Source organism: Bdellovibrionales bacterium, assembly GCA_018266295.1.
In the GTDB taxonomy this organism is placed as follows: domain Bacteria; phylum Bdellovibrionota; class Bdellovibrionia; order Bdellovibrionales; family Bdellovibrionaceae; genus JACMRP01.
The window spans coordinates 1-112,956 of the sequence record JAFEAQ010000014.1 but is presented as its reverse complement, the minus strand read 5'-3'; the positions used below and the strand labels follow the sequence as shown (position 1 = coordinate 112,956).

Annotated in this window: 112 protein-coding genes and 1 tRNA gene; 57 read left to right on the top strand and 56 right to left on the bottom strand. The window is 48.4% G+C overall.

Annotated features, from left to right (window positions below; translation table 11 throughout):
• Nucleotides 1–32: 32 nt before the first annotated feature.
• Nucleotides 33–356, bottom strand: a complete 324-nt coding sequence (locus tag JSU04_15605) for a hypothetical protein (protein ID MBS1971737.1) — start codon at nt 354–356, stop codon at nt 33–35.
• Nucleotides 357–520: 164 nt separating this feature from the next.
• Here JSU04_15605 and JSU04_15600 point away from each other — a divergent pair, with 164 nt between their 5' ends.
• The gene (locus JSU04_15600) at nt 521–2,119 is read left to right on the top strand and encodes an ATP-binding cassette domain-containing protein (GenBank protein MBS1971736.1); all 1,599 of its coding nucleotides are present in this window, start codon (nt 521–523) and stop codon (nt 2,117–2,119) included.
• Here the strand turns inward: JSU04_15600 and JSU04_15595 are convergent, their stop codons facing one another.
• Nucleotides 2,120–2,524, bottom strand: a complete 405-nt coding sequence (locus tag JSU04_15595; GenBank protein ID MBS1971735.1) for a hypothetical protein — start codon at nt 2,522–2,524, stop codon at nt 2,120–2,122.
• A gap of 194 nt (nt 2,525–2,718) precedes the next feature.
• On the bottom strand, nt 2,719–3,309 hold the full coding sequence (locus JSU04_15590) for a transposase (protein MBS1971734.1): 591 nt from the start codon (nt 3,307–3,309) through the stop codon (nt 2,719–2,721).
• A gap of 770 nt (nt 3,310–4,079) precedes the next feature.
• Between JSU04_15590 and JSU04_15585 the strand changes: the two genes are divergently transcribed.
• Complete coding sequence (locus JSU04_15585; protein ID MBS1971733.1) at nt 4,080–4,778, top strand: hypothetical protein; 699 nt, start codon at nt 4,080–4,082, stop codon at nt 4,776–4,778.
• Nucleotides 4,779–4,873: 95 nt separating this feature from the next.
• Here JSU04_15585 and JSU04_15580 read toward each other — a convergent pair whose 3' ends face one another.
• Nucleotides 4,874–5,392 (bottom strand): GNAT family N-acetyltransferase, encoded by a 519-nt coding sequence (locus tag JSU04_15580; GenBank protein ID MBS1971732.1) that lies wholly within the window; start codon nt 5,390–5,392, stop codon nt 4,874–4,876.
• Between the two features lie 45 nt (nt 5,393–5,437).
• Here JSU04_15580 and JSU04_15575 point away from each other — a divergent pair, with 45 nt between their 5' ends.
• Both JSU04_15575 and JSU04_15570 read left to right on the top strand, forming a co-directional pair.
• On the top strand, nt 5,438–5,791 hold the full coding sequence (locus JSU04_15575; protein MBS1971731.1) for a helix-turn-helix transcriptional regulator: 354 nt from the start codon (nt 5,438–5,440) through the stop codon (nt 5,789–5,791).
• Nucleotides 5,788–6,402, top strand: coding sequence for a DTW domain-containing protein (locus tag JSU04_15570; protein MBS1971730.1), 615 nt, complete (start codon nt 5,788–5,790; stop codon nt 6,400–6,402). The genes JSU04_15575 and JSU04_15570 overlap by 4 nt, the downstream gene beginning before the upstream one ends.
• A 209-nt stretch (nt 6,403–6,611) precedes the next feature.
• Here the strand turns inward: JSU04_15570 and JSU04_15565 are convergent, their stop codons facing one another.
• Nucleotides 6,612–7,073, bottom strand: a complete 462-nt coding sequence (locus JSU04_15565) for a hypothetical protein (protein MBS1971729.1) — start codon at nt 7,071–7,073, stop codon at nt 6,612–6,614.
• 135 nt (nt 7,074–7,208) lie between these two features.
• Here JSU04_15565 and JSU04_15560 point away from each other — a divergent pair, with 135 nt between their 5' ends.
• Together JSU04_15560 and JSU04_15555 are read left to right on the top strand one after the other, a co-directional pair.
• On the top strand, nt 7,209–7,547 hold the full coding sequence (locus JSU04_15560; GenBank protein MBS1971728.1) for an FKBP-type peptidyl-prolyl cis-trans isomerase: 339 nt from the start codon (nt 7,209–7,211) through the stop codon (nt 7,545–7,547).
• A 145-nt stretch (nt 7,548–7,692) separates the two neighbouring features.
• Nucleotides 7,693–8,415, top strand: coding sequence for a hypothetical protein (locus tag JSU04_15555; GenBank protein ID MBS1971727.1), 723 nt, complete (start codon nt 7,693–7,695; stop codon nt 8,413–8,415).
• Between the two features lie 20 nt (nt 8,416–8,435).
• Here JSU04_15555 and JSU04_15550 read toward each other — a convergent pair whose 3' ends face one another.
• Both JSU04_15550 and JSU04_15545 read right to left on the bottom strand, forming a co-directional pair.
• The gene (locus JSU04_15550; protein ID MBS1971726.1) at nt 8,436–9,506 is read right to left on the bottom strand and encodes a hypothetical protein; all 1,071 of its coding nucleotides are present in this window, start codon (nt 9,504–9,506) and stop codon (nt 8,436–8,438) included.
• A gap of 232 nt (nt 9,507–9,738) precedes the next feature.
• Complete coding sequence (locus JSU04_15545; protein ID MBS1971725.1) at nt 9,739–10,128, bottom strand: hypothetical protein; 390 nt, start codon at nt 10,126–10,128, stop codon at nt 9,739–9,741.
• 284 nt (nt 10,129–10,412) lie between these two features.
• Here JSU04_15545 and JSU04_15540 point away from each other — a divergent pair, with 284 nt between their 5' ends.
• Nucleotides 10,413–11,690: a hypothetical protein gene (locus JSU04_15540; protein MBS1971724.1), complete on the top strand. Its 1,278-nt coding sequence runs from the start codon at nt 10,413–10,415 to the stop codon at nt 11,688–11,690.
• 131 nt (nt 11,691–11,821) lie between these two features.
• On the opposite strand, the gene gstA is transcribed toward JSU04_15540, so the two are convergent.
• Nucleotides 11,822–12,430: a glutathione transferase GstA gene (gene gstA / locus JSU04_15535; protein ID MBS1971723.1), complete on the bottom strand. Its 609-nt coding sequence runs from the start codon at nt 12,428–12,430 to the stop codon at nt 11,822–11,824.
• A 207-nt stretch (nt 12,431–12,637) separates the two neighbouring features.
• Here gstA and JSU04_15530 point away from each other — a divergent pair, with 207 nt between their 5' ends.
• A complete protein-coding gene (locus JSU04_15530; GenBank protein MBS1971722.1) occupies nt 12,638–13,252 on the top strand; it encodes a hypothetical protein in 615 nt (204 codons plus the stop codon).
• Between the two features lie 73 nt (nt 13,253–13,325).
• Here the strand turns inward: JSU04_15530 and JSU04_15525 are convergent, their stop codons facing one another.
• The 3 genes from JSU04_15525 to JSU04_15515 all read right to left on the bottom strand — a co-directional run bounded on the left by JSU04_15525 (nt 13,326) and on the right by JSU04_15515 (nt 16,366).
• Complete coding sequence (locus JSU04_15525; protein ID MBS1971721.1) at nt 13,326–15,221, bottom strand: hypothetical protein; 1,896 nt, start codon at nt 15,219–15,221, stop codon at nt 13,326–13,328.
• 149 nt (nt 15,222–15,370) lie between these two features.
• Nucleotides 15,371–15,453: transfer RNA gene (locus tag JSU04_15520), tRNA-Leu, on the bottom strand.
• A gap of 541 nt (nt 15,454–15,994) precedes the next feature.
• A complete protein-coding gene (locus JSU04_15515) occupies nt 15,995–16,366 on the bottom strand; it encodes a hypothetical protein (protein ID MBS1971720.1) in 372 nt (123 codons plus the stop codon).
• Nucleotides 16,367–16,626: 260 nt separating this feature from the next.
• Here JSU04_15515 and queA point away from each other — a divergent pair, with 260 nt between their 5' ends.
• The 8 genes from queA (at nt 16,627) to JSU04_15475 (ending at nt 24,992) form a co-directional block, all read left to right on the top strand.
• Nucleotides 16,627–17,646: a tRNA preQ1(34) S-adenosylmethionine ribosyltransferase-isomerase QueA gene (gene queA, locus JSU04_15510; protein ID MBS1971719.1), complete on the top strand. Its 1,020-nt coding sequence runs from the start codon at nt 16,627–16,629 to the stop codon at nt 17,644–17,646.
• On the top strand, nt 17,634–18,758 hold the full coding sequence (tgt, locus tag JSU04_15505) for a tRNA guanosine(34) transglycosylase Tgt (GenBank protein MBS1971718.1): 1,125 nt from the start codon (nt 17,634–17,636) through the stop codon (nt 18,756–18,758). The genes queA and tgt overlap by 13 nt, the downstream gene beginning before the upstream one ends.
• 162 nt (nt 18,759–18,920) lie before the next feature.
• Nucleotides 18,921–19,187 carry a preprotein translocase subunit YajC gene (gene yajC / locus JSU04_15500; protein ID MBS1971717.1) on the top strand — a complete coding sequence of 89 codons (267 nt, stop codon included), beginning with the start codon at nt 18,921–18,923 and terminating at the stop codon, nt 19,185–19,187.
• Complete coding sequence (gene secD / locus JSU04_15495) at nt 19,187–20,875, top strand: protein translocase subunit SecD (GenBank protein ID MBS1971716.1); 1,689 nt, start codon at nt 19,187–19,189, stop codon at nt 20,873–20,875. Before yajC ends, secD begins: the two co-directional genes overlap by 1 nt.
• 9 nt (nt 20,876–20,884) lie before the next feature.
• A complete protein-coding gene (gene secF, locus JSU04_15490) occupies nt 20,885–21,838 on the top strand; it encodes a protein translocase subunit SecF (GenBank protein MBS1971715.1) in 954 nt (317 codons plus the stop codon).
• Between the two features lie 159 nt (nt 21,839–21,997).
• On the top strand, nt 21,998–23,713 hold the full coding sequence (gene recJ / locus JSU04_15485; protein MBS1971714.1) for a single-stranded-DNA-specific exonuclease RecJ: 1,716 nt from the start codon (nt 21,998–22,000) through the stop codon (nt 23,711–23,713).
• Between the two features lie 14 nt (nt 23,714–23,727).
• Nucleotides 23,728–24,414: a 7-cyano-7-deazaguanine synthase QueC gene (gene queC / locus JSU04_15480; protein MBS1971713.1), complete on the top strand. Its 687-nt coding sequence runs from the start codon at nt 23,728–23,730 to the stop codon at nt 24,412–24,414.
• A gap of 8 nt (nt 24,415–24,422) precedes the next feature.
• A complete protein-coding gene (locus tag JSU04_15475; GenBank protein MBS1971712.1) occupies nt 24,423–24,992 on the top strand; it encodes a DUF366 family protein in 570 nt (189 codons plus the stop codon).
• Here JSU04_15475 and JSU04_15470 read toward each other — a convergent pair.
• The 3 genes from JSU04_15470 to JSU04_15460 are packed head-to-tail and all read right to left on the bottom strand — an operon-like array spanning nt 24,989 to nt 27,710.
• Nucleotides 24,989–25,324, bottom strand: a complete 336-nt coding sequence (locus JSU04_15470) for a DMT family protein (GenBank protein MBS1971711.1) — start codon at nt 25,322–25,324, stop codon at nt 24,989–24,991. The genes JSU04_15475 and JSU04_15470 overlap by 4 nt on opposite strands.
• A gap of 8 nt (nt 25,325–25,332) precedes the next feature.
• A complete protein-coding gene (locus JSU04_15465) occupies nt 25,333–26,937 on the bottom strand; it encodes a Na/Pi cotransporter family protein (GenBank protein MBS1971710.1) in 1,605 nt (534 codons plus the stop codon).
• An 8-nt stretch (nt 26,938–26,945) separates the two neighbouring features.
• The gene (locus tag JSU04_15460; protein MBS1971709.1) at nt 26,946–27,710 is read right to left on the bottom strand and encodes a DUF1275 domain-containing protein; all 765 of its coding nucleotides are present in this window, start codon (nt 27,708–27,710) and stop codon (nt 26,946–26,948) included.
• A 114-nt stretch (nt 27,711–27,824) separates the two neighbouring features.
• Here JSU04_15460 and JSU04_15455 point away from each other — a divergent pair, with 114 nt between their 5' ends.
• A complete protein-coding gene (locus tag JSU04_15455) occupies nt 27,825–28,235 on the top strand; it encodes a (deoxy)nucleoside triphosphate pyrophosphohydrolase (GenBank protein ID MBS1971708.1) in 411 nt (136 codons plus the stop codon).
• On the opposite strand, the gene JSU04_15450 is transcribed toward JSU04_15455, so the two are convergent.
• Nucleotides 28,232–28,630, bottom strand: coding sequence for a DUF393 domain-containing protein (locus JSU04_15450; protein MBS1971707.1), 399 nt, complete (start codon nt 28,628–28,630; stop codon nt 28,232–28,234). The two genes, JSU04_15455 and JSU04_15450, sit on opposite strands and share 4 nt — an antisense overlap.
• A 67-nt stretch (nt 28,631–28,697) precedes the next feature.
• Between JSU04_15450 and JSU04_15445 the strand changes: the two genes are divergently transcribed.
• Nucleotides 28,698–29,315, top strand: a complete 618-nt coding sequence (locus tag JSU04_15445) for an LON peptidase substrate-binding domain-containing protein (GenBank protein ID MBS1971706.1) — start codon at nt 28,698–28,700, stop codon at nt 29,313–29,315.
• On the opposite strand, the gene JSU04_15440 is transcribed toward JSU04_15445, so the two are convergent.
• Nucleotides 29,312–30,238: a COX15/CtaA family protein gene (locus JSU04_15440; GenBank protein MBS1971705.1), complete on the bottom strand. Its 927-nt coding sequence runs from the start codon at nt 30,236–30,238 to the stop codon at nt 29,312–29,314. The genes JSU04_15445 and JSU04_15440 overlap by 4 nt on opposite strands.
• 195 nt (nt 30,239–30,433) lie before the next feature.
• On the opposite strand from JSU04_15440, the gene JSU04_15435 reads away from it, so the two are divergent.
• A complete protein-coding gene (locus JSU04_15435) occupies nt 30,434–33,094 on the top strand; it encodes a response regulator (protein MBS1971704.1) in 2,661 nt (886 codons plus the stop codon).
• Here the strand turns inward: JSU04_15435 and JSU04_15430 are convergent.
• Nucleotides 33,009–34,418: an AarF/ABC1/UbiB kinase family protein gene (locus JSU04_15430; protein ID MBS1971703.1), complete on the bottom strand. Its 1,410-nt coding sequence runs from the start codon at nt 34,416–34,418 to the stop codon at nt 33,009–33,011. The genes JSU04_15435 and JSU04_15430 overlap by 86 nt on opposite strands.
• A 58-nt stretch (nt 34,419–34,476) precedes the next feature.
• Between JSU04_15430 and JSU04_15425 the strand changes: the two genes are divergently transcribed.
• Complete coding sequence (locus JSU04_15425) at nt 34,477–35,784, top strand: deoxyribodipyrimidine photo-lyase (GenBank protein MBS1971702.1); 1,308 nt, start codon at nt 34,477–34,479, stop codon at nt 35,782–35,784.
• 8 nt (nt 35,785–35,792) lie between these two features.
• Nucleotides 35,793–37,202: a TIGR01777 family oxidoreductase gene (locus JSU04_15420; protein ID MBS1971701.1), complete on the top strand. Its 1,410-nt coding sequence runs from the start codon at nt 35,793–35,795 to the stop codon at nt 37,200–37,202.
• Here the strand turns inward: JSU04_15420 and gloB are convergent.
• On the bottom strand, nt 37,199–37,927 hold the full coding sequence (gene gloB / locus JSU04_15415; GenBank protein MBS1971700.1) for a hydroxyacylglutathione hydrolase: 729 nt from the start codon (nt 37,925–37,927) through the stop codon (nt 37,199–37,201). The genes JSU04_15420 and gloB overlap by 4 nt on opposite strands.
• Nucleotides 37,890–38,483, bottom strand: a complete 594-nt coding sequence (locus JSU04_15410; protein ID MBS1971699.1) for a RimK family alpha-L-glutamate ligase — start codon at nt 38,481–38,483, stop codon at nt 37,890–37,892. Before JSU04_15410 ends, gloB begins: the two co-directional genes overlap by 38 nt.
• 254 nt (nt 38,484–38,737) lie before the next feature.
• On the opposite strand from JSU04_15410, the gene JSU04_15405 reads away from it, so the two are divergent.
• Nucleotides 38,738–39,199: a (2Fe-2S)-binding protein gene (locus JSU04_15405; GenBank protein MBS1971698.1), complete on the top strand. Its 462-nt coding sequence runs from the start codon at nt 38,738–38,740 to the stop codon at nt 39,197–39,199.
• Nucleotides 39,200–39,307: 108 nt separating this feature from the next.
• Nucleotides 39,308–39,826: a hypothetical protein gene (locus JSU04_15400; GenBank protein MBS1971697.1), complete on the top strand. Its 519-nt coding sequence runs from the start codon at nt 39,308–39,310 to the stop codon at nt 39,824–39,826.
• Nucleotides 39,827–39,829: 3 nt separating this feature from the next.
• Here JSU04_15400 and JSU04_15395 read toward each other — a convergent pair whose 3' ends face one another.
• From JSU04_15395 to JSU04_15385, 3 genes are read right to left on the bottom strand one after another with little or no spacing between them, the layout of a single operon-like run.
• A complete protein-coding gene (locus JSU04_15395) occupies nt 39,830–40,456 on the bottom strand; it encodes a pyroglutamyl-peptidase I (GenBank protein MBS1971696.1) in 627 nt (208 codons plus the stop codon).
• Nucleotides 40,456–40,743 (bottom strand): (2Fe-2S)-binding protein, encoded by a 288-nt coding sequence (locus tag JSU04_15390; protein MBS1971695.1) that lies wholly within the window; start codon nt 40,741–40,743, stop codon nt 40,456–40,458. The genes JSU04_15395 and JSU04_15390 overlap by 1 nt, the downstream gene beginning before the upstream one ends.
• A gap of 21 nt (nt 40,744–40,764) precedes the next feature.
• The gene (locus tag JSU04_15385) at nt 40,765–41,748 is read right to left on the bottom strand and encodes a bifunctional oligoribonuclease/PAP phosphatase NrnA (protein ID MBS1971694.1); all 984 of its coding nucleotides are present in this window, start codon (nt 41,746–41,748) and stop codon (nt 40,765–40,767) included.
• 182 nt (nt 41,749–41,930) lie between these two features.
• Here JSU04_15385 and greA point away from each other — a divergent pair, with 182 nt between their 5' ends.
• The 3 genes from greA to JSU04_15370 all read left to right on the top strand — a co-directional run bounded on the left by greA (nt 41,931) and on the right by JSU04_15370 (nt 45,178).
• Nucleotides 41,931–42,407, top strand: coding sequence for a transcription elongation factor GreA (gene greA / locus JSU04_15380; protein MBS1971693.1), 477 nt, complete (start codon nt 41,931–41,933; stop codon nt 42,405–42,407).
• Between the two features lie 69 nt (nt 42,408–42,476).
• The gene (locus tag JSU04_15375; protein MBS1971692.1) at nt 42,477–44,471 is read left to right on the top strand and encodes a hypothetical protein; all 1,995 of its coding nucleotides are present in this window, start codon (nt 42,477–42,479) and stop codon (nt 44,469–44,471) included.
• Nucleotides 44,472–44,473: 2 nt separating this feature from the next.
• The gene (locus JSU04_15370) at nt 44,474–45,178 is read left to right on the top strand and encodes a glycerophosphodiester phosphodiesterase (GenBank protein ID MBS1971691.1); all 705 of its coding nucleotides are present in this window, start codon (nt 44,474–44,476) and stop codon (nt 45,176–45,178) included.
• Nucleotides 45,179–45,434: 256 nt separating this feature from the next.
• Here JSU04_15370 and JSU04_15365 read toward each other — a convergent pair whose 3' ends face one another.
• From JSU04_15365 to sohB, 9 genes are all read right to left on the bottom strand, one after another.
• Entirely contained in the window at nt 45,435–45,929 is a 495-nt protein-coding gene (locus JSU04_15365) for a hypothetical protein (protein ID MBS1971690.1), read from the bottom strand.
• A gap of 207 nt (nt 45,930–46,136) precedes the next feature.
• On the bottom strand, nt 46,137–46,394 hold the full coding sequence (locus JSU04_15360; GenBank protein ID MBS1971689.1) for a twin-arginine translocase TatA/TatE family subunit: 258 nt from the start codon (nt 46,392–46,394) through the stop codon (nt 46,137–46,139).
• Between the two features lie 74 nt (nt 46,395–46,468).
• The gene (locus tag JSU04_15355) at nt 46,469–47,047 is read right to left on the bottom strand and encodes a hypothetical protein (protein ID MBS1971688.1); all 579 of its coding nucleotides are present in this window, start codon (nt 47,045–47,047) and stop codon (nt 46,469–46,471) included.
• A 130-nt stretch (nt 47,048–47,177) separates the two neighbouring features.
• Entirely contained in the window at nt 47,178–48,383 is a 1,206-nt protein-coding gene (locus JSU04_15350) for an ABC transporter permease (protein MBS1971687.1), read from the bottom strand.
• A 9-nt stretch (nt 48,384–48,392) separates the two neighbouring features.
• Complete coding sequence (locus JSU04_15345) at nt 48,393–49,364, bottom strand: ABC transporter permease (protein MBS1971686.1); 972 nt, start codon at nt 49,362–49,364, stop codon at nt 48,393–48,395.
• 32 nt (nt 49,365–49,396) lie between these two features.
• Nucleotides 49,397–51,160 (bottom strand): peptide ABC transporter substrate-binding protein, encoded by a 1,764-nt coding sequence (locus tag JSU04_15340; GenBank protein MBS1971685.1) that lies wholly within the window; start codon nt 51,158–51,160, stop codon nt 49,397–49,399.
• The gene (locus JSU04_15335; GenBank protein ID MBS1971684.1) at nt 51,157–52,161 is read right to left on the bottom strand and encodes a dipeptide ABC transporter ATP-binding protein; all 1,005 of its coding nucleotides are present in this window, start codon (nt 52,159–52,161) and stop codon (nt 51,157–51,159) included. Before JSU04_15335 ends, JSU04_15340 begins: the two co-directional genes overlap by 4 nt.
• Before the next feature lie 21 nt (nt 52,162–52,182).
• Nucleotides 52,183–53,094, bottom strand: a complete 912-nt coding sequence (locus JSU04_15330; protein ID MBS1971683.1) for an ABC transporter ATP-binding protein — start codon at nt 53,092–53,094, stop codon at nt 52,183–52,185.
• 245 nt (nt 53,095–53,339) lie between these two features.
• On the bottom strand, nt 53,340–54,350 hold the full coding sequence (gene sohB, locus JSU04_15325; protein MBS1971682.1) for a protease SohB: 1,011 nt from the start codon (nt 54,348–54,350) through the stop codon (nt 53,340–53,342).
• A 113-nt stretch (nt 54,351–54,463) separates the two neighbouring features.
• Between sohB and JSU04_15320 the strand changes: the two genes are divergently transcribed.
• On the top strand, nt 54,464–55,204 hold the full coding sequence (locus JSU04_15320; protein ID MBS1971681.1) for a hypothetical protein: 741 nt from the start codon (nt 54,464–54,466) through the stop codon (nt 55,202–55,204).
• A 3-nt stretch (nt 55,205–55,207) separates the two neighbouring features.
• Here the strand turns inward: JSU04_15320 and JSU04_15315 are convergent, their stop codons facing one another.
• Nucleotides 55,208–55,921 carry a hypothetical protein gene (locus tag JSU04_15315; GenBank protein MBS1971680.1) on the bottom strand — a complete coding sequence of 238 codons (714 nt, stop codon included), beginning with the start codon at nt 55,919–55,921 and terminating at the stop codon, nt 55,208–55,210.
• 93 nt (nt 55,922–56,014) lie between these two features.
• Complete coding sequence (locus JSU04_15310) at nt 56,015–58,297, bottom strand: hypothetical protein (GenBank protein ID MBS1971679.1); 2,283 nt, start codon at nt 58,295–58,297, stop codon at nt 56,015–56,017.
• An 88-nt stretch (nt 58,298–58,385) separates the two neighbouring features.
• Here JSU04_15310 and JSU04_15305 point away from each other — a divergent pair, with 88 nt between their 5' ends.
• Both JSU04_15305 and JSU04_15300 read left to right on the top strand, forming a co-directional pair.
• The gene (locus JSU04_15305) at nt 58,386–58,952 is read left to right on the top strand and encodes a hypothetical protein (GenBank protein ID MBS1971678.1); all 567 of its coding nucleotides are present in this window, start codon (nt 58,386–58,388) and stop codon (nt 58,950–58,952) included.
• 3 nt (nt 58,953–58,955) lie between these two features.
• Nucleotides 58,956–60,089, top strand: a complete 1,134-nt coding sequence (locus JSU04_15300) for a type II secretion system protein (protein ID MBS1971677.1) — start codon at nt 58,956–58,958, stop codon at nt 60,087–60,089.
• Here JSU04_15300 and JSU04_15295 read toward each other — a convergent pair.
• The 3 genes from JSU04_15295 to JSU04_15285 form a co-directional block, all read right to left on the bottom strand.
• Complete coding sequence (locus JSU04_15295; protein ID MBS1971676.1) at nt 60,086–60,742, bottom strand: hypothetical protein; 657 nt, start codon at nt 60,740–60,742, stop codon at nt 60,086–60,088. The genes JSU04_15300 and JSU04_15295 overlap by 4 nt on opposite strands.
• Before the next feature lie 37 nt (nt 60,743–60,779).
• A complete protein-coding gene (locus JSU04_15290; protein ID MBS1971675.1) occupies nt 60,780–61,472 on the bottom strand; it encodes a hypothetical protein in 693 nt (230 codons plus the stop codon).
• An 89-nt stretch (nt 61,473–61,561) separates the two neighbouring features.
• Nucleotides 61,562–61,984, bottom strand: coding sequence for a helix-turn-helix transcriptional regulator (locus JSU04_15285; GenBank protein ID MBS1971674.1), 423 nt, complete (start codon nt 61,982–61,984; stop codon nt 61,562–61,564).
• 94 nt (nt 61,985–62,078) lie between these two features.
• Here JSU04_15285 and JSU04_15280 point away from each other — a divergent pair, with 94 nt between their 5' ends.
• Genes JSU04_15280 through JSU04_15270 form a run of 3 tightly spaced genes read left to right on the top strand, consistent with a single transcriptional unit; the run spans nt 62,079 to nt 64,317 of the window.
• On the top strand, nt 62,079–62,783 hold the full coding sequence (locus JSU04_15280; protein MBS1971673.1) for a hypothetical protein: 705 nt from the start codon (nt 62,079–62,081) through the stop codon (nt 62,781–62,783).
• A 17-nt stretch (nt 62,784–62,800) separates the two neighbouring features.
• The gene (locus JSU04_15275) at nt 62,801–63,643 is read left to right on the top strand and encodes a hypothetical protein (GenBank protein MBS1971672.1); all 843 of its coding nucleotides are present in this window, start codon (nt 62,801–62,803) and stop codon (nt 63,641–63,643) included.
• Nucleotides 63,640–64,317, top strand: a complete 678-nt coding sequence (locus JSU04_15270) for a hypothetical protein (GenBank protein MBS1971671.1) — start codon at nt 63,640–63,642, stop codon at nt 64,315–64,317. Before JSU04_15275 ends, JSU04_15270 begins: the two co-directional genes overlap by 4 nt.
• A gap of 4 nt (nt 64,318–64,321) precedes the next feature.
• On the opposite strand, the gene JSU04_15265 is transcribed toward JSU04_15270, so the two are convergent.
• Nucleotides 64,322–65,158, bottom strand: a complete 837-nt coding sequence (locus tag JSU04_15265; protein MBS1971670.1) for a TIGR02147 family protein — start codon at nt 65,156–65,158, stop codon at nt 64,322–64,324.
• A gap of 149 nt (nt 65,159–65,307) precedes the next feature.
• Here JSU04_15265 and JSU04_15260 point away from each other — a divergent pair, with 149 nt between their 5' ends.
• Nucleotides 65,308–65,820, top strand: a complete 513-nt coding sequence (locus tag JSU04_15260) for a hypothetical protein (GenBank protein MBS1971669.1) — start codon at nt 65,308–65,310, stop codon at nt 65,818–65,820.
• On the opposite strand, the gene JSU04_15255 is transcribed toward JSU04_15260, so the two are convergent.
• On the bottom strand, nt 65,810–66,607 hold the full coding sequence (locus JSU04_15255; GenBank protein ID MBS1971668.1) for a TIGR02147 family protein: 798 nt from the start codon (nt 66,605–66,607) through the stop codon (nt 65,810–65,812). The two genes, JSU04_15260 and JSU04_15255, sit on opposite strands and share 11 nt — an antisense overlap.
• 260 nt (nt 66,608–66,867) lie before the next feature.
• On the opposite strand from JSU04_15255, the gene JSU04_15250 reads away from it, so the two are divergent.
• Nucleotides 66,868–69,240: a hypothetical protein gene (locus JSU04_15250; protein MBS1971667.1), complete on the top strand. Its 2,373-nt coding sequence runs from the start codon at nt 66,868–66,870 to the stop codon at nt 69,238–69,240.
• Between the two features lie 4 nt (nt 69,241–69,244).
• Here JSU04_15250 and JSU04_15245 read toward each other — a convergent pair whose 3' ends face one another.
• On the bottom strand, nt 69,245–70,045 hold the full coding sequence (locus JSU04_15245) for a DUF2799 domain-containing protein (GenBank protein ID MBS1971666.1): 801 nt from the start codon (nt 70,043–70,045) through the stop codon (nt 69,245–69,247).
• A 129-nt stretch (nt 70,046–70,174) separates the two neighbouring features.
• Nucleotides 70,175–70,660, bottom strand: coding sequence for a PaaI family thioesterase (locus JSU04_15240; GenBank protein MBS1971665.1), 486 nt, complete (start codon nt 70,658–70,660; stop codon nt 70,175–70,177).
• Nucleotides 70,661–70,830: 170 nt separating this feature from the next.
• On the opposite strand from JSU04_15240, the gene JSU04_15235 reads away from it, so the two are divergent.
• From JSU04_15235 to JSU04_15220, 4 genes are all read left to right on the top strand, one after another.
• Nucleotides 70,831–71,097: a hypothetical protein gene (locus tag JSU04_15235; GenBank protein ID MBS1971664.1), complete on the top strand. Its 267-nt coding sequence runs from the start codon at nt 70,831–70,833 to the stop codon at nt 71,095–71,097.
• 28 nt (nt 71,098–71,125) lie between these two features.
• Nucleotides 71,126–71,854 (top strand): coenzyme F420-0:L-glutamate ligase, encoded by a 729-nt coding sequence (locus JSU04_15230; GenBank protein ID MBS1971663.1) that lies wholly within the window; start codon nt 71,126–71,128, stop codon nt 71,852–71,854.
• 137 nt (nt 71,855–71,991) lie between these two features.
• Nucleotides 71,992–72,639, top strand: coding sequence for a hypothetical protein (locus tag JSU04_15225; protein ID MBS1971662.1), 648 nt, complete (start codon nt 71,992–71,994; stop codon nt 72,637–72,639).
• 13 nt (nt 72,640–72,652) lie between these two features.
• Complete coding sequence (locus tag JSU04_15220; GenBank protein MBS1971661.1) at nt 72,653–72,835, top strand: hypothetical protein; 183 nt, start codon at nt 72,653–72,655, stop codon at nt 72,833–72,835.
• Here the strand turns inward: JSU04_15220 and JSU04_15215 are convergent.
• On the bottom strand, nt 72,813–73,064 hold the full coding sequence (locus tag JSU04_15215; GenBank protein MBS1971660.1) for a hypothetical protein: 252 nt from the start codon (nt 73,062–73,064) through the stop codon (nt 72,813–72,815). The two genes, JSU04_15220 and JSU04_15215, sit on opposite strands and share 23 nt — an antisense overlap.
• 248 nt (nt 73,065–73,312) lie before the next feature.
• Between JSU04_15215 and JSU04_15210 the strand changes: the two genes are divergently transcribed.
• Nucleotides 73,313–76,027 carry a hypothetical protein gene (locus tag JSU04_15210; protein ID MBS1971659.1) on the top strand — a complete coding sequence of 905 codons (2,715 nt, stop codon included), beginning with the start codon at nt 73,313–73,315 and terminating at the stop codon, nt 76,025–76,027.
• Here the strand turns inward: JSU04_15210 and JSU04_15205 are convergent.
• The 3 genes from JSU04_15205 to JSU04_15195 all read right to left on the bottom strand — a co-directional run bounded on the left by JSU04_15205 (nt 76,024) and on the right by JSU04_15195 (nt 79,163).
• Complete coding sequence (locus tag JSU04_15205) at nt 76,024–76,794, bottom strand: dihydrodipicolinate reductase (GenBank protein ID MBS1971658.1); 771 nt, start codon at nt 76,792–76,794, stop codon at nt 76,024–76,026. The two genes, JSU04_15210 and JSU04_15205, sit on opposite strands and share 4 nt — an antisense overlap.
• A 101-nt stretch (nt 76,795–76,895) precedes the next feature.
• The gene (locus JSU04_15200) at nt 76,896–77,417 is read right to left on the bottom strand and encodes a hypothetical protein (protein ID MBS1971657.1); all 522 of its coding nucleotides are present in this window, start codon (nt 77,415–77,417) and stop codon (nt 76,896–76,898) included.
• 150 nt (nt 77,418–77,567) lie between these two features.
• Entirely contained in the window at nt 77,568–79,163 is a 1,596-nt protein-coding gene (locus tag JSU04_15195; protein MBS1971656.1) for a tryptophan 7-halogenase, read from the bottom strand.
• Nucleotides 79,164–79,328: 165 nt separating this feature from the next.
• On the opposite strand from JSU04_15195, the gene mutM reads away from it, so the two are divergent.
• The 4 genes from mutM to JSU04_15175 all read left to right on the top strand — a co-directional run bounded on the left by mutM (nt 79,329) and on the right by JSU04_15175 (nt 83,658).
• Nucleotides 79,329–80,147 carry a bifunctional DNA-formamidopyrimidine glycosylase/DNA-(apurinic or apyrimidinic site) lyase gene (mutM, locus tag JSU04_15190; GenBank protein ID MBS1971655.1) on the top strand — a complete coding sequence of 273 codons (819 nt, stop codon included), beginning with the start codon at nt 79,329–79,331 and terminating at the stop codon, nt 80,145–80,147.
• 125 nt (nt 80,148–80,272) lie between these two features.
• A complete protein-coding gene (locus JSU04_15185; protein MBS1971654.1) occupies nt 80,273–80,485 on the top strand; it encodes an acylneuraminate cytidylyltransferase in 213 nt (70 codons plus the stop codon).
• Between the two features lie 121 nt (nt 80,486–80,606).
• Nucleotides 80,607–83,042, top strand: coding sequence for an acyl-CoA dehydrogenase (locus JSU04_15180; protein ID MBS1971653.1), 2,436 nt, complete (start codon nt 80,607–80,609; stop codon nt 83,040–83,042).
• Between the two features lie 64 nt (nt 83,043–83,106).
• Nucleotides 83,107–83,658: a tetratricopeptide repeat protein gene (locus tag JSU04_15175; protein ID MBS1971652.1), complete on the top strand. Its 552-nt coding sequence runs from the start codon at nt 83,107–83,109 to the stop codon at nt 83,656–83,658.
• 143 nt (nt 83,659–83,801) lie between these two features.
• On the opposite strand, the gene JSU04_15170 is transcribed toward JSU04_15175, so the two are convergent.
• Nucleotides 83,802–85,382, bottom strand: a complete 1,581-nt coding sequence (locus JSU04_15170; GenBank protein MBS1971651.1) for a DUF3552 domain-containing protein — start codon at nt 85,380–85,382, stop codon at nt 83,802–83,804.
• A 191-nt stretch (nt 85,383–85,573) separates the two neighbouring features.
• On the opposite strand from JSU04_15170, the gene JSU04_15165 reads away from it, so the two are divergent.
• The 4 genes from JSU04_15165 to JSU04_15150 all read left to right on the top strand — a co-directional run bounded on the left by JSU04_15165 (nt 85,574) and on the right by JSU04_15150 (nt 90,184).
• A complete protein-coding gene (locus tag JSU04_15165; protein MBS1971650.1) occupies nt 85,574–87,052 on the top strand; it encodes a class I SAM-dependent methyltransferase in 1,479 nt (492 codons plus the stop codon).
• Nucleotides 87,053–87,125: 73 nt separating this feature from the next.
• Complete coding sequence (locus tag JSU04_15160) at nt 87,126–88,556, top strand: adenylate/guanylate cyclase domain-containing protein (protein ID MBS1971649.1); 1,431 nt, start codon at nt 87,126–87,128, stop codon at nt 88,554–88,556.
• Between the two features lie 42 nt (nt 88,557–88,598).
• A complete protein-coding gene (locus JSU04_15155) occupies nt 88,599–88,985 on the top strand; it encodes a hypothetical protein (protein MBS1971648.1) in 387 nt (128 codons plus the stop codon).
• A gap of 365 nt (nt 88,986–89,350) precedes the next feature.
• On the top strand, nt 89,351–90,184 hold the full coding sequence (locus JSU04_15150) for a flagellin FliC (GenBank protein MBS1971647.1): 834 nt from the start codon (nt 89,351–89,353) through the stop codon (nt 90,182–90,184).
• A gap of 440 nt (nt 90,185–90,624) precedes the next feature.
• On the opposite strand, the gene JSU04_15145 is transcribed toward JSU04_15150, so the two are convergent.
• From JSU04_15145 to JSU04_15130, 4 genes are all read right to left on the bottom strand, one after another.
• Nucleotides 90,625–91,056 (bottom strand): bacterioferritin, encoded by a 432-nt coding sequence (locus JSU04_15145; GenBank protein ID MBS1971646.1) that lies wholly within the window; start codon nt 91,054–91,056, stop codon nt 90,625–90,627.
• Nucleotides 91,057–91,148: 92 nt separating this feature from the next.
• Complete coding sequence (locus JSU04_15140) at nt 91,149–91,664, bottom strand: DUF2796 domain-containing protein (GenBank protein MBS1971645.1); 516 nt, start codon at nt 91,662–91,664, stop codon at nt 91,149–91,151.
• Nucleotides 91,665–91,737: 73 nt separating this feature from the next.
• Complete coding sequence (locus JSU04_15135) at nt 91,738–92,202, bottom strand: transcriptional repressor (protein MBS1971644.1); 465 nt, start codon at nt 92,200–92,202, stop codon at nt 91,738–91,740.
• A 47-nt stretch (nt 92,203–92,249) separates the two neighbouring features.
• Nucleotides 92,250–93,878 carry a hypothetical protein gene (locus JSU04_15130; protein MBS1971643.1) on the bottom strand — a complete coding sequence of 543 codons (1,629 nt, stop codon included), beginning with the start codon at nt 93,876–93,878 and terminating at the stop codon, nt 92,250–92,252.
• A gap of 167 nt (nt 93,879–94,045) precedes the next feature.
• Here JSU04_15130 and JSU04_15125 point away from each other — a divergent pair, with 167 nt between their 5' ends.
• The gene (locus JSU04_15125) at nt 94,046–94,981 is read left to right on the top strand and encodes an NmrA family NAD(P)-binding protein (protein ID MBS1971642.1); all 936 of its coding nucleotides are present in this window, start codon (nt 94,046–94,048) and stop codon (nt 94,979–94,981) included.
• Between the two features lie 117 nt (nt 94,982–95,098).
• A complete protein-coding gene (locus JSU04_15120; protein MBS1971641.1) occupies nt 95,099–95,995 on the top strand; it encodes a chemotaxis protein CheX in 897 nt (298 codons plus the stop codon).
• A gap of 3 nt (nt 95,996–95,998) precedes the next feature.
• On the opposite strand, the gene JSU04_15115 is transcribed toward JSU04_15120, so the two are convergent.
• From JSU04_15115 to JSU04_15100, 4 genes are all read right to left on the bottom strand, one after another.
• Nucleotides 95,999–97,129, bottom strand: coding sequence for a glycosyltransferase family 4 protein (locus JSU04_15115; protein MBS1971640.1), 1,131 nt, complete (start codon nt 97,127–97,129; stop codon nt 95,999–96,001).
• Between the two features lie 128 nt (nt 97,130–97,257).
• Entirely contained in the window at nt 97,258–98,070 is an 813-nt protein-coding gene (gene lgt / locus JSU04_15110; GenBank protein ID MBS1971639.1) for a prolipoprotein diacylglyceryl transferase, read from the bottom strand.
• A gap of 48 nt (nt 98,071–98,118) precedes the next feature.
• Nucleotides 98,119–98,619, bottom strand: a complete 501-nt coding sequence (locus JSU04_15105) for a hypothetical protein (protein ID MBS1971638.1) — start codon at nt 98,617–98,619, stop codon at nt 98,119–98,121.
• Between the two features lie 57 nt (nt 98,620–98,676).
• A complete protein-coding gene (locus JSU04_15100; GenBank protein ID MBS1971637.1) occupies nt 98,677–98,964 on the bottom strand; it encodes a DUF883 family protein in 288 nt (95 codons plus the stop codon).
• 148 nt (nt 98,965–99,112) lie between these two features.
• On the opposite strand from JSU04_15100, the gene JSU04_15095 reads away from it, so the two are divergent.
• Nucleotides 99,113–99,391, top strand: coding sequence for a CsbD family protein (locus JSU04_15095; protein MBS1971636.1), 279 nt, complete (start codon nt 99,113–99,115; stop codon nt 99,389–99,391).
• Nucleotides 99,392–99,466: 75 nt separating this feature from the next.
• Here JSU04_15095 and JSU04_15090 read toward each other — a convergent pair whose 3' ends face one another.
• Nucleotides 99,467–100,918 (bottom strand): hypothetical protein, encoded by a 1,452-nt coding sequence (locus tag JSU04_15090; GenBank protein ID MBS1971635.1) that lies wholly within the window; start codon nt 100,916–100,918, stop codon nt 99,467–99,469.
• A 123-nt stretch (nt 100,919–101,041) separates the two neighbouring features.
• Between JSU04_15090 and JSU04_15085 the strand changes: the two genes are divergently transcribed.
• A complete protein-coding gene (locus JSU04_15085; protein MBS1971634.1) occupies nt 101,042–101,257 on the top strand; it encodes a hypothetical protein in 216 nt (71 codons plus the stop codon).
• Nucleotides 101,229–103,244 carry a hypothetical protein gene (locus JSU04_15080; protein ID MBS1971633.1) on the top strand — a complete coding sequence of 672 codons (2,016 nt, stop codon included), beginning with the start codon at nt 101,229–101,231 and terminating at the stop codon, nt 103,242–103,244. Before JSU04_15085 ends, JSU04_15080 begins: the two co-directional genes overlap by 29 nt.
• 1,282 nt (nt 103,245–104,526) lie before the next feature.
• Here the strand turns inward: JSU04_15080 and JSU04_15075 are convergent.
• Nucleotides 104,527–105,456: an HD domain-containing protein gene (locus JSU04_15075; GenBank protein ID MBS1971632.1), complete on the bottom strand. Its 930-nt coding sequence runs from the start codon at nt 105,454–105,456 to the stop codon at nt 104,527–104,529.
• 35 nt (nt 105,457–105,491) lie between these two features.
• On the opposite strand from JSU04_15075, the gene JSU04_15070 reads away from it, so the two are divergent.
• From JSU04_15070 to JSU04_15050, 5 genes are all read left to right on the top strand, one after another.
• Nucleotides 105,492–106,016 (top strand): hypothetical protein, encoded by a 525-nt coding sequence (locus tag JSU04_15070; GenBank protein MBS1971631.1) that lies wholly within the window; start codon nt 105,492–105,494, stop codon nt 106,014–106,016.
• 298 nt (nt 106,017–106,314) lie between these two features.
• On the top strand, nt 106,315–109,293 hold the full coding sequence (locus JSU04_15065) for a hypothetical protein (protein MBS1971630.1): 2,979 nt from the start codon (nt 106,315–106,317) through the stop codon (nt 109,291–109,293).
• 1 nt (nt 109,294) lies between these two features.
• Nucleotides 109,295–109,753 carry a prepilin-type N-terminal cleavage/methylation domain-containing protein gene (locus JSU04_15060; GenBank protein MBS1971629.1) on the top strand — a complete coding sequence of 153 codons (459 nt, stop codon included), beginning with the start codon at nt 109,295–109,297 and terminating at the stop codon, nt 109,751–109,753.
• Nucleotides 109,750–110,724 carry a prepilin-type N-terminal cleavage/methylation domain-containing protein gene (locus tag JSU04_15055; protein MBS1971628.1) on the top strand — a complete coding sequence of 325 codons (975 nt, stop codon included), beginning with the start codon at nt 109,750–109,752 and terminating at the stop codon, nt 110,722–110,724. Before JSU04_15060 ends, JSU04_15055 begins: the two co-directional genes overlap by 4 nt.
• A gap of 18 nt (nt 110,725–110,742) precedes the next feature.
• On the top strand, nt 110,743–111,966 hold the full coding sequence (locus tag JSU04_15050) for an EF-hand domain-containing protein (protein MBS1971627.1): 1,224 nt from the start codon (nt 110,743–110,745) through the stop codon (nt 111,964–111,966).
• A gap of 68 nt (nt 111,967–112,034) precedes the next feature.
• Here the strand turns inward: JSU04_15050 and JSU04_15045 are convergent, their stop codons facing one another.
• Nucleotides 112,035–112,604 carry a hypothetical protein gene (locus JSU04_15045; GenBank protein MBS1971626.1) on the bottom strand — a complete coding sequence of 190 codons (570 nt, stop codon included), beginning with the start codon at nt 112,602–112,604 and terminating at the stop codon, nt 112,035–112,037.
• Nucleotides 112,605–112,956: the final 352 nt, after the last annotated feature.

Sequence of the window (112,956 nt, the reverse complement as noted above, 5' to 3'; positions counted from 1 at the left end):
GTGACTAAGACGTCGTTTTATCTTCCAGAATGTTAGCGATATGGAGGTCTGAAGTTGTTTTTTCGAGCGGCTTTGATAGCGGCTTCTTTTTGGAATTCAGAGAGAATGCGTTCTTGTCGCTCGTAGAAAGCTTGGCCCGCGAAAAGGAAGATAAAGATCACAGAAGCGATTCCAATAGTCTGCCACGACCACTGCATGAAAGCCACATCGAGAATTTTATTCGGAAGGACTTTGTTGCCGGCGGCTGTCGCGATCGCCATAAACAATACCACTGTGACTGTGTCTACGAAGCGGTGAAAGTTATTAAAGCGCTCGCTCGCCTCTAAGAGACGGCGATATTTCCATGGTACAGGCATAGTTTCTTCCCTTGTTCTAAAAGGTTACCTCACAGGGGCCTTCTTGTTTATAAAATGTAAATGGTTCTCTCATATTGAGACGATCCCAGGACGTTTGAGGGCTTAAACTGTTGAACTTCCGGGTAAAAACGCGTAAAACGGACGCTTCCAAAGGACCCTCTCATATGATCAGTACAAACAATGTCAGTTTACGTTTTGGTGGCAAGAAACTCTTTGAAGATGTGAACGTGAAGTTCACTCCCGGGAACTGTTATGGCTTGATCGGTGCTAATGGTGCCGGCAAATCGACGTTCTTAAAAATCCTTGCAAAAGAGCTTGAGCCCAACACCGGCGAAGTGCATATGCCGGGCGATTTGCGTTTATCAGTCTTGAAGCAGGACCACTACGCCTACGAAGAGTTTGCGGTGCTAAAGACCGTTCTGATGGGCAATGAGCGCCTCTACAAAGTGATGGAAGAAAAAGACGCTATTTATGCCAAGCCCGAGTTTTCTGAAGAAGACGGCATTCGCGCGTCGGAGCTTGAAACAGAGTTCGCAGAGCTGAACGGCTGGGAGGCCGAATCCGAAGCAGCCGTGATGCTGGCGGGCCTCGGTATTGGCGATGATCTTCATACGAAATTGATGAAAGAGCTCAACGGCGGCGAAAAGGTGAAAGTCCTTTTGGCCCAGGCTCTTTTTGGCAAGCCGGATATTTTGTTGCTGGATGAGCCAACGAATCACTTGGATATTTATGCGATCCAGTGGCTTGAACAGTTTTTGATGAATTTTGAAAACACCGTGATTGTGATCTCGCATGACCGTCACTTTTTGAACAAAGTCTGCACGCACATGGCGGATATCGATTTTGGCAAAGTGACAACTTATACGGGGAATTACGATTTCTGGCGCCAGGCGAGCGAGTTGAATCAGCGCTTGTTGGCCGATCAAAACAAGAAGTCCGAAGATAAGGCGGAGGAACTCAAGGCCTTTATCGCGCGCTTTAGTGCGAATGCTTCGAAGTCGTCTCAGGCCTCTTCACGTAAAAAATTATTGGATAAGCTTGTATTCAATGAGTTGCCGGCGTCTTCACGTAAGCAGCCATTTATCGGATTTACTGTGAACCGTGAGCTTGGCAATGACGTTTTGACGGTGGATAAGATCACAAAGACTTGGGAAGGCCAAACGCTTCTAAAGGACATTAGCTTCACTCTAAAAAAGGGTGATAAGGTGGCTTTGATTGGCCGTAATGACTTGGCAAAGACCCTGTTGCTGGAAATCCTTGCGGGTGAGATGGCGGCGGATTCAGGAACCTATACGTGGGGGATTACGACCTCTGTGAGTTATTTCCCGACGGACAACTCTCGCTACTTCAAGGGCGACGAAGAAACTCTGGTGGATTGGCTCCGTCCTTACTCGAAAGAAAAGGATGAGACGTTCTTACGCGGGTTCTTGGGTAAGATGCTCTTTAGCGGAACGGACGCTTTGAAAAAGCCGTCGGTTCTTTCCGGGGGCGAGAAGGTGCGTTGTATGTTTGCGAAGATGATGTTGTCAGGCGCAAATATTTTGATCTTTGACGGTCCGACGTCGCATTTAGATTTGGAGAGCATCACGGCGGTGAACGAAGGTTTGAGCCGTTTTAAGGGAACTGTGATTTTCACTTCTCATGACCACGAACTGATCCAGACCGTGGCCAATCGAATTATCGAGATCGATACCAAGGTGACGTACGACAATCATATTACATATGACGAGTACCTCGCCTCGGTGAAGACCTTGCCTCAGTAATTAGTTTTTAGTGCAAGACATTTCATAGGAAGCAAAAGTGGTGTCGCTTTCTTCCTGTGAAATACGAATTGCCGCCGGGAAGGTTCCGTTAGTTTGCTTGAGATCGGCGCGACGGAAGCTGACTTCAAATACACGTTGTTCTTCGTTTTCATTAGAACGCAAAATCATATAGTCTTTATTGGAAACCTCTGGGTCGACGTTCATCAGCGAGCGCTCGCCAACGCTGGGCATATAATCACCAGTAGGGCCGGTCTTAACGACACGGAGGCTGAACTGATTGGCATTGTAAGGTACAAGCTGAATCGTGAGCTCCGAGAACCCAGCATGGGTGCAAGTGATGGTCGGTGCTGCGGAAGCAAGAGAAGCGGTGAGTGAGAGGGCGGCTGCGAAGAAAAGCTTTTTCATAGAGAGATCCTTTCATGGAAAGTGGCGAGTATATACCGAGAGGGCGGCCTTTCCAAATTTCGGTGGGATCCTACACAATACAACCTGCAAAAGATACCTGCTTGGCAACGAAGTTTTCAGGAACCCCGAGCACGCCAGTACACACCCATCGTTTTAGAACCCCCAAAAACACATCTACGCCGGACCCTCATGGACTACGCAGAGGAAACAGGAAGGGGACCCGCCCGCAGTCTGAAGACCCATTCATTGAATTTCTGGAGATACTCCTCGCGGGCGTTCTGGCCTTTGGTGGCTTGAAGGCGGTTTGCTTTGAAGTAGCCACGGAGCTGGAGTTCTTCGAGTTTCGTCTGAATTACGCGGGTGAAGGCGAGACCTTGCCAGAACTTACCGGCAGCATGTCCACGTCGTGCATTGGTGATTTTTCGTGCGATGAGTGCTGTTACGGATCTTAGGAAGTTTTGAAAGCCTTCGCGGTATTTGAATTTAAGCTTGATGTGAAGGTGATTCCCGACGTTCACAATCTCAGCGATCTGTACGCCCCATTTTTTTGATTTGGATTTGAGGATTTCGCGGATGATTTGTTGATTCTTTGGAGTGAGGAAGCTCCATGGGCCTTTTGCTTTAGAAGATTTTAGTGTGAGGTGAATCCATTTCTTTTCTGAAAGTGGTCGATATTCTTTTCTTCTTCCTTTTGAATCAGCTCCCCCATGAGTGGTTCTTCCGTACTTACGTTTTGTAGCACCAGAGTCATGATAATCAAAAAGTGGAGAAGAAGAGTTTTTCATTCACGGGCAATATAATAATTTGTTGATATAAGGTCAATGGATTTAGTGCTAAGTAAATGATTTATAAGAAGATTTAAGATTTCTACCTCGCTCTATTCTCTCTATTCTTTCTATTTTCTATGTCTTTCTTCTCTCTACGTAATTATTTGAATTCATCAGCTCCTTAAGAGGCATGTTGAGAGTTTCAGTTTTTCCGTGATGTGCGATGAGACTTACGTGTTCGCCCAGTCGCTTACTTCGCGTGGGCCATCCGTCCGTGAGAACGGGGCTGTCCGACCATCGTGGTCGGCCAGGCGAGGTATGTGGGGGCGATTTAGATATTTTGGGAGGGGAGAGAATCAGGTTATTGAAAAGGTACCAGGTCGCTTTTCCGGATCAGATCTTGTTGGTTTGATGTGAGGTTGGTTTTGGATTCATTTCTTGCGCCTGCCTAGGTGTCGTACTTTGTGTTGGCAAATTTGTAGGGGTTCTCGGCGGAGTTGGTATGAAGGGCGGAGGCATGGTTCATTGGGGGGAGAGGTCCTGAATGAGAGCGTGGGGCTTAGGGGAGGGAATGTTTGATAAAATGTTTGCTTCGATGACATGTTGTTAATTCAGTCAGTTGAAAAAAGGCTCTGCGTTTTTCGGGACTTAACTCGGAATTCTCAGGGTGGGACGACAGATTGTTTTAAATTCCCAAATAAACCGCTTTGGAAATGCCTGGAATTTCCGCACCTTAACCATTTTGAGATGGCACGGCCATTGAATACTACATCGGGTGCGAGGTTGTTATGAAATATATTATGTGTGTTCTATTGATCAGTTTGTGGGCGCCGATCAGCATGGCACAAAGCGAATCCGACTTGCAGGTCGATAATGAGTTCGCCGTCGTAGATGTCGACGGAGCTCAGGCCGAAGCGCAAGAGGCTCGTGAGTTTGCACGGCAAGAAAAACAACATAAAGCGGAAATGAAAGCTGATGCCCTCCGCTCTATGAAAGAGGCAAATGCTCTTGAGGCGAAAGCTGCAAAACAAGCGACGAAGCTTCGTCAAGAAGCAGAGCAGGCTCAAGTAGAAGCTAAGAAGTTCAAACGTCAGTTAATGGACGCGACTTTGAAGAAAGCTTATGCTGAAAAGAAAATTGCTGCTAACGAAAAGAAAATCGCGGAAACTAAAAAACGCCGTGAAGATCTTCGTAAGCAAAAAGTAGATGCTGAGAAGAAAGCTCGTGTGCTGGTAGAAAAACAAAAATCCAGTGACAGAGCTCTCAAACAAGCCAATGCGGCAACTCAGGCGGCGGCAACAGAAGCTCGTATCGCGAAAGCGAAATTGAAAACTTCCGAGCGGAACTATGCCCAGGCGCAGAGAATTCATGCTCGTAAGATGAAGATCGCTCGCTTGCAACAAGAGAAATATAAAACAGAAACTAAAAAATCCAAACTTGCTCAGAGAAAGTTGGACCGTGGTATCGCGGCTCTTTCAGAAGAGTAAGACCTCTAGGATAAGCACCAACCAAGACAGGAACCCGAAGGACATAATCCTTCGGGTTTTTTATTAGCGCCCATCAGGATAATCAATTTTCCAGACTATTTCAGTTTCAGAACCATTTCGATATTGCAACGCTCGTAATCGGGGTGAGGGCCAAGATGCACGGTCTCAAACCCGTGCTTATGGTAAAGTGTGATCGCAGGCTCGAGCACCGTATTAGAGAGCAACGTGATGGTCACAGCGCCCTTCGCTTTGGTCCAGCCTATTGCCGCCTGCATGACGATGTCGCCGTAACCTTTGCCGCGCGCGGACGGCGCGACAGCCATCTTTGCAAGCTCGTAGCTATCTTCTCCATGGGGAACCATCGCGCACGTACCGACGACCTCTTCGTTTGCCAAAAGAAAGAAAATCTCGCCGCCCTGGTTGAGGATATTATCAGAGGGGTTTTCCAGCTGAGCAAGATCCATCGGCTCCAGCACAAAATACTTTTGAATCCACTCCCGGTTGAGTTCCACAAAGGCTGGCAGGTATTTCGGGTCGAAAGTCACGATTTTTAGATTTTCCATATTCTTTGTCGTAGCATCTTCCGAGGTTGTCGTGTAGATCCTTGTTTGCATACTAGTATGCTTTTTAGTACTAGTATCGCATCCTCGGGGGCTTTGATGAAAATGAAATACAACTGTCCGGCAGAAATGACGATGACTTTGCTCGGTGGCAAGTGGAAGGTCGTTTTACTTTATAATCTACGCCGTGGCCCAAAACGTTTTGGCGAGCTGAAACGCCTTTCTCCGGGGATTACGCCCAGCACTCTCACTCAGCAGCTCCGCGAAATGGAAGAGATGCAGTTCGTCTCCCGCAGCAATGTCGGTAAAGAAAAGCTCGAGGGTGTTGAGTATGCGCTCACCGAAAAGGGTGAATCGCTCAAGCCGGTTCTAAAAGCGCTCATCCGTTGGGGCCTTGACAACCAAAAAGAATATGCGGCGGGCGAGTTCCGCATGATCGAGGCGCGCCTATGAGTCAAGGTCTCCGTACCGGGCGCAAGACCAAAGAGCCTTGCGCTGTCTGCTTTATGCATCCTGAACGTTGTATTTGTGAATTTATTCCGAAGCTGAATCTCAAGACGCGGCTTTGTCTAGTCGTTCATTACCGCGAGCTTCGCCGCACGACGAACACCGGCAGCCTCGCAGTGAAGGCGCTCATTAACAGTGAAATGCGGGTGCGTGGCGAGGACCGGGCAGGAATGGATCTCAGTGCTGTTTTGAACGACGAATACAGAACAGTGCTATTTTATCCTTCGGAGGATGCCCAGGATTTGACTGCAGAATTTGTGGCCGCGGACCCACGGCCGATTCAGATGATCGTACCAGATGGCAATTGGCGCCAGGCTAGTAAAGTTCACTACCGCCATAAAGAGCTGAAAGATGTACCAAGAGTGATGATTAAGGCCGCAAACACGGCGAAGTACCATTTGCGGGCAGAGCATATGGAGGAGGGCATGGCCACTCTCCAGGCGATTGCACACGCGATGGGAGTCCTCGAAGGGCCTGAGGTGAAAGAGGAGTTACTCAAGCTTTATAACCTGAAGCTTGAAAGGACGCTCTTAGGCCGCGGGATTATCCCCGATTAGATTTTAGTCTTGTTTTTTCTCGGTTTCAGTAAGAACAGCAGAAGAGTCTGTGTTAGTGATCGAAGAGAGAATCAAAGTGACAGTAAAGATAAAGCTTTGCATACTTCCAGCCCCGGTTTGTTTTTTTAAGTGGGACTAGTTATAAATGAAATTAGGGTGATTTCTAGATGTTATTTTTCTAACGGGAAGAAATCACCCCAGCTGTCTAATTACTTAACAACGCATTTCACGTTTACGTTAGTAACACCGTTTGCAAGCGGCAGTGCCAGTTGCAAAGTCTCTAAAGAGAAAACTTGGCCAACCACTGCGTTTGCAGAAGCGAAGTTTGAGTAATCAGCTCGACGCATTTTTTGACCGTTTTGAACGTAGTCTGTGATTTGGCTCGCGTTTGAATTCACTTTCAAAGCACTGCTAGAAAGATCTTTTTCTACAGACACGCGAACTGTCGTGTTTCCAGTTGTCATGTAAACAGTTGAAGCGCAGTTTGCCAAAGAGGGCTCATCCCAATTTTCGTCGGCGAAAGCGTCAGACGCAGTCAAAGTTTGCAAGCTTTGATATTCAGCTCTGAAATCAGCTTCACAGTTCAAAGTCAGTTTTGTGTTACAAGCGTCTTGAGCAAAAGCAATGGAAGCCATTGAAAGCATCAATACAGTCATTACAGAACGGATCATATTTTACCTCGTAGGTCAGGGGTTAGGGGGTGCGCTATTTATAGGCGTTGATCCCGAGATTTACCAGTCAAGTATTGTCAGGATTGTGCCAGGAGGGGGTTGCTCCCTTTTGAAGTCCCGGGTATACCGTGGAGTATGAACGACAATGAGTTAAAAATTACAGACACTGTGGAAGGAGCCGGCAAGGCGGCGGTTAAAGGCGCTCTTTGTATTTGCAACTATGAGGGCTTTTTAGAGGACGGAACCAAGTTCGATTCGTCCTACGATCACGGCAGGCCTTTCCAGTTCGTGATTGGCGCAGGACGAGTTATCAAGGGCTGGGACCAGGGGCTCTTAGGGATGAAAGAGGGCGGGAAGCGCACCCTTTTTGTGCCGTCTCACCTTGGCTATGGCGAACGAGAAAAGGGCAAAATCAAGCCGCATTCGAATCTGATTTTTCATGTTGAGATGATTGAAGTCCGCCCTCGCGAATAAAAGGTGTTCCGTGAGAGGATGTGTCTTTGGCTAAAATGAATTTAAGCAAGAAGACTGCTCCGGATTTCGAGCAAAAAACGGCGCGCTTTCTATAAGGCGAGCCGCCGTTTAGTGGTATCATGAAGCTATGGTGTACGTTGTTCGAATGGCCTTATTTTTTTCCATGGCTTTTCTTTCTCTCGCGGCAGAAGCGCAGCTCCTCCCTTTTGCGTTTTGGAAAACCTCAGGAATCAGTTGTCCCAGCGGCGGTATTGCTTATAGTGGCAATTGCTATTATCTCGGAGCTGCGGGCGATAACTGCTACACCACGTGTGCTTCGCTCGGCGGATGTTTGCAGACGGCGACGAAGGCCGTCGCTAATGTTAAAGCCACTTGTGCTTCGGTGCTGACAAGTTTTGGAAAAAGCCCGAGCGGTTTTGCCGGCGGTACCAATTCTTATGCTTATGCCTGCTCCATTAACGGGACGACTTACACCTATGATACCGGCGCCATCACCTGTGGCGCGACGGGGAGTGGCCAGCAGCGTGTTTGCTCTTGTGGTAGCGGTGGCTCGCTGCAGGCAGGGGTGGCCACTGTTGATGGTTATAACTATCGCCTTGGTGCGGCGGCGGCGAGTTGCGATACGGTTTGTGCGTCTTACGGCGGTTGTGATCTGACGGGAACGACGAATGCGTCCTCTTCAGGAACAAAGTGCGATCAAATTCTGACAGCCCTTGATCAAGGAACCTCGGGTGGAGCAAGTGGAAGCACCGCCGTTGGGTGCGGTTATCAGAGTACTGGAAGTTATCGTTATCTTGGGGCACTCACCACAACCTGTGCGGCGACTCTTGCCGGGACACAGCGTGTTTGCGCCTGTGCAAATCCATAGTCATAGAAGTAAGCATAAAACTATCTTGGATAATATTTAATAACGATAACACCGGCGGCGCCGCTGCCACCGGCTGCATTGACGGTGCCACTGATGCCTGTGCCACCGCCGCCTCCTCCGCCCCCTCCGTAGAGGCCGCCGTTAGAGCCGACTCCGTTGACAGCGCCACCGCCACCTCCGCCGCCGCCACCACCACCGCTGCCGACAGTGGAAGTGATGTCGATACCATTTCCACCGACACCGCCGAGATAGCCGTTCGTTCCCCAGACGGAATAAGCGCCTCCGCCACCGCCGCCATTTGTTCCTGCGCCGCCTGGGCGAGTTGTCGAGTTTCCGGCGGTTCCACCGCCGGTGCCTCCGGCATTGTTGCCACCAACAGCCCCGTTGTCGACGTTGGAGTTGCCGCCGGCGGTGCCGCCGCCATTACCGCCCCCTGCGCCAGAGCCTTCGCCGGTTGGGTTGCCCGTACCGCCGGAGGCGCCATTGCCGAGGGGACCTCCGGCTCCGCCCCCTCCGCTGCCGGCATCGTTGTAAGTACTGCCGCTGTGAAACGCATTCCCGCCAGGGCCCCCGGAAAATTTCGTCGTGCCGACGCTACTTGCAGAGGCGCCACCGGCACCGCCACCCGTAGATCCATCAGCGATCAGTGTTGTACCGGCCGAGCCGCCTTTTGCCATCACTGTGGCGGAAGATGAAAACCAGGTATCGCCGCCGGCCGTGCCGGGGTTCACGGCGACGCTGTAGGTACCAATGCCTCCATTGCCGCCGGTGCCGATCGTGTAAGACACGCTTGCGCCAGGGGTGAGTGTAAGATTTGAGATTTTTGCATAGGCGCCGCCTCCTCCTCCGCCACCACCACCGTAGGCGTTGGAGCCCCCTCCGCCGCCGCCGCCACCGATACACTCGATTGTGTTGTTGGTGCTACGCCAATCGTTCGGCACGGTCCAAGAGGAACCAGACGTCAGAACAACGACTTTGAGTTGTCCTTTCCAGAAACCAATCGGCATTGTTTGCGCATAGATGGGTGAAGAAAAGTTGAGAGTGAGTGCTGCAAAGATGAAAAAATACTGAAGCAGATACTTAGTTGGCATAGATCCCCTCGCAGAAGAAGGCTAACAAGCTCTACGAGAGGTGCGAAGACCTGATCTTGTCCTCTAAAACGAGCACGCGTTTTTTTCGCTCCAGCAAGAACCTTGAAGAGAAGATCGAGCTTATTTTTTTCTTGCGTGAGATGAGACATGCGCCGGAATGATCCGTGGACAGCGGATTGCTCCCAGAAAAATCAATCGGACGCAGGCCTGCCCTCAGTACCAAATGCGGAATCTATTTTGTCTCGCAAGTCAGCTGTGCGGTGTGAATAGAATATTCCCAGCCGGAATCGTTTTCTTCATAGTTCAACGACCCCGCATTGCCGAATAGTTCAAGCTGTGAGTAATACTCTCCACGGCTGCCAGTGCTGTCTTGTAAGGACAGTCCATTGACTTTTGGTGAGCGAGTTGTGAGGTCGCTGCTCCAGGAATTTTTATAGAGAACCTCACCGTCTTGGGATTCTATAATTGAAATCTTGACGGCCCCATCAGGGCGAGTGGTGTGTCTAAAGCTAATATCGGTGCCGTTGTCGCTGAGTCCTCTGCAAGTGATACTTGCTGCGAAGCTTGCAGATACTGAGAGGCTAAGGGCTGCCGTTAAGGCCAGTTTAAGCATTGAATTCATAGGAAACTCCTTTAATATGCAGCCGGAGTTTGCAAGGGCGAGGCCAAGTCCCTCTGCGAGCGTATTGATCATCGCCGCAAATGATGCGTCCATAAAGTGATCATTTTCGGATTTAAAAGGAACTATTTTCTATCTGGAAAAAGCGGGAACATAGAGAGAATTATTCTTCGGCTCTGACCCTTGGGGAGGAGCGTTCAGTCCAGAATATACGTCTCCAACAGTCAAACTCTTTTCCTCACTTCAAAGGTCCGGCAAAATAAAGCTAAGTATTTGAAGTGGGGCTTATGCAAAAAATGGTGGTCGTTTTACTTTCTTTGGTTCCGGCTTTCGCGGCCGCAAGCAATTCATCTTGTGAGAATGCAAAAGAAGATTTGCGAAAGCTCAATATTGAAATTTTCGGTGATAAGACGGAATTAACGGATAAAAGTTCGCAGATCCGAATGGCCCAGGCACTCGTAAGCCGTTGCAAAATCGATCTGCGCTCTCTTGGCATTTCTGATACGATGTATGATCAGGCGCTTGAAAAATCACGCCGCGATGAAATCACCCGCCAAAGATTTATTTTAAATTTGTACTCTCAAAGCGGCAAAGTGGATGCGAGACTTGAAGCTTTTAAAAAGTACATGGCAGAGGGCACGGATCTGACTCCGCAAGAGACTGCAAAATTTATTAAAAAAGTTCAAAAGCAATCGGCTCAGTCCTATGCAGAAGAGTCCAAGACTTGTTTCAATGTGGATCTTCGTGACAAGACCGGACCTATCCATAATCAAGGGCAGGATGGCTGGTGTTACGCTTTCACAGTTGCCAATATGGTTTCAGCCCGGATTGGGACCGAGGTGTCTGCGGCCGGTGTCGCTTTTGCTTATGGTGATAATGAATTTTACGATGTTCTTCGTGCGGTGGGGGTGACTCAGGATTTAATTACGAATATTGGTTTTACAACGCTGGCATTTAAAGCGGCAAAGGCCAAAGGTTTTTGCCTTGAGAAAGATTTGCCGAGTGAAGGCTTTAAAGGAATTACCACGAATGTTCCGCTCGCAGCACTAGATCGTCTTGGCAAAAAGGCGCTTAGGAGCGAAATCTCGCGCGAAGAGTTTATCAAAAAATCCCGCGCACTTTTTCCGAATCTGACAAAAGAGCAATTCATTGAAACTCTCAAAAAAGCCAATCGAGCGACATACTTCAATTCTTTAGTGAATCAAAACTGCGCCAACCGCATCCGGACCGACGAGCTTGAGATGGGTCTCTTTACGAAGTTCGATGCAAAAAAATTCGGTCAGCAAATCGACGGAGAGCTTTCGAAGAAAAATCCAGTCGAGATCGGCTACAATGCTGATTTTTATGTAAACCCCTACAAGGCAACGGGGACTGTGTATCACTCAAGCCTTCTCGTGGGTCGTCGTTTAAACCCAAAATCGGGCCAGTGTGAGTACTTGCTTAAAAACTCCTACGGCAAAGACTGGCGTCCTGAGACTTCGGAATTTGAAGCGGCCGATGGCTATGCTTGGATTCCTAAGTCCCGCATCATCGAAGCCACACGCGATGCAAGCTACATTAAGTAGTGATTCTTAATTCTAGAAACTAGGTCTCAGAATTGAGAAAATGCATCAAAACATTGGGTCTATAAAATCAAAATAAAAAAAGCCCGAGGTTCATCACCCCGGGCTTTTTGCATTTAGAAGTATCTAAAAAACTAAAGCTTAATGCCTTCCGCAGCAACAGCTTCTTTCACCGTCGGACGTTCAGCGATTTTCGTCATAAACTTTTGAATCGCTGTGTGGTTTGCCATATCGACACCCACGATGCCAGTCCAGCGAAGAACGTTGTAAGCATAAGCATCTGCCACAGAGAAGTTTGTGCCGAGGATGAACGCGTTGTTTTGCAGGTGTTGATCTAGCACAGCCAAACGCAATTGCACTTTTGATTTGATTTGGTTCTTAGTGTCTTCGTTCATGACGGCCGCGCCAAATAATGACCCCAAACCTTTATGAATTTCTGTCGCGATGAAATTCAACCACTCCATAGCTTTGTAGCGTTCCATCGTACCAAACTTTGGTAAAAGATTTTTCTCAGGAACTTGGTCTGCGATCCATTGCAAGATCACGGCACCTTCTGTCATCAAGTGACCGTTTGGTAATTGCAGGGCCGGGATGTACCCCTTTGGATTTACCTTTTTGTAGTCGCCGCCAGCATATTCTTTGGCTTTAAGATCAACTTTAACAAGTTCAAAGTTCATACCTGCTTCACGAAGAGCAATTTGCGAAGCCAAAGCACAAGCGCCCGGAGAGTAATAGAGATTCATTCATTTATTCCTTTGTGAGTGTTGAAAGACTCTTAATTTGTATCAATAACTGATACAGACGTAAAGATCTGACGCTCCTGGTTTAAGGGGGTGGGGAGGGGCTTGTTAGGTATTTCAGCAAAAAGAGGTCGAGGTTTGACTTAAATTCTCAGACTTTCGCAGGCTTTGGGATAAAGTCTCTGCATTATTACGGACGGAGAAAAGAATATGAAAAGCCTCGTAGTTTTTTGCACCTTTTTGACTCTGACAAGGGGGGCTTTTGCCGCCGAGACGCCGCTTCAACTGAGCTCAAAAATATCGACAATTCATGGAGTTGTCGAGGGAGGCGCTAAAGTCGATACTCTTGCGTTCTATGTGCCCGCCGGAAAGTTGGACCCGAGCAAGAGTCTTGCAAACTGCACATTTCCTGAAGATAAATACAGCCCCAACGAAGCGGGGAAATTCATGAAGATCACGGTCGCTCAAAGCACAGGTGAGTACAGTATTGCGCTGCCGATGGCGGGGATCCGCGGCAAGTGTGAGTATGTTCTTGATACAGCATATGTGAATTTTGACAACGGCAAGGTCTACGAAAGCCTCTCGATCCTGACAAAAGCAAAAGTAGACCACGATAACAAAGATCTGATCTCTGCGGGCCTAGCGCCCATGGATGTTCCATCGCTGAGCAGTCTGCAAAAGCTTTTCTGCGAATTCAACACGCCTGACTCCGTCGGCCTCTGCCAAACCACCGACGGCTTTTTGCCAGAAATAAACTACGAAATGACTAACGAACCTGCCGGCTATGTTTTGGATGTTGAGCAATTGAAAAGTGAATCTTTCTAAGGATCGCTAGTTCAGCCCTTCACGCCGACAATGAGACTCGCATTGTAACCCGTGGCATAGCGACTTTCTGAGCTTAGTAGATGATAATAATCACACCGTTACCTCCGGTGCCTCCCGCGGCCGGGCTCGAGCTCTGTCCGGCGCCGCCGCCTCCGCCGCCCCCAAAAAGTCCGCCGTTGCCGCCGACGCCGTTGACGGTGGAACCGCTGCTTCCGCCGCCACCACCACCGCCGCCGCTCCCGAAGAGCGCCGTGAGGTCGATGCCGTCACCACCATTGCCACCGCTGTAACCCGTGCCGCCCCAGAGGCCGTAGCCTCCGCCGCCGCCCCCACCATTGGTGCCATTGCCGCCAGTTTTTATGCCGGCGGAAGTTCCGCCAAGGCCGCGGCCTGTGTTGTATTTGTTGTTGCCGCCGTTACCGCCATTGTCCGAAGGAGCATTATTCGCAGTGTAACCACCGCCGCTGCCTCCGCCGCCGCCGCCACCTTGGCTGGTAGCATTGGCATCGCCACCTGGAGCGCCGACGCCGCCAGGGCCACCGGCTCCGCCACCACCACCACCGCCGTCCATCGAGCCGGACGTCGCTGTTCCGCCGGCGCCGCCGGTGTTGGTCAGATTACCGATGTTTCCTGTTGGTGCAGCACCACCGCTGGTGGTCGTGCCTTTCGGTCCACCCTTGGCAAGGAGGGTGGATGTCGAGCTAAACCATGTGTCGCCGCCATTGGTGTTGGCGCCACCGCCGCTGCCAATGCTGTAGTTCACAGTATTGCCAGGAGTGAGTGATAAATTTGTCACATAGGCATAGGCGCCACCTGCGCCGCCGCCACCGCCGCCGCTGGCGTTTCCAGTGGCTCCGCCGCCGCCGCCACCGATCGCGATGATCATGTTGCTGGAGCTGTTCCAACCTGCGGGCACGGTCCACTGAGTTCCTGAAGTGAGGACGACAATTGTTGTAATCGGCGTGTAGGTGATAACGATCACACCGGCTCCGCCAGCGCCCGCAGCTGCAGCGCTACCGCCGTTATAGGCTCCGGCACCTCCGCCGCCTCCGCCGTAAAGGCCGCCATTGCCGCCGCCACCAGCGACATTGCCGGGGCCGAATGAAGCTCCGCCGCCTCCACCACCACCACCGCTTCCGACCGTGGCTGAGAGGTCATTACCAGCACCACCGGCACCACCAGCGAAGGTGGATCCGGAATTGACTCCGTAGCCACCGCCGCCGCCACCACCATTGGTTCCGGGAGAGCCTGCCGCCGTGGTGACACTTCCAGCACCACCGCCAGTGCCTGCGGAGTTGCCACCGCCATTACCACCGTTATTGCTGCCTCCAGTATTACCGGCAGACCCGCCGCCATTGCCTCCGCCGCCTCCGCCGCCATAGCCGCCAAAGGTGAGTCCTGACCCGCCGGCGCCACCGGTACCGTTAGGTCCCGCAGCACCACCACCGCCGGATCCGCCAAAGGCACCGCCGCCAGGAGTAACCCCGGCACCACCCGCGTATTTAATGGTGCCCGTTGAGGCCGCCGTCGTTCCGCCCGCACCACCAGAGTTATTGGCACCTTTCGTGCCGCCTGCAGCGACGCAAGTCGAAGTGTTGAAGGAGGTAGCTCCGCCGTTGGCTCCCGCGGCACCACCGGCACCAATGGCGTAAGAGATGATTGAGGCGCGCGAAAGAGTGACATTGGTAACGGCTGCATAGGCGCCGCCGCCGCCTCCGCCCCCGGCATAAAAGCCACCGGCGCCACCGCCGCCTCCGCCACCAATACATTCGATTTTATTGTTTGAGTTGTTCCAGTCCGCCGGGACAATCCAGCTTGTTCCCGAAGTGAGCACGATGGTCACGGTATTGCCGACCACTTGGTACTTCCAAAAGCCAAAAGGAATCATCTGTGCCTGACTCACGGGAGCCAAGATAAAGGCAAAAAGGGCTAAGGCGCCCATCAATTGACGTACCGACTTGAGACTCATAAATATATTCCAAAGTTTGTTGGGAACATTCTGTTGTTTATATTGTCGGCTTAAAGTTGTGGAAAATAAACCAATTCCCAATCTGATTCAGTGGGTATTCTTCGGAATGTTCTATTTTGAGCTTTTTGAGAGAATGATTTTAATTTGAATGGTGCGCGGGGAGGGACTTGAACCCTCACGCTTGCGCATACGCCCCTCAAACGTACGTGTCTACCAATTCCACCACCCGCGCGCGCACTAAATAAAATCTTTGAGAATCGAGGGACTCTCTTTAAACCATAAACGGCCAGGAGGAGTCAATCGTCAAAACCTGATAAGTTTCAGGACCCTGGTCGGTATTTTGGAAGTTTGGACCAGGCCTTCAAGATTTTTGCTTAAAAAAAGAGCGGATTCATTAACCTAGAAAAGGCGTTTTGCAGTCACAAAGACAGAGGGGCACGGAAGCTCCTCAAGACGGAACAAGGGGGAGCTAGGATGGCAAAAACCCTCACCGTCAACATGGGCCCTGACTCACGGAGGAATCGATGAGTGAAGGACAAATGATCTTATTATTTTGTGTGGTGTACTCAGGGGCCTTGAGCGTCGCAATCTGGGCAAATTTAGTAGCCCGGCAACGGATGCAGGCGCATCTGGTGAGTCCTGAGCAGGAAGCTCCGGGACGACAACGAAGTGCTTAGTCTTTAAATTTTATTTTTACGGCTTTCTCTGGGTTTGGTGGTTCCCCAAAGAAAGTCATGCGGGGCTTATGCCCCGCATTTTTTTTGTTCTGAAAATTATTTTGCTGAAGGTTGTTTTACAAAAAAGCCGCTTTCTGGTTCAGTGGCTCCGGTTGTGAGGTTCACCATCAAAGGCGGAAAAGATAAGATGCCCGCATCTGAGTTGATCTGCGCCAAAGTAGCATTGCAGAGTTGAAGCTTTTGACGAGCATTTGCCACAAAGTCAGCGTCTTGAGTGTTTCCGTCCATTCTAAAAAGCGTGAGCGCATTGCCGAGGTTGTCTTGCATAATGTAGAAAGTAAGCTTTCCTTGATCAACGAAAGTCCTACAAACTAAGTTTTTAGAGGACACTCGAGCCCAAGTACTTGGAGCCTGAGCTTGAGCTTGACCAACCAACGCCGCGATAAGACCAAAAATAAAATATTTCATTGAAGTTCTCCTTGTGATGTCTTTAAGGAGGAGCATGAAACGTACCAATGCCTATTCATGTAAAATCGCGCCTGGGAGAGTTTTTAGGCGGTCGTGCCAAAGTTTGCTAGCGGTGTAAACAAAGCTTATGCGCAGACAGATTGAGAGATGCATTTCCGAACATCTCCGAAATTTCCGGGCGCTCCCATATTAACGCTGCGTAGCTAAAGTGGTTCAATCCAGGGTTTCGTGCTTGGCGTTTCTCTGTTAAAACTCAAACCATGAAAGTCACAGACCTTGATTTTACCTACCCCGAAGAATTGGTGGCAACCGAGCCGCAATACCCCTCGCGGGTGATGAAAGTGGACCTCTCTCGCGGAGGAACTCCCCAAGAAATCAGTCTTCAACAAGTCCTTGAAGATATTCCTGCAGGGGATCTGCTTATCATCAATAACACTAAAGTGCTAAAGCGCCGTGTGTTTGCTGGGGACATCGAAATTCTGTTTCTTTCGCAGAAAACTCCGACCACTTGGGAAGTGCTTTTTCCTTCACGCAAATACAGCATTGGAGAAAAAATCGATCTTCCTGGTGGAGTGACGATGACCCTCACGCAAAAGGGCCGTCCGCAAGTGGTCGAGCTCAGTCAAGCCGTGACCGAGGATTACTTCACTCAACATGGCGAACTGCCACTTCCTCCATATATTCAAAAAGCCCGCAACGAGCGCCACACAATTCAAGACGACGAGTCTTGGTACCAAACCAAGTGGGCGCAGAAACCAGGGAGTTTCGCAGCTCCAACCGCGAGCTTGCATTTTCATGAGCAAGAGATGGTTTTCGTAAAAGGCCGTGGTGTTAAGGTCTTAGAGGTCACTCTGCATGTAGGACTTGGAACTTTTCTGCCGGTGACTGCCGAAGATTTAGACCAGCACGATATGCATGAAGAATACGCTGAAATCCCTAAAGTGGTTTGGGAGTCCATCGTTCGCGCGCGCATGGACGGCCGCAAAGTGTGGGCCCTCGGCACGACTGCAACCCGCGCTTTAGAGTCCGCGGCCGGCGGCCACCTTAAACAAGATGTGCACGGAAACCTCTCGGGGTTTACCAAAATTCTGATTCAGCCGCCGTACCAGTTCAAGGTCGTTGACAGGCTCTTGACCAACTTCCACCAACCGCAATCGACCCTTCTTGCATTAGTTTCAGCCTTCGCGGGTTTGGATACAGTAAAAGCTTGCTATCAGTGGGCGATTGCGAGAAATTTCCGCCTCTTTAGCTACGGGGACCTCAGCGTATGGATCAAATAGGTAAATTCACACTCCACAAAACCGAAGGCAACGCCCGCCGCGGAACTTATACGACTTCACATGGCTCTTTCGAGACGCCGGTGTTCATGGCGGTCGGCACCAAAGCCACGGTGAAAGCGATGACTCCTGAGGAACTCACGGATTGTGGGACTCAAGTTGTTTTGGGGAACACCTATCACTTGCATCTACGTCCTGGCGAAAAGCTCATCAAAAAGATGGGCGGCTTGCATAAATTCATGAACTGGAACGGCCCGATCTTGACAGACTCCGGCGGATTCCAGGTGTTCTCGTTGTCACAGCTTCGTAAAATGAGCGAAGAGGGTGTTGAGTTCCGTTCGCACCTTGATGGCGCTAAGCACTTCATCAGTCCCGAGAAGAGCATGGAGATCCAAATGGATCTCGGTTCTGACATCATCATGGCCTTTGACGAGTGCTTGAAGTACCCGGCAACCGATGACGAAATCAAAAAATCTATGGATCTTACTTACCGCTGGTTGCTTCGCTCCCGCGATGCGATGACTCGTCCGGAAAGTTTGCTCTTTGGAATCGTGCAGGGCGGTTTGAGCCTTGAACATCGTAAGTACTCACTTGAACAAGTCACGAGCGTCGACCTTCCAGGTTACGCTTTGGGCGGCTTCAGTGTGGGCGAGCCGATCCACTTGATGCATGAGTTGATGCCGAATATTGCGCCACTCATGCCGGCCAATAAGCCGCGCTACTTGATGGGCGTGGGCACGCCGACGGATTTGATTCTTTCGATTGATGCCGGCATCGATATGTTTGACTGCGTCATGCCAACCCGGGTGGCCCGCAACGGGACGCTTTACACTTGGCAGGGTAAGGTCAGCATCAAACGCAATGAATACCGTGAAGATCCGGGGCCGCTCGATCCAGAATGTGACTGTTACACGTGCAAGAACTATTCGCGCGCGTACCTTCGTCATATGTTCTTGAGTGGGGAAATCTTAGGCTCGCGCTTGAACTCGATTCATAATTTGCATTTCTATATGAAGTTAATGGAACGAGCTCGTCATGCTATTGAAACAGGCACATGGGCGGCTTTCCGTGACGACTGCCTAACGCGTTTCATTAAAAAGGACGCAAGCCTCTAGCAGAATTCGAGTTTCCAATCATAAACGATTGATTTCGTTAGCAGAACATGGTCAATTTTTTACTTCTATTTTAAGTGGAGGTTGTTCATGTATTGGTTACTCTTTGGTTCAAAAGCATTTGCTCAAGCAGCAGGCGGCGCCGCTCAGCCATCTGGATTAGAAATGTTTTTGCCATTCATTTTTATCTTCGTGATTTTCTATTTCTTGATCATCCGCCCACAGGCCAAAAAACAAAAAGATCACCAGAAGTTCGTGACGGAACTTAAACGTGGTGACGCCGTGATCACGACCAGCGGTATCCTTGGCACTATCGAAGGAATCAACGACACTTTTGTCACTTTGGAAATCGCGGATGGAGTTCGCGTAAAGATCTTGCGTAGCCAGATCTTGTCATCTCAGGCAAAAGCAACAACAGAAGGAAAGAACTAATGGAAAGTTTGCGTTGGAGAAGCGTGCTAGCGGTATTGGGTGTTGCACTCGCGATCGTGTGGGTGACACCGAATGTTGTGAACATGGAAAACAAATGGTGGCCATCGAAAGCCAAATTGAACTTCGGTTTGGATATCCAAGGTGGATTGCACTTGGTGATGGGCGCGGACGTGCAAGGTGTGATCGCTGAATCCACGGGACGTTTGGTGAATAGCCTCAAAGCAGACTTCGCAAAAGAAAGCATCGGCGTGACTGATGTAAAATCTTTGAAAGCGGAAGAAGGCGAAATCACCATCACGGGTGATAAGGCAACTTTGGAGAAAGCTAAAGAGTATTTGAATAAGCACTACGGCACGACTTTGCAAATCATGAGCGAAAATGATGGCGAAATCGTGACTCGTTACTTCGACAGCTACTTGAATGACTACAAGCAAAAGGTCATCCATCAAGCCATCGAAACAATCCGTAACCGTATCGATGAATTCGGTGTGGCGGAACCAAGTATTACTCAACAAGGTGACAACCGTATCTTGGTTCAGTTGCCGGGTATGGCCGATGCTGAACGCGCCAAAGAGTTGATCAATACAACGGCGAAATTGAATTTCATGATCGTTTCTAACGACAAAGGCATTCAAGAGTTGCAAGCGATGATCGCGGACGCTGAAAAAGCGGGTGGTTACTCGATGGCGACGATGAAGTACTCTGAGTACGTCACTCGTTTGAACAACGATTTGAAAGCAAAGTTGCCAGAAAAAACGGTTGTGTACTTCGAAAAATCTGAGAACGCGACCAAAATGGAAATCGGCGCAATCCCTTATTTGTTAAAAACAGATACAGACTTGGACGGTGGCGCTTTGGATGACGCTTTCGTCAGCTACGGCCAGTACGGTGAACCAGAAGTGGCTTTGACTTTCAACAGCCATGGCGCGAAGCAATTCGCGGATTTGACTGGAAGTCACACAGGTCAACGTATGGCGATCGTTTTGGACAGAGTTGTTAAGTCTGCTCCAAACATCAAAGACCGTATCTCGGGTGGCCGCGCGGTCATCACTTTGGGTGGTGGTCGTGATCGTCAAAAGGGTATGGAAGAAGCGAAGATGATTTCAACAGCTTTGCGTGCGGGTGCTTTGCCTGCAACTCTTGAGCAGTTGGAAGAGCGTCGCGTGGGTCCGTCTTTGGGATCTGACTCTATTAATAAAGCTAAAATGGCTTCTTATATCGGCGCGATCTTGATCGTGATCTTCATGGCGGTTTACTACCGTTCTATGGGCATCATTGCGGATATTTGCTTGGCTGTGAATATCGTGTCGGTGTTTGCGCTCCTGACGTCTTTGGGTGCAACTCTGACATTGCCAGGTATTGCCGCAATTGCCTTGACCGTCGGTTTTGCCGTGGATGCGAACGTTTTGATTAACGAACGTATTCGTGAAGAACTCCGTGCGGGTTCTTCTTGGAAACGTGCTTTGCAAGAGGGTTACCACAGAGCCATGTCTGCGATCGTTGATGCGAATATCACGACGGCAGCGACAGCGGTCGTATTGTTGTACTTCGGTACGGGCCCAGTACGTGGTTTTGCGGTGAACTTGTTGATTGGTATCGTGACGACGATGTTTGCAAACGTATTCCTTTCTAAAGTGATCGTGGATACATTGGTGAACAAAATGGGCGTTAAGAAATTGTCTGTATAGGTGATGAACATGGAAAAAAACGTTAATAAAACAAATCCGCAGGACTCCGCTGGCCGTGTCGACTTCGTCGGTAAAGTCGGCCTCTTTGGCGGTATTTCATTGTTGTTGGTGATTGTTTCTTTGATCTACCTTGCAATCCACGGTGTAACTTGGGGGATCGACTTCAAGGGCGGTACTGAGATGCAGGTGAAGTTCGGTAAAGAAACTCATATTGATCAAGTTCGTAAGGCGACTGAAAAATTGAACCTCGGCGAAGTCGGTGTTCAAAGCTTTGGTGACCAGAATGAGTACATTATCCGTTTCCAAGGTGAACACGGTAAAACTGATAAAGAAACGAATGAGCTTTTGAACGCGTCGATTGCGCGTTTGAAAGATGCTATCAGCAAAGACCTCGTTGCCAATGAGCCAGATATCCGCCGTGTTGATACGGTGGGTCCTCAAGTGGGTGCGGAGTTGAAGCGTAATGGGTTCTTGGCGGTATTCTACTGCCTGATCGTGATCCTCGTGTACGTAGGACTTCGTTTCGATTATAAATTCGCTCCGGGTGCAGTTGTGTGCTTGGTGCATGACGTGATCATCACTTTGGCGATCTTCGTTTTGGTGGGTAAAGAAGTGAACGTACCAGTTTTGGCAGCCTTGTTGTCACTGATCGGCTTCTCTTTAAATGACACCATCGTGGTATTTGACCGTATTCGTGAAACCGAAGGTCACTTCCGCGATAAAGGAATTAACTTTATCGTGAATAGAGCGATCAATGATATGTTTGGCCGTACGATCATTACTTCCGGCACGACATTCGTATCTGCCCTTTGCTTGTATTTGTTTGCTGATGGAACTGTTTCAGATATCGCGTTTGCGATCTGTATCGGTATCTTCTTCGGTACATACTCTTCGATTTACGTGGCAGCACCTTTCGTGTTGATCATGGAAAAATTGAAGCTCGCGCGCGCTAAAGCAGCATAATCTGTCCGGTGATCGGCGTAAGCCACTTACCGGTGTGCAGCAAGGTGCGTAAGCTTCGAGAAAGGCGGCTGAAAAGTCGCCTTTTTTGTTTTATAATGTTCTATCTTTCGGGGCATCGCCTGGATGGTGGCGCCCTTTAATTCAATCAAAGGAGCAGGAATGAGTCCTCTTTGGAGATCGCGAGATCAAGAGATTAAACCGGCAGAAGGACCTTTTCCTCCTCTGATCGGCAAGATCCTCGCATCCCGGGGATTTGCCGCTTCTGAGCAAGTCGATAAGCTTTTGTTTCCGAAACTCACGGAATTAAAAGAGCCAATGCTTTTAAACGGCATGGATAAGGCTGTTGAACGTTTAGGCCGAGCGGCGATCAATAAAGAAAAGATCTGCATCTATGCCGATTTTGACTTAGATGGCACCTCAGGATTGGCGCTACTAAAAACCGGCATGCTGGCTTTGGGTTTTACCGACGTTATTCATTATCAGCCAAAGCGTTTGTCGCAAGGTTACGGTTTTCATGCTGATGTGGTCGAAGAACTCCATAAGCAAGGCGTGAGTTTAATTGTCACTGTGGATGTGGGCATAACGGCGAACCCCGCAGTTGAAACCGCGCAAAAGCTCGGTGTGGACGTGATTCTGACGGATCATCATTTGCCGGGACCTGTCTTGCCGCCGGCTTATGTTGTCGTGAACCCTAATCAGGAAGCCGATGTTTCGGGCTTGGGTTATCTCTGCGGCGCAGGTGTCGCGTTCTATTTATTGCGTGCTTTGAAACGTTACTTCGTGGATCATCCGGAGCTTCCGAAAAATAATTTTGATCTTAAAGACGTTCTAGATTTTTTTACGATTGCGACCCTCACGGACATGGTGCCGCTTTTGGACGACAATCGCGTGCTCGTGAAGCACGGACTATTAAAACTGGCTGAAACAAAGCGCTCGGGATTGCGCGCGCTTTTGATTGAGCTTGGTCTTGATAACCGCGCGCTGACGAGCCAGGACGTCGCCATTCGTTTTGCGCCGAAGCTGAATGCGCTTAGCCGCATGGAATCTGGTATTTTACCGATTGATTTGTTTCTCGTTGATGACGACGGTAAAGCCAGTGAAATGGTTCGTCAGGTTTTGAAAAACAACTCCACACGCGTGCAACTGCAGAGTGATGCTGAAGCCGAAGCGATGGAGCTTCTTAAAGACTGGAACCGCGAGAATTTTGTCTTTGTAGCGTCTCGCAATTTTCATCGTGGGGTTGTGGGACTTATTGCTACCAAACTTTCCCAGGTCTTTAATCAGCCGGCCTTCGTCGGCGCTTGGGGTGATGACAACGTGATCGTCGGCAGCGCGCGCTTACCCCAAGGGCAAGAGGCTTGCTTGGTGGAGGCGCTGACCTCAGCGGGCGATTTGCTGAGCCGCTTTGGCGGTCACTCCGCAGCTTCTGGTTTTGAACTGCACGCAGATAAGCTTGAGGGTGTGATGGATCGCCTGGAAAAGCATTTCCACGACCTTCATGAAAAGCCAAAAGCGGTTGAAGTGTTCTACGATGTCGAAGCCAAGCTTGCAGATGTCGGAACGCCATTGATGAAGTGGTATGATTTCGTCGGTCCGTTTGGCACGGGCTTTACAACGCCCCTGATTCATTTTCAGCGAGTGATGGTGCACTCAAAGAAAAGCCTTAAGGGCGGTCACTGGCGTTTGAAATTGCTTGATGGTGACGGAGGACCTTCCAGTCAAGAGGCCTTGTTGTTCTCTCCTTCGCCTCGTCAGCTTCAGGTTCTCGAGAGTGAAGTGGTTTATCTGGATGTTTTAGGTGAACTTCAGTGGAATTACTTTGCCGGCCAAAAGAGTATTCAGATTTTAGTCCGTGATTTGCGTCCGAGTAACTAACAGGGTTTTACATCATGAAAAGAAAAGCTGTCGTCTTATTGTCTTCAGGGCTTGATTCCTCGGTGAATCTTTTTGAGGCCGCTCAAAAAGAAGAAGTCGTTTTAGCGCTGACGTTTGACTATGGCCAAAAGGCAGCCAAGAAAGAGATCGAGCATTCGGCAAAACTTGCGGAGTATCTGAAAATCCCGCACAAGGTTGTGTCTTTGCCATGGTTTAAGGACTTCAATAAGTCTTCGCTATTGGTGGATTCCGAAGCAGTTCCTACAGGGAAAAATGTCGATATTCAAAGCCATGAGCAGTCCCTGCAAACGGCGAAATCTGTTTGGGTGCCAAATCGCAATGGTATTTTTCTCAATATCGGAGCGGCATTTGCCGAAGCCCTTGGCGCGCAGATTGTGATTCCTGGTTTTAATGCTGAAGAAGCCACGACTTTTCCTGATAATTCCGAAGCTTTCATGAAAGAGCTCACCACATCGCTCTCGTATTCGACAGCGAACCACGTGCAAGTCGAGTGCTTCACTGTAAAGTTGCAGAAACCGGATATCGTCAAGAAGGGAATGGCGTTGAATATGCCATGGCATCTTCTCTGGCCGTGCTACTTCTCGAAAGAGAAATGGTGCGGCGAGTGTGAGTCTTGCCTGCGCTCAAAACGCGCGTTTGCAGTTGCTGGTGTGGACGTTAAAAATTTATATCTCGCATAGGAGTTTTCATGCAGAGTCTTTTCATCAAAGAAAAAATCACCTACGACGGCACTCAGCTGAAATCCTTGTTTGCATATCTGACCTATGGGGTCCTTGGAAACTCGATCGTCAGTTGGACGGGGCCTTGTGATATTTCTTTTGAGCACATGGTCGACGGCGAGGATCTGTTGGCGAAGTCTCCGATTGCGGGGGCTGAAATGCTTCACTTTATTGTTGAGGTCTTTGATCGTGATCTATTCTCGGGAGTGGCCCTGCAGAGGCTATTTGCCTCAATCATTCGTGATTATCTGCAAGCTGAAGCTCATGTAGCTCTCGGTAAAGCGCAGCTGGAGCGCGATGGGGATGATATTTTCTGGGGTGAAAAGAAGCTCAATATCAGTATCGCAACGAAATCGCCGGTTTCAACGATGATTCACTTGGCAATTAACTGCACCAACAAGGGCACGCCGGTTGAGACTTGTTCGCTTGAAGATTTAAAATTAAGTCCTGAGAAGGTCGCTCAAGACGTGATGGAAAAATTCCAGCGCGAATTTGAAGCGATTCTCAAGGCGACTCAGAAAGTCCGTCCTGTCAATTAGGCGCCGCGAAACATGAAGTAAACGGCGCCCACCATGCAGAGACTTGCCCAGAGGAAGTCCAATTTAATGGGTTGCTTCATGTACATGACTGTAAAGCCGGCAAAGACGATCATCGTGATGACTTCTTGGATGACCTTTAGTTGAGGAAGCGAGAAGTAATCAGAACCGATACGATTGGCAGGGACCTGTAGGCAGTACTCGAAAAAGGCAATGCCCCAGCTAACCATGATCGCCATCCATAAGGCGCTGGTTTTAAAATTTTTTAAGTGCCCGTACCAAGCAAAAGTCATAAAGACATTTGAAAGAAACAGCAGGCCAATACTACGCAACATAAGAACTCCTATTGTTTCTGCGTCGAATACGCGTGGTTACAGAGCAAGCTTGCGATACGGCGGTACTCGCTCAAAAGATCCAAGTGAATGGAGCTTGTATTGATTGAATCGCGCATTCCGCGATTCAATCGGCCGATATGGTTTTCACGAAGAGAAATCTCGTGCTTCGCCAGCTCACGCTTCAGCTGAATCACTTCAGGGCAGAGCTCGCGAGTTTGGTACGAATTGATCGCCATTTGCGCAACCATCACTACTTGGTTGTGCAGGCTCTTAATCTCAGACATGCCTTCGTCAGAGAATTCCAAGTGAAGAGCATTTTTCTTAATCGCCAAAGCGATAATATTGATGTCAATCGCATCGGCGGCGCGCTCAAGATCGCTGATAAACATGATCATGCTCATGATGTTCTGGTGTACGACCGTCGTGCTCTTGTTAGCATGATCAAGAAGGAACATCTTTGTTTCGCGGTAAAGGAAGTCGACCTTGTTATCACGCTCTTTGATCGATTGAATGAGTGCCGGATCTGCCGTTTCAAACAGACGGATAGAATCTTCGATCATGCTACGAACAATGTCGGCTGTCCGCATGATTTCGCGATTTGCATAAGATACGGCAAGAGCGGAGCTTTGATAGTTGTTCAGATTCACGAACTCCGTACCAAATGCGTCCTCAGGATTTGGCGGGAACATTTTTTCAATAAAACTCGCCGCTTTGTTGATAAATGGAAAGAAGGCAATGGCTGAAATGACGTTAAACGCCAAGTGACCGTTTGCTGTCATACGTGAAGGTGTTGTGTTGAAGGTCTCAAGGAACTCGATAAAGATATTCGTGAATGGATAGAAGAGCACCGCACTTAGAAGTTTGTAGAAGAAGTGGGCCCATGCCACTTGCTTACCGATGTGATTGCTGCCAGCCGCTGCGATCAAGGCGACAGAGGTTGTGCCGATGTTGGCACCGTAAACCCACAACATGGCATCGTAGATAGAAATCACGCCGACACTTGCAAGGCTCATTGCGATACCGATTGTGACCGCGCTGCTTTGTACGAACATACAGAAGGCCATCGAAATCATCAGCGAGTACATGGGGTTGTCACGAAGGGATTTGAATACGTCCTTCATCATCTCCATTTCGGCGAAATGGTGGGCGCTGATACCGATAAATTTCAGACCCAAGAACAGCATGCCAAAACCCATAAATACCATGGCTATATTTTTAAACACCGGTTTTTTTGCGCGGAAGTAAACAGCAAAAGCCACCGCAAAAAGGGGCAAAGCATACTGACCCAAATCCAAAGAGATCAATTGCACGGTGAGTGTGGAGCCAATCGCAGTGCCGATAATAACACCCATCACTTGACGAAGAGTGATTACGCGGGCTGAGCCCAAGCCCACAAGCATAGAGGTCACTGCGCCTGAACTTTGCAAAAGAGTGGTTAAAGAAATACCGACAACGATGGAAAGGAACTTGCTTTCGGACAACTTGTGCATCAGGCCCGTGATTTTATTGGCCATCAGCTTTTCGAGAGAGTGGCTCGCCATGCTCATGCCATACAAGAAAATTGCGATGCCGCTGATCAAAATAATAAAATACGAGTTGCCCAAATCAATCATTACACGTCCTAACTAGCGATCTTATTTTTCAGTGACATCAAGGTTTCTTTTTTGAAGAAGCTAAGGCTAATCATCCACAACAGAGCCGAGATCGCAAATGGAATGACAAACCCCCAGTATTGCACCGAAAGGTAGATAAAAGAAGATAGCGTAGATCCGAAGATAAATGAAGAGATAATCCCGACACGCATCCAAGTAGCGCGGACTTCGTTGTGACGTTGCTCGGGCTTTTGGGAATTCGAGATCAAGCGGACAAGGCCGATGCCAAGATCCGTAGAGATGCCGGTGAGGTGAGTCGTGCGGACGATGGCACCAAAGGCTGTTGTCACCATGGCGTTTTGCAACCCGCTGGTCAGCGCAAGCAGGGCAAGCAAAATATAATCGCGGGTCATAGAGAGCGGCTCACCAAAAACGCCAAATTGGCCGGCAACGCCTGCACTGAGAGTTGTTCCCATGAGGACAGTCATTAGGAATAAAACAGTGGCATACTTCGGAGGCTGATTCTTAATCAAGCGACGGTCGACAAGAAACGCGGAGATCATGGCGCCGCAGATGAAGAAAATCGGCACCGAAAGCATGCCGACGGCCATTTGTGTGTGACCATTTGCGACTTCGATACCGAAGGAAGTGCCGAAACCAGTGGTGTGGGTGACGAAGCGATGGCAGGCTAGAAGTCCGCCGGCGTTGACCACTCCGGCTTGGAAAGCGAGAGCTAACCAGATGAAAGCGTTGCGAACCGAGTAATGAGAGAGATTGTCGGGGCTTGAAAACATGGCTGCTTAAAATATAGCAAAAAAGCCTCCGTTTGTTAATGAACTCTTTGTTTCATGGGACTCTGTGGATATACTTTAGTCTGGCTGCCTCATTGAAGGAGTTTTGCTTTGAGTTTGCATCAACAAGATGGCGTTCACGTCGTGGCTGCTGTTCTCTATCGGGCCGGAGAGGTGCTGATTTTCCGTCGCGGTCCAGGCATGAGTGGTGCCGGCCATTGGGAGTTTCCCGGCGGCAAGGTGGAAGCTGGTGAGGACGCTACTTCCGCTTTGAAGCGGGAGATTCTCGAGGAGATCGGTATTGTCATCGAAGTTGAAAGCTACATCGGCGAGAATATTCACCAGTATCCGAGTAAAAAAATTCGCTTGAGTTTCTTTTGGGCAAAAGTGCCGCCAGAGCCATTTCATCTTGCCGAACACGATGCTTATCGCTGGGTGAAACCAAAAGAACTTGATGTGCAAATACTATCGGAAGCAGATCGTCCGATTGTTGAAGTTTTGAAAAATGATTTTCGTATGAAGGTCTAGGGGAGAAGGCGTTCTTTCTCTTCGGCGGTCGGAAGGCGGCAGACTTCGCGTTGACCAAACCACGCATAACGGTTTTTAGCCACCCACGTATAGAGGGCGTTTCGTAAAAAAGGTGGAAGAAAATATCCCACGGCAAACAAACGATAAACACCGCCGAGCCTAACAAGAATTCTTAATACCGCTTCTGAGCGAGTGATTTTGTGTCCATTTTCGAGAAGAATGACGCTCGTAAGTTCCGAACGCTCTTCAGGGGTGAGTAATTTTACGGCAGTTTCTCCTTGGAGGGGGGCGAACTGGAAGTGACCTTGGACATCCTTTCGGAGAACAGTATCCACAAATCCGTTACACAGATGACAGATGCCGTCAAAAAAGATTATTGGCCTTCCTGCTTGCATTTTTTCACCTAGCTTTTGCCTTCTGACCTTCCTATAATCAATCTTCAATCTGTGGAGCTGAATTGTCATGGAAGTTTTTTTGTTCCCCCTCGTCAATGTCAGTCTTTTTCCGAAGACGACAAAGCCTTTGAACATTTTCGAGCCTCGTTACTTGGAAATGGTCAAAACTGCGGCTGATAAAAAGCTTCCAATCGCTATTGGTTTTATCGAAGACGCCTCTCAGGTCGCACCCGTGAAACCTGGCGAGTCCGTTTCCTATGTACGAGCCGTGGCAGGCTATGGCTATCCACAGATTGTTGAGGAGCGCTTGAATGGAACGTTGCTGGTTTTCCTTCAAGGAGCGGGTAAAGTCAGGCTTGGCCGTGTCGTAGATCGTGGCACACCTTACTTGGTGGTCGAAGCGACAAAAGTCGAAGAAAACACCGAAGTTCTTCCTGAGAACGAAGCCGGTCTTGATCATTTGCTAAAAATTCTGACTCGCTGGATTCACACTCATATTCCGGATGCTCAACAGCAGGAAATCTTTATGCGCAGTCTTTCAGGGCCTGAAGAGATCGTCGGTGCATTTTCATCATATTTGATTCGCGACTACGATTTGCAGCAGATGTCTTTGGAGTTCAACGATATCAACGAAAAGATTCGTTTCCTTCACCGCCTCACAGAATCTAACGAGCTCACCACCTAACGGGTGAGCTTTTTCAAAACATACCAGCGTAAAAGCACGATCCACACCAGGTGGGCGATGAGAAGATGAAGGACCTTCATCCAAATCGGCGCAAGACTAAAGAGCGTGAGATAGCCAAAGACCACCGCCACCGCAAACATCAGTGCTACTTGCAGAGTGCTTTTGCGAAGAACTTCATTGGTTTCGTCCTGTGATTTTAGCCAGAAAAATAGTGCAAGCCCGCCGCCGATCAATGTCGCCAAGATCGGGTGCGAAATACGAATACGCAAAAGATAGTGGGCATCCGGAGCAAAATCTTTTGTGATGCCTTCAAGGACAGACTCTGACGGGAACAGTGTCGAGGATAAAGAAGCAAACGCGCCGGTGATGGCGACCACCACAAAGAACACCAAGAACGCAAGTGCTCCCTTTGGCAAAGGTTTCTTCGCCGCTACTTTGGCAGCCGCCAAAGCTCGTGTCGGCAAATCACTCGAGAAGAGAGCGACCAGCGCCACCATGCCTGAGAGCAATAAAGAATTCACTTGGTGCAGACCCATCGCAAACAGACGGAAGAAAGAGTCATTATTGCCTACAAGCCCAAACAGAACGAGTTTTGCGCCCAAGAGGGCTTCGGTGATCATTAAAACGAGAACTGCAAGAAGCGCTTTACGAAGAGCGGTGCCTTTCGGAGCGATTTTACGCCCCATCCAGTACATGTAAATCACAAGCAAACCAAACAGGCCTGAAGTCATGCGATGGCTAAACTCCACCCAGGTTTTCTTATGTTCGGCTTCGGGAATCACCTGGCCGTTGCACAGAGGCCAGCTCGCGCCGCAGCCGTCACCCGAGTGGGAAATCCGCACCCACGCCCCCCATAAAATCACAAGCAAGGTGTAGAACAAGAGGAACTGAGCGAAGCGGTGCAGTTGAGATTGTGTTTTCATGAAATCTGATTAGCACCCGGGGTTTAGGGGGTCAATGTTTGACCGCACTTAAAAGTCCATTTCGGGAGCTAGATAAAGTTATCCTGTTTTCTTCTTAATCGACACGAAGCGAACGGTCTCTGAGACACTATAGAGAATCCATTTGGAAAGTTTTGTTTATACCCTTATACAGTTAAACCACTGAGGAGCTGAGAGTTGAGCCTACTGCGCTATCCTGAAAATCTGGTCGGAATAAAGGATCGTTTCTTTAACAAGTACCTGTGGGCCTTCTATGTGCTCATGGTACTTCTTGTGGGCTGCCTCTTGGCTTTTTCTATTTTTTCGGCGCGAGCTCAACTAAAAGAATCCGCATTTTCTCAAACCCGTTCTTTGACCTTGGCTTTGGATGAAATCAACCGCCGCCAATTTGATGCGATGGCCGTCCCTCTGGAATACATTTCAACCCGCATCCAAGAACGCGGTGGCTTAGACAATGTCAGCGATGCGGATCTCAATCGTTTCTTTATACGGGCGCAGGGCTTCCTTGCTGAGGGCTTTATCCGTTCAATTTACGCCGTCGATAAAGAAGGCCATGTGCGCTTAACAACATTGGTTCCGTACGGCCAAAAACTGACTGTTTCCTATAAAGACTCTCCGGATTTTAATTACCTCCGTACGCAAAAGAACTACACCGTGTTTTCGTCAGCATCGGCTTCTGAGATCGACAAGCGCAAAGTGATTTCTCTTAATAGAACTCTTCGAGGCGCTGATGGCCGCTTTCAAGGGTTGATCGGAATCACTCGCTCGGTTGAGGACTTTGAGACCTTTTACCAAAATTTGCATCTTCCTCGGGGAGTGAGTTTCACGGTCTTCCGTGATGACGGCAAAGTTATTTACCGCTTTCCTGACCTCAGCGGTGCTGAAGGAAAGAGTTTTGCTTTCTCTCAAAGTATTAATATGGGGGGCGAGGGCGTTATTGAAGGCACGAGCCGTATCGATGGGTTTGAAAAAGTCGGCTACTACAAATTTTCAAAAGCTTATGGCTTAATGACCTACGTTGGCTACAACACCGATGCGATCTTTTCCGGCTGGAGGCTGGTCAGCTTCTCGGTGCTTGCGATTTTCTTGATCTTCATGAGCGCACTGATGTTTTTAACCAATCTCGTACGGAAGCGCCAGGATTCTCTGCGCCAGACCCTGGAAGAGCATGCCGCCAAAGAAGATCTTATTCGCCGTATTCAAGAGAAAACCGAAGTTCTGACCGGCCACGATTTCCTGCGTGAGCTTGGTTTGCAGATTTCAAAGGCCTTCGAAGTTCGGAATGTCGCAATCGGTGTTCTCATGCCGGAGCATTCGAATGCGGTGAAGTTTGTTGTCAACTGGGTTGATGGCACGTTCGGTACGGATTACATCTATGATCTTAAAAACACGCCATTTGATAATTTGAAGCCGGGCGAGTTCTTTGTTTATCCAAAATCGGTCAGCAAAATATTCACTCAAGATCCCATGCTGAGTTATCGCAATGTCGAGTCCTGCATGGGGCTCGTGCTCCAAGACTCTGAACAGCGTGCGATCGGCATCATGATGATATACAGCGATAAAGAAATGGTGGATCTGCCGCTCAAACGCACAGTTCTTTCAGTGTTTGCGGCGCGCGCGGGGGCCGAGCTCGAACGAGTGCACACTGATGAGATTCGTAAAGAAGTGGAACGTCTGCGCAAACAAATCGAGGAACGGTCGTTGCAGTCAGAAAAAATGGAGGCCATCGGAACGCTGGCTGAGGGCATTGCCCATGACTTTAATAACATTCTTGCCATTATTCTTGCGACGACCGAGAAAATGTTGAGTCTTCACAAGGATCCGAAAGACCAACACTACCTCGAGGCGATTAAGCGTGCTGGCCATAGAGCACGTCACTTGGTGGCGCAGATCTTGATTTTCAGCAGAAAAGACGAGTCTTCCGTGCAGCTCATTCAGATTAAGAAAATTTTTTCTGAAGTGATGGATTTCTTGCGAGCGACATTGCCAGCGCAGATCCGTATTACCTTGGATCTGGCAGACTGCGGAGATCTCAATATCAATGCGGATCTGAATCAGATTCAGCAGGCGCTTCTGAACCTGTGTGTTAATGCAGCAAGGGCGATTGGCACAGAAGGCGGAGAAATCCGTATCACACTTCGACAAGCGCAAATCAAAGATCGTCCTTACGTGAAGTGGAGTTTGCATTACAACGGCGAAGAAATGGATCGTGATGAAATTGAAAAGATTTTCGACCCATTTTACGCACAAAATATCGGTATGGTGGTGGTGCAAAGGATCGTCAGCAATCACCAAGGATTTATCGATGTGAAGAGCGCCTCCGGACAAGGAACTGATTTTGAAATCTTCCTTCCGGTGGTTGTAAATACAGAGGCGGTCGAGGAAGCGAAAATGACTCCGTATAATTTCAAGTCGGCGCAAAAAGTAATGATCGTCGACGATGAGCCGGAAATTGGTTCCTTGATCAAGGAGCTTCTGGAGATTGAAGGACTTCAGGTGGATGCATTTGTGGATCCGATCACGGCATTAAAAGCGTTTACCGAGCTGCAAAGCCAGTATTTCATGATTATCTCGGATCTTTCAATGCCGGGCATGTCCGGCGTTGAATTCGCGCGCAAAGTGCGTGAGATGAACAAGAAATTGCCGATGGTTCTGTGGTCCGGCTATCATCAGTTTCTCGATGAGGAATTGCAGGATCTCAACGTGAAAATGCTGAGTAAGCCGGTGGATGTGCAAAAGCTTTTAACTCTGATTAACGCCGAGTTGAGCCAGCTGAGCGCTCCAGATATTTCAAAAGAAGCTCCCGCCCCTGACAGCGAGCCCGTAAGACCGACATAAAAATAAACACTCCGCCGGTCTTGCGATCGAGGAAAATCACTTCCCGCGGTGGCGTTCGCCAGGCGTGCTGCCGGATCACCGTAAAGATTTTCTTTGATAAGCGTTGCGGGAGATCCGTGTTTTTCCAGTCGTAGTTCCCTTTGTCGTCCATCACTTTGGGGGGCAAGCGGGGATCGTCCGGTGTTAAGAACGGTTCCACAAATTCAAAGCAGAATTCTTCAAAGAGCGCTCTCAGTTCGGACTTATCGTTTGGATCCAGGAATTGTAATTCCTCCGCCGCCGCACGAAGCCCGGTGTCGTCCGCTTCAAGAGCCGCCCCTATCATGCGCTGATAAGGAACCATGAACTCAGGTCCATAGGTGCGGGTTGCGCCGAAGTCGTAAAGGACGATATTGTGGGTGCCATCTGTATTTAAACGAATTCCGTAGTTTCCGATATGAGGATCGGTTTGCACCGTATGCCAGAAGAAAAGTTCTTTTAAGTACAAATCCAAAAAATCCAAGGCAATTTCGTTACGGCGTTTGTCAGAGAGCGATTGAACTTCGACGCTGTCAGCGCGGACTGAAGGCTCGTAAGACGTCGCTAGGATCCGACGGTTGGAAAACTGCGGATAGACTTTAGCGACAACGTAGCGGGAATCATCCTGAACGCGCTCATAGAAATCTTGAGTGAGCCGCGCTTCCAGTTCGTAATCCGTTTCTTGAACGAGCATATCATGCACTTCGCGGAAGATGGGCTCGAGATCAAAGTCTTTCGGCACGAGTTTTAATATCCCTAAAAGACTTTTCAAGGCCTTGAGGTCACTGTCGATCGCTTTATCGACATCCGGGTATTGAATTTTCAGTACGATCTCTTCACCGGTGGCTTTGATGCGTGCACGGTGAACTTGGCCCAAGGAGGCGCATGAAAGCGCTTCTTTTTCTATCTCGAGCTGCGAAAGCTGGTCCGGTGAAAGATTTTTGCGAATGACAGGTTCGATGGCGGACCATTTTAAAGCCGGGGAGTCCGACTGAAGACCTTTTAGAAACTGGTTGGCTTCCGGCGGAAGAAAATGTTCACCATACATCGAAAGCATTTGGCCGGCTTTCATGAGGCTGCCTTTGAGTTCGCCGAGTTCGCTGCTGACGGCTTGCGCTTGTGTTTTTACAAAGCTCTTCCAGTTATCGGCTTTGTCCTCTTTTGAGGAAAAGGTGTTCTTCAGGCTATGACCGGCAAGGCTTGCGCCCGCGTTGATGGTCATTTTGGCCATGGACAGACTGCGTGAGAAAACCGAAGACTTGATCTTATTGAGCTCTTTTACAGGTGGTTTTTTGTCTTTAGGCATAGCTTTTGTCCCTGACTTATTTTACGTTAAAGTTTGAAAAACTTTAAACATAAAGACGATGGGTTCCATGAATTTTTTCTGGTTTCGAAGAGATTTGCGCCTGGATGACAATGCGGGGCTTTATCACGCTTTGCGTGAAGGAAAACCTGTTCTTCCGGTCTTTATTTTTGACACTGACATTCTTGAAAAGCTTCAAGATCAAGACGACCGCCGGGTTCAGTTTATTTATGAAACCGTCGAGGAACTGAAGCGTGCGCTCCAGAAAAAAGGCAGTGACCTCTTGGTTCGCCACGGAAAGCCCAAAGAGGTGTGGGCGACGCTTTTAAAGGAGCATAAAGCGTCTGCGATTTTCTTAAACCATGATTATGAACCCTCCGCGAATAAACGCGATTCCGAAATCTCTGAACTTTGCAAGTCGCTGGGGGTGACTTTTTCTTCTTTTAAAGATCAGGTGATTTTTGAAAAAGATGAAATTGTCACGGAGGCCCGTAAGCCTTATACGGTGTATACTCCCTATAAGAAAAAATGGCTCGCGGGCCTTTCTGATTTTTATCTGCAGTCTTATCCGACAACACGCTATCTGCCGAATTTAGCAAAAGTGAAAAAGCCGGAGGCAATGCCGGCCATTACGAGCATTGGTTTTCAAAAGACAGACTTTGAGTTTCCTTCTCTGGAGTTGTCAGTAAAAGTTTTGAAAAACTATGAGAAAGACCGCGACTTCCCTGCGCTTGAAAATGGCACGAGCCATTTAGGGCTGCACTTGCGCTTTGGAACCCTGAGTGTTCGCGAGCTTGCCCGCGAGGGGCGCAAGTTTTCGCAAGTCTGGCTCAGTGAACTTGTGTGGCGTGAGTTTTTTATGCAAATCCTCCATCATTTTCCAATTGTCGAAACGCGGAGCTTTCGTGCGGAGTACGAAAAAGTTGCTTGGCGAAAGAGCAAATCCGACTTCGAACGCTGGTGCGAAGGGACCACGGGGTATCCCTTGGTCGATGCTGGTATGCGAGAACTCAATGCAACCGGGTATATGCACAACCGCGTCCGAATGGTGACAGCAAGTTTTCTGACGAAGCATCTGCTCATTCATTGGTATCAGGGTGAACGCTACTTTGCGCGGCGACTCTTGGATTATGATCTTGCGGCGAATAATGGCAATTGGCAATGGGCAGCGGGAACGGGTTGTGATGCGGCTCCCTACTTCCGGATTTTTAATCCTCAAGCTCAGCTCGAACGATTTGATAAAAATAGTTTGTACGTCCGGAAATGGGTTCCAGAATTTGGTACTTCCCGATATCCTGAGCCTATAGTAGATCATACATTTGCACGACAAAGAGCCTTGGACGCTTTCAAGACTGCTTTGAAGAAGTAGAGGGCGTTATGAAAGTACTCATGACTGGAGCTACAGGGTTGATTGGCAGAGAGCTTGGTAAAGCTCTTGTGAACCGTGGCGATCAAGTCTACGTCGTAACTCGCGACGCAGAGAAGGCGCGCTCGACGCTCCCTTTCCCGTGTGAAATCATCCCTGGCAATCTCACGGAAGCTCCGCTGAAAGAGCATCCGGATCTGCGTTTGATGGACGCTGTGATTAACCTTGCAGGCGAAAATATCGGCGGTGGTCGGTGGAATGAGTCCCGTAAAAGAAAAATCTATGAGTCGCGCATTCTTGGTACTCGGAATCTGATTCAAAGTCTGCCGGTAGCGCCAAAGATTTTTATCAGCGCTTCGGCCGTTGGTTATTATGGCTCCCAAGGCGACACGCTTCTGACTGAAGAGAGCCCCGCGGGAGAAGATTTCTTGTCGCAAGTTTGTCAGGACTGGGAAGAGGAACTTTTGACTTTTTCATACGGCGAGGCTCTGGCGGCGACTCGGGTGGTTTCTATCCGCACCGGAATGGTGCTGTCGTCCCATGGCGGAGCGATGGAGAAGCTTTTGCCACTTTTCCGTCGCGGTCTTGGTGCGGTTCTTGGCGAGGGCAAGCAGTGGATGAGTTGGATTCATGTCGAGGATGAAGTTGGTTTGATTCTGCACGCTCTGGATAAAAACTCACTGCGCGGGCCCATGAATTTGGTTTCACCAAATCCAGTCACAAATGAGGAGTTTTCTAAAACGCTGGCTTCCGTTTTAGAGGTCGGACTCGCACCGCGAGTTCCGGCGATGGTGCTTTGGGCGTCGATGGGCGAGATGTCAGCGCTTGTTTTGGATTCACAGCGGGCAATTCCGCAAGTGGCGACGCAAACAGGATACAAATTTAAATATCCTGATCTAAAAAAAGCTCTGGAAAATGTTTGCAATAAAAATGACGAAGAGATTTTTGTCTCTGAACAGTACTTGCCTTGGAAGCCTGAAGAGATCTTTCCATTTTTTAGCCACGCGGGAAATTTGCAAAGAATTACGCCGCCGACTTTGGATTTTGAAATCGTCTCGAGTTCTTCTGAAAAGATTCAAGCAGGCACTGAGATCGTTTACCGCCTGAAACTTCGTGGTATGCCGATGCGTTGGAAGAGTCGTATTGAAGATTGGAATCCTCCTTTTCATTTTACGGATACGCAGATCGAAGGACCTTATACGCTTTGGCACCATAGCCACGAGTTCCGACCGTTTGCCGGCGGCACTTTGATGATTGATCGTGTTCGCTATGTTTTGCCCATGGGCAGTATTGGCAATTTGCTGGGGGGAACGATTGTACGTAGTGAGATTGAAAAGATCTTTGCTTACCGCCGCGAATATCTGATTAAAAATCTTGAACGGGATCTCGGTTTTAAATCCGAGACCGGTTTGCATCCTTAAGTCTTAAAATTATTTCGCTCTTCGCGGAGTGCGATGAAGTCCGCTTCGTTTTTTGCTTTTAAAAATGGATTGAGCTCTAGTTCTTGATTTAAAGGAAACGGCACGGTCGGTTTACCTTGGCTGCGCAGGGCTTGCACGTGCTGCGCAAAGTTTTTAAGCGCCGGATCTTCTGGAAATTTCTCAAGACAAAATTTTAAGTTCATCTCTGTGTATTCATGAGTGCAGTGAATAATTGTGCTGGGGTCCAATGCTTTGATTTTTCCGAGGCTCTTGTAGTGATCCTCGATGGTCCCATCGAAGATGCGGCCACAGCCAAGGCTAAAGAGCACGTCACCGCTAAAGAGCCATTTTTGTTTTTCCTCGAGGTAGGCAATATGACCCATCGTATGCCCTGGAAGGTCGATAATTCGGAACTGCATGCCGGCTTCAAAAACAAAATCATTTTCTTGCAAGTAGACATCGGCAAAATCAATCAGCTTTTGCTCTTTTAAAGGCGCATAGATTTTAACGTCGAAAGCTTTTTTAAGTTCTTGCGCGCCACCGATATGGTCCCAGTGGTGGTGGGTGAGAAGAATGCCACGAGGACGAAGGTGCTCTTTGAGGATAAAGCTCTTCACTGCATCCGCTTGGCCGGGGTCAATAATGACACATTCTTTTGTTTGCCCGTTGGTCGGAATGAAAACGTAGTTATCTTTGAGAATGGGAACGGCAGAGACTTTCAGCATAGAGAACGATTTCCTTGGCGATATTCTTCTGACTACATTTTTCAATACCTTCGAGCCCAGGGCAAGGATTGACTTCAAGGATAAGACCTCCTCGATGAGACCGGACCAAATCGACACCGGCATAATCTAGGCCCAGTCGATGAACGGCGGCAATACACAAATCCTGTTCCTCCGCAGTGAGGGTCACGGACTTTGCCGTGCCTCCCAATGAAAGGTTGGAACGAAATTCTATCAAGGGGTTTGTCGAAGAACGCTCCATGCTGGCAACCACGTTTTGACCGATCACAAAAGCGCGAATGTCATGGCCTTGGCTTTCGGCAATAAACTCCTGAAAGAGCACTTCGCGGCCTTGTAATTTCATCAGGCAGTCAGAAAGTTCATTGTGATTTTTGCAGAGGAAAACGCCTTCCCCCTGGCTTGAAAGGCAGTCTTTTACGACCACGGGGAAGGTGGTTACTTCGTTGAAAATTTTCGGTTGAGGTAGGGTTCCGAGAATTTCATGGGCGCGTTTTTTGTGGCGTGCCTGATGAAAAAAAGGCATTGCATTCAGAGTCACTTTCGCGCCGGAAGTGTTTTGTAATTTCTCGAGATTGGCGAGGGATTCTTCATAGCGAAAATTTCCGAGGCGGGGAATGAGGATCTCGGCCGTTTCTTCGGGGGACTCTGGGTTGACGATGAGGGGCTCGTGCCCGAGAGAAGTGATCTCCTGGACCAATCTCCGGGTGGAGTAAAGGGTCGAAAGACGACTCAATATAAGAAACTTCATTCCTAGCCTTTCACTTCATATCGATTCGCATAGAATATACCAATATGTCTACGTCAGGTGAAAATAGAAAATTCAGTGTTGGACTTGAAGGCCGTGACCGTATTGAAGTCAATATGGACGGATCAGCTCCGAAAGTTCAATTCCGTGGTTGCACGGAGATGATGAGTCTTATGCAATCGATGCGTAAGAGCTTTGGCGTCGACATTCAACAGTGGCCAGTTCCAAACGGCACGAGTCATTCCGAGATTCTTTTGCGCGAGTTGATCCTGAAGCTTCGCGGTGAGTGGAATTACCCCTATAAGGAAGCAGAAGTCTGCCATTGTCGTGGAGTTTCTTGTCAGACGATCGATCAGGCGATCGTGGCCGGAGCGCACACGACGACCTCGGTGAGCCGCCAAACTAACGCCAGCACGAACTGTGGGACTTGTAGACCCGACGTGCAAAAGATGATTGATTATCGTCTTAACGGCGGCACGATCGCCATTCCCGCTAAGAAAAGCGCCTAACAATTAGACATTTTTGTCGACTTTACAGGGCCTCGCAAGGGCCCTTTTTGCATTTGTAGAGAAGCTCTCGGAAATCGTGTAAATTCGCCTCTTTAAGAGGAGTTCTTTATGCTTTCTACTAAGATGTCATTGGTCACTCTCTGTGCTTTCGGTTTTGCGCTTTCAGCGTGCAACACGAACAAAACGAATCTAACACCCCAGCAGAAAGCCATTCTTCAAGAACAGCAAAAGGCTTTGCCGCAAACTCTGCAGATTAAATCCGGCGCTTACAATGTGACCGTTGAGTGTGCTGACGCTACAAAAACTGAAAAGCTTAAAACTCTTCACTGGGTTGTGAACTTTAAACCCAACGAACAATACTTAGAGAGCCAGCAAAATTTCGATCTAAATTGTGAGGACGCTTGTTCCGCGGTAGAGACCGGCTCGGTTAGAGTCAACGAAGCTCAAGCCGTCTTTACTGTGTCGCAAAGATTGAATGCAAAGAATGAGTATGAGTCCGTGGCAACGCCGACTTCAAAAACTTACTTCGTGATGTCTTATGATCGTATCTTTAGTAAGCTGACATTGATCGACAATTCGGACAAGAATGTCTGCCAAGGTAAGATGATCCTGACTTTGCAACAGTAGCTGTTAGGCTGTTAAAAGATTTAAAAGCTCGCTGACGATCCGCACCTGGGTCGTCAGCTTCATCGAAGGCGAACCTGGATTTTCATCAATCTGCTCAGGTAAAAGCGGCAAGTGAACGAACAAAGGCAGAGTTTTAGAGCCGCGCAACTCATGCGCCATTTTAAAATACAAATTATTACAAACATAAGCTCCGGCAGTCAGAGATACTTCTGCGAGCTTCGTCGGGTATTCAAGTCCTTCGGCTTCGCTGCCAACAGAGGACAGAATTTCTTTCCATGCTGATGGAAAGAAATCGACCAGGTAAGAATCCGGAGCGCCACCGAGAATTCTGCCGCCTGCCGGGCACTCGCCGTCGTTATCGGGATTTTTACTTTCCATCCAATTCAGAGCAACACGTTCGAGCGAAACGAGCGCACGGCCGTTGGCTTGTCCAAGCATAATCACAAAGTCGTAGTGGGGTTGGGCGCTGAGGTGTTTCTTAAGTACGGCGAAAGAATTCTGAAAACTCACAGGTAGGAAAACCGCCTCGATGTCTTGGCGTTCTTTCGTGAGTGCTGTGAGGACGCGTTCAGAAGAATTTATGCTGTGATGAAGAAAGGGCTGAAAGCCCGTGACTAAAATGCGCGCCATTAAGATTCTCCGCCGCTTTCGTTTTTGCTACTACTTGCCGGAGCCGGCGCTTTGCCAGTGGTATCTTCAATGATCTTTTCGGGGAAGGTTCCGGTTTTGAGATAGTGATCAAGCAGGGGGCCGAGTTTTCTGCGGCAAGATCCACCGCACGGGCCCACGCCCGCCATAGTTTCATCGAAGATCTTATTCAGAGTGTCGCAGCCACCATTGGCAATAGCGTCCTCAATCACGTCGCGAGGAACGTTGTTGCATCGGCAAATAATTTCGGCGCGTTTCTTTCTTTGCATCGCTAAAGTGCGTTCCTGTTATCAACCAATTTGCGAGATCTTCTTTGTCAGATCTTTCACGACTTTGTCTTTTAAGTCTATGTATTTCCCTTTGATGAAAGCACCGGACGCATGGGTGTGGCCACCGCCGCCAAAACTCTCCGCTGTTGAGAGAACTTCGATCTTTCCCTTGCTGCGCAGGCTGAGTTTGTACTCATCCTCGGCATCCTCACGGAAGATCACAGAGGCTTCAAGGCTCTCAATATTCATCACCATGTCGATAATATCGCGCGCCTCATCGGGTTCGAGGTTGTGGGCAAGTAAGTCGGCATCGCGCAGGCGCAGCACCGCCAGGCGGCCGTGGCAGAAGTATTCAATCTGGCCGAGGGCTTTTGCTAAAAAAGCCATTTTCTGAACCGTTTGGTTGCCGAAAAGCGCACGATGCACTTCTTGTGGATCAAAAGAGTGAGTTAGGAGCTCCGCCGCGATAAGGTGCGATTTCGGCGAGCTGCGGATGTAGCGGTAAAGCTGGGTATCAAAAGTGATGCTGGTGTAAAGGGCGCGGGCAATATTGCTATCAAGCTCAATCCCCAGCTCTTTAATCATATTGTAAGCAAGCTCGCCGGTCGAAGCCGCCGCGACGTCAATATGCGATTCCGCAGTGGGTTGCGGACCGTTTTTTAAAACCGGGTGGTGATCGATGAAGACAATTTTCCCGACACTCTTTTTGAGGCCTGAAAACAAAGGCTCGAGCAGGCGCTCGTCGTTGGTATCAAAGATCAGGCAAAGCTCGGCTGTCAGGTCCATGACTGGGTTGTTCTGGAAAAGGGCGATGACTTTGTCGGAACCCAAGAAACGGTACTTGCGGGGGGTGCCGTCGACATTCACGATCTTCACGTCCTTGCCGATTTTTTTGAGCGCGTAGTACAGGGCCAACTCGGCTCCGAGGCCGTCCCCATCGCACTGACGATGGGTCGAAAGGATGATCTTTTGCGAATTTTTTATGAGCTCCGTCACAGTTGCCAAAGGGGGTCCTTCCTTTGAAATAAGCCCTATTTTAAGGGGGATAGCCCCCGGGGTCACCTTTGCTGTACCCGGTCCAGGTCAGAACTGGACAGCATAGCCTGCCGCGCAGCACTAATTTCTTGCTGTTTAGGCCTATTTTGAGTAGAACTTTGGCTCCCGTTTTTTAAAAGGAGTTAAATTCCATGGCTGATACATTACCGATGACTGTTCGAGGTAAAGCACTTCTTGATGCAGAACTAAAAAGACTGTTGGTTGAAGAGCGTCCTGATGTTATCCGTGCCATTGAAGAGGCTCGCGCCCATGGTGACCTCAGTGAAAACTCTCAGTACGATGCTGCTAAAGAGCGCCAGGGCATGATTGAAGGCCGTATTGCTGAAATTCAAGGCAAAATCGCCGGTGCGGAAATCATCAATCCAGCTGAAATCAAATCGGATCGCATCGTATTTGGTGCGCACGTCACTATCCGCGACGAAGAGACGGATGAAGAATCCACTTACCAAATCGTTGGCGTGGACGAAGCTGACGTAAAACAAGGCATGATTTCGATTTTGTCTCCGTTAGCCCGTGCTTTGATCGGTAAAAAAGTCGGTGATTCTGTCCTCGTACAAAGCCCTAAAGGCGACAAAGATTACGAAGTCATTTCATTTGAATTTAAATAGTCCGACGAAGTAGTCCAAATAGTTTGAATTCTCGTTGTCGGTCCGCCGAAGCTTCGTCAAAATGAAGTGATGATGGCTGGGCCGCGAACTCCAAGATATTCTGAAGATGATAAGAACCTGATTGCTGAACAACCGGGCCGTTTTGTTTTATTTAGCGGCGTTTTGCTCGCCGTTGTCTTGGGTCTTGTCATTCGTGGCTTGATTGCTCCGAACAAAGTAAAATCCATGGTTGAGTCCGCGGCAAGTCGTATGCACAAAGATGTGCAAGTGGACTTTGAGGGGGCGCAAATCAGTCTAGCTCGCGGATTCTTGCCGCGATTTGCTGTCATCATCACAAAAGTGAAAATGGAATCTGACAACGAGTGCTGGATGCAGCCGGAACTCACGGCCGATGAAATCCGTTTGCCGCTGTCCTTCTGGTCGCTCGTTCAAGGTGAAAATCCGGTGACTCAGGTTGAAGCCGGGCAGGTGAAAATAAATTTACGTAGTTTGTACAAGAACTGCGAAAAATCCACCGAAGAAAAGAAAAACGAAACTCCTCAGATTAAGCGTTTTGTTACTTTGAAAGACAATGCTTCAGCCCCTAAGGGAGGGCCGTCATCTAGCGCCCCTGAAGTACGAGCTATTCTGATTGATCAATTAAAAATCTATGCGCCGAATTTGGCAGAGCCTGTTGATTTGAACTCATTTGCGATTCGCTTAAAATCCAACTCTCCGCGGGTTGTTGAGATGACAGCAAAAACACATCTGATGCGTGACGAACTTGTCGGGGATTATCTTTCACACGCAACGGTGTGGGGTGAATACAGCGAGTTTCCGCGCGCGACTTTGCAAGGCCGCTTGTCCGGCAACTGGCGCGAAGGCAGTTATCAGATCAAGGCCAACTACGGCATGAAAGAAGAAGAACTCGCGACGGAATTGGATTTGAAGCACATTCCGCTCAGCCAGGTTTTCCAAGTCATGAGAAAATTCCAGTGGCTCAAAGAGGATCTCAATGGCCGCCAGGTGTGGGTGTCGCTGAATGCCCAATCAACGATTGCAAAGTCGAATTTTAAAACCGCGCAGATGCAAATGAAAGACATCCGTCTTGAAGGGGATCTCGGAGATTTGAAAGTCGATGAGATTCGTGTGACTTCGCTGGCGCCGATGCGGTATTTCCCATTCACGGTCGGTATTCGCCGTTTGAATGGTGATAAGCTCTTTGCCCTGATGAATAAGCCGCATCCGGCACCGATCCTCGGGCAGTTAGGGAGCTTCGATGGAACCGCAGAGATCACGGATCAGGATCACATGAAGCTCTCGGGGGTGCACCGGGGCTTAGAGTTTATTTTCTCGAATAAAGGCCAGCGCGAGATGCAGGTCCTGCGCGAGATTGCAGCGGATGTGTCGCTGGATAAAGATCATTGGAACGTGAAAGTGTCGCGCTTCGTGCCGGATCAGGGCGTATTTGATGGGCAGTTGCAGCTTGCCGCCAATCGGGACTTTCAAACGGTGGAAGTGAAAGCCAAGGCCAATGAAATTCGTTTGTCACCCAACGTCGTGCGCCTGATGACCGCCGGTGGTCAGGTGGGTGCAATCAGTGGCGATATGAATATCAAATTCCAAGAGGGAAAAATGAGTCACGTTAAAGGCGTGCTGAACTCAGAATCTGCCGACGTGGAAGGTGTCGCGTTTGAAAAAGCGCGTTTTAACGTCGACTATGCCGGTGGAGAAATTCAGTCCCAAGCCCAGATTCATAAGATGGCGATTTCGGTCGGTTCACCCGCGTTTCAAATTTTGAAAAATCTGATTGAGCCTGACTGGATGAGCGACGGAAAACTTCAGATGAAAAGCCTCGCTTCTCAGTTCCATGCACAAAGCTTCAAAGTGCTTGGCTGGAAGAACTTCTCGGCGCAATTGGATAAAGGCGGCCGTTTGAGTTCCGAAGGGGAGTGGAACGCTGAGGGTGTTTTGTCGGGCCAAGTTCAATCTCAGGTTGGGAAAGTTTCGCACAAATGGCTCCTTAGCGGAAAACGTGATAACCCAGAGTTTACACCGACGGATTTAACAAAGAAGAAAAAATAGTCATGATGTTATTAGAAAAAAAGTTTCAAACTCACCGCGGATTTTGGACGGATGGGACTACAGAAAATACTCTGGAGTCTTTGCAGGCTGCTAAAAAGCGCGGCAGTCAAATGGTGGAGTTCGACGTCCGCCTGACGCGTGATTATGTGCCGGTGCTCTACCATGATGCGAATCTGAAACGTCTGCATAAAGCGCCCGTGGATATGAAAGCTTTGACGTTAGAGCAAGCGAGAGTTTTTGCTTCGAATTTGACCACGTTAGAGCAAGTACTTGCATCAAAAGATGTACCTGATTTTTTGAACATAGAACTGAAGACGGATTCGGCGGTGGATCCTGCGCTTGAGATTCGCGTGAGTCAGCTTGTGAAAAAATATAACGCCGAAGAACGTGTTGTGTTTTCGAGTTTTAATCCGTTTAGTCTCATTCGTGCGAAGGGCTTTGTTCCGGAAGTTTCCCGGGCCCTGTTGGTCAGTGAAGATGATGAACCAAAAAATTATTGGTTTTTAAAGCAGATGAGTCTTCTTCCACTCTGTGATGCGCAGTTCCTGCATTGGGATCAAAAGATGACGTCCAAAGAGCGCGTTGAGAAATTCATGAAGCTTGGTTATCAAATCGCCGTATACACCGTGAACGATGTCGAGCGCGCGAAAGAATTTTTCGCCATGGGCGTCCACAGCATCATCTCTGACAAACTGCTCAGCGTTTAGAAAAATCATTTCTCATAAAATAGAAAATGATTTAGAGTCTATTCCGTGAAAAAACAAACTCGAATCATTTTTGGATTATGTGCACTGATCGTAGGTGCGATCGCGTGCTTCGCAGCGCTTGAATATTTTGGCGGTATTTCTAATCAGGCCTCATCAACCTCTTCGGATCAGGAACTCATTTGTCACGAAGGCGAGTCGTGCAAATAAAAAAAGGAAGCCCGGGGGCTTCCTTTTGGTTTTCAGATACTTCTTTATATTATCTTGTGTAAGCGCAGAGAGCTTTGCCTTTTTTGCCGATGCCTGCAACGGGGCCTTCGAAAGTCGTGCGAGTCACGGCCAAAGCTTTTCCACCTTGAGCGAGCTTTGCTGAGATTGTATCGGATTCACGAGCAACGGGAACTCCCAGCAGGCTTGTGGTGCCGCTGTATTCGAACGTCAGAATATCATTTTTCAATGTCACAGAGTCTTTACCTTTGCGGCTGCTCATCGCTTCGCCATGGGATCCGCTATTTTTGCGGGGGCTGCCGTTGAGTTCCGCATTGATCATCGGGCCATAGGAAGTGTCTTCGCGATAGATGCCGATAGTGCCGTCGTCTTCTTGGCTAATTGTGATTTGTTGAAAGCAGAATGTCTCACCTTCGACTTTTTTATCAGCGAGTCGATAGGTGCCGATAAAGTCGTTGATGGAGGTCGCTGCAAAGCCAGAAATGCTGGTCATTAGAATAGCTGATGCGATGAGTGTTTTAATCATGGGTTCTCCTTAACTTGGTTGTATTCGGGAGAGTGTTGTTGCAAAGACGGGACCGGTTATAAACAGTTTAAAGTGAGATTGAAGAGGTGTTCCATGTCTATCTGCTTACGAAGCATGAAACTCTTCCATATTGTAAATTGTAACGGCAAAAAAAAAAGAGGAAGCTTTTAGGCTCCCTCTTTTTTGGAATTTCAAAAAACTAAGAAATTAAGATTTCTTTTGAGTCTCAGGGTTTTCAACTTTTTGAGAGTTCATACCTTGAGTTTGGTTTTGAGAGATTTGTTCGTTTGATTTTGTATTGTCGTGGATGTCTTTGGCATCAACGTCGATTTCATTCAAACCGGTTTTGAAACCGCGAATAGCTTTACCAAGGGATTGTCCCAATTGAGGCAAGCGGCTAGGGCCGAAGAAGATCAAAAAGATCACAGCCAATAGTAAAAGATGTGTAAGGCTAAACTCACCCATTAAGGACCTCCCTGTAGGATCTGAGGTCCATTATATATGATGTGGGTGTGTTTTTGTCACCAAATTAAAGAAAACTAATATGTCTGGTCGACAGTAGAGGCTGTATTGTTATCAGACGAAGCTGGAGCCGGAACGAGCTCCATTTTCATTTCGCCATTGGCGTCATTTTGAGTCGGTTGGTTTTCATTTACAGTCGTTCCGCTGTCAGGAGTGGCAACAACAGTATCCTCTTTAACCTCTTGCACGGCAGGGGCCGCAGCTGGCTTCATCTCTTTACGAGTAGGAAGGGTTTTGGCAATGCCTTTTGTCGGTTTTGGGGCTGCCCCCTTAGAAACCGTTGCCGCAACAGGAGGAGTGGATTTTGGAGCCGAAGCTTCAGGACCCTGAGGAGTGTTAACATTTCTGCCGCCGACTTTCTTAAGTTCGCGGTCATACTTTGCCTTCAAATCAGCCAATTGCTTTTGGTAGTCCTTACGGATGAGGTCAATCTGAGTGTTACGAGCTTCTGTCACACAGCCTGAATAAGTTTGTGCTGCGATTTCTTTAGCTTTCGCACGACAAGTCAGCTCCATAGAAGACTGTTGTTGCGCACCTGCTGAAACAGCAAAAAACGTGAGTACTAAAAATGCAGTGTTGTTTAATAAAGCTTTCATAAGCACCTCTTTGATCCTGCTAGAGGGCTTTGCAGACCACGTGCCTGGTTTAGAGGCTTTAAAAAGCAATACGGCCGAGCTGAGGCCCGGCCGCTTTACTTTTTTTCAGGTTTGAACACAAGTTGCGCGACTAGCGACGAATCGCTTTTGGATCGACTGCATCCTGAAGACCGTCACCCAAGTAGTTGAAGCTGATTACTGTGAGGAGAATCATCACACCCGGAAGGATTGCCAAGAACGGAGCTTGGTAAATCAATTCCTGAGCATTAAAGAGCATATTACCCCAGCTTGGAGTTGGCGGTTGGATACCCAAGCCCAAGAAGCTGAGGGCCGCTTCAAACAAGATCGATTCGCCCACACCCAATGTAATAGACACGAGCATTGGTGCGATCACGTTCGGGAACATGTGGCGGAAGATGATGGTGAAATCCGTCGCACCCAGAGTTTTTGAAGCTAAGATAAATTCGCGCTCACGCAGAGACAAGATACTGCCACGAACAAGGCGGGCCACAGTCATCCACGAGAACAAGCACAAGATCAGAACCATCTTAAAGATGGACTCATTTTGAGTGCTGACCAGCGCTTTCAGGGCCGGAAGCTTTTGCATATCAATCGCAGCAATCACGATCATTACCGGAAGAAGTGGCAATGAGATCAAAGCATCCGTGACACGCATCAGGACCGTATCAACCACGCCACCGTAGAAACCGGCAACGGCACCGATCAAAAGACCGACCAACGCTGAAACGATCGCAACCAAAACACCGACGCTCATAGAAATGCGCGTGCCGTAAATCAAGCGAATGAAAACATCACGTCCGAGTTCATCCGTACCAAAAATATGGTAACTTTCAAAAGTCTGAAAAGTCTTTTTAAGGTCTGTGGCCTCAGCTGTGCCGACTTGCTCAAGAATTTTCAAAGCTTCAGGAACCGGTTTCGCCGTCAATTCAAACAGCGCGTCCGCCGGAGTCTGAGTTGTTACAAGGCCTTTGCTGATCAAAGCAGTTTCAAGTGCTTGAGAAACTTCGGGCTTATCGTGAATGAATTTTTCAACTGTTGTTTCGCGGACGTCCTGGCCGGCAATCGCCCGGGAAAACGGTGGCTGATAACGGTTGAACACGTTCTGCGCATCTGGATCAAGGCCTGAAATAGCCTCAATCAACGGGGCCGAAAGCGCGATCGCCATAAAGAGAACAATGATAATAGAACCGACCACGGCCATTTTGTGTTCAACAAATTGGCTGAGAACGATCTTCCACATCGGAAGAGCTTGTTCATGCTTACGGCGGGTTTCGTCAGAGACTTGTGGGATTGTCATTTCTTCTGTCATTTCCATGTCCGTCTCCTAGCTGTATGTGATACGTGGATCCGCCACGCCGTAGAGAAGGTCTGCAACCAAGTTCATAACCAGAACCATGGCTACTGAGATGATGAAGCTGACCATCGCGACGTTAAAGTCGTTACCGATGATAGAGTCATAAGTCAGTTTGCCAACGCCTTGGTAAGCAAAGACGGTTTCAGTAATAATCGCGCCTGAGAAGATTGAAGAGATGCTCAACGCGAGGATTGTGATCAAAGGAATTAAAGCGTTTCTGAAAGCATGTCTCCAGATAATAAGTTGTCGCGGAAGACCTTTGGCTTTCGCAGTTCTGATAAAGTCATTGCGCAAAGACTCGAGCATCGCTGAGCGCGTGAAGCGCACAAAGCGGCCGATCTGCTGCAAGCTCAAAGAAAGAACCGGCAAGATTAAATATTTACTACGATCTAAAAGATCGGCCCAGAATCCAAGATCGGGTCCGCCGACCGTTTGAGTTCCACCGGCAGGGAGGAGTGGAATCCACACCGCAAAGAAGATAATGCACACGATCCCGAGCCAGAACGACGGAATCGAAATTCCGGCAAAGGAGAAGAAGTTAATCACATAGTCGACCTTGCTGCCAGGTCGAAGAGCTGAAAACACGCCCAGTGGAACTGAAATCAAAATTGAGAAAACCAATGCCACCATGGAAAGGATAAACGTGCTTGTCAGACGTGGGCCGAGAAGTTCTTGAACCGGTACGCGGTAGGTACGGCTATAACCCAATTCGCCTTTAAGAATATCGCCCACCCAGTGGCCGTAACGGACATAGGAGGGTTGATCAAGACCGTAGAGTTCGCGCAAACGCACGACGTCTGCAGCCGTGATCTTAGGATTTGAGGAGATCATCATGTCGACAGGATCCCCCGGCATCAAAGTCATGAGATAGAAACACACATAGGATAGGATCGCTATCACTGCGAGTGTTTGGATAAGACGCCGAAGGATATATGTAGTCACCGAGATCTCCTCTTAACAAAAATCCGAAAAAACTAGTTCAATGTAGAACCGCCAAGATCCCACTTCTCAACGTCGTTGGTCTCAGCAAACTGGTGTCCTGTTGGACGGTAGTTTTTCAAGTTCTTAGGTACAACACTCACATCAGAACGGTAGTACAACGGCAATACCGGTACGTCGTCTGTGTAGTGCTTCGTAATTTTGTGGATCAAATCCAAACGTTTCTTAGCGTCGAACTCTACATCCAGGTCTTCCATCAACTTGTCGTTGTCTTTATTAGACCAGTTCATGAAGTTCTGACCAGACCAACCGTTTTTCTCGGTTGGAATTGCCGATGTGTGGAAAGTAGAACGTGGGCTGTTTTCAGGTGAAGAAACCCAAGCAAACATCGCCATTGCGCCAAATTTGCGTTTACGAGTGGTTTCGCCGAAGAACACACGTGCCGGTTCGTTCTTAGTGACGATTTCGATACCGAGCTGTTTGTATTGGTCTTGCAAGTATACTTGAACCAACTCACGAGTTTTGTTGCCCGCCGTCGTCATGAACACCAAAGAAAGCTTTTTGCCGTCTTTGTAGCGATAGCCGTCCGCGCCCATTTTCCAGCCAGCTTCATCCAACAACTTACCAGCTTCACGCTTAGAGTAAGGGTAGAGAGTGATGTCTTTTGGATCGCGAGTGAACCAAGGGTCCTTAGGAGAGATATTGTGGATCGCAGCTTCTTGCTTGCCTTCGAAGAGAGCTTTTACAAGATCTTCGCGGTTCAAGCCTGTGATCAACGCTTTACGAACTTTGATATCTTTCAAGATGGGATTGTCCAAGTTAAGGTCGATGTGCTCGTAAGTGATCGATGGAGTGAAAGTCACTTCGTAAGGAAGGTTTTCAGCTTTTACTTTCTTTTCGAAAGCGAGAGCCTCATCCAAAGAAAGGCCCAACGTGCCGATCATGTCGATCGTGCCTGAACGAAGGTTGGCTTCCATGGTTCCTGTGTTAGGAATGAGTTTCACGATGATCTTTTGGATCTTCGGCTGAGGGCCGTAGAAGTCCGCGTTTGGTTCAAACGTCACGTGGTCACCGAGTTTGACTTCAGTGATCGCGTAGGGACCATTGTAAAGACCCTTCATTGTTGGGTTCTTGGTGTAGTTTGAGTTCTTCTCGTAGCCTTCTTTTTCTTTGCCGTACTTGTTGAAGACCGGTTCTTCTAAGTGCTTAGGAAGCGGGTAGAACTGAGCCAATGCATAGAAATCCCATTTTGCTTTCTCGTAAGTGAAAGTACATTTTTTAGGATTTGCAGGATCTGCTTCGATTTTTTCAACTTGAGTGAAAGTTTCTTTTTCTCCCACCGACACAGTAGGTGCTGCTGCAACTTTCAAAGCAAATGCAAAGTCAGCACAAGTAATAGGTGTGCCGTCATTCCATTTTGCGTTGTCGAGGATTTCCCAAGTTGCGATGATTTTCTTTTTGCCGCCAACATCAACGATTTTCGCTGAGCCGTTGTCCAAAGAAGGGATCGACTTCGCAAGCTGAGTGAACCACTTACCGTCAGCATCCAAAGAGACCAACGTACGACCAACCATTCTGTACATGTAAGACGATGCAGACATGGACATGATCAGAGGGTTCAAGTTTTCGAACTCCTGGCTGATACCGATTTTGAGTTCTGCGTTTTTGGCAGAGTTTGTTGCAGCAGCCGTTGTGTTCGACTCTCCGCTAGTCGGCGCAGCAGCTTCTTTCTTTGTGCAGTTTGCAAGCACGCCCACCGTGAGGGCAGCAGCCAAACCAAGCTTCAAAGTTTTATTCATAGAGACTCCTTCTTGGAAGTTTCATGGGTGTTTTGGTTTTTATCTAAAAGCCAGCAAGAGGCCTGGTGTCCATCGCCCTTCAGAACCGGGCGTTCTTTTGAGCAGATGTCCATCTTGTGCGGGCAGCGCGGATGGAAGTGGCAACCAGACGGCGGGTTGATCGGGCTTGGAACGTCACCGCTCAAGGATCTCTTCATTTGTTTTTTGCCTTCACCCACATGAGGAATCGCACCCAAAAGTGCCTGGGTGTAAGGGTGTTTAGGATTTGCAAAGAGTTCATCGCGAGTGCCGATCTCAACGATCTTACCGAGGTACATTACAGCGACGCGGTCGCAGATGTGCTCGATCACCGACAAATCATGGGAAATAAAAATATAAGTAAGTTTCAAACGCTCTTGCAGGTCTTTCAGCAGATTCAAAACCTGCGCCTGGATCGAGACGTCTAAGGCGCTCACTGGTTCATCACAGATGATGAGTTCAGGTTCTAAAGCCACCGCACGCGCAATACAGATGCGCTGACGTTGACCGCCTGAGAACTCATGCGGGTAACGGTTGATGTGCGAAGCTTTCAAGCCCACAAGTTCCAAGAGCTGCTTCACGCGCACTTCGGCTTCTTTAGGGCCAAGCGTTTTATGAATCGCAAACGGCTGAGCAATGATCTGGCCCACAGTCATACGCGGATCGAGGGCCGCATAAGGATCTTGGAAAATCATTTGGATGTTTTTACGGCGGTTGCGAAGTTCGGTGCCGGAAAGCTTTAAGAAATCTTTGCCGTCCAAAGTGATTTCGCCACCGGTGGGTTCGTACAAACGAATGAGTGTGCGGCCCAAAGTGGATTTTCCGCACCCGGATTCGCCCACGAGGCCCAAAGTTTCACCGCGACGAACCGTGAGAGTCACATCGTCAACGGCCTTCACTTGGCCGACTTCACGCAGAAGAAGACCTTTTTTAATTGGGAAGTATTTTTTGATATTTTTTGCTTCAAGCAGAATGTCTTGCACGGGGGTCTCCACAGTCTTTTCCTAAAGGGGATTGAAGCAAGCCACTTCGTGGTCAGGACCAATTTTAGTCATTGGTGGCTTAAACGTTAAACATTCAGATTTTGCACGCGGGCAGCGGTTCTGGAACGGGCAACCTGCCGGTAGATCCATCGGTGCAGGTACGCTGCCTTCAATGGTTTTCAAACGATTGGTTCTGTGGCCTAAACGTGGACGGGATTCAATCAACGCCGCCGTGTAGGGGTGACGAGGATTTCTGAAAAGCTCCAGCGTAGAAGCTTTTTCGCAAGCCTGGCCGCCGTACATCACAAGCACGTTGTCAGAAATTTCAGAGATCACGCCCAAATCGTGGGTGATAAACTGAACTGTCATGTGCAACTTTTCTTGCAAGTTCTGAAAGAGTTCGAGGATTTGAGCTTGGATTGTTACATCCAACGCCGTCGTCGGCTCATCGGCGATCAAGAAGCTTGGGTTGCAAGAAAGAGCCATGGCGATCATCGCACGTTGGCGCATACCGCCCGAAAGTTGATGAGGGTAAGCATTATAGCGTTCCGCCGGAGACGGAATACCCACGAGCGAAAGCATTTCGATCGCCCGGTCTTTGGCTTCTTTTGGTGCAAGCTTCATATGGCGCTTGATTTGCTCGTCCATTTGGAAACCGATAGTGAGGACCGGGTTTAGCGCCGTCATCGGTTCTTGGAAGATGATGGCCATTTCGCCGCCACGGACGTCTTCCATGTCTTTGTCAGAAAGTTTTAAAAGATCACGGCCCTTTAGTAAAACTTCGCCGCCGGAAACTTTTCCTGGAGGTTCAATCAGGCGCATGATGGAGAAAGATGTCACAGATTTACCGCAACCAGATTCGCCGACGATCCCCAAGGTTTGGCCTTTGTGAATATCGTAGGAAACTTTGTTCACGGCACGGATAGGACCCAACTTTGATTTGAAAGTGGTTTCAAGATTCCGTACAGACAGTACAACGTCAGACAATTTGCGTACTCCTTCAAAGGCTTTTTCGCCAGCAGTCGTTTGCTGAGCGTGCACCGGAGGAGGTGCTCTTGCAAACGAATTGCCAAAGCAATTGAAAATGAATACCGAGCGTGGCACGCAATGTAAAGCAAAGACTTCAGTCTCAACAATGATTTATTTTTTTGAACCGACGCAAGTAGCTATTGGGACGACTACAAGAAGGTTTTTCTCTCGAGATCTTCGTAAATTTTCCAGAGTGCAGAGTGAGCGGCTCGGCCCAAAACTCCAGAGAGTTTTTCGCCTAATTTCTGTTTCTTTGCGAAGCTCACTTTGATGACCTGGTTGGTGTCAGATTGACTCAATAAATAATCATCACTGGTGCGAATTTCGTCCACTAAGCCTAAATCTTTGGCGTCATTTCCATACCAGTATTCGCCCGTCGCCACCTTGGTGACGTCTAAGTTTGGGCGATTTGCTTGAACGAAATTTTTGAACAGTCGGTGAGTGGCTTCAAGTTGTTCCTTAAACTTCTCTTCACCCTTCGGAGTGATCTCGCCGAGCAAGCTGACCGTGCGTTTGAACTCGCCGGCGGTGTATTCTTTGTAATCGACATCGTGTTTTCTGAGAACGCGGTGGATATTCGGAACCTGGGCAACGACGCCGATGGAGCCGACGATTGCAAACGGCGCGCAGAGGATTTTATTGGCCGTACACGACATGAGGTAGCCGCCGCTGGCGGCCACTTTGTCCACGCAAACAGTCAACGGGATCCCTTTTTCACGAACACGGAGGAGCTGAGAAGCCGCCAGGCCATAGCCATGAACCACGCCGCCCGGGCTTTCAAGGCGAATCACCACTTCATCCTGTGCGGTGGCCACATTCAAGATTGCTGTGATTTCTTGGCGAAGGTGATCGACGGCGGAAGCCTTGATGTCCCCATTAAAGTCGACCACGAAAACCTTGCGGGTGTGCTCGTGCTTTCTCTCTTTGGCTTCTTTTTTGTCTCTTTTCTTTTCTTCTTTTTGCTCGTCCTTGTTCAGGGTTGCAGACTTCAGGATTTTGGCAAAAAGCTTGTATTTTTTGTGAAGGAGCTCGATTTCGATCTCAGGTTTGTCTTGGGCTTTTGCGGCAAGAACTGCGATCAGGATGATGATGGCCGCAATAGCAAGGACAATAACCGCGGTTTGCGCTGTGAAAAGGCCGAATTGTTCCAAAATTTCCATGAAATTGACTCCTTTTGGCTCGCAAAGAGGGCCCATAATAGGGCCTGTTTAGATGAAGGTCGAGGATCTTTTTATGTTTTTTCTTAATCATAAAACCGCGGTAAACTAATCCCATGTTTTTACGAGTTCTGGGTGCTTTCCTCATTGGTATTTCGATCGTCAGCGGCTCGCTTGCTTTGGCGCAAAGCGAAGATGAACGACGTGCCGGGTTTTACAAAAAGCAGAAAGAGGACAAAGAATTCGATCAAGAGCGTGAAGCGGGCTTGAAAGCTTACTTGAAAGAACAGGCCGACTGGGAAGAGCAGCGCAAAAAAGACATTGCTGCTGATAAAAAACGCAAAAAACAAGAGTCTCCGCAAGAAGGCGGCCCCGAATACAAGGCCGATCTCAAAGATAAATACGAAGATTACGAAGAGTACGAAGCCAATCGCAAAGCCTACGTGAAAGAAAAGAAAGCTCAAGAACCTAAGAACGCGGCCGAAGCTAAAAAGCGCGCGGAATGGGCCATGGAAGAATACGGACTTGATAAAGAGCGTCCACGCTTTGATATCGCTAAACGCAACTTGCTCGGTGGTAAAGGCGGGGGCAGTAGTTCTCCATCCGGAGGCGGCAGCAATTTCGGGGGCGGTTCTGTTCCGAACTTCCCTCCGCCACCGGCTTTCGACGACTTTGGCGGCGAAGGCTATGTTCCTCCTCCGTTCCCGCCGCCAGCCGAGAATTTCGAGCCACCACCAGAGGGTTTCCCTCCACCGCCGCCGCCAGTTCCATTCCCAGAAGGTGGATCTGACTTCGACAATGGCTATTTCCCACCACCACCGCCACCAATGCCGGCGCCGATGGACGGAAGTTTCTAAGAATTATTTTTTAGCGAGAAGCTCATCCTCAGTCAGGCCACTGAGGCGTTGCATGCCTTTGCTGAGATACATGAAAATCGCGACCATAAAGAGAATGCACGGAAGCACGATCACCGCCATCGACCACGTCGTCATGCGGGCGATTTGTTCATTGAGGATGAGTGCCTGAGCTTCGCCGTCAAGGGCCTCGTTGATTGGTTCAAAAATTCTGATTGCGAGCAGAAAATTGCAAGTCGCACTGAAAACGAAAGACAGTGAAATCCACAGAGTGGATTTTTTTAAAAGTTCGGCAAATTCGCTCTCAGTTTTGCGTTCAAAGAGACGGCTCTTGAGCAAGCCCACATCAATGAGTTGTGGATTCAAAAACAGGGTCGAGATGAATGGATTCTTGGTGAAGGCCGAGCCGAAGACAAAAGCGCCGACCAGAAGTGGAAACGCGGCCTCCTTCACCGCAAACCACATTCCATGCAGTTTAAACAGCGCCAGGCTACCTGTGATGCCGACATTGATCAGACCCAGAACCGAAATTGCGTTGGTTTTCTTGCGTGTGATGTGGTCGTAGATTCCATAAGATAGCGGAAAAGCCAGAGCTATAATCAGTGCCCAGAACGAGCCCATGTACTTCGAACCTTTATTTAGGATCAGAATCGGGATCGCGATATTAAAGAGGATGTTGAGAAGGGCGTTTTCCGGTTTATGCTGCGGCTTATTATCCATCCGACCATCCTTGAGTGAGGGGCGCTAAAAATCAAGGAGTAGACTTGAATAGCGCGTCTGGTCGAATGGATTCGCAGAATTTTAAAGAGCAAGCTAAGGAGCTGTGCCGCAGTCTTTGATAGTGCCGGCGTAAGAGCCCACATTGAGGATCTTCGCTCCGTTATAGAGGCAAACATCACCGGCAAAATTATCTAAGCTATTCACGACAGTGCCGTACAAATTCAGAGTCATTGCACCGGTAATCGTATCGATCGCACCGACGCGCATTTCCATCGTGCCAGCACCGGAAAGTGCGCCGAGTGTTTTTGCAGTCACGTCCATGGGACCTGCACCTTGAATGGATTTGATCGAGTAAGCGCGAAGTCTCAGTGTGCCGGCACCACCTTTGAGGTTTCCGACGGTGGTTGCTGAGATATTAAATTCTCCGGCTGTGCCCGTGATATCGCCAAGCACGCCTGTTTTAATACACAGAGTTCCGGCCATGCCGCCGATGCCGTCAACGCTGCCAGCATTAATTGCAGTATCACCCGCAATGCCGGAGACACTTGTTACTTTAATAGCTGAACGAATATAGAGAGTTCCCGCACCGCCGCTGACAGCAACGTTACGTGCAGCTGGGACCGTGAAAGTTCCAGCGAAGCCACTTTTGTTCACGTCGTTCGTCGCATCTAACACCAGTGAAGAGGCTTGATCGAAAAAGTTCTTACAATGGCCAGCGAAAATACTGCTGCTAAAGTTTCCGTTCACAGCGTTCGACGCTGAAGTCGTCGCTGGATCTAAATCAGAAGTATAGTACACCGAGCAAGTAGAATAGGTGTTCACACAAGTGCCGGTTTTGAAATTGGCAAGATCCAAAGATTTATCCAAGTACAGTTCCGGTTTCGATTCATTCACAGGGGTCAGTACAATTGGATTGCTCGCAAAGGATGGCAACTGCTCTTTGGTGGCTTCAGCCTTAAAGCCCGTGCAAGAGCCGGCGGCAGGTGCAGCACCCAGTGGATTTTTGTCAGTAAAGATATTCATTGCCGGAAGATCGGTGCTCGTGACACCAGAGCCGATGTGCGTGCAACCATAGACAGTGGCTTTACAGCTGCCAACCGCTTTAAACGATCCACCTTGAATATCCAGATCGGCGACGTTGTCGCCGGAGTTCGAGATTTTATTGCTGAGGGCGTAAGAGCCAGAGCTCAGTGAGTTGACGTTCAGGGCGCTGCAATTCATCGTCACGGTCGATTTGTACGTGGCTTTTTGTTCGTAGCGACGAATCGTGATTGTCGACTGCGGAAAGTTCGCGTCGCAATTGCCAGCAAGACAAGTGTCATCGAAAACGACGTGAGCATCGCTGTTTAAGAGGCCGCTGCCGAAAGAGGCATGGTCACACTGACCGGCAACAACAACTCCGCACCAGTTGAGTGGATTTGAAGCATCTTTATCGCCGGCCTGGCCCGTCCAAGAGTGCGGAGTCATCACTTCGACTTTGGCATTGAGGAGCTTCACTCCGCCCAAGGCATCGGTCGCCACAAATGGGAACGTGTCATGGCCATAGAAACCAGCCGCCGGCGTGTAAGTCACGCTGCTGCCGGAGAGAATTACAGTTCCGTTCTCTGAAGACTTTGGCGCCGCAAGACTGAACGTCACGCCTGTTGCGTCTTCGACAAAAGCAGACAAATCAATCACAATCGTGTTGCTTGTGGAATAGAGAGTTGAGTTTGTATAAGACACCAGACTTGGATCCGCAGGTGGTGTTGCCGGAGGCGGAGTGGACATGCTGCTCATCTCGATAGGGTCTACGGCAATCATGTCCATGCCCATCGCAACTTGCGTTGTGCGCATATTCATATAGGTCGATTGCTGTTGAGTGCTCGTTAAAAGATTCAGTTTCAAATGAACCTGCGGATTTTTGCAGGACGTTTGCGCTGGCGGACAAACCGCTTCCCAGCGCATTTGGTAACGGAAAATACAGTCGCCCTCGCTCCCATCGGTTGCACCATAGGTAAAGCATTGAGAGCCTTTTGAGGTAAAGCCCTGGTTAGGATTTAAGGCATCGACAAGAACTCGGCCAGAGCCGTCGAACAATGAAAGAGGGTATTCCCCTTCGTTACAGTTGGTTTTGTCTTTAAGGCATGCCATCTCAGGATTGTATGTTCCGCCGGCATCCGCAGAGGATGCGGCTTTAGAGATGTTAAGACCCCAGGCTTTTGGATCCATGGTGATCATCATAATCTCAGAACGCACGTCTGAGACGCCAAACTTAACGTTGGCTTTTCTTGTGTATTCACTCACGAGCTGTCCGAACGACATGAGAGCGAGACCTGAGATTCCAGCTAGAGCGCACGCGAGCATAAAATCAATTACAGTAAACCCTCGGCGATTCATAACGTACCTCGACCCTAAACATTTCGTCATGTTTTCTCATGGACTTAAACATAGAAATATTTTCTAATTTTCTTGGGAGTGTTTTGATATGAATCGAGGCTTCATCGCCATTGGCTATATAGTCGTTCTGCTCGTCGCAGTTGTCTCAATTTCATTCTATATCTCAGCGCGAATCACCGGAAATAGTGTTGCCCGCAAACGCACGTTTTTCAAAGGAACACTCGATTCCTTGGTTTTGTCCGTTGAGTCCTCGTTCAAAAGTCAACGCTCGTGGAACAGAACGGTCACTGCTGCTCTCAATAAAAACAGTGGAGCGGATCTTGAGAAATGCATGAATGATCCTTCTTTCGTGTGCCCAATGGGAGAGTACCCACTGGCCGTTTATGATGATGAAGGAAATGTGCTTGTTGATTCTTCGAGCCCGAGCAATGGCTTTGATATTGATTTTAAACCCTGTACTACATTTGGAACGACAAACCCTGGGAGCTGCTTTCTACGCTATGAGATGACTTGGCAGCCAGAGTGTCCGGCCACGGGTACCTGTTACAGCCCCCCTGTGGTGGTGCGGGGGAAGCTTGTCTTGACCCCGACGGGAGTGGCAGGGGCGGTTGATTTGAACACTGATAATTATGAGCGTAATTTCAGGCTGAGGTGATGGTTGTTAGGACGTAGAGGTTTTTCGGTTTTTGAAGTGATGGTGACCATGGCCCTGATTCTTGGCGTGATGACGGCAAGCATCTCCATTTTCCGCCAGCTCTCTGTCGGGCAGAATCAACTCGACATGCAATCGAACTTTCTGGTGGTGCGTTCGAATATTCTCAGTCTTCTTCGCAGCAGTGGCTCGTGGGAGCAAACGGTGCTCGGAGATTTGAATGCCGCAAGCTTCGGTTGTTTTAAGAACCAAGCGTCGTTGACTCCGTCAGATCGTGATTGTGGCCTGACAGCGCAGATGATCGATATCTATGATGCCAAAGGGCGTTTGTTCTATGACTTTCAAAAACCGACGATGGGATTTTCTCCGGAGGGAAATGCCTGCGATACCTATGGTGAATCACCGACGGGAACACCGAATCCGCAATGCCCTCTGCGGGTTGAGATCCGCGCACGGTCTTTGTGTTCGGCGAGTCCCTGTGAAAATCCGGCGGTCGAAATTTCAGCGAACTTTCGCTATAGCTCGCCAAATAATTTGCCACTCAATTTTAATCGCCTGAATTTCCGTTTGGTGAAAAGTGGATTTTATTGCCCGCCAGTGACACCGGCAGGGAATCCGGTTCTGGTGGCCCAAGGTTCGGGCGTGACGGTGACGGCCGCTCAAGTGGCATCGACGGTGAGCGGGAAAAACTTTGTGACGGGCAGTGGTCACTATGACCGGCCGATTCTTCCTTGCTCCAGCACCCAGGCAGATTTTCGCTATGCCTTTGGGGCTTCGGATTTGAATGCGGATTCTGTTCCGGACGCAGAGGGGATCGCCCGCGTGTGCCTGGTTGATTACGTAACAGGGGTTTGTAACTTTGAGTTTCGTTTAAACCCCGTGGGTCCTACTTTTGAACTGTGGTATGGAGGCAGTACGCTTGTGGCGACGAAGCCTGCATATATGAATCTGACTTCGACCTCTGTTTTAAGATTTAAAGTCTATAATGGCCGAGTTGAAGCCTGTTTTGAAGGGGCTTGCTTTTTTGCGTTCTCGCAGAAAATCGAAGGGCCGTTTAATATAGAGTACAGGCCCGCTTCGAGCTCGTACTCCGCCGGATTTAACAGTATCACGACCCTCGTCACTCCGATTCCTTATTAGTAATACCAACCTTTTTTCACATTAAGCACTTTGCCGTTGTTCGTAGCGACAAGTACATAGACGGATTGGCTCATGGATTGGCCTTCCCAGTTTTTTGGAATAGCAGCGGCGCTGACTTCAATGCTGATTTTCGGTTGCATTGTTTCGCTCGCATCGAAAGTTTGAACGTAGACCGTACCCACGTTGGCTTTGCCATTGGCTTGAACGAAGACAGGTTTTGCCGCTTCAAAAGCCTCTTGGCGGAGCAGTGCGAACTGGCTTTCATTCATACCCATCGGGAAGCGGCGGTCGTTGCCGTTTTGATCTGTGACCATTGATGCTGAAATTTCAAAGATGTCCTCGAAAGAATCCAGCTTGCCATTTGCATCCGTTTTAAATTGGATTGCTGCATGGTAGGTCTTGTCGCCGGATCCGATATCAAAATAGGCGGTAAAGACTTTATTGTTCGGATTCGACAATTGAGATCCGTGGAAAAGAACTTTTGTCATCTTAAAGTTCTTTGGCACCAGAACTCCCGGAGCGCGGTCATAGTATTCACGATAAACTTGAGTCACGCTGTCAGCCCAAGGTGTATCGATCGGGCCATTGCCGGTGGCTGCGTTTGCAAAGAGAGACGTCAAGATCAATGTCAGTGTCATTAAAAGTGTTTTCATATTTTTTATCCTTTTATATTTTTAAAAATTTTGGAAACTATCCGCAGTCACGTTGGCCGTAGCCTTCAACCTTGATCACTTCGCATTGAGGACGGCCTTTGGCGTCTGTTTTCAAACGAGTTTCAACTTGGAGGCCATCCAGACACTCTTCATTGACACTGTATTCGAAAACGAAAAGGCCTGTGAAGTTTTCCCAGTCCGCGAATTTATTGCCGTCTTTATCCACGATCGTCGTGTTATCGTCGATAATCGAGGCCTCTTTGTCTTCTTTATGGATTTCTTTATTCGCAGCGGCTTCCGCCGCCTTTAAGCAAAGGGCGTTTTTTTCACGATTTGAAAGGCCAGTTGTTTTTGAACACTGGAGGGGAATCACCGCAAGAACTTCCTTTGTTTTTATATCTGTCACGCGGGCCTCAGCATTGCCGTTACCGCTGACAGGAACCGCCAAAGAAGCGTTGTAATCACGATCTTTCAAATTGAAGAGAGCGAAGCCGCCTTTCACAGCATCCGCTTTTCCGTTGGGCTTTTCGCCTTGAAAAAGGAAGCCGCCGTTTTTCTTGATTTCAAGAGCAACGCTCTTCACAGTGCCATCGTTTGCCGGTTCTTCGCCGGTCACTCTTGCAACCAAAGGACGTGTGTCGCTTGTTTGGCCGGAGCAACGAAGATCCCCGGCATGGGCGGCAAAGCCCGTCGCTGTAAGAACTGTCATGGTCAGTAATGTTTTAAACATAAATTCTCCTTAAAAAGTTAAGACTTATATTGGTTGAGCGAGTTATACTGGCGCTCCCAGGCACTTTCAGAAAAAAGTCGTGTTTCGTTTTACAAGTACGAGATCAGCTCTGTCTTGATGTTCTGAATTTCCGCTTCGAGCAGGTCGAATCTTGCAAGTAGTGAAGTGGACTTGTTTTTTTGTCCGGTAATAAGTTCCTGTATAGAAACTTGATAGACCTCAGCTAATAGCAAATAAGGTTCGCCGCGGATCTGGCGGCCGTTTTCCCACTCCTTATATGTGCTTGCTGGAATGCCTGTACGGGAAGAGACCTCTTGAATCGTGAGACCTCGTTGTTGACGATATCTTTTGAGTCGCGCATGAATGGTATCCATAAACCCTCGCTCTGATGGGCCCGTTATATCTTTCTGCACTGCAAAATAAAAATGAATAAAAACGTAAATAATATGCAAATTGAGAATAATGACAGGAGGCGGGATTCGGGACGCGGGCAGCATTTGTGCTGCCGCCATTGAGGCTGATGTTGAAAGGTTCTACATAGGTGTCCGTCTAAAACGCTTTAGAAGGGGGCGCGGATCTTGCTCCTCAGAGCCAGCGGAGGATTATATGAGAAAGATCATCTTAGGAGCCTTGGTTGCTTCGACCCTTATCTCGGGACAGGTGCTGGCCGCTGGGGCCAACGCAACAGGCATGGATAACGAGATCCAGGCCCGCTTGATGGAGCAGGTTTTAAACTCGATCGAAAAGGCGTCCGTCGATCTCAATATCGGTGACATCACTATTGAAAGCAATGGTGACGGCCCGGCGAAGGTGCAAACAAACGATGTCAGCTTGAACGGCATGGTCGGCTTTGGCAGCGATTGGTCTTTGGACCTCGTAGTTCCTAAAGGTGGCGAGCCCGTGAACGAACAGATGATGAAGGTCTTCCCGAAATTAAAAGCGGGTGCTGCGGATCTGAATCTTGCTGTTGATTTGAAGATGAATGCGCAGATCGCAAAAATCAATGCCAAGTTCTATTCGGGCTACGATAAGAAAGCTAAGAAATGGTTGCCGCGTCCGCTTGTTTTGAAGGTGACGAATCAATTGAATAAAAACCTCCTAACGATTCGTATTCACTCTTTGACGGCGGAAAAGCGCGTGAACGCTCGCAACCCGAAAGTTCAGGATATCGCCGGGACCTGCGAGTCTGACAAAATGCTCTTTGATTTCATTTCTGGCGAAAACAAGCAAGTGCCTGTGGATTGCCGCTTCTCAGGAACTCTGAGCGAAGAAGGTGGTTATAAAATCAGCTTCACATACGCAACAAAATAAACCGTGACGAAATAATTATGAGAATGAAAGCTCTTGCAATCATTATAGCAACCACTCTCGGCCTTCAAGCTGCGAGTCCTGCTTGGGCGGAAGCTCCGGCGGTTCCTACCACTATGAAGGTTGGTAAGCTGGATGCCTTTGCCTATTGGTTTGCAAAGAAGCTGGTGCTTGATATCGATGCGGCTTTAAAAGGCCAAGGCATCGATTCTAAGGTCTGTACGTTCCGCCAAGGAGATCCCGCTCAAGATTTTTCTTATCCGGGACTTGGACAGTGTCTTTATAAAGATTTTATGAAGTCGATGAAAACAGAGCAGCTTGCCGGCACCGTTTATACTTGGATTCAAGATAAGCAGGGCCGTTATCATCCGATTGAAATTCAGTGGCGGCCACCGCACGGCGGTTGGGGCAAGCTGATTTCGCAGGTGATTGAGATGCGTCTTGAAAAACCTCTGTATGCCATTCGTAACTTCATCTGGGGTGAAGAGTCCGCAGAGAAGATTCGCTATGACGAGTTCCTGGTGGGTGATTTGAAGATCATTCTCCCCGAAGATCCGGAAGCTCTGGCAGTGCTGGCTGCACGCGGTGGTGTTTGGGCTAAGAACTATCTTGCAAAAGTGAATTCGATCGACGTGCACTTCGCACCAACAGCGAATGAGCAGGGAAAAGTCGTCTATGATGGCGCTCTGATTATGAATCAACATCCTGCCGAGGACGGCAGTGTTGAGTCCGTGAAAGTGGCTTTGCGCACGAACGTGAATGTCGTGGTGTTAAAGCGCCCTTTTTATCTGAAAGGTAAAATTCGCCAGAACGGCGCGAGTGAAGATCCAGTGCCTGTTTTAGGTTCGGAGGCCTTGCCATGAAAAAATTAATTATTTTTGCCCTGGCCCTTTTGCCGTTCTTTGCAGAAGCAAAATGTAAAATTCCGGTTTCTCAGCTTGAAAGCGTTTCGCGCCGAATTCAGTGGCGCGATGAGGAGGGGAATGAGGACAATACGGCTCTGGTCCGTGCGGATGTTGTTGGCGAGTTCAGCAGCGATGGTTCGGTCGATGCGCTTGAGTATGAAGCCTTCGTTCGTCCTGATGAGAATGGTCAGTTCCAAGTTCTGCCGATTCCACTTTTCGTTGTCGAAATGGAAAAAAAGCGCGATAGCATCTATATCTGCGCCCATCTTGAATCCAAAGACCCTAACAAAATGGAGATCCTCGTTTATTTTCTTCGCTATGGTCAGATTAAGCCGATCACGCCGGTGCCGTTGCCACTAGGTGCGATTAAGGATCTTTTCTGGGGACCTCTCAGAAAAACGCCGTTTGTGATTATCGGCGTTCCTGTGACGATTGCGCAGAAAGCGCAGTCACTGTTAGTTCATATCTTCGGTGACCTCACCCGCTCAGGCGTAGACCGTGTTCGCATCACCGATAAAGAGCTGCAGCTCTATTCCGGCGGTGATCCGGCACAGTTTGATCGCTATGTCTTCCGTCAGGTGATTCCGCTAGAGAAAAGCGAAGGAAAAAAAACCTTCTCCGCTTTCCACTAGAGTTCTAACTCTCTGCTTTTGTGATCGGCACGAGGTTCACATTCATTTGATAAAGTCTTCGTGCGGAAAATTCTTGGCCATTGTATTTTTCAAGCTGAAGAACAGTAAATTCATTGATCGCAGCCCAGACTTCAGCGAACTGGTCAGGGGCTAATGGCATCAGCAGGGTGCGATAGCGGCGCGAGTCCTTATCTGTCTCAAGTGCTTGAATAGCATGTTGCAAGGTTTTCGCATGATATTTCTTAAGGCTCTCATTACCAGGTTGATCTTTGATTTGATAGCTTTGCGCGCGCGCTTGCCATTGACCGTCTTCGCCCTCTTCCGCCAGTCCGAGGTTTCTGAGAGTGCTTAACCACTGAGAGACTTCGCTTTCACGACGCTCTAACAGATTGGCGAGCGAAGAGACGCTCCGCTGAATATCTGTATAGCTAATAAGAACTTGAAGCGCTGGAATTTCAGGAGATTGTAAAAAACTAAGAGTGTCCGTGATCTCAATGCGATTCTGATGAAGGCGCACGAGATTCTTGAGTGCTTGTTCATAGCGAGTGCGCTCTTTCTCGTTGCGGGCATTGCCTTTACGAACAAGATGAGTGAAGTATTGCTGACCGAGATTATCAAGTCCCATCCGTCCGACCATTTGTTGAAGTGTCGATTCTGAGATCGAACGCTGGCCTGTTGTCATCAATCGTAAGAACGAGCGATTTTTAATGCCGAGTTCTTCAGCCCAATTTTTATACGAGAATTGCTCATCGAGGGTTTTGCGGTAGAAATAATAGTCTTGCAGAAATTGCTGGGCATCCGTGTACGTAGTAATGTCGGGATTTTTGATTACTGGGTTCAAAATATTTTCTCACTTTCTCGCAGACAAGCGTCTGTTATGAAAATCGCTGAGTCAATATTGCGACTTAGATATTGTTGTGTAGCGGCAGTTTTATTTACTCTTGATCTCTGCGTGTGCGCGATTAAAGATGAGAGCGATTCGAGGTAAAAATGAAATTTTTCACTCTATTTTTTCTAAGTAGTTTGTTTTTTGACGGAACACTTTGTCTCGCTGCGGGCGGTGGAACGGGTGATGTTGGTAGCGGAAATATCAATTGGATCGGCTACAACTCGCAGTGCCCGGATCTTTCAGGCGAGTATCATGTGCTTAACTCGGATGGCTCTTTAGAACATAAAACTCTGAAGATCATGCGCGGTGATGTGCAAGGAACTTTGTTTTTTGTCTATAACGAAGAGATTCCTTGGATTGTGGATGGAAAGTTCCGCGCCGATCCAAAGAACAATACGAAAGAGATTCAGTGGGCGAGTTTTCAATGCTCTGAGGGTGTTCTCTATAGAATCTATAATGTAAGTTATAGTGGTTTTGATGCTGAGTCTTATGAGAAAAGAACTGATGGAGTAATACTCTATAAGGCAAACTCGTTTGACCAAACGAAAAAGTTTGACCAAGCTCTGATTCCCATTAATAGACGGCCCTTTTCTAAAGAGCTTGTTACTTTTTAGTTAAACTAAAGAACTGCAGATTCAGTTGATAGACGTCTTCTCCCGGGTGAGAGCGGAACTCCGTCTCAAACTGTTCTGTGAAATTCCGGATCATCGTCTTTGCCCTCTGAAGATTCGTTCTGTTAAACGCTAATTGTATTCCTAGAAATTCTCGTTCTGCGAAAGGCTGCTCCTTCAGAGCTGTGAAGGCCTTCTGGGCTATTTGCTCGTAGTGTCTGTGCGCAGCTGTACTCGATATTTCACTCACTGATTGGGGGTCAATCTCTCCGGTGCTTGTCATGACATGGTTCTGATCAATACGAATAAGCCCTAGAGTCTGTAATCGCTGGATGGCAGTTTCAACTTCAGAAATGGTCAGTCCTAATCGCCTTGCGATCCAACCGGCTTCGGAACGAAATCCCTGTGTGCGGATGAGTTCCAGCATGGAAAAATAGTACCAATCCGAAATCACCTGAAAGGTTTCCGAGTTCAAAGCTTTTCGGGAAGGGCGATTTTGTCTTCGGTGGATTCTTTCTAAAAGCAGTTTCTTGGTGTGAGAGTTCGCACTCTGGAGGCTCACGAGATCCAAAAAATGGTTGATTTGGTCTTCGCTCAGTTGCAGTTCGATAGCGATGCGAGTTGCGGACTCCGGCGAGAGATCTTTTTTGCCGCTCAGGACGCGAGAAAGATGAGAAGCGCTGATCCCGACGTGTTTTGCGAAGGCTCTCATTGAGTATCCGGGTCTTCGATCCAACTTCTCGGTGATCGCCGTTTTTAAGAACTCGCGATAATCATTGTTATTAGTCATATAAATTTAGATATGAAACTTGATTTAGTGATGCAAATTCTTTTGCCCATGCCAGGACATGGACGAAGCGTGAAGAGCTAAATACTGTCCGAGTCACTCCGACAGGTGTTCGCGACGTTGCCCGAGAGCGCTCTTTGAGTGCGATTGTACACAGCAAAAAATGACTCAGATGAGTCTAGACAGCTGCTTTCAACTAAGGCTCTGTCGCGCGCTAACTTAAAATATATTTATTAGCTTTTATTTTTTATGGGACGTGTGCGATGAAACCGGCTTTTTTATTTTTGCTTATTTCGTTTTGCCTCTGTCTTGGCGGATCGGTGACAGAGAGTTATGCGCATTTAATTCCTTTTGGTTTTTGGAAGGGAGGATGCAAATTCGTCGGCACATTGACGATCAACTCTAGTAATGTGGCAGACTACACGGGCTGTAGCTGGCACCTTTACCCCAGTGCGAATCTGACGATCGGCTTAAACACCCCGATTAACATTAAAGATCTTCTGGTTGAAAGCGGAGCGATTCTGACCCACTCGGCCTGTACCACAACGGCGTGCACACAGGTGAATCTGAATTCTTCGGGCAATGTCATTGTCAAAGCGGGGGCGATGATCACCGCCGATGGCAAAGGCTATCTCGGCGGCCGCCAAGGAGCTAATAATAGCAACCGCGGGCGTTTCAGAGGAAATATTAATACCAACGGGCCGAGCGGTGGTGCCGGTGGCTCACATGCTTCTACCGGGAGTGGTCCGTACACTGTCCCATGCTATGGCGATGTGTATGCACCGGCAGAATACGGTGGCGGCGGCGGAGCCAACACTTCGACGAATCCAGGCGGCGACGGTGGCGGCGTCATTCGGATTGTCTCCGGTGGTGAGATGCTGGTCAACGGCGTGATTTCGGCAAATGGAGCCAGTGCCGCGGCTGGAAAAAACAATGTCGGTGGCGGAGCCGGCGGTTCTATTTGGCTGACGGCCGAGAAATTCACTTCGAACGCAAGCACCCCGATCCTTCAGGCCTATGGGGGTGGTGGTGATCCGGGTCAGGTGAACACGAGTTCAGGTGGCGGTGGCCGCATCGCGCTTTATTATGGAACTCTCGGTGGAACCATGGCCTTTAACGAGAACTTCATTCAAACAACGACCACTTCCATGACTAGCTCGACGGGGCCTGGTGCACACGGAACTTTTCTTGCGCGACAAACGGGGCAGGCTTACGGTGATCTCTATATTATTGGCAATGGCAACGGCGCTTGGGGATATACTCCCGTCGGTGTCGCCGGTTCTGTGGCGGCGCTTTCATCGACGGCAGTGAATTATGCCTCTGCCGGAAATGTGAGTCATATTCTTGCAGCCGGAGAGCTTGTCGGTAAAGAGGTCGTCGTCAATATCATGAGCTTAAATCCCGTAGCGCATACGATTTCAGCCAATGACGGTGCGACCGGAATGACCGTCAGTAGTGGTGATCCAAGTGCGCTGGGAAAGGTGAATAGTCTTTGGTTCATTGATGATTATCAAAACCATTTCGACAACGTGATCATTACCCGGGATGCCGATGTGAGCGTGATGAAAATCACCGTGGAAGGAACATTAACGGTCGATAACTTTAGCATCCTTCGCGCGGTGAATATTCACACGGGAAATCTGGTGATCAGCCGCAATACTTACTTATTCACGCGTGGTGATGGTAATGATGTCTTTTACACCCCCTTGCATATTGTTGGAAACAATATGACCGTTGATAACACCTCCGTCGTGTACTTGATGCGCGCGGGTTATGTCGGTGGCGGTTCGTGGAATGGTTACACTGGAGCGACCAATGGATTTACAACCACCGGCGGGGCCGGAGAACACGCTGGTGGATCCCATGGCGGTTACGGCGGTGTAAATCCAGCGACGCCTTCATTTGTCTCGGCAGTTCCTTACGGAAGCCTTATGCAACCGAGCACGCCAGGGGGTGGCGGCGGTGGCGAGTCGGCGTCGGGGAATAGCGGAGCGTGGGGTGGCGGAGTCCTCAGAATTGAACTCACAGGTGCGCTCATTAACGATGGCTCGTTTGATATGCGTGGCGGGTATGTGACCGCAGACAATGTCGGTACGGGGGCCGGTGGGTCGATCTGGATTACAGCCGATACCATCGGCAATACGGCCGGCAACTGGGGAGATTTTTCGGCTACCGGTGGGTACACTCTGAATAATCCGGGATCGAGTGGGGGCGGTGGTGGGCGTATTGCTTTGTACTACCGAGCTTTTACGGGAACTATGGCCTTGAATCACTTTTATGCAAGCGGTGGCTATAGTTCATCGGGTTATTGGGGCGGTGCAGGTACAGTTTACGCAAAAACAACGGCAGCGGCGTACGGTGATCTTTATTTTGATAATTTCGACAATGCCGGTAATTATCTGCAGACACCTTTTCCGCAGGATGCGGGCAATCAGACTTTTGTGAACATTTTTGTGAGGGGAAAATCCACCGTCAAAATGCTTTCGACGACTTCGAGTATTTCCGCGACCAACACAACAGTCAACGGCACGGGCAGTGTTTTATATATTCCAACGAATGGCGGGCCCGGTTATGGCGTGTGGTTTAATCCGGGCACGGTCTCGACGGTCTCGGGAGGAATCATTACGGAATATTAGTTTTTTAATCAAGTCCCGGGATTTCCGCTTTGAAGTTTGCGATCTCTTCCATTTTTGTGGAGCGAGTCTTCTCTAGCGTGCTGATTTCGCCCTGCTGAGAATAAACTTCGTTTCTTGCGGCCGTTAGGTCGTGGTCTAAAGCTGTGATACGGCCATCGAGATAACCGATCTGACTTGTGTTGCTCGCCGGAGTAAAGTTCTTTTGTGCTTGCAAAGAAGACTTCTGGCTTTCAAGGTTATTCAAACGCATCTGGGTAAAGTTCAACTGATTGCGTTTATTGGAAAGCTTGCCGTCGATGTCGCGAATGTCATCTTCGCGATTCGAGATCATCGCTTGCACGTACTTCTTGCGGCCTTTGCGATATTCCACCAAGAAGCCGGGCTCAAGCTCCTTCGGGCAGATGTTTTGATATTTCTTGCCGGAAGCGCCGGCGTTTTGGCCGTTGGTTTTTGCGCAGTAGTCGGTGACACCTCTACGATAGCTTTGCAAGAGAACGCTGATCTCAGGACCTTCGCATAAATCACGCGAGAAAAGGTCTCCGTCTTTGCCGGTCTTGTAGCTATTGTCCGGAGTGCAGTAGCGTTGCATGCCGTTTTTGAAACCCTGATCGAGTTGAGACTCCTGAATATCGGCATCGACTTTGCGACACTCGTTGACGAGCTGGTCGGAGTTCAGCCATTCGCCACGAAGTGCGACGGATTTTCCGTGCTCAAACCAGTTGGTGGATTCACATTCTTTTCTTTTAAAATAACTCGCGCAGGCGACCAAGTTGAGCGCAACCATTGCCATCAAAACACGTTTCATCGAAGAACCTCGTTTTTACTCTTAAAGAATTTATTTGAGGGGATTTTTACCTTAGGAGCAAGAATTTGTGCAACTCGGTAGCGTTATTTTGCTGATGACCTCGGCATTCTGGACTCTCAAGACAAGTATTTATTGGCTTGTCTTCATTTTGCGAGCGAGGTCTTGCTTTTGTTCTTCTGTGAGCGTGATAAAAAGTCCCTTGGAGCGCGCGTAGGTTTTCATTTTATCAAAAAGCTCCGCTTCGATATAGATCTTACGATTTTCAACGGAGGTGATTCGGCCACGTAATGAATACTGCGCATTCACGGGGACCATTTCTAAAAACTCCACTTCGATTTTTGCAGCGACGACGGGATAGCCATGATGCCAGCCGGTGGAACCCATCATCTCATCTAGCACCGCAGCCTGACATCCGCCATGAACATGGCCGGGTGGGCCCGCTGTTGCGATGCTGAACCAAACCTCGGCAAGAAGCTCTTTTGCAACCGAGGACTTTTGTAGCGCGATTTCCATTTGTGAAGAACTCACAACGAAAGACCCTTTGGGATCGCCATAGTATGGCTTTGGAATCAGGAGTGCAGGATCATATTTGAGGTGCTTATATTGCGGCATCATTCAGGTCCTCATTAAATGAGAATGAGGGCCGCCAAGGGGAATGTCAACCTCTTGGAATCCCGGGTGTTTTAGCTCGATTACAATTTGTTACAATTCCTGACAAGCCAGCAACCACTTGGGTGTGTTTTCTTTTTACACTGATTGAAACTTAGGTGAAGAGGTTTAAAGTCATGGCAAAAGTCGGTATCATCCGTGTTTCAAACAGCAACCCCCTCGTTGGAGATAAACTCCTCAGTGAATTAAGAGCCTGGTTGCGCGGCACAGGCTGGGATAATGTTGTTTCGGTGACAAGCCAAGTGGTGCGCGAAGGGACGTTCGTTGATTTTATCCCTGGAGAGTTTCAAAGCAATGCCCCCAAAAGAATTTGGCTCAAGGGTGGCGCAAATCTGAGCGAATTTGAAAATCTCTTGGCTCACTGGCTCTGGGAGCTTGAATAGCTCCCGTGAATTCCACTAGAATGGAGAAATGACTCGTAAATCAGAACTTCGCACCTTCGCTTTAAGCACCGGCGTTTATCATCCCGGGGAAAATCTTTTCGAGTTTCTTGAAAAGAGTCTTGCAGGGGAATCACTTGAAGGAACAGTGCTTGCGATCACTTCGAAAATCATCTCACTCGCCGAAGGGCGAATCGTTGCGAAAGAAAGTATTGCGAAAAAGGCTCTGATTCAGAAAGAGGCCGATCACTATTTATGTGAAGGTGGTTTCGGGACGGAGCTCACCATTAAGCACGGAGTTTTGATTCCATCTTCTGGGATTGATGAATCCAATAGCGAGTCGGGTGGATATATTCTGTATCCGGAAAAGCCCTTTGTCAGTGCTGAGTCCATCGGCCGCCATTTTAAAAACAAATTTCGCCTTAAAGATTTCGGCATTCTTCTGACGGATTCCCACTCGATGCCGCTTCGCAAAGGGGTCACCGGATTTTCGCTCGCACACTGGGGATTTAAAGGTGTTGTGTCCCTTGTCGGAGAGAAAGATATCTTTGGCAAACCGCTGAAGTTCACCCACGTGGATGTCGCGGACTCGCTGGCGGCGGCGGCAGTTCTCTGTATGGGCGAAGCCCGCGAAAGAACTCCGCTTGCAGTTTTAACAAGCTCACAAATTCAATTCTCTGAAGCATCCGCGGAAGCAGAAATCCGTATCGATCCGCGCAGCGATATCTATACTCCGCTTTTCAAAAACTACTTGAAATAAAGGCCACTTTGCCGCTCGGCAGAGATTTTTTCGCGTGTTTAGGCCAAGCTCGTGGAATATAAGACCATTCGGTCGTGCTCCCGGAAAGTGCTAAGGTTTTCCCAAAGGAACCCGTGACTCTCAAGGAGGGATTTGAAATGAAAAAATTAATTGTTCTTGCATTAATTCTGGGCTCTCAAGTTTTAGTCAGCTGCCGTACCGGGGAGGTTGTCGCCGGCGCTATCGGGGTGGGAGTAGGTATCGGTATTGGCCGTTACTATGATCGCCATCACCATCATCGTCACTATCACGGTGGATACTATGATGATGGCTACTACAATGGCGGTTACTATGGAGACAGATATGGCTATGGCTATTGGAGTGTTGACTTAGAGGCAACAGCTGCGAACTCGGATGCACAAAAATTTGCCGACAAACACGGTGTCAGTCTTGATGTTGCTAAAAAAATTCAGAAGGCTTTTGCCGGTCTGCCAGCACAAGGTATGTCCTCATTTAAATCTATCGGTCTTGGTAAATCAGACTTAAAAGCTATTGCGAAACATGATTTGCCTTCAGTCGAAGGGATTCGGCAAATGGCTGCAAAACTAGATATGTCAGAAGCACAAGCTCGCGACTTGTTAGTTAGTATCAATAAAGATTTTGCAGCTCAAGCTTCCAACGTGAATAGCAGTTATTGGAAAAGTTGCATGAAAGACGGCGAATGGTCTACTCCGCAAAACTCTTTCTGTCAGCAAAGCAGTTGGAACGGCTGCAGTCCTGCGACGGGCGCAAGCATGTGTTACTAACAAGGAGGACTCTATGTCTCGTGGTCACAACAAAAACAAAGGCTTTAGTCAGACAAGTAAAAAGTACGATGGGGACTTAAAAGAGCAACATCAGAAAAATCGCGTGGCTCAACACTCCTCAGAAACTGGACGCTTTACAGAAGATGATAAAGCTCCTAAAAAAATGCCGGGGTCTAAGGTGACTCAGGCGCCTTAGAGGGGTGAGTTGGTGACTTCGGTTTTCTAATGAGAGCTCGCTCGCGGTGAGCTCTCATCACTTCGTTAAACTTGTGCTGCTGTTCTTCGCGATGTTTGTAGTTGCGAAGCATTTCTTCGTTTTGCGTTTTGCGTGTGTAATTTTGATACGCGTAAAATCCAGCAATAGCCGCTGCCACAGCCAAAATCACACTGCTAGCCTGAATGAGACGCCGTTTGAAGGTCTGCATAGATAATCCTTCGGTTCGTTTTCTGAGAAACTATATGAAACAAACATCAGTCGACGGAGAGCGTGTACTGATGGACACTCATGGGCGTTTCAGTTGTCTCGGGGCGGCCGCGCCTTAAAGAAAAAATTAACAAAAAACGTATTTTGCTCCTTTTAGGGAACAGATATGCCGATAAATAAGGAATGAGAATCACTAAATTATGGCTAACAATCAGTATTTGTTTGCTTATAGTTGGGCAGCATCCCGTTATGGGACAAGTGATTCCTTTTGCCTTTTGGAAAGCACAGCAAAGCGCCACGAATGGATGGGCTTGGGTTGGCGGTTCCAAAACCAACGATCAATTTAGCCACGGGAGTCTGGGAGTTGCGAGCACCAATGCGGGGCCTGGCGCGCGGACCGACTCTGTCACGTGGGTTGATAACTCCGGAAATTTTTGGCTCTTCGGCGGTGACGGTTATGATGACGGAGACCCATGGTTCGGAAATACCGGTCATAACAGTGACCTTTGGAAATATGAACCTTCGACCGGCAAGTGGACCTTCGTGGCCGGTTATCCGTATGTTGAGCAAGGTGGTAATTACGGAACCAAAGGTGTTCCAAGTACGGCGAACTTTCCAGGTTCGCGCGTGGGTTCGGTCAGCTGGGTTGATAACTCGGGCAATCTTTGGCTCTTTGGTGGTTGGGGCGGCGATGAGCTTGGTCATGGTTACGGAAGTTTGAATGATCTATGGCGTTTTAACCCGACAACACTTGAGTGGACGTGGATGAGCGGTGACAAGTGGTACGGGCAAGGCGGCACTTGCGGCACGCAAGGAGTTGCCGCCGCTGGCAATGTGCCCGGGGGGCGCGCGAATCAAGGTGACAATGGCATGGTCGATGCCTCCGGCAATCTTTGGCTCTTTGGCGGCGTCGGTCTGGACTGCGTCGGTGGTTTCGGCAATCTCTCGGATCTTTGGAAATACGACATCACGACAGGTCAGTGGACTTGGATGAGCGGTTACCAGCAGGCGGATATGCCAGCGGCCTATGGTACGAAAGGGACTGGGAGTACCAGCAACAATCCGGGGCCGCGGATAGAGTACGTCACTTGGGCTGATAAGATCGGTAACCTCTGGGTTTTTGGAGGCGAGGGGACCGACGCTAGTGGCACCAGCGGTTTTCTTAACGACATGTGGAAGTACGAAATCTCCTCGGGGAAGTGGACTTGGGTTGCAGGGAGTAGCTCGGTGTCCGGGGTGCCGACGTTTGGAACGAAAGGCACTGCCGCTGCTGCGAATACGCCGGGGGCAAAAAAATCCGCCGTCGGTAAAACGGATGCCGCCGGAAACTTATGGCTGTTCTCGGGTCTTTCTTTCGACACTGGTGGAAACTCCGGGGCGAGCAATGATCTCTGGAAGTTTAATCCTTCCACCGGGCAATGGGCTTGGATTTCTGGCTCGCAGTCTCTAGAAACATATGATCCCATGTCCGGAACTTATGGCACTCAGGGCGTCGGTAGTACCAGCAATCTTCCGAGCACGCGGGTTTTTCCAATGATGTGGGTTCAGCCGGTGACTGGCAAATTTTTCTTTTTTGGTGGCTGGGGTTGGATGGATAAAAACTCCGACAATCAAGGTTATCTTTCAGACCTTTGGAGTTTTGATCCTAGTAACTTGCAATGGACTTGGGTTTCGGGGCCTAAGGACTCCACGTCGAATATTGTTCCCGGAACCTTAGGTGTTGGCAGTACCACCAATCTTCCGGGGGCTCGTTATGGAGCTTCGACTTTTCAAGATGCTTCAGGAAACCTTTACCTCTTTGGTGGTTACGGGGTGAGTCCTCAAGGTGGGTCGGGACCTTTTAATGATATTTGGAAATACGAACCAGCGAATGGAAAATGGACCATGCTTTTTGGTGATGGCTATCCTTCGTGGCAGGGAGTTTTTGGCTCAAAAGGGGTTGCGGGAACTGCGTACTCCCCCGGCGGGCGCGGGCTGGCGGCGGCGTGGATGGATGCCTCAGGCATGATTTGGATTTTTGGCGGCTATGGGAATGACTCTGCAAACAATTGGGGCGAATTGAATGACATGTGGAAATTTAATCCCACCAACAGTCAGTGGACGTGGGTGACTGGTTCAAAAACTTATTTGTCAAAAGGAACATACGGTACCAAAGGAACCGCCGCGGCATCGAACACTCCAGGGGCGCGCAATAGTATGAGTTACTGGAAAGATGCTTCGGGAAATTTATGGCTGTTTGGCGGAGCGGGGTATGATTCCGCGTCCACACCGAACTATGGTCACTTAAATGACCTCTGGAAATTTAACGGGACTCAGTGGACCTGGGTTTCCGGGGGGAAGACCATTGCGACATCTGGTCCGACCTATGGGACGAAAGGTGTTGCTGCGGGTTCGAATGTTCCCGGCGGACGTGAAGAGTCCTTTGGTGGGGTCGACAGTGCGGGAAATATTTGGATTTTTGGCGGCGGCGGAGTTGATGCCAATAACGTTGATGACTTCCTCTGTGATCTTTGGAAGTTCGACGGCACGAACTGGACCTGGGTTTCTGGTTCGAAGTTTAGTGGAGTGAGTGGAACCTATGGCACGAAAGGGACTGGCAGTACAAGTAATTTGCCGGGCTGCCGTTGGTCCGTGCGTGGAGGGATCGACAGCAGTGGTAAGATTTGGCTCTTTGGCGGCTGGGGATGGGACAGCACTGGTGGAAACATCAATGTGCTGAATGACCTTTGGAAGTTTGATCCAAGCAACGGTCAATGGACTTGGGTGACCGGAAGCAACCTTGCAGAGCAATTCGGCACGGCGAGTTCGCAAGGAAGCTTTAGTGCCAGCAACACGCCGGGCACCCGCTGGTATCAAATGTCGTGGATGGATAGCTCCAATAACTTGTGGCTTTATGGTGGCAAGGGTTACGACGCTAATAACACCAAGGGTTGGCTGTATGACCTCTGGAAATACAAACCTTAATAAGTGACCTCGTGCATTTTATTGTAGAAAGTTTCCTTTAAAACATTCTCCATAGTGTAAAAACCGTGGGTTTGATTCTTTAACCATTTGGCGGCAAAAATCGCCCCGGTTCCAAAAGCCGCACGATTGACGCTTTCATGGACCAGGCGAATTGTTTGGTGTGGTAAGCCGAAAATAACTTCGTGCTTACCGACGATGCCGCCGACACGAATGGAATTGACGTGTTCTTTCGGATCAAGCTCCAATTGTCTGGCCAGTTTCAAGGCCGTACCGGAAATGTCTTTTTTGGCGCGGAAGTGTTCTTCGACGACTTCAACATCGGCGTGCGGAATGATCTTTCTAAGCATCTTCGACGCCATGATTAGCCAGTTTATGCCCAGAGTGATATTCGGAGAGTAAAGCACCGAAGTTTTCTGGCTGGCTTCTTTCACCAAAGCGAATTCTTCTTCTTTGTAATTAGAAATAGCGCTGACTAATTTGATTCCGAGACGAGCGATTTTGTCATAGGATTTTGCATTTGCAGAGGAAGAAAAATCAATGATGAGGTCTACGGGGTGAGATTTTAAGAAATTTTCGTTCAGCGCATCCACCGAAACAAACGGGGCGAAGTTGTCAGCATAGCCTAGAACTTGGCTGGCATAAGGGGAGTCTTGTGGCGGAGATTTTCGGCAAACCCACTCCAGCGAGAGGCCCGGATCCATGGTGATTTCTTTTGCAACAATGGCACCGGTTCTGCCAAAGCCAAACAGACCAACTTTTATAGGCATAGCTTCTCCTCAGAGTGTCTCCTGGGAAAGCGACCCTACTTTCCAAAAACTATGAGAAAAATCCCACACCCTTAAATTTTTGTTCAAATAGATCTTAAGTGCTAATTAACACATGAGATAATAATATTATTTTTATTTTCAATTTTGACGATCGCAATGCCTATGTGGCCGATGCCCATTTCTTGAAAATTTTTAGCAGGCAGATTTCGTTCGCCAGAAATATTGCCGTACTTTGTTTCAAATGAATAGAGTTCATCTGATTCTTCCAGTGGCTTTTTGGCGCGAAGCTGTTTTTTTAAAGCTGCGCAGCTCTCTGCTTTGAGCAGTTTGTATTTGCCACTCTGAAGTGCGGAGCCTTCAAAGTAAAGATAAACAAAGTCTTTTTTCTCGGTGAGCTTCAAAACCGCGGTGGCAGGCTCTTTTTTGGCGGCACTCTTGATTGTGAAGTGATAGTCTTTTTGTTTTTGAGTCTGAGTTTCGTCAGTCGCTTGAGCAAGGGTTTGCGAACTTAAAAATAAAAAAAATGGAATGACAACGGCGAAGTTTATTTTCATTTTACCGGCCTTTCTTATTTTTTGAATGACTTGAGTGAAAACAGGACGATCATTTATAGTATCGGACATAGGGCTTCCATTGAAAATGGCGACCCTACCATTTGAAAAACTTTTGCTCGATGAAATCGAACAAAACCCAGTTCACATATTCGATTAAATATAGCTTGTTATCTCTTGCCGGGTTTGTCACGTGAAACATCAAAACCTGGCCCTTGTGATTTAGGCCTCAGTCTCGACGATCCATGTATCGGGATCATCAAAAAGTTGCTCCAATAAACCTTCGGTGAAGAGATAATCTTGTTTAAAGAGCTCGTGCAGAGTCAAAGCGCTCTTTGTCAGTTCTTGATATGAGTACGTGCGGCTCAGGTATTCTTCTTTGGACATCTTTGGCTTTACGGGCTTTGCCACTTTTTGGCCGTACAAAAGCGTGTCGTAGCTATTGCTGTTAAAGACCATGGCTTCTAAAGCCGTGAACGGAGAGTTCGTCCCCAGATTGCTCGAGGAGAGTGGCGGACGTTGATGGAAGAGATCTACGATCAGCTGCGCATCACCGATGTTGGTGTTTTCGCGACACCATTGCCAGTAAGGAGTGTCGAGCTGCTTGTTGTATTTGTAGTGAATACCAAGGAACCAGCGGAAGGTGTCCCACGTCACTGCAATTTCCTGGTTGAGGGCCGCAATCGAGGCACGGTCTTGGTGATTGTTCGGCATAAGACGGCATAAAGTCATAATGCTATGAACCGCCGTTTGAATCGCCGTGGACTCAAGAGGCTCGACAAAGCCGTAAGCATTGCCCAGCCCAAAGACGTTTTTATTCCAAGCTTGCTTGTGGCGGCCAGAACGGAACTCCACCATTTTGTATTTTTCAATCGGACCAAACTTCGCGCGCACTTCTTTCAACGCGGTTTCTTCATCACAATACAAATTCGAATGCACGTAACCATGATGGTTTTCTTGGCGCATCGGAATCGTCCAGCACCAGCCGTTGTTCATCGTCGAGCAGCGAGTGAAGGGCCCGATCACATCATTATTAGGAGTATCAAAAGTCAACGCGCGGTTATTGATCAGAGTAGAGTTGAAAGGTAGAAATTCAGTCTTAAGGGCCTGACCAAGAACCCGTGAGCGGAAGCCCGAGCAATCGATATAGAGATCAAAAGAAAGTTTTTGACCATCATCGGTCTCAAGTGAAGAGACGAATTCGTTTTCATCCTGGTTCACCTTGACCACTTCGGCATCGATGATTGGAATCTGGCGCTGCCTCAGAGTTTTATTTAAAAAGCGAATCAGATTTTTATTATCGATGTGGTAAGAAAAAGGAATACTTTGCAATAAAGAAACCAAAGAACCGTCTTTGTCGCGCAAAACGGGGATTTTATTATGGTCCATCAGCACTGACGCCCAGTTGGCGTTATTGATGGAGTCTTCGTAGTAATAGGATTCCTGATGGTGACCGGCAAAGAAATTAAAATTAAAGTGATAATCTCCTGGAGCACCCCAATCAAACTTGATCCCAAGCTTGAGAGTCGGTTCGACCTCGCGGAAGAAAGCCATGGGATCAATTCCCAATGTGCGATGCAAAAAGGGGACGATCTCCGTGGTTGTGGATTCGCCAACGCCGATCACCGGGATTTTGCTGGATTCGATCACCGAAGTTTTGATCTGAGGATGCAACTTTGTCAGAGCTAAAGCCGCCAAGTAACCTGCGGTGCCGCCACCCAAGATGCCGATGGTTTTGATCTCCGTTGCCGGAAACTTTGGATAGTCGGTATAACTAAGGTCAAACGCGTTTTCGATATGGTCAGCAATGGAAGCCATCGGAATCCCTCGTAATTTGAGGGGACATAAGAGCATTTTTTCAGACATTTTTCAAACGTCCTGTGGTTAAACGCGGAACTTTGGAAAATTCTCCTACGAGAATCATTCATGAAACGCCCTTATTGAGCTTGTAAGGTGGAACGCTTTCAACTACACACGTTCCATATGCCAGAACTTCCAGAGGTTGAGACCGTCCGTAAAGGTCTTGAAGAGATTCTTAAGAAAAAACCTGAGATCACCAAGATCGAGCTCATGCGCAAGGATTTGCGTGATCCTATTCCCGTTAAGAAAGTGCAAAGTCTTGTCGGGCAAAAAATCACTTCGGTGGAACGTCGTGCGAAGTATTTGTTGTTGCGCACGCCGAAAGGCAGTTTGCTTTCGCATCTAGGTATGACCGGGACATGGCGGTTGGCAATTCCTGGTGATGAGCGTTTGCATGATCACATTTACCTGCACTTCGCAGGCGGTCTTCGCTTGGCCTATCGTGATCCGCGCCGCTTTGGAATTTTTGACTTCGTTGCGGTTGGCGACGAAGCGAAACATCCGAAATTAAAAATTCTTGGCTACGAGCCTCTCTCAGAGGCTTTCACCGGAGAAGTGCTGTGGCAAAAATTCCGCGGCAAAGCCGTTGCGGTGAAAGTCGCGATCATGGATCAGAAAATCGTTGTCGGCGTCGGCAACATCTACGCCAGTGAAGCTCTTTTTAGAGCGGGGATTCGCCCAAAGACTCAGGCGTTGAAAGTCAGTCGAGAAAAGTGCGACAAGCTTGTGAGTGCGATCAAAGAAGTTTTGCTCGAATCAATCGCAGCCGGCGGTTCGAGTATTAGTGACTACGAGCAGTTCAGCGGAGAAAGCGGATATTTTCAGCAAAGATTTAAAGTCTACGATCGTAAAGGTGAAAAGTGTGTTGTTTGTGGCACACCTATTTCTGCTCAAATTTTAGGCGGAAGATCGACCTACTGGTGCTCGAATTGCCAGAAATAATTTTATTGCAAAACTGTGACGGTTCGTGCAATTTATGTGGACTAAGGTATTGAATTACTAGTTCATTAACAATTGCCGATCTGCGTAATAGCGATAGGTATTAATTTAAAAGGGGATTACACAACATGAAATCAATCGTTGTAGCAGCATTGCTTGCATTGTCTTTCACTACTGGCTTCACTTGCTCAAAAAACACTCCTGCTGAAAACGCAACTCCAGCAGCACAAGAGCAAATGGCAGCTCCAGCAGCTCCTGCTGAAGGTCAAGCGGCTCCAGCTGAAGGCGCAGCTCCAGCGGCTGAAGCACCTGCAGCGACTCCAGCAGCAGAAACTAAGTAATTCTCGTATTCTTGAAAATTGCTTAATGTTTGAAAAGCCTCCGTCTTGTACGGGGGCTTTTTTATTTGCCCTTCTTTAAAAACCAGCGTGTAATTGAAACGTTAGCAAAAGGAGTTGCAACGTGGAAAGCATTCATGGTCTTTTTTTGACGTGCCCATGGTGGGCCGTTCTCGGTTCTCTTGTCGGTCTTCTCGCAATCGGATTTTTAGGTAGCCCGCTCATCGTTTGGACGATCGCAGTTGCTGTGATTCTCTTCGGTTTTGGTGCGCCAATGTGGTTGCTCGGTGTTTACGTCGTCATCATGGCGATCTTCAACATCAAGCCGCTTCGTGCAGCTCTTGTGACGAAGCCTGTGATGAACATGATGGATAAGTTGGGCTTCTTGCCTAAGATCTCCGAGACAGAGCGCGCAGCGATCGACGCTGGGACTGTTTGGGTTGAAAAAGATCTTTTCTCTGGAAAGCCGGATTTCGACAAGCTCATGCAAGAGGCTTATCCAAATCTGACAGCCGAAGAGCAAGCTTTCATGAACGGCCCGGTGGAAGAGCTTTGCAAAAAGTTGGATCACTGGGAGATCTGGAAATCTCGTAAGCTTTCTGACGAAGCTTTTGATTACATTAAAAAACAAAAATTCTTGGGTATGATCATTCCAAAAGAATACGGCGGCTTGGGCTTTTCGGCTCTCGCGCACTCTGAAGTGATCATGAAAGTTTCTTCTCGCTCGCTTTCGACAGCAATCACGGTGATGGTGCCAAACTCGTTGGGCCCTGCAGAGTTGCTTGTTCACTACGGAACTGATGAGCAAAAGAAGTACTATCTTCCGCGCTTGGCTTCAGGTGAAGAGATTCCTTGCTTTGGACTAACTGAGCCAACAGCGGGTTCTGATGCCGGTTCTATCACTTCAAGTGGTGTGGTGTTTAAAGGCACTGATGGCAAGCTCTACATTAAACTTAACTGGAACAAACGTTGGATCACTCTTGCGGCGATTTCAACTTGCATCGGTTTGGCATTCCGTCTGCGTGACCCTGAAAATCTCTTGGGCATGGGTGAGGACATCGGTATTACTTGCGCGTTGATCCCGTCTAAAACTCCAGGCGTTGTGATCGGCCGTCGTCATGATCCTCTCGGAACTCCGTTCTACAACTGTCCGACTCAAGGTAAAGACGTGGTGGTTCCACTCGACGCCGTTGTGGGTGGTAAAGATGGTTGCGGTAAAGGTTGGTTGATGCTCACGGAGTGTTTAGCTGCCGGCCGCGGTATCAGCTTGCCAGCTCAAGCAACAGGCGGCGCGAAACTTGCTTCTCGCGTAGTCAGTGCGCATGCAGTGGTTCGTCGTCAATTCGGTCTTTCCATCGGTAAGTTTGAAGGGGTTGAAGAGCCTTTGGCACGTTTGGGTGCGGCGACTTATATGTTGGAATCAATGAGACGTTATACACTGGGCGCTTTGGATAAAGGTTTGAAGCCTTCCGTGATCACGGCAATCCAAAAATATTACTCGACTGAAATGGGCCGTAAAGGGATCAACGACGCGATGGATATCATGGGCGGCGCGGGTATTTCTTTAGGTCCCCGTAACTTGCTGGCTGAAATCTATATCGCAACTCCCATCGGTATCACGGTGGAAGGTGCGAACATTATGACTCGTACTTTGATCGTCTTCGGTCAAGGGGCTCTTCGTGCTCATCCATATGCTTACACTGAAGTGAAAGCCATGGACGCGAAAGACTTGCAAGCCTTCGATACGGCATTCTGGGGTCACGTGGGTCACGTTGTGCGCAACCTTTGCCGCAGTATCGGTTTGAGTGTGACTCGTGGTTATATCGCTGGTTCGCCAAGCTGCCATCCGCAAATGCGCCGTTACTTCCGCCGTTTGCAATGGGCTTCAGCGACTTATGCAATCATGGCTGACATCTCGATGGCGGCTTTGGGTGGTGAGCTGAAACTCCGTGAGAAAATCACCGGTCGTTTCGCCGACATCTTGGCTTATATGTACATGGCGACTTCTGTGTTGCGCAGATTCGAAGCTGAAGGCCGTCGTGAGGAAGACTTGGCATTCGTGCATTACAATCTGAAACTTTGCATGGCTGAAATCCAAAAAGGTTTCGATGGATTGTTTGATAACTTGAAAATCCCAGGTCTTCGCTGGTTTGTGAAGGGCTGGATCGGTTCTTGGTCACGTATCAACTCGATCGGTTCCCAAGCTTCTGACGGCTGGAGCCACGCGATTGCTAGCAGCATGTTGAAAGACGGTTCTGTGCGCGATCGTTTGACTCAAGGGATCTTCTTGCCAACGAAAGAAGGCGAGCAGTTGCACCGCCTTGAAAATGCTTTCAGCATCACTTTGAAAGCGGAAGCGGCTGAGAAGAAAATCAAGAAAGCCATTCGCGACGGGCTTCTTCCGAAGAAGAAAACGGCAATGTTGCTTGACGATGCTCGCGCTAAAAACGTGATCTCTGAGGATGAATACAAACTCATCCAACAGTCTGACAACGTTCGCTACGACGCGATCCTCGTGGATGACTTCTCTGAAGAGCAATACCACGCCACTCACGGCTAATTGAAAAGAACAGTGTGAGATGAAAACCCCGGGGCGACTCGGGGTTTTTTATTGGGAGTTATAAGTGAAAAAGCCTGAGTTCTATTTGGATTTAAACCTGCGGTTTCGCCCGCAGGATCTAGCGCATTTGAACGAGTACATTCAGTTTCAGCACGACCATTTAAAAACGCTTCAGGATCCTAAAGAAATAGTCCGCGCGATGGGGGAGTTAGGAGTGAACCTGCGTTCTGCGGATCGCTTTGATGAAGCTGAGTTAATGTTAAAAAAAGCACTCGAGATCATTGCCGAAAAAAATTTGGGGGCAGCCTCTGAGCTTCAGCAGAAAATCCGTCTCGCGCACGTTTACCAAGAACAAAAGAATTTTGCTGAGAGTAATGAACTCTTTGAAGAGTGTCTTCAGCTATCACAGCGAGAAGATCTGAAATACTTTTATCCTTTCGCGCTCCAGCATCAGGGAAAGAACCTTTTTGATCAAAAACGCTACGCTGAAGCTCTAGCATGCTTCGAGAAAGCCTTAAAACTCCGTCTTGAGGTCAAGGCCCCGCAGGATCAAATCGATTCGACAAAGCAAGCCATTGAGCGAACCAAGGAGTTGCTCTTGTCGCACAAACTTTGATTCGATATTTGGAAGTCAATTCTGAAAAGCGACCTGGTACCTTTTCGGAAAAGAAAAAGGGAGCTGGTTCGCTCCCTTTACGTTCCTCAGGTGTTTGAAGTGCTTTGCTGTAAGGCTCTTCCGACCTAGGAACTTCATGTAGGTTAATTATGCGCCTTTGTGCTTTCAGATACAATAGTCTCGCGCACGACAACCACTTTAATTTGGCCCGGATAATTACATTCTTCTTCAATTTTTGTCGCGATTTTGCGACCCAAGTTTAGAATCTGAGTATCATCCACCTTGCGGCTATTGGCCATCACGCGGATCTCGCGGCCGCCGTTCAAAACATAACAATCCGTCACACCTTCAAAGCTGCGGGCGATATCTTGGAGCTCAGTCACTTTTTGATTATAGGACTCAATCGTCGAGCGACGGGCGCCTGGACGAGCCCCTGAGATCGCATCGGCTGCAATCACCAGGAATGCATGATCGGTTGAGGGCTGCTCATCGTAGTGATGGGCGCGAACTGCGTGCACGACTTCTGGCGCTTCGTTGCGGGCGCCGATAAAGTCAGCACCGATCACGGCATGGCCGCCATCAACGGCATGGTCCATGGATTTACCGATATCATGCAATAAACCCGCACGACGAGCGGTCTTCACATTCAACTTGAGCTCTGAAGCAAGAAGCCCTGCGAGCCAGCCCACTTCACCGCAGTGGAAGTATTGATTTTGCGTGAAAGAGTAGCGATATCGCAAGCTTCCCATCATTTGTTTAATTTCAGGATGAAGATCTTGCTGGCGAAGTTCTTTAGCAATCGCATCCCCATCCGCCTTGATTTGACGGAAGAGTTCTTTCTTTTGGTTCTCAGCAATTTTACGAATGAAGTCGGGATTTATATTCTTCTTTTCCTTAAGCACGCGCTCTAAAACGCGGCGGGTGAGTTCGCGGCGAACCGGGTCAAAGCCCGCAACCCCGACCATCTCCATTTCGGGCTCTACGATAATGTCGCAACCGCAGACCTCTTGCAGAGTCTTAATGTTTTCACCGGCCGCATCCACCAAAAGTCTCCGAGCATTGGCGTCCGGGAAGTTGACGGCACCAATGCCACGTTCTGCGCAATAGGGGCGGGCAAAGCGATCAAGAGCCACATCCAAAATACGTTTGGCTTTGGTCTCAGCATGCTCTTTGGTTTCTTCCTCGTACTCTTCAGCCCATTTTTGTAGGCGCTGACGAGTTTCATTTTCAAGCATTTCACCGATCTGGGTTTTAACTTCTTCAGCCGTGGTGTTGAGCTTTTGCGAAAGACGTTTTGTGAACTCGGTGTTGAGTTCTTTTTCCTGCGCGCGGACTTTTTGCAGCTCGGCCTCTTGAGCCTGAACCGCTTTTTCTGCCTGGCGCGTTTCGTTTTCGTGAGCCTGAGTTTTCTTGCGCTCCTCTGCAAGGGCAGCATCATACTTGGCTTTTTTCTCATCGACGATCTCTTGGATCTCTTCGATGCGCGCTTCGACTTTTAACATATCCGGTTCAACTTTAGACCACATCTCGAGTTCGATTTCTTGAACGCGTTCTTTTTCTTCCAAGTTGCGGATTTCAACAGCAGCATGTGCTTCATCAAGAATGTCGGCAGCCTCTTCTTTGGCTTTCTTGATGGTGTATGAATTCATGTATTTACGGAAAGCGAACCCGAGTCCGCCTCCAATGGCGAGACATCCGATTCCCGCTAGTAGTGCATCCAGCATAGAGTCCTCACTTCAAGTAACACTTTAGTGTAGCTTCCCTCTGGGGCTAATGGCTAGGTGATTCGTAGATACCGATGTTATTCCGGGTACATTAAACAACGTGTTATGAAGGATCTAGACGTCCGATAGATACTGCTCCGTTCTAAATAAACCGATCAAGAGCGCAGATAAACGCTTAAGGAGAACCACCGATGAGTCGATCGTCTGCTGCAATGAAACAAGAAGGCTTCTTCATTAATGAAGAAAGCACGGGAAAACGTAAGAAAATCGTTCGCCAGGATCGTTTACATCTTGATACGGCAAAATGCTTTTTAGACTTCCAGGGAACAAAAGTTGAAATTTTGAATCTGAGCACCTTTGGTTGTGCGGCGCTGGTGAATCATCAAGCCCATCAAAACCTGCAAGCTCAGTTCGCGAAAGAGGAGTTCTGCACCGCGAAGGTTATCTTCGACGGCACAGAAACTCAGACTTTGCATCTTCGCAAAGTGCGTGATGAGGCGCACCCCACCAGCGTAAATGGTGAAAGCATTTGGGCCTTTGAAACCGTCGGGGAGCCTTTTAAGGTCGACCGTATCAAAGTTTTGGAGCTCACTGCGGGTGTTTTACAAAAACAGAACGAGTACGCCGCCAAAGTTCAGCGTCTGCCGGAAAACTACCGCCAGATCGTTTTCCAGGTTCGCGACTGGTTCCAAAAACTCAAAGAGCAAATTGATCAGCTTGAAAAAGACGCTCCGGTTGATAATGCCCAAGAGGCCGCAGAGTACCGCATGACCATCGTTGAAAACATGGGTGAGTACATTGGCAGCGTTGTTCCGCATGTCTACAACCAAGTTCCGCCGATGTTGAAGGGTCTTAGCCCCGAAGACACGCAGCTTGCGACGGATTTTATTCGTGAACAAATCGGACCTTATATTTACGGCGCTCCGTTTGCGGCGCGCGCCTATTACAAACCCCGCGGCTATGCCGGTGATTATGAAATGATGAATCACCTCTATCGTGCAGAAGTGACGGGGCGTACTTTGTTTGATCAATGTATGCATAAGTACTTTGTTGATGAGCCGGCGGGTGTTGCGGTGAAAAACCGCGGTGAATATCTTGAAGCCAAGCTCGCTCAGTTGGTGAAAGCGCATCCGGCAAGCGAGGCAATGAAGATTATTTCAGTAGCCAGCGGTCCTGCAGTTGAACAACAGCTCTTCTTGCAAAATCACCGCGAGTGCTATGGACGTAATGTGTCCTTCACGTGCTTAGATCAGGACGAAGAGTCTTTAAAACATGCGCAAAAGCAAATTGGTTCGATTGAGCGCTTTGTGAAATCAGGATTTAAATTCCAATTCAGAAATCTTGCGATCCGCAACGTGATCGCCGCGGGTCTGCCTGAAAAGGACTACGACCTCGTGTACTCTGCCGGTCTCTTTGATTATTTCACAGAGCCTGTGGCGCAAATGGCGGCGCAAAAGATGCTGGCTTGTTTGAAGCCGGGCGGAAAACTCATTATCGGTAATTTCAGCACTGAAAATCCCTGTGCGCCGTTTATGGAGCTGTGGCTGGACTGGAATCTGATTTATCGCTCGAAAGAAGACCTTGAAAGAATGTTTAAGGGCTTTGGTTCGAAAGTCTATGTTGAAAAAGAACCCCTCGGAGTGAACCTCTTTGTGGTGATTGAAAAGTAAGGACTGCTTGGGACAGAGAGAAGAGAGCCTGCCACCAGAAATAACCACGAGCGCGCTTCGAGAATTCGAGGTGATGGAAGAAATTCGCTCTGTGATCCACGTGATTTGTCACTGGATGGCGATTCCGTTGTTTATGGTGTTTTGGCTGGCGGATTTGACTTTCTATCCTGAGTTTAAGTGGACCTTTCTTGCGATCCGTTTGCTGGTGATTCCGATGTGCTTTGGCGCAAAATACATGATCGACCGCGTGCGTGTGTTCAGTCACGCGCAAATGGTCGCGGTCGGTTTCGGAATTGGAGTGGCCGGCTGTATCAATGCCATCATCTATATGATTCCGGAGGCCTCAACTCCGTACTATGCGGGGTTGAATCTCGTTGCCATTGGCGGTTTGTCATTTATTCCGTTTAATCGGCTCAGTTTCGTGATGTTGGGAGCGGGGATTTTTTCTCCGTACTACGCCATCGTGCTGACCAAAGCGCAGGGCATTTCGGACTATAAAACGATTTTCGTTCATACTTTCTTTACAGTCGGATCTATCATCGTTTGTTTCTTGATCCGTCACTTCAACGAGGGACTGCGTATTCGTGAAATCAACTCGCGCATGGCGCTGAAATCTGAAATCGCCAATCGCGACGCTTTGATTGAAGCAAAGACCAGCGAAGCGGTTCGCTTGAATACTCTCAGTTCGCAATTTAGCCCCCAGGTCGTACGCGCGATCCGCGAAGGCCGCGTTGACCTTGAAAAGGGTGTTCATCGTGCGCAGATCTGTGCGATTTTCGTCGATATCGTAGGCTCGACTGAGAGGGTCGTGCGTCTCGATCAGCAAAAAGTGGACAAGGTGCTCGCGCGTTTTATGGACACCGTGGTTTCGACGTTCCTGAAGTATGACCTCACGATTGATAAGTTCCAAGGGGACGGGATCCTCGCGTTTGCCAACGATCCGATCAATCACAAGGACTTTGTGCAACGAACTTGTTATGCAGCACTGGAAGTGCGTGATTTACTTCAAGCAGATCGCGAGTTCTATTTGATGAACTGGAAAAAAGAAATGCAGATTCGGATGGGAATCTCTGTCGGCTATGCCAATGTTGGTTTCTATGGGAATAAAAAATTCTTCCGTTGCTATACCGCCATTGGCGCTCCACTGCCGCTGGCTTCTCGCTTGACGAACTTGGCGGAGCCCGATCAGATCCTGGTGGATTGTGATGTGGCAGCGGTGCTCGAGACGGAAAACTTCGGAATGAATCGTCTCGGTGAGCGTGTGATCAAAGGCTTTGAAGGGGATCAGAACATCGTGTTTGAACTTGTGCAGGCGCCGCAAGATCGCATGAACTCATTCTCGGGATCTCTCACGTGTCCGCACCATCCGGATGCGGTTCTCTTCTTGGATACGAACGAAAAAGGTCACTACGTGATGAAGTGTCGTCACTGCGATTTCTCTTTGGATGAGTATTCCATGGAGATTCTAGGTCAAATCCCACAAATGAAGACCAAGGCCTCTTAATTCCTTGATTGCTGCGCCGGATTAAGGGTTAAACTCAACTCCATGAAAAAAGCTTTACTTGGTTTATTAGTCGTTGCCGGCCTCTGTGTTGTCGTTTTTGTTTTAGTGAATTGGTACCCGTACATCTTTTCAAAATCAGTGGACGGTGAGGTCTATGGCGTTGAGCGTGTCGAAGCGCCGCTGGCCGTGGTGACAACGGAAGGGGCGAAGCCCGCAAACCAAGTCTTTTCATTTGCGGTGGCAGTGAAAGATGCAAAGACCGGCGAAATTTTCACGGCCTCTTCTGAAGATCGCCGTTGGGCCGTTGTGCAAAAGGGACAGTGTGCAGAAGTAAAATTCTTGCCGTATCCACCATGGAGTTTGTCTCGCTCGGGCGCATACTTTGGCGCGCGTTTGATTCGTCTCTACGACTGTCCAGCAAAACCTTGATACACGAGATAGGGAATCACGATATAGAGAGTGATATCCCGAATCAGATAATAAACAAAGACCGCTAGAAAAAGTTTCCACCCGTATTTTCGGGTGACACCTTTGAATCCGGACTCTTTGAATGTGGCCTTAATTTCCTTAAGTATCCGCATGACCGCATAATCATAGAACTGATTAGTCGGGTCAAGTTCTGTCTTTGACAAAAAATTTACCGCAATTCTCTCCTCAAGCCGAGTTCAGTCGCACATCGGAATCCCGAAATATTAAGCACAAAATCAGCGTAGCCAGGATGCTGCGCTTTTTTAATGGACTGAATACAAACGATACCAAGGAGGTTCACATGCAGTTCAGGGGAGGATGATACTATGGGGATGAGAGTAACAACGAATATAGCAGCCATCAATGCGCAAAGAAACTTGATTGGCAGTCAGCGATTATTGAATAGCTCGATGGCGCAATTGTCATCAGGCAGTCGAATTAATAAAGCGGCTGACGATGCTGCGGGCTTGGCGATTTCAGAAAATCTGAAAGCACAAATCAGATCCGCGGGACAAGCGCAAAGAAATACAAACGATGGTATCTCCATGGTGCAAACTGCAGAGGGTGGATTGAACGAGATTGGCAATATCATCGTTCGTCTTCGTGAACTTGGAATCCAAGCGGCTTCCGATACAGTCGGTAAAACAGAGCGTGGATTCTTGGATAAGGAAACCCAACAGTTGAAATCTGAGATTCAGCGTATCGCTTCTGTGACAACATGGGGTACGACGAAGCTCTTGGATGGTAGCACGCCAAAATTTGATTTCCAGGTTGGTATTTTCAATAATGCCGAGGAAGACAGAATCAGTTTCGATGCTTCTGAAAACGTTGCGACAATCGATGCCTTAGGTTTATCAGGGCTTGATTACACAACGAAAGAGGGCGCGCAAACGGCTCTGCAAGCACTCGACAATGCGCAAACGTCGGTGAATGGCTACCGTGCAAATCTCGGGGCGATTCAAAACCGTTTGACTTCAACAGCGGACAACTTGGGCGTTTCAATAGAGAACTTAAGCGCGGCGAATTCACGTATTCGTGATACCGATGTCGCTCAAGCTTCTTCGGAAATGACTCGCAATAATATTTTGATGCAGGCAGGAACTTCGACTTTGGCGCAAGCAAATCAGATGAACCAGCTGGCTCTGAAACTTATTGGCTAAAAATCCGAGAGAGTCGGATAATAACAAAACCCACGTTTCGGAAGGAATGTGGGTTTTGTTTTTTTGAAGGTGCATTGTTTTCGCCGCTTCTGCTGGCTCCGCATCTCTTCCTGCCGGCCATCCAGGCCGTCAGGTTCTCGTACATTAGGACCCTTTAGAGCGAATCGTCTATAAGACGCCCCGGTCGTATAATAGACCATTTGATGAGAAGACTCTTTGCAATCAAGCCTTCAATTCAAGTACTTGCCTTTAAGTCTTCATTCCCTCCTGAGCACGATGCTCAGGAGGCCCCGTTCTCATGGACGGATGGCCGTCGTGCTTTCCTCGACGGGGCGAACGTGCTCAGCCAAAAGGGGCAGGGTACGGGCCCGAAAAAAACAAAACCCACGTTTCGAGAGGAATGTGGGTTTATTTCACCGGCTCTATCTCTCGTGCGGGAACTAGTTATTCTTCGTGACGAGCATCTTTTTCACTTCATCAATATGCTCAGTCTCAGTGCGGATCAAGGTGCGCACCATTTCTTCCAGTGCGATGTCTTCTTTCACTTCAGACAAAAGCTCGTAGTAAAGCTCGATGGCTTTTTCTTCAAACACCAGGCTCTCTTTCAAAATATCAAGAACCGCGTGAGTCTTCGTCTCGGGAACTTTAGAGACGTTCAAGGACGGGTGACCGCCCAGGGCCGTGATCTTCTCGCCAACCATTGTGGCGTGTTGGTAGCCCTCTTGAGCTTGGTCATGGAACCATTTTTGAATAGGAATGCGATTAGGACCCATGATCATAAAAGAGTAGTGAAGGTAGCGAACGACTCCGGAGATTTCCATTTCCAAAATCTGGTTCAACTTTGCGATAATTTTCTCGTTAGTTTTGCTCATTAAAATCTCCCTGGCGTGTTTTTGCAGAAGTTAGCTTAGCAAAAACACTCTTAAATGCCAGTGAATCTTTTCGGCGAAAATGAGAATTAAAATTATTTAAGTTCTACTGTGGTTCCATTGCTGCGGATTTCGGCGCTTTTTTGAACGGCATCAGCAATGATTTGAGCGTCGACGTCTTTCAATTTTGGGAACTGCTTTTGAATATTAAAGACGAGCTTGCTGCCCACTGGAGATTTCGCGCATTTCACACTGAACGCGGCTGTTGTGTCGCTGTGGTTTTTACCTTCAAAGACCACTTCAATTTTGTCTTTGGTAAATTGGCAGGCGAGGACTTTGTCAAAACTAATCATATCGGCGATGTTGGCTTCGAATTTTTTAAAAGCCTCTTCGACAGCTCTTTTGTCGGCGTCTGATTTTGCGGCGTGTTCAAAGCCGAAGAGGCTTTCGCTCGGACTTTTGAATTCGATTTTTCCTTGTGTTCCATCAAAGGCAATTGAAAGCTCGGCGGAACCATGGACGTGAGCCCCGTGTTCGCGATGTTCATGTTTTTCTGCAGCGTAAAGAGAGCAGGCTAGAAATAAAGCCGGGAGCGCAAAGAAAGGTTTCACGGACGTATCCTTTGTTGAAGATTTACGCCAGTTCATCTTAAATGCAAAATATTTGCAATTAGAATTTAATCGTTTAAGCGGCGCACTGAGGGCAAACGCCGAAAAATTCCAAACGATGGGAAATATCACGGAAGCCTTTTTTCTCAAGGGCTTTTAACTGACCGTCGAGTAGGCATGAGTCGATTTCGGTGATCTTCTGGCACTTCTTGCACAGAAAGTGATGATGGTGGTGATGGTCGTCGAGATCGTTCAGGCAATACTGAGCGGAGTTCTCGCTGAAGAAGCTCTTTTGGACTAAATTGATTTTTTCAAACTGATGAAGCGTGCGATAGATTGTGACGAGATCGCATTTTCCAGGATCTTTGCTCTTTTTGAGCTTCGCCATAATTTCCTCCGCTGTTTGTGGTTGAGGAGCCGCCATCAAGCAATCAATGATCTTCTCGCGCTGGCGAGTGACCTTGATTTTATGCTCCTTCATTTTCGCAAAAATAGCGGTTTTCGGAGTGGCTTTGTGCGGGAGTTTGGCGTCTTTCTTCATGCTCCTGAAGATAGCACCCTTAAGCGGAAACGGCAAGGGGCGGGCATTTAGGCGCTTTCGCTCTCTTTACTGTGAACGTGATTCTGAAGAATCCAGCGACGGATATGCTTCAAGTAGTGATCATTCGTACCGAAAAAGACGAAATGATTGAAGTATTCGCCTTTGGTGGCCTTGCTTTCTTCACAGTAATTGCAGGTCGCTAGGAACTCAGGTGTATCCAGTTCATGGGGGAGCCACAAAACAAACTCACGGAAAGCCCCAGTGCTGATGGGGCGATAATACTTAAACACCAAGCCGGCCTCTGAGAATTCGCTGATTTCAATCGGACTTGCGGCTTTGGCTTTGTGGTGCAGATCCACGGTCACGATCTTCATTTCTTCGGTCGGGTGCAAGGTGGGAATAAAGGCGAGAAGCTTCTTGGCCATGTAGATCGGATCCACCGGCTGAAAGAAAATATCACGGACCACTTCACCAAGTGCGCGTTCTTCAGGATCCGAATAAGGATGTTTTGAAATAACAAAAACTTCGGTCAGGCCCGATGGAGTGTCCGGTTTTTTGAGTTTTGCTTTCACGGTATCAAGCACAGTCTGCCAGCGTTCTTTGAAGCTCCCTTCGAAAAGGGTGTGATCGGCGACAATGGCGTGCAGAGTGTTTTTAATATGAGGGCGTTTACTGAAGTCAATGTCACGCTTGTCTTTCTTAGCGAGCTCTGGATCCACTGTATAAAGGAAATCCTGCAGGGTTGCAAAATGGTGAACTTGAACATTTCCGAAGCTTTTATCGACGCTGTCTTTAAAGTGCTGGCCGAGGTGATCTTCGGAGGTGATCACGGCAATTTCAACGGGCATGGCATTTTGCGACTTAGCAATCCACTCGTAAGCAAAAGGTTTTACGTCTTTTGCTCGCACTTGTTTGCGAATATTGGTGATCTGAAAAGTGTCCGCCGCGAGGAAAGTAAAACCACAACGATAAAAGTCTTTGCGCTCGGGATGCGGTTCGCACTTCACACAAAGAGCCATCATACTTCGGTGCTGAATCGACAAGAATGCGGGACTGTAGTACTTCGCCAGGGCGCCGACCTTCAGGGGACGATTGCTGATACTGATAAAGCCGATGTCTGAGAGCGCTTCGATTTCAACCTCTTTGAGCATCTCAATCGCCGCGGTGGTTTTCATATTGTGTACGGAGTATGAAGACACCGGATGACGGCCGCCGATGGCAAATGCCAAATGCTGTTGCAGAATGAGTTTGTCAAACGGCTTAAAGATGACGTTGTTGATGATGCGGTCTTCGGCGAGCTTTATATCAAAATCAGGATTGTCGAAGCTTGTCAGAACGAGGGAGGTGGGGTCTTCTTGGGTGCAGAGGCCTTTTTTAATAAATAAGTCCCTGGTCTTTCGAAGCAGGGACATGTGTCGGGCACCAAGGAATTCGTCTTTTGAAATGATGAGAGGTAATTGGTGGGTGCCACCCGTGGGCTCTAACTGTCCAGCCGGCGCAGTGCCGCCTTTGGGAAGAGCGTCCGCTCCTTCCATCATGACCAATTTGATCCACTTTGAAAATTCTTCGAGGGATGCGAAGTAACGGATCAGCAACTGAGGATCGATTTTCCTGATTGCTTCGATCATCTCATCTCGAAATTTCTCTTCATTTTCAAGAATGTAGATGTACTTCATACCTCTATTATAGCTTAAAAATAGGGCGGAGTGTAAATCTCATTTCGCAACATAATACTTGCTCAAGACATAAGTCGTGTTGATTCCGTCTATTGCTCGTCACTGTCTCGTGACGAGATTCTCGAAATCTTCCGCTATATGCTCAGACCTAGAAGCTAGGAGGTTTTATGTTGGCTCTGCTGGGTGCCTCAGGGAATGTGGGAAGTAAGATTGCGGACGCTTTGCTGAAGCGAGGTGAACGGGTGCGGGTGGTGGGACGAAATGCCCAGAACCTTGAAAGCTTTAAGCGTCTCGGAGCAGACCTTTACCTCGGAGAAATCGGTGACACGGGCTTTCTCACCAAATGCTTCAAAGATTGCAATGCCGCCTTTGTGATGATTCCACCAGATTACCGCACGGATTCTCTGGGAAATCACTATCGCAAACTCAGTGAGTCCATCTACAAAGCTCTCCGTGATTCCGGGCTGCACTACGTGGTGAACCTTTCAAGCTTCGGCGCAGAACACTCCATGGGGACCGGAGTGATTCAGTATCTGCATGATCATGAGCAACGCCTGAATCAGCTCGAGTCTTGCAATATCATGCATCTGCGCCCGGCGTTTTTTATGGAGAATTTGCTGAGCTTCGTACAGACAATTCGTCAGAATAAAATGATTATGGCTTCCTTGCAGGCGGATCTGCCAATCCCAATGGTGGCGACCTTGGATATTGCCCGGGTTGCGACGGAGCATCTTTTAGGCCGAAATTTTGTCGGTAAAAACGTGCGTAGCATCTTGGGCCCTCGCGATGTGAGCATGGCAGAAGTGTGTGTGTTGCTCTCGCGCATTCTTGAGCAAAGAATCAGTTACCAGCAACTCAGCGATCGCGATTGCGAAAAGATTTTGATGCAGACCGGACTTTCTGCGCCAGTGGCCCGCGAGTTTGTCGAGATGTACCGGGCGTTCAATTCGGGGCTTATTAATACCCAAGGTGCACGAGATTCAAGCAACACAACCTCGACTCGGATCGAGGATTTCCTGCGGGCCTTCCGTGGAATCTTCTTTGAAGAGGGAGAAGATAAACATCCTTCTCCTTATCAAGAAGAAAATCCTCCGCAACACTAGAATCGATTTGGTATCTAATCTTGAGACACCAGCGGTGGTTAAATCGCGGTCAAAATAATTTGTATGAATAATGCTCGGTTCTCAACCGAACAGCTTATTGCGGGTGAGATCGATGTTATGAATACAGCTTTAAAGTATCGCCGTTATGTTCTTATTGTTGATGACGGAACTATACATAAAACATTGGGCGAAGCGGAGCTGGCTGAACAGCTCCGAAAGAAAGATATTGCATTGACTTTGGTCTCAGCCAAAGACGGTGCACAGGCATCTTTAAAAGCTGTTAATCAGAAATTCGATGCGATCATCCTCGATACCAGTGTTCCTCGCATGGTCGAAAGCGGTTTTGCCAATAATTTTCGCTCTGTGAAAAACACCAAAGACGGACATCTTTACGTTGTGAGTGCTCAGGCCATTGAGCAATTGCCGGAATCTTTAAAGACCGGAAGGGTTTTTGCCAAACCCTTTGATCCGCAAGAAATGATCTTAGCTCTCACTCAAGACCTCTCTGGAGGCACCGAAGAAGAAACTCCCGAAAGTTCCCGCTACTCTGTCGACGTGCGCGTGATTAATGCGATTATCTCATCGACGCTCAAGGTGCTTGGTCAGTTTCAAGTAAGTCAAATCACCATGGGAAAACCTGAGATGAAAAGCTGCCAGGAGCCTATGTCCGGGGTGATTTCATCGATCCTCGATATCGTCAGCCAGAACTTCAAAGGACAGCTGAGTATTTCTTTTGATAAGCCCAGCTATCTTGAACTTGTCACTAACATGTTGATGGAAGAGCAGACAGATATTAATGCCGAAAACCAAGATGCTGTCGGCGAGATTAATAATATCATCTACGGAAATGCGAAGCCCGACTTGGCGCAGTTTGGTGTGGCGATGACCATTCCTAAGGTTGTTCATGGTGCAGGTCAGTTGATGAAATGTCCTGAGGGGTCTGCGTCGATGCGTGTGCCGTTTACGACGGCAAAGGGTAAGTTCTATATCGAAGTCGTCGCTTACCCGCAGTAAGCTTTAAACTTCTAAAAGATTCATCAGGCGGCTCTCGACAACCTCTTTAGCGTAGGTTGAGCGCACCTTAAAGTAACCGCTTTCTGAAAGGCCATTACGAAGCTCAGGATTGCTGGCAATCTTCTTCATTGCTACCGCCAGCTCCTCTGGATTTTGTGGACTTACGAGCAGGCCGAGGCGGTCTGAGTCGATGATGTCGGGAACACCGCCTGCGCGAGTCGCGATGATCGGAGTTTTAGAAGCCATCGCTTCAATCAAAACCCGGCCGAAAGTTTCACAGTGCGAAGGCATTACAAGGGCATCGAGTGATGCCATGATGTTTTCCATATCAGCACGGTAACCGGTGAAAGAGACGCAGTCTTCAAGGCCGAGTTCCGCTGTTTTCTTTTTCAGCACTTCAAGGTAATTCATTTCGTTCAGCGTGTTTTCGCCGACAATCACAAGTTGCAGAGGAACCTTCTGGCGTTTCAGAATAGCCATCGCTTCCAGAGCCGTGTCTTGACCCTTTTGTGGATCCAGACGAGAGGCAATACCAATCAGAGGAATGCCGGGCTTTGCGCCAAGGCTTTTTCGAACAGTCTCTGAACGGTTCTTGGGATTAAAGCGTTCTGTGTCCACAAAGTTGGGGATGATTTCTAGTTGCTGCTCGTCCAGCGGCAGATGCTCTAAAAGATTTTGCTTGTGAAGACTGGTGAGGCAAATCAGCTTGGAGAGTTTCTTATAGGTCCAGCGGTGGATAAAATCTTTTTTATCTACGTTCACAAAAGTGTGAGAGATCGCGACCATTTTCACGTCATTGTGGTTCATCGTCGCCATTGAAAGCAGACGAAGATCCTTCAAATGTTGAACGAGAATGGTTTTAATTCCATGTTCTTGAATGAAGTGGCGGACTTTTAAAAAATCAAAAATGCTGCGCTGAGAAAGGCTCAGAGTAGGGAGTCCTTGCATTTGCAAATGTTTTTCGAGGGGACTTCCTGAGAAACAAAGCGTGAAGCATTCGGTATTATTGTCGCGCAAAGAAAGTGCATTCTCATAGGCAACCATCTCAAGTCCGCCCCAGGAGCGGGAAAGGCAGGACTGAAGAATTTTAGAAGCGGAAGTCGCCGATGTATTAGTCGCTATGTTGTTTTGCATTCTTAACTTTCTAAGTGATGCAATTATTGTAGCAACATTTCTATGGAAAATTCCCGAAGAAAATGAAAGAAAAAAAATCTTCGGGAAAAAATCAACCTAGGTCTGTGAACTTTGGAAGAAGAGTGGAATTACTTTGATCGTTTCTTTACAGACTTCGTATTTTCTGCAGGAACTTCGCGGAATGAACGAACATAAAAATAAATTCCCGCGAGAATGAAAGGAACACTCAGTAACTGACCCATGTTGATCGTCATCGAAGATTCGAAGGCCTCTTGGTTTTCTTTGAAAAATTCGATGGTAAAGCGGGCTAAGAAGATCAAAGCAAGGGTGAGGCCAAACACGCGCCCTGAAGGGAGTTTCGCCTTGTACTTACGATACGTCAGCCAGCCAAAAAGCGCGATCGCAAAGTAGCACAGGCTTTCGTAAATCTGGGTTGGGTGACGAGGGAGTTTGTCGACTCTTTCAAAAACGAAGGCCCACGGAACATCTGTCGGGCGTCCGATGATTTCTGAGTTCATCAAGTTTCCGATACGGATGAACGCTCCCGTTAAAACCGTAAAGATTGCGACACGGTCAAAGATCCACATAACCGGGAATTCTCTATTCTTGCGAGAAAAGAGCCAGATTCCAATCAACACCCCGATGCCACCGCCATGGCTTGCAAGGCCGCCCTCCCAGATTTTGATAATGTCCAAAGGATGGCTCAAGTAGTATCCCGGCTCATAAAATAGGCAGTGCCCAAGGCGAGCGCCGATAAGGGTGCCCAAGAAAATATGAGTTAAAAGGGAGTCTAACTTTTCGAGGGGTTTATTTTCCCAGGTGCAGATTTTGCGCATGCTTTGGTAGCCAATAAGAAAACCCACCAAAAACATGAGACCGTACCAGCGCAATTGAAGAGGGCCAAGATTCACGATTGTCGGACTAACGTTCCAATTTACCATGAAGAGATTATGACCCTCCTAAGAAGGATACGTAAAGCACTTTTTTATTTAGTGGAGGGGCGGCGGAGTGCGTTCGTTCGTCTCTGAAACCGGTGGAATATGGGGATGGCGGCGTTCTTCACGTTTCAGCTCTCGCTCTTTGATGAAGTCCATCACAAGGAGAGTGAGGGCTTGTTCAAGGCCACTGGCGGGAATTTCCTTCTCCTCCTTTTTTGCCTTCACATTGCGGGCACCGGGCCAAGCGCGGGTGAAGATCCAGAAGAAAACCCCAAGGGCAATTGCTACCAAGACAAAACCGCTGATGGCGCTGGCAGTGGCGCGAACGGAACCTTCGCGATCCATTTGAGTTGTCAGGTCAATAAGGCCCATAAAAAAGCCGCCACACAAGAGCAGAATACAACCGAGCCCACCTAAAATCAGAACGGCGGGTTTGCGGCTACGGTAAGCCGCTTCTTCGAATACAAAGGACACGCTATCCTTCAGGCTTGGGGCGCGAGCGACGTTAAATTTTCCGAGAAAAAACGAAAATAAAAGGCTAAGCCATTGCATGGCAACTCCTCAAAAGAGAAAAGCCCCGTTTTTCAACGGGGCTTAGGGGTGATAAAACTAGTGTCTTGTTGTACGACGAAGAAGCATACCGGCAACGAAGCCGATCGCAACCGCGCCAGCGACTGTTGACACAGGATACTTTTTCACGAAATCAACAGAGTTGTCGTAGTAGTCTTCAGCGCGATCTCTTGCCGCGTTGTAGATGTCTTCGATACGTGCCTGTGACTTATCAATTTTATCAGAAACTTTGTCTGAAACATTGTGTGCTACTTGGCGTGCTTTTTCGCCGGCATAGTTGCCTGCTGAAGCTGCTGCGTTCTTAAGATCATTTGTTGATGGTTCCATATTACTCCCTTTCATATGAGGTTAGGTTTATCGACTTGAAAAAAATGATAGATGTTGAGAATCAGTTTTTGATTACGGATCTGCGAAATTTACGTCAAAACCCAGTGCTATTTCGGCATTACCATGGGCCGTTACAAAAGGGGGATTTATGAACAGAGATATATTTGAAGGCAAATTTAAAGAGATATCCGGTGAGATCAAAAAGAAATGGGGCGAACTTACAGACGACGAAATTCGCAAATCGAAAGGCAATGCCCAAGCTTTGGCCGGTATTATTCAGCAGAAATTCGGCATGGAAAAAGACGAAGCTACACGCAATGTTTCTGAATTCATGCGTGAGATGGATAGGAAGTTCTCTCCGCAGCAAGTCTCTGATACTGTGAATCGCAAAGTTGACGAATTAAAACAAAAAATTAAAAAAACATAGGTCGTCATATGAACAAAAAAGCCCACAGTTCTTTTGAAACTGTGGGCTTATCGAAATCGTGATTGACGCTGAGATTTAGTTTCCGCCGTCGCGACCTTTATAGTTGATCGCCGGAGGGTAGTGCGTGCCGGTGGTGCGTAAAGAATCAGGGACAGAGTTTCTGAAGTCCGGAAGACCGCTGACTTTTACTTTGCCTGCGACAGCCACTTCATCCGGATGTTGGTAATCCACGAAACGGCCTTCATCGACGAGGAAGTAACCACGGAAGTGTGTGTTGGCGGCATCTTTAGCTTTGCCAGAGTCGATTTGGTAACGATCGCCGGATTTGCCGCTAGAAGCGCTTTTAGAATAGTCCGGAGCCACGGCGTTTGGATAACGGTCATAATTGAACGTTCCTTCTTCGAGGAAGTTCACGTCTTTCATGATCGCAATGCCAGAGCCACGGATTGTTGCCGCATCCGCAGTCAAGCCGTTCACTTTTTGCGCGCCATCCGTCAACAGGATGTAATCCCAACGGCCTGGCGTTTGTTCATTCACATAACGAGAAAGAACCGGAGTATTCTCACGAACGGATTCACGTGCATAAACGCGGTAAACGTCTGTTCCCACTGGCAAGATTTGGCGCAAGAACGCAATTGAGCGGTTTTCCAAGCGAGTGCAACCATGCGAACCAGGATTTGAGAACAAGTTCACGAAAAAGCCGCGAGTGATTTCAATGGCTTTGTCTTCATCAACACCCCAGCCGATCGTTCCGTGCATCCATTGGTGATTCACACCTGTTGCATCTGCAGGAGCCAAGCGAGCTGCGAACCAGCCGAAAGCGCCGTACATTGTTGAGCGACCTTTGTACTTGATCGTCCACTTTTTAGCGCCCAATGTTTTATTGATGTTGTTGCTGATAGGACCTGGGATGGACTTGATGTCCTGACCGGCCGTGTACCAAGGCGGGTAAGTGCCGGCACCGTCTGAGTAGAACTTCACCCAGTCTGAAATGCGGGAGTGGCCGAGCCAAGTGATGAAAGCTTTTGGATCGCCGGCTTCGCCTTCTTCTGGGCGGCCAACAACCGTGTCTGTTTCAAAGATCAATTTATGGGCGCAATCGGGAGTCAGAGTGCAGCGCTCATAAACGCGGGTCTTTTCTGTCGCGATGTTTTGTACCACGAAATACTTAGAAGCCGGAGTGGTGTTTGTGATCACTGGCTTTTCGCTCAAGTAGTCCTTTGAAATGAAGAGGTCCGGAGCTGCCGTGGCTTTGATGCTCACGGATTGGATGATCTTTACTTGCACAAGCGGAGTGGCTTCGTTCAAAAGATCATAGAGTTCCACCAGGTCGTTCTGAGTCAGCTGACCCACGACGTTTTGTGCTGTCGTTGAGTTGCTGCTGCGGACATTCAATGTCGTTGCAGTGATGTAATAACGTTGACCGACTTTGAGGTTGGCTTTGCTTTGGGCACTGCTGAGTGCAGGAACCAAGGCGACAAGAGCTGTCGCGAATGCCATACCGACGGATTTCAAATTTAGGCGCATATAAATCGTCCTTCCACAGGGATGTTTGTAAGAGGTCGCCTTATAGCCTAAGGATTTTCATGAGGGTATCTTTCGGAAGTAAAAAGGACCTTACTTTTTCAGGGGGCTCACCGAGAGGCGCTAATGTCGATTTTATTGACATTGGGCGCGCGTTTGCGGTTTGGGAACGTTTCGGCACTTGTAAAAAAGATATTAGAAGCTCCGCGTCCTGGCACGGGCCTTGTAACCAAAGCTTCGGCGCAGTGGAGGACCTATGCTCAAAAGGCACGTTTTTTCGATCTTCATGGTGATGAGTTCTTGGGGGGCGGCAATGGCCGCGTCTCCGGTCAGCATCGTTGAAGAACAGCAGCTTCTGTTTAGCGACGTCAAAGACGGTCGGGTCGATCGCATTCAAACAGCCACGCAGTTTGTGCCGGTGGCGGATGCGGCAAAAATCCCGCGCTATATGGATATCTATGGTGTTGCTAAGAGTACGGACGGTATTCGTAATATCATCGTTGTGCGTTCGTCCTTTTATCTGCCTTTGAGTGTGAGTGAGATCCGTCAACGGATGTCTTCGCCGCTCGAGGTCTCTCGTTACTCTAAGAACTTGAAAGTGAAATCTTGCGTTGGAAGCGAGTGTACTGGTGAAATCAAGACCAGTATGGCAAGTCTAGCGATCTCGCTTCGCTATGGTTCGGTCGACAAATCCCATGTGCCGATGGAATGGGAAAAAGCTTTTCAAGTTTTGCATTATCCGGATCTGATTGCTGCTCAGGAATTTACTCAAATCGAGAGTGTTTTTGCCCGTGGTGGCAGTTACACGGCCTTTTATAAGATGGGCGACAACCTCACTTGGGCGCAAAGTTACCAGGTGTTCTCGGCAAAAGAGTCGGCCTATGCAAAAGCCCGCCTCATTCCGTTCTTGAATTTAGATAAAACCATTCGTAACACGATTCGCGATTTGCTGATGGATGCTCGTAGCTCAATTTTGCAAGAACAGGTCTATGCTTCTTTGGCATCGGGTTTGTCCTCGCGAATGCCTGCGGCGAATGCCTATGATAAAGACCTCTATACGCAGAAATCTTACCGTGTGATTGATCCTGAAGGTGATGCAGCTTTGATTGCGCGCGCGGCGAAGGTGCCGATGAATGCGTTAAAAGCTCTCTTCCAAGACGACGACTTTGGGAGCATCACCGATCCGTGGCAACCGGAGCCCTGGGAGATGGTGGAACCTCTTGCCGGTAAAAAATCAGAACCTATGACGAAGGGGCCCGGGCCGTCGATTCAAGGCCGGGATAAGCCGATCAAACTTGAAGAGTTTACGGAAATGATGAAGCAAGTTCTGCGTGAGGAAGCTCCGCGCGGCAATAAAGCCATGGTAGGAATCTTCCACCGCTGGGCGCCTGAGACAGAACAAAATATTAAAAGCCCGGTCATGGTTTTCTCAAAACTCTTTGTGGTTTTGAGCATGGGGTTTTCCTCGCGCTTTATGACCACAGGTCACGAGACGGATCTGTGGCAATGGATCGTCGCGCAGGATTATAACAGTATTACCTTCCCAGAAATGTTCCGCGCAAGTCTCCGCATCCATCGCGGAGACGTGTACTTGGCTCTTTTAACCATCGAGAATTTGCTTTCAGCCAACTGGCGCTATGGTGGCCGCGAGAATATGCCTGTCACCAAACGCCTTCGCCCTATCACGAGTGGCTATAACTATTCAGAAGACAAGTACGGTACGTGGTATCACTTCTATGGCATGATCCTTTACGGATATGTGACGGGGAGTGGCTTTAAATCCAGCTTTGTCGGTCGCAGCGAGGCCTTGGGTTCCAACATGCTTTCTCCGGGAGTCGATAAGACTCAGAAACAGTGGTTTAACAAACTCGGCGGCTTTGTGGGGGCTGATTTGCGTGAGGCTGTCGCCAGCGGCAGTTATCTGCGCGAGGCATATCATCCGGCGGCTTTGAAAGAAGATTACTACTTAAACCGCAGTGAAGACTTCCGGGACCGCTTGCCGATCCACCAGAGCTCTGTTCTCAGCGCCCAGATTCGCAAAAGCTTCGATGAGACTTCGTCTTCGATTCGTATTAACAATATGAGTGGGGAAAGTTTTGCGAATTGCAAAGTGGAAGTGATGGTTGATAAGGGCGCTGGTTACTATTCACCGTTCAAATACACTATGTTGAATATCACTCTGCCGGCTCGGCAACAGACAGAGCTGACTCTGTCTGAGGCGTCTCCTCGTGGGGTTCGCTTATTTGTGAGTTCGTGTCTGCAGGGCTCTGATCAAGAGATGGAAGTTCGTGATCGTCACTGGAGTCCGCCGCGCCAGCATCCTCACTAACCGGGACCGGAGCGAGCTTGACGATTTCTGGCGCCGGTGTTTTATGAATAAAGCGCAGCCAGAGATCGAAGATCATTCCGTAACTTTGGTCTTCCATGACCACAACGGATTTGTAACGGCTTTGGTTGCCATAAGCATCCGTTTCGCGGTACTGAGTTTCATAGCGTAAATCCAAGGCTAAAATTTTTAAATCTGACAATGTGCTGAGTTCGCTTTCTTGAACTCGGCCGTCATGGTTAGAGTCTTTCCATAGACGAAGTTCACTGAAAACAACGTCTTCCGCGGTGATCATTTGGTCCTTGTTGTCATCATACTTTGCAAGAGCTGCGAAGCCTTGTTTAACGTACTTTGTGTCCGGGCCGAGTGTGGTATCGGCAAACATTTCATCAGCTCCCAGAACAAGATGGTCACGGTTTGGTTTTACGAGCATGTAAACGTCGTTTGCCGAGTTTGGTGTTGGCCAAGATGCGTGGACTTTATCATGCGGGCTTGGGTAGGACTTGCCACCCAAGAGATCCAGATCAACCCCGTCGCTCGGTGCTGTCAGAGTGAGGGCCGTTGTGTTATTTCCAAGCTGAATCATCAGTGGTGCGCCGGCCTCGTCACAGGCTGAATTCTTTGCCTCGGGGCTCATCGCAAGATAGTTCAGGGAATAACCACCCAGTGCGAGTGGCGTTGTGTCGATGTTGATTTTGTGCTGGCTGAAGTTCTTCGTAACGGATTCTTCTACGATATACAAATCCATGTGAGCATTTTGCGGACCCGGAATTTCTTCGCAGCTTGAAAGGTCGACACTCCGGCTATCGAGAATCTGTTTTCTGACGTTATGGACTTCGCATAGGACTGTCGAGGTGTTGCTCTCAAAGTCGTACTTCTCAACCACGGCTTTGAGTTCGCCGCTATGAAGAAGGTCTTTAGGTTTGTCGTTTCCGGCTTGCGGGCAGACGAAGGTGAAAGTGGCGATTTTGCTATCTTCATCAGGACTTGAGGTGGTGAGGATCTTGTTGCTGGCAAGAAGGGCGGTTTTGAGATCTTCATCGATGACGAGGTGATTTGCTGTGCAATTTTGAAACAGCAATACCAGGGCCGTTAAACCCGCCATGTGCTTGAGTTGTAGAATCCTTCGTTTGCTGCCCATCACCACGCCCCGTAGAGCATTTATATGCAAAAACGAGCCCCTGTGGGAGGGCATGCCGGAGTCAAAAGATACGGCAATAGGGTGTTTTGCCGTATCTTGTTTTGAGACGTTGCCTATTAGTTATTAGACAGCTGTAGAGGGGGCCTACATGTTTTTGAGGATCTCACCTAGGAACTGAATGTGGTTCAGGGGGTGACGTCCGACTTGATCAATCATTAATTTTTTCACAGCCTCTGTCCGCGGAATTTTCTCAAATGTGATCATGCGATCAAGGGCATTGGCACTGGAAACAATCACGGACAAAGGGTCGACTTGATTGTCACGCGAGCCAGCTGGAAAACCGCTGCCGTCAATACATTCTTCGTGCTGAGCAATGATGTTTATAACTGTTTGATCGAAGTGTTTTTTATCCTGAACTTTCTGAGCGCCGAGGCCTGCGTGATTCGTGTAAACGGCCATTTCTTCTTTGGTGAAGTCGGTGAGTGGACGATTCAGGGCGACTCCTGAGTCGTGATGGCCGAAGTCATGTAGAAGCGCACCGAGAGCAAGGAGTTGCGTTTTCTTTGGATCTGTCACTCCGAGTTTCTGCGCCAGCGCCACAGACAGCGTCGAGACGGTTACGCCATGGTGAGCGATGTTGCACTCATCATTTGCGATATTCATTACGGCGCCGATAGCTTTACTGTTACTTAGTAGGAATTGAACATACTTCCCGGCCGCATCTTTGGTGTTGTTATAGGATTCGATATTGCCCGGATCTTCGAACACTTCTTCTGTGTTGCTTTGTTGCTGGCCTTGAACGATTTCAGCTCGGGAATTGATGTCCTTGCCAGATTTTTCGTCGTAAGCCATCTCGATATTTTTTTGAAGATAGTCGCGATACTTGGTTTCTTCGTCGTTCAGAATGAACATTTTTTTAAGTTTTTTGTCTTTCAAGCGCTTGAGGCGATCGCCCTCGAAGGAATCTCCACGACGAAGATAGAGGATCATTTTGTCGTTAATTTTAATGTAAGCGTTGAAATCAATTTTTTGATCTCCGCGCAAAGTACTTACACGAATAGAGACATAATCCATTGCTAACGAACCCTTCAATTTGTTACGCTTATTCTATGTCGAATATAGATAAGGATATAGTAAAAGATTTTGTGATCGAGTCTAAAGGGATCATTCAGGACCTCGTCGATTTGCTTGAAGGCATCGAAGGTGACTTTTCCCAAGTTTCACAGCTGGAAGAGTACGGCCAGAAGGTGGATCGGATTATGGGGGGCGCCAAAAGTCTAGCTCTCTTGGTTCCACAAGATCACCCTCTGCACATGGTGGCGGACTACGCACAACTCTGCAAAGCGGTTGGTTACAAAGCTTCACAGATCAAGGGCAATGGACAGTTTTTTGATATCTGTGTCGCCCTTTTGCTGGACGCCACTGAAACATTGAGCGAGTGGATTAACAATTTAGGTGAAGATTCAGTGGAAGATATGAAGAGTTCTTTCACCAGCACTTTTCTTGAACGACTTCGTTGGGTTTCAAATCAGTTCGGAGCGGATGTGCGCGCGTCGGTGGACTCGCAGTCGAAAAATAAGAAGATGGATCAAAACGAAATCGACGATTTGCTTCGCAAATTGGGTGTCGGATAATCAAAAAAGTTTTTACCAAATATCCCAATGCGATCATGAATTCTCCTGTACACACATGGACGCCTGCGGACATTTTCAGAGGAGAAAATCTTTATTTTCTCCATTTTAGTGTGCTTTATTAAGAATTTATCTACGAATAAATAGATACGCGTTTGTTGGACACGGTTCATGTTGACTCAAACTTGTCCGCATTCGTGAGAGTCCATCATAATTTGCAAAGAATCCTTTAAAGAAAGCTCAGTCCTGTCGATGAGTTCAGTAGAGGCAACACAATACTGAACGTATCGAGGATAGATGTATGCGGAAACCACTCTTCCTAAATAACAAGGGCAGTATGCTCATGCAGGTCTTAACCGTGACCGCGGTGATCAGCATTGGCTTCTATTTCTTGTCTGACTACGTGATTGCCCAGAAAAAGCAAATCGGTAAAACCATCAACGCTGTGAACTTGCGTTTTGCATTGAATAGTACGATGGACTACGTGCTCTATGGCATGCGCCAGAAGTACTGCTTCACGGATGATGACCTCCTTCTCAATGCTCCGAGCAACCAATGTAATCTCGTCAATACTGGCAGTGTTGAGCGTTTGATTATGTCGAATGATCAGGTGAATTTTATTTTGAATCTGATCGCGATGGGAACCAACGTCGGCCCGGTGGATAAAACAAATATTCCGCTGAAGAGCATCTCTCGCTATATTCGCATCGATAATGCAACCACATCCCATCCGCTTTTTTCTGTCTTGCAGAATTTGAAAACTGTGACAGATGAAACGACTGGTAAAGTCGTCAAGGTTGATGGGATCAGCGTGACGCTGACTCGCGACGAGAGCGGTTATTTACCACGTGCGGGCCGCGAAGTTTATCTGAAAGCAACGCTGGCTCTTAAGACATCCAAAAGTTCGTCGGATGTGATCACTGTCGGCAGCACGCCACTGACGGTGACTTCACAGATCGTTATTTATCCACGTGAAGTCGGTTCTTTTGCCTTATTAGTACCGAAGGATTTGCATCTAGATAAGACTTATAATGCAGGAATGGCAACGGGCGATGTTGCTTTACATATGTTCGGAAGTAAGTCCGAAGCCGGTGGTGGGCAAGGTCTTGTGTTCTTAAGCCCTGTGTTTGTGAATCAGGATATTTACTTACCGCCGGACACGCGCTCAACATCAAGCAGTGCTTCCGGAAACTACGCGGCTGTGACATTTGCCGACCGTGTTTACCTGGGGAACGGCTGGGTTAAAAATTCAGACGGTGGACAGTTCGTGCCACGCTCTTCAGGCGGGCTTTCAGACCGTTACTGGTCTGATCTTTCGACTTTTGGTGGCTTCTTGCGTGGTATTGAAAATGACGGAGGACTTGATAAAGGTCTTCAAGTTTTTGGTAAAGTCGTTGCGGGATCGACACCGGATGCGGGGCTCATGTCTAAATGTATTGAGCGCAGCCAAAACTTGTCTTCGGCAAGCTATCTATATAAATCCCAACTGGCGACGAATTTAAGAAGCAATAATAAGAATAATCCAACCTATCGTCTCTTTTTGGATAAGGGGAATAAATTTTCCTACCAAGGGGACGTTCCGCAACCAACGACCACGAATTTTGGCAGCGGAACGGTCAGCCGCAAAGGCTCAACCGATGGAGCTATGGTGATGACTCTGACATTTATTCTCGGAGATCGTATTGTGACAGCGCCGATGACGGCAACATCGACGTTGACGATTGTTCCTGAAGTGGGTTCGCCAGAGTATAAAGCTCAGCTACAGTCGGCTCTGTCTTCTGCCCAGTCGGCATTGAAGCTCGCTAAAGATAAGGCTGATACATTGGATAGTTCACTCACAAGTGCGAAAAACGCCTTGGCGAAAGCAAAGAAAGATCTCGCGACTGAAGAGGCGAAACCTGTAAAACCAGCGCCGACACCGACTCCGTCGCCAACACCGACGCCGGATCTCAATATTACGCCGACACCAAGTCCTTCGCCAACGCCGACTCCGGATGCGAGTGCGACGCCGGATGATACCTCAACAAGCAGCTCGCCAACTCCGACACCGACGTCGACTCCTGTTATTATTGTGAGCCCAACCCCGACGCCAACACCGGTGCCAAAGGGTTATTATCAAGATCCGGATGTGATTGCGAGTTTGAAATCGCAGATTCAATCTTTGCAGTCGACGATCGATCAATTGCAAAACACTGATGTGCCAAATCAGCAAACGGTGATTACAAATGCAACGAAGGCCGTACAACAGGCTCAGGATGCTTTGTCTGTTTTTGATAATCCGCCTAAATTTGTAATTAAAATGACTCCCATCAATGCGAAGTGGGGGACTGTTTCGAATGTGGATATGGAAATCACCGCTTCCAACGTGCAGAATTTGCTGGATGCTAAAGGAAATCTGATCAAGCCTTCGATTGGCATTCAGGCTTATGACAGTACTTATTATCGTACGAATTCCATCAAGAATCCTGCGAATCCAAACTTATTGCGCTATTTGAATTTCAATTTTAGCGCGGATAAAACATCTCTCGTGGTGCCAGATTCGATGGCTTTAACCAGTACGAGTGGCGCGTTGGCGGCTGTGGCCGACGATGCGGACGATTATGATTCTCTGGATCAGCTCTGTGAAGATGCGCGCAGTGCGACGGCTTCTCAGTCCTTCGGTGGTGCCGGTTGGGACGTTGACTTCTCCGGGGCAACTCGCAGTTCATGGAACTTTGCGGGCGACAGCTCTTCAGTGGCGGGCCATGATCCGGCCTTCGATAAGACGCTTTTGTTAGACTCTGGCGCGGACGGTGTCTTTAAGGTTTACTCGATCGCCAAAGAGTGCGTGATTGCAGCCAGTGCCAATCTGATTACTGGTTTCTATACCTGTGATTCTTTACGTATCGAAGCCCGCCAGAATCCGCTGCGTATTATCGGTACATTTATTGTCGGTAAGCTGCAAATCGATCCGTCAGCTTATAAAGCCGGTATTACTTGGAGTAGTATTTATCATCCGCAGGTCACGCAGGAGTTGCGTGCTGCCGGAGTTTTGAAGTCTGTTTCTGGCACAAGCTGTACGGCGCAGAAATCTCCGATTTGGCATCCGTTGCCTTCAATTCAAGAGGTTGCAGACCGAATGGCGTGTAACGTGATCAGTCTTCGTGCGAAGGCAGATCCTTTCCAGTGGACGGCGGTGGATCCTGATTGTGGTCTGGTTTCTGGGGCCTCGAATACGACTTGTAAACGCCGTTTGATTCGGTTCTTCGTTGTTGAACAATCTCGCGAAGGAGCCCGCTAGTATGAAAACTTTTAAGTTGAATAATCAAAGCGGTTACACCTTTATCGAAGTCCTTCTTTCATTGGGATTGCTGTCGATCGTGATGTTTGCGTTTATCGGTGGTTTTATCTCGCTTAAAGGAAGCTCGCGGGACAGCTTGGTGCTGTCTTCTTCGGAGCGCCAAGTGGATGATATCGCCGAAAATATCAAAGCCAGTATCGAAAACTATCAGGTCAATTTCAATTACAAGACGGGCAAAGAGACTGCTCTGACTTTGGATAATCTCCCGATGGCTTGGGATATTGGTGTTCTCAGTACGAGAGCCGAATGCCCCGATTGTGCCGGTACTTACGGATATATTATTCAGCCGCTGGAACAGTTCCGCGGTCTTTACCAGGTGACTTTGCGTATGACCCATAAATCATGGGCCGTAAAGGGTGAAAAATATCGTGATTACGTTTTCGTGGTGAGTGCAAAATGAGGATAAATAATAGAGGTTTCTCCATTGCAGAACTTATGGTGGCGCTTGGTATCGCAAGCGTCGCGGTAGGTCTTGTTGCGAGCACTCAGATCTCATTAATCAAAGATCAGATCCGCATGCGCAAGAACCTCGAAGCCAATATCGATGAGACTTTGGCTGAACGGATTTTATTTAATGACTTTAATGGCCTTGATCCTTCGTATAACAACATGAATGTGAAGGATGACAATGGTCTTTCATTTTTTGATTTCTATCCGGATGTGCCGCAGAGTTATTTAAAACAACGTGTCGACCGCGAAATCAATCTGACCCTTGACGGGAAGACTGAGTTTTATATTTTAACTCAGGATAAATCCGCAGGGGGATTGCTGATCTATGATCCGGTGATGGCTTACAATGTGGGGGCCTCTTCGGCGGATTTCAATCAGGCAGCTTCTTTGTCGTTTGTGTCGATCAATCGAAATGCGTGGGTGGCGGCTCAGCGTCCTGGATTTTGGAAAGCGAATAAAACTCTGATGCTGGACACTCCGGCGAAAGTGCGTGTTGTCACGGGCGGAAAAGTCGATTTGCAGATTCCACCGCGCAGTCCGATTTTTGTAGGCACTGTTTCGGGGCAATCACTGAATCCACTGACGGGAAGTTTTGCGACTAATATTTTGACCACGCATCCAGAAACCGGTGCAGCCATCGATTCGGCAGATACGTTCTTAAGAACGGTTCCTTCGGTGGGCGGTGGTCAGTCGATCATTCGTTTGCGTGCAGTGAAGATTGTGAAATACTACCTAGTGAAAGACACGCAGACTCAGGGGTTTAAGACTACGCCTTCGAGTCTTTACCGTGCTGTTTATGACAATGGTTCTTTTTCGAATCCGCAATTGTTGGCGGATAAAATTGATCGCTTTACGTTGCGCCGGGATTCAGTCTTAAAGCGGATGATTTACTTTAAGGTGAATAAGGCAGAGGCCTTGTAGAACGTTTTGGGGGTTCGTATGAGAAACATTCAGTTACTGACTCTAATGTCAGCACTCCTCGGTGGAAGCGTTAGCTTCGCTCAGGTACAGAACTATCCAATGTCCGTAAATACCTCCTCGCTCGGGGAATCCGCAGTGAGTGCTCCGGCTTCGGGGCTCGTCACCCGTGCTGAGAATGAAACGGTCACGATTAAAATTCATAACTCCTGTTTTCCAACGAATCTGCGTGGAGTGCCAAATCCCCTTGCTCCGAATTCGGTTTTGAAGGCGACTTTCGACTTAGCCATCGGTGGAACGACTTACAACTTTTGGGTTGAGTATCCAGCCAGTCTTGTAACAGCGGCGGGTATGACGGGCTCTGCAGTGCAGCCGATGGATGCTTCAAAATTTGCACCGTCTGTTGTGAAGTCCGCGGCGATCTACGGCAACACTGTGATTCTTAAGACGCCGTTTAAAACCGGAGTCGCCGTTGACTCCAGCGGTAAAATCACAATGCCGGCAAATACCACGGTGTCTCTGGCAAACGGTGGCTTTGATCAAGACGTGAAGGACTGTAACACAGGACCTGTGTGGGGCCATTATGGCTGGTCTTCATTCACTCCAACATATGGTTGTGGTGAGTTCATGGGTAAGTCTGGATCTGTATCGGCTTCTATCGGCGGTATTTCGGTTTCAACAGATACTTCGAATATCGAAATTAACGTTTCTTACCCTGGTCAAACGGGTTTCTGTGGCGGTTTCTGGTCACCGCTCATGGTGTTTGAAGATGACAAGCGACCGAACTTTGATAACTCCAGCAAGTTCCCTCTAAACCCTGGGGGAGAGACGATGTGGCCGAAGGCGGAGCATCCGGGTTGGTTTGTGGCATTGGATCGTGATGGCAATGGGCTGATCGATCAAAAGAACGAACTTTTTGGTGAAGACGGAGAGGCCACTCCGAATGGCTTTGAAGCTTTGCGTGCGCTGGATACTAACAAAGACGGTGTGATTGATGCGAAAGACAAAGACTTCCATAAGCTTGTCTTGTGGCAAGATAAAAATGGCGATGGCATTAGTCAGCCTGAAGAGATGATGCCGCTTTCGAAAAAAGTGACAAAGATTTCTCTGAAATACAAAAAGGACGTGGTGCGCCTCTTAGGCAAAAACGCGGAAGAGCGCGAACGTTCAAAATTCTGGTTCAGAGATAGCAAAGGCAAAATCAAGCAAGGCGAAATCATCGACATTTGGATCGCCCCAAAGTAGCGATAGATAATTTTTCCACAAGAAGGCCATGTCTTACACCACAGCCTCCCGCGCGCGCGGCCTCGCACTTACGCAGTTCCTTGCCGCATACAGGTGATCCACTCATTGAATTTCTGTAAGTACTCCTCACGCGCTCTCTGGCCTTTGGCGGCTTGAAGGCGGTTGGCTTTGAAGTAGCCACGGAGCTGGAGTTCTTCGATGCGGGTCTTGATCACGCGGGTGAAGGCGAGGCCTTGCCAGAACTTGTTTTCAGAAGGTTTTCTATCTGTCGTTTGGGTATCTTTTGATAGCTTCAAGGTTGTTTGAGCTGAGATTTGCTGACCTGTAATCTTATACCCACGGCGAGCGTTGGTGATTTTTCTTGCGATGAGTGCTGTTACGGATCTTAGGAAGTTTTGAAAGCCTTCGCGGTATTTGAATTTAAGCTTGATGTGAAGGTGATTCCCGACGTTGACGACTTCAGCAATCTGTACACCCCATTTTTTTGATTTGGATTTAAGGATCTCGCGGATGATTTGTTGATTCTTGGGAGTGAGGAAGCTCCAAGGGCCTTTTGCTTTAGAAGATTTTAATGTGAGGCGAATCCATTTCTTTTCTGAAAGCGGCCGATATTCTTTTCTTCTTCCTTTTGATTCCATCCCTCCATGAGTGGTTCTTCCGTACTTACGTTTTGTAGTACCAGAGTCATGATAATCAAAAAGTGGGGAGGAGGATTTCTTCATTCTTGGGCAATATAATAATTTGTTGATATGAGGTCAATGGATTTAGTGCTAAGTAAATGATTTATAAGAAGATTTAAGATTTCTACTTCTCTCTATTCTTTCTTCTATTTCTTTCCCGACATGATTATTTGAATTCATCAGCTCTTTAAAAAAACCTGGTGAGAGTTTCAGTTTTTCCGTGATGTGCGATGAGACTTACGTGTTCGCCCAGTCGCTTACTTCGCGTGGGCCATCCGTCCGTGAGAACGGGGCTGTCCGACCATCGTGG

What these genes read in the sequence shown, in the direction of transcription:
- greA (MBS1971693.1), top strand. Translation starts at nt 41,931, where the DNA reads ATGGCTGATACATTACCGATGACTGTTCGAGGTAAAGCACTTCTTGAT.
- JSU04_15355 (MBS1971688.1), bottom strand. Translation starts at nt 47,047, where the DNA reads ATGAAAGCTTTATTAAACAACACTGCATTTTTAGTACTCACGTTTTTT.
- JSU04_15395 (MBS1971696.1), bottom strand. Translation starts at nt 40,456, where the DNA reads ATGGCGCGCATTTTAGTCACGGGCTTTCAGCCCTTTCTTCATCACAGC.
- JSU04_15130 (MBS1971643.1), bottom strand. Translation starts at nt 93,878, where the DNA reads ATGAAGTACATCTACATTCTTGAAAATGAAGAGAAATTTCGAGATGAG.
- JSU04_15605 (MBS1971737.1), bottom strand. Translation starts at nt 356, where the DNA reads ATGCCTGTACCATGGAAATATCGCCGTCTCTTAGAGGCGAGCGAGCGC.
- JSU04_15310 (MBS1971679.1), bottom strand. Translation starts at nt 58,297, where the DNA reads ATGAATCGCCGAGGGTTTACTGTAATTGATTTTATGCTCGCGTGCGCT.
- JSU04_15145 (MBS1971646.1), bottom strand. Translation starts at nt 91,056, where the DNA reads ATGAGCAAAACTAACGAGAAAATTATCGCAAAGTTGAACCAGATTTTG.
- JSU04_15515 (MBS1971720.1), bottom strand. Translation starts at nt 16,366, where the DNA reads ATGAAATATTTTATTTTTGGTCTTATCGCGGCGTTGGTTGGTCAAGCT.
- JSU04_15055 (MBS1971628.1), top strand. Translation starts at nt 109,750, where the DNA reads ATGAGGATAAATAATAGAGGTTTCTCCATTGCAGAACTTATGGTGGCG.
- JSU04_15225 (MBS1971662.1), top strand. Translation starts at nt 71,992, where the DNA reads ATGAAAAAATTAATTGTTCTTGCATTAATTCTGGGCTCTCAAGTTTTA.
- yajC (MBS1971717.1), top strand. Translation starts at nt 18,921, where the DNA reads ATGTTTTTGCCATTCATTTTTATCTTCGTGATTTTCTATTTCTTGATC.
- JSU04_15420 (MBS1971701.1), top strand. Translation starts at nt 35,793, where the DNA reads ATGAAAGTACTCATGACTGGAGCTACAGGGTTGATTGGCAGAGAGCTT.
- JSU04_15195 (MBS1971656.1), bottom strand. Translation starts at nt 79,163, where the DNA reads ATGGCTTCCATTGCTGACCATATCGAAAACGCGTTTGACCTTAGTTAT.
- JSU04_15390 (MBS1971695.1), bottom strand. Translation starts at nt 40,743, where the DNA reads ATGCAAAGAAAGAAACGCGCCGAAATTATTTGCCGATGCAACAACGTT.
- JSU04_15275 (MBS1971672.1), top strand. Translation starts at nt 62,801, where the DNA reads ATGAGAATGAAAGCTCTTGCAATCATTATAGCAACCACTCTCGGCCTT.
- JSU04_15210 (MBS1971659.1), top strand. Translation starts at nt 73,313, where the DNA reads ATGGGACAAGTGATTCCTTTTGCCTTTTGGAAAGCACAGCAAAGCGCC.
- JSU04_15080 (MBS1971633.1), top strand. Translation starts at nt 101,229, where the DNA reads ATGGCCGCGTCTCCGGTCAGCATCGTTGAAGAACAGCAGCTTCTGTTT.
- queC (MBS1971713.1), top strand. Translation starts at nt 23,728, where the DNA reads ATGAAAAGAAAAGCTGTCGTCTTATTGTCTTCAGGGCTTGATTCCTCG.
- JSU04_15270 (MBS1971671.1), top strand. Translation starts at nt 63,640, where the DNA reads ATGAAAAAATTAATTATTTTTGCCCTGGCCCTTTTGCCGTTCTTTGCA.
- JSU04_15170 (MBS1971651.1), bottom strand. Translation starts at nt 85,382, where the DNA reads ATGCTGGATGCACTACTAGCGGGAATCGGATGTCTCGCCATTGGAGGC.
- JSU04_15600 (MBS1971736.1), top strand. Translation starts at nt 521, where the DNA reads ATGATCAGTACAAACAATGTCAGTTTACGTTTTGGTGGCAAGAAACTC.
- JSU04_15365 (MBS1971690.1), bottom strand. Translation starts at nt 45,929, where the DNA reads ATGATTAAAACACTCATCGCATCAGCTATTCTAATGACCAGCATTTCT.
- JSU04_15075 (MBS1971632.1), bottom strand. Translation starts at nt 105,456, where the DNA reads ATGGATTATGTCTCTATTCGTGTAAGTACTTTGCGCGGAGATCAAAAA.
- JSU04_15565 (MBS1971729.1), bottom strand. Translation starts at nt 7,073, where the DNA reads ATGATCCGTTCTGTAATGACTGTATTGATGCTTTCAATGGCTTCCATT.
- JSU04_15570 (MBS1971730.1), top strand. Translation starts at nt 5,788, where the DNA reads ATGAGTCAAGGTCTCCGTACCGGGCGCAAGACCAAAGAGCCTTGCGCT.
- JSU04_15475 (MBS1971712.1), top strand. Translation starts at nt 24,423, where the DNA reads ATGCAGAGTCTTTTCATCAAAGAAAAAATCACCTACGACGGCACTCAG.
- secD (MBS1971716.1), top strand. Translation starts at nt 19,187, where the DNA reads ATGGAAAGTTTGCGTTGGAGAAGCGTGCTAGCGGTATTGGGTGTTGCA.
- JSU04_15240 (MBS1971665.1), bottom strand. Translation starts at nt 70,660, where the DNA reads ATGATGCCGCAATATAAGCACCTCAAATATGATCCTGCACTCCTGATT.
- JSU04_15585 (MBS1971733.1), top strand. Translation starts at nt 4,080, where the DNA reads ATGAAATATATTATGTGTGTTCTATTGATCAGTTTGTGGGCGCCGATC.
- JSU04_15200 (MBS1971657.1), bottom strand. Translation starts at nt 77,417, where the DNA reads ATGTCCGATACTATAAATGATCGTCCTGTTTTCACTCAAGTCATTCAA.
- JSU04_15070 (MBS1971631.1), top strand. Translation starts at nt 105,492, where the DNA reads ATGTCGAATATAGATAAGGATATAGTAAAAGATTTTGTGATCGAGTCT.
- JSU04_15470 (MBS1971711.1), bottom strand. Translation starts at nt 25,324, where the DNA reads ATGTTGCGTAGTATTGGCCTGCTGTTTCTTTCAAATGTCTTTATGACT.
- JSU04_15440 (MBS1971705.1), bottom strand. Translation starts at nt 30,238, where the DNA reads ATGAAAACACAATCTCAACTGCACCGCTTCGCTCAGTTCCTCTTGTTC.
- tgt (MBS1971718.1), top strand. Translation starts at nt 17,634, where the DNA reads ATGGATCAAATAGGTAAATTCACACTCCACAAAACCGAAGGCAACGCC.
- sohB (MBS1971682.1), bottom strand. Translation starts at nt 54,350, where the DNA reads ATGGAAATTTTGGAACAATTCGGCCTTTTCACAGCGCAAACCGCGGTT.
- JSU04_15400 (MBS1971697.1), top strand. Translation starts at nt 39,308, where the DNA reads ATGCTTTCTACTAAGATGTCATTGGTCACTCTCTGTGCTTTCGGTTTT.
- JSU04_15555 (MBS1971727.1), top strand. Translation starts at nt 7,693, where the DNA reads ATGGCCTTATTTTTTTCCATGGCTTTTCTTTCTCTCGCGGCAGAAGCG.
- JSU04_15295 (MBS1971676.1), bottom strand. Translation starts at nt 60,742, where the DNA reads ATGAAAACACTTTTAATGACACTGACATTGATCTTGACGTCTCTCTTT.
- JSU04_15050 (MBS1971627.1), top strand. Translation starts at nt 110,743, where the DNA reads ATGAGAAACATTCAGTTACTGACTCTAATGTCAGCACTCCTCGGTGGA.
- JSU04_15205 (MBS1971658.1), bottom strand. Translation starts at nt 76,794, where the DNA reads ATGCCTATAAAAGTTGGTCTGTTTGGCTTTGGCAGAACCGGTGCCATT.
- JSU04_15540 (MBS1971724.1), top strand. Translation starts at nt 10,413, where the DNA reads ATGCAAAAAATGGTGGTCGTTTTACTTTCTTTGGTTCCGGCTTTCGCG.
- JSU04_15305 (MBS1971678.1), top strand. Translation starts at nt 58,386, where the DNA reads ATGAATCGAGGCTTCATCGCCATTGGCTATATAGTCGTTCTGCTCGTC.
- JSU04_15285 (MBS1971674.1), bottom strand. Translation starts at nt 61,984, where the DNA reads ATGGCGGCAGCACAAATGCTGCCCGCGTCCCGAATCCCGCCTCCTGTC.
- JSU04_15550 (MBS1971726.1), bottom strand. Translation starts at nt 9,506, where the DNA reads ATGCCAACTAAGTATCTGCTTCAGTATTTTTTCATCTTTGCAGCACTC.
- JSU04_15060 (MBS1971629.1), top strand. Translation starts at nt 109,295, where the DNA reads ATGAAAACTTTTAAGTTGAATAATCAAAGCGGTTACACCTTTATCGAA.
- JSU04_15125 (MBS1971642.1), top strand. Translation starts at nt 94,046, where the DNA reads ATGTTGGCTCTGCTGGGTGCCTCAGGGAATGTGGGAAGTAAGATTGCG.
- JSU04_15185 (MBS1971654.1), top strand. Translation starts at nt 80,273, where the DNA reads ATGAAATCAATCGTTGTAGCAGCATTGCTTGCATTGTCTTTCACTACT.
- JSU04_15545 (MBS1971725.1), bottom strand. Translation starts at nt 10,128, where the DNA reads ATGAATTCAATGCTTAAACTGGCCTTAACGGCAGCCCTTAGCCTCTCA.
- JSU04_15100 (MBS1971637.1), bottom strand. Translation starts at nt 98,964, where the DNA reads ATGGAACCATCAACAAATGATCTTAAGAACGCAGCAGCTTCAGCAGGC.
- JSU04_15260 (MBS1971669.1), top strand. Translation starts at nt 65,308, where the DNA reads ATGAAATTTTTCACTCTATTTTTTCTAAGTAGTTTGTTTTTTGACGGA.
- JSU04_15220 (MBS1971661.1), top strand. Translation starts at nt 72,653, where the DNA reads ATGTCTCGTGGTCACAACAAAAACAAAGGCTTTAGTCAGACAAGTAAA.
- JSU04_15430 (MBS1971703.1), bottom strand. Translation starts at nt 34,418, where the DNA reads ATGCCTAAAGACAAAAAACCACCTGTAAAAGAGCTCAATAAGATCAAG.
- recJ (MBS1971714.1), top strand. Translation starts at nt 21,998, where the DNA reads ATGAGTCCTCTTTGGAGATCGCGAGATCAAGAGATTAAACCGGCAGAA.
- JSU04_15235 (MBS1971664.1), top strand. Translation starts at nt 70,831, where the DNA reads ATGGCAAAAGTCGGTATCATCCGTGTTTCAAACAGCAACCCCCTCGTT.
- JSU04_15575 (MBS1971731.1), top strand. Translation starts at nt 5,438, where the DNA reads ATGAAAATGAAATACAACTGTCCGGCAGAAATGACGATGACTTTGCTC.
- JSU04_15160 (MBS1971649.1), top strand. Translation starts at nt 87,126, where the DNA reads ATGGAAGAAATTCGCTCTGTGATCCACGTGATTTGTCACTGGATGGCG.
- JSU04_15315 (MBS1971680.1), bottom strand. Translation starts at nt 55,921, where the DNA reads ATGGATAATAAGCCGCAGCATAAACCGGAAAACGCCCTTCTCAACATC.
- JSU04_15360 (MBS1971689.1), bottom strand. Translation starts at nt 46,394, where the DNA reads ATGGGTGAGTTTAGCCTTACACATCTTTTACTATTGGCTGTGATCTTT.
- JSU04_15120 (MBS1971641.1), top strand. Translation starts at nt 95,099, where the DNA reads ATGAATACAGCTTTAAAGTATCGCCGTTATGTTCTTATTGTTGATGAC.
- JSU04_15150 (MBS1971647.1), top strand. Translation starts at nt 89,351, where the DNA reads ATGGGGATGAGAGTAACAACGAATATAGCAGCCATCAATGCGCAAAGA.
- JSU04_15425 (MBS1971702.1), top strand. Translation starts at nt 34,477, where the DNA reads ATGGGTTCCATGAATTTTTTCTGGTTTCGAAGAGATTTGCGCCTGGAT.
- JSU04_15350 (MBS1971687.1), bottom strand. Translation starts at nt 48,383, where the DNA reads ATGGAAATGACAGAAGAAATGACAATCCCACAAGTCTCTGACGAAACC.
- JSU04_15245 (MBS1971666.1), bottom strand. Translation starts at nt 70,045, where the DNA reads ATGAAACGTGTTTTGATGGCAATGGTTGCGCTCAACTTGGTCGCCTGC.
- JSU04_15085 (MBS1971634.1), top strand. Translation starts at nt 101,042, where the DNA reads ATGTCGATTTTATTGACATTGGGCGCGCGTTTGCGGTTTGGGAACGTT.
- JSU04_15250 (MBS1971667.1), top strand. Translation starts at nt 66,868, where the DNA reads ATGAAACCGGCTTTTTTATTTTTGCTTATTTCGTTTTGCCTCTGTCTT.
- JSU04_15115 (MBS1971640.1), bottom strand. Translation starts at nt 97,129, where the DNA reads ATGCAAAACAACATAGCGACTAATACATCGGCGACTTCCGCTTCTAAA.
- JSU04_15290 (MBS1971675.1), bottom strand. Translation starts at nt 61,472, where the DNA reads ATGTTTAAAACATTACTGACCATGACAGTTCTTACAGCGACGGGCTTT.
- JSU04_15255 (MBS1971668.1), bottom strand. Translation starts at nt 66,607, where the DNA reads ATGACTAATAACAATGATTATCGCGAGTTCTTAAAAACGGCGATCACC.
- lgt (MBS1971639.1), bottom strand. Translation starts at nt 98,070, where the DNA reads ATGGTAAATTGGAACGTTAGTCCGACAATCGTGAATCTTGGCCCTCTT.
- JSU04_15090 (MBS1971635.1), bottom strand. Translation starts at nt 100,918, where the DNA reads ATGCGCCTAAATTTGAAATCCGTCGGTATGGCATTCGCGACAGCTCTT.
- JSU04_15450 (MBS1971707.1), bottom strand. Translation starts at nt 28,630, where the DNA reads ATGCAAGCAGGAAGGCCAATAATCTTTTTTGACGGCATCTGTCATCTG.
- JSU04_15595 (MBS1971735.1), bottom strand. Translation starts at nt 2,524, where the DNA reads ATGAAAAAGCTTTTCTTCGCAGCCGCCCTCTCACTCACCGCTTCTCTT.
- JSU04_15560 (MBS1971728.1), top strand. Translation starts at nt 7,209, where the DNA reads ATGAACGACAATGAGTTAAAAATTACAGACACTGTGGAAGGAGCCGGC.
- JSU04_15340 (MBS1971685.1), bottom strand. Translation starts at nt 51,160, where the DNA reads ATGAATAAAACTTTGAAGCTTGGTTTGGCTGCTGCCCTCACGGTGGGC.
- JSU04_15580 (MBS1971732.1), bottom strand. Translation starts at nt 5,392, where the DNA reads ATGCAAACAAGGATCTACACGACAACCTCGGAAGATGCTACGACAAAG.
- JSU04_15375 (MBS1971692.1), top strand. Translation starts at nt 42,477, where the DNA reads ATGATGGCTGGGCCGCGAACTCCAAGATATTCTGAAGATGATAAGAAC.
- JSU04_15405 (MBS1971698.1), top strand. Translation starts at nt 38,738, where the DNA reads ATGTCTACGTCAGGTGAAAATAGAAAATTCAGTGTTGGACTTGAAGGC.
- JSU04_15105 (MBS1971638.1), bottom strand. Translation starts at nt 98,619, where the DNA reads ATGCAATGGCTTAGCCTTTTATTTTCGTTTTTTCTCGGAAAATTTAAC.
- JSU04_15460 (MBS1971709.1), bottom strand. Translation starts at nt 27,710, where the DNA reads ATGTTTTCAAGCCCCGACAATCTCTCTCATTACTCGGTTCGCAACGCT.
- JSU04_15590 (MBS1971734.1), bottom strand. Translation starts at nt 3,309, where the DNA reads ATGAAAAACTCTTCTTCTCCACTTTTTGATTATCATGACTCTGGTGCT.
- gstA (MBS1971723.1), bottom strand. Translation starts at nt 12,430, where the DNA reads ATGAATCTCTATTACTCTCCGGGCGCTTGTGCTTTGGCTTCGCAAATT.
- JSU04_15525 (MBS1971721.1), bottom strand. Translation starts at nt 15,221, where the DNA reads ATGAGTCTCAAGTCGGTACGTCAATTGATGGGCGCCTTAGCCCTTTTT.
- JSU04_15465 (MBS1971710.1), bottom strand. Translation starts at nt 26,937, where the DNA reads ATGATTGATTTGGGCAACTCGTATTTTATTATTTTGATCAGCGGCATC.
- JSU04_15215 (MBS1971660.1), bottom strand. Translation starts at nt 73,064, where the DNA reads ATGCAGACCTTCAAACGGCGTCTCATTCAGGCTAGCAGTGTGATTTTG.
- JSU04_15230 (MBS1971663.1), top strand. Translation starts at nt 71,126, where the DNA reads ATGACTCGTAAATCAGAACTTCGCACCTTCGCTTTAAGCACCGGCGTT.
- JSU04_15155 (MBS1971648.1), top strand. Translation starts at nt 88,599, where the DNA reads ATGAAAAAAGCTTTACTTGGTTTATTAGTCGTTGCCGGCCTCTGTGTT.
- secF (MBS1971715.1), top strand. Translation starts at nt 20,885, where the DNA reads ATGGAAAAAAACGTTAATAAAACAAATCCGCAGGACTCCGCTGGCCGT.
- mutM (MBS1971655.1), top strand. Translation starts at nt 79,329, where the DNA reads ATGCCAGAACTTCCAGAGGTTGAGACCGTCCGTAAAGGTCTTGAAGAG.
- JSU04_15165 (MBS1971650.1), top strand. Translation starts at nt 85,574, where the DNA reads ATGAGTCGATCGTCTGCTGCAATGAAACAAGAAGGCTTCTTCATTAAT.
- gloB (MBS1971700.1), bottom strand. Translation starts at nt 37,927, where the DNA reads ATGCTGAAAGTCTCTGCCGTTCCCATTCTCAAAGATAACTACGTTTTC.
- JSU04_15530 (MBS1971722.1), top strand. Translation starts at nt 12,638, where the DNA reads ATGAAAAGCCTCGTAGTTTTTTGCACCTTTTTGACTCTGACAAGGGGG.
- queA (MBS1971719.1), top strand. Translation starts at nt 16,627, where the DNA reads ATGAAAGTCACAGACCTTGATTTTACCTACCCCGAAGAATTGGTGGCA.
- JSU04_15045 (MBS1971626.1), bottom strand. Translation starts at nt 112,604, where the DNA reads ATGGAATCAAAAGGAAGAAGAAAAGAATATCGGCCGCTTTCAGAAAAG.
- JSU04_15370 (MBS1971691.1), top strand. Translation starts at nt 44,474, where the DNA reads ATGATGTTATTAGAAAAAAAGTTTCAAACTCACCGCGGATTTTGGACG.
- JSU04_15445 (MBS1971706.1), top strand. Translation starts at nt 28,698, where the DNA reads ATGGAAGTTTTTTTGTTCCCCCTCGTCAATGTCAGTCTTTTTCCGAAG.
- JSU04_15065 (MBS1971630.1), top strand. Translation starts at nt 106,315, where the DNA reads ATGCGGAAACCACTCTTCCTAAATAACAAGGGCAGTATGCTCATGCAG.
- JSU04_15320 (MBS1971681.1), top strand. Translation starts at nt 54,464, where the DNA reads ATGTTTTTACGAGTTCTGGGTGCTTTCCTCATTGGTATTTCGATCGTC.
- JSU04_15135 (MBS1971644.1), bottom strand. Translation starts at nt 92,202, where the DNA reads ATGAAGAAAGACGCCAAACTCCCGCACAAAGCCACTCCGAAAACCGCT.
- JSU04_15095 (MBS1971636.1), top strand. Translation starts at nt 99,113, where the DNA reads ATGAACAGAGATATATTTGAAGGCAAATTTAAAGAGATATCCGGTGAG.
- JSU04_15280 (MBS1971673.1), top strand. Translation starts at nt 62,079, where the DNA reads ATGAGAAAGATCATCTTAGGAGCCTTGGTTGCTTCGACCCTTATCTCG.